The organism is Sorangium sp. So ce295 (genome assembly GCF_051527405.1).
Classification (GTDB): domain Bacteria; phylum Myxococcota_A; class Polyangia; order Polyangiales; family Polyangiaceae; genus Sorangium; species Sorangium cellulosum_B.
Genome location: NZ_CP150324.1, coordinates 5,329,631 through 5,444,973, shown reverse-complemented (window position 1 = coordinate 5,444,973; position 115,343 = coordinate 5,329,631). Strand labels below are relative to the sequence as shown.

80 protein-coding genes and 3 tRNA genes (2 of these 83 running past the window's edge) are annotated in these 115,343 nt (G+C 73.2%); 43 read left to right on the top strand and 40 right to left on the bottom strand.

All coding sequences use genetic code 11. The features are described from left to right. Positions 1 to 1,693: the 3' portion of a response regulator gene (locus tag WMF11_RS20480; protein WP_437978643.1), read on the top strand. The gene continues 1,355 nt to the left of window position 1, outside the view; 1,693 of the gene's 3,048 nt are visible here — the last part of the coding sequence; the start codon falls outside the window, past its left edge; the stop codon is at positions 1,691 to 1,693. A gap of 15 nt (positions 1,694 to 1,708) precedes the next feature. Here the strand turns inward: WMF11_RS20480 and WMF11_RS20475 are convergent, their stop codons facing one another. From WMF11_RS20475 to WMF11_RS20465, 3 genes are read right to left on the bottom strand one after another with little or no spacing between them, the layout of a single operon-like run. Continuing rightward, complete coding sequence (locus WMF11_RS20475) at positions 1,709 to 2,821, bottom strand: ABC transporter permease (RefSeq protein ID WP_437910108.1); 1,113 nt, start codon at positions 2,819 to 2,821, stop codon at positions 1,709 to 1,711. Beyond that, positions 2,818 to 5,508 carry an ABC transporter substrate-binding protein gene (locus tag WMF11_RS20470; protein ID WP_437978642.1) on the bottom strand — a complete coding sequence of 897 codons (2,691 nt, stop codon included), beginning with the start codon at positions 5,506 to 5,508 and terminating at the stop codon, positions 2,818 to 2,820. The genes WMF11_RS20475 and WMF11_RS20470 overlap by 4 nt, the downstream gene beginning before the upstream one ends. Then, entirely contained in the window at positions 5,505 to 6,296 is a 792-nt protein-coding gene (locus tag WMF11_RS20465; protein WP_437553997.1) for an alpha/beta fold hydrolase, read from the bottom strand. The genes WMF11_RS20470 and WMF11_RS20465 overlap by 4 nt, the downstream gene beginning before the upstream one ends. Before the next feature lie 455 nt (positions 6,297 to 6,751). Between WMF11_RS20465 and WMF11_RS20460 the strand changes: the two genes are divergently transcribed. Beyond that, the gene (locus tag WMF11_RS20460) at positions 6,752 to 7,270 is read left to right on the top strand and encodes a MerR family transcriptional regulator (RefSeq protein WP_437300694.1); all 519 of its coding nucleotides are present in this window, start codon (positions 6,752 to 6,754) and stop codon (positions 7,268 to 7,270) included. Between the two features lie 241 nt (positions 7,271 to 7,511). Further along, entirely contained in the window at positions 7,512 to 8,288 is a 777-nt protein-coding gene (locus WMF11_RS20455) for a sigma factor-like helix-turn-helix DNA-binding protein (protein ID WP_437978641.1), read from the top strand. Here WMF11_RS20455 and WMF11_RS20450 read toward each other — a convergent pair whose 3' ends face one another. The 3 genes from WMF11_RS20450 to WMF11_RS20440 are packed head-to-tail and all read right to left on the bottom strand — an operon-like array spanning position 8,289 to position 12,355. Further along, positions 8,289 to 10,793 carry a hypothetical protein gene (locus WMF11_RS20450; RefSeq protein WP_437978640.1) on the bottom strand — a complete coding sequence of 835 codons (2,505 nt, stop codon included), beginning with the start codon at positions 10,791 to 10,793 and terminating at the stop codon, positions 8,289 to 8,291. Then, positions 10,781 to 11,653, bottom strand: coding sequence for a hypothetical protein (locus WMF11_RS20445; RefSeq protein ID WP_437978639.1), 873 nt, complete (start codon positions 11,651 to 11,653; stop codon positions 10,781 to 10,783). Before WMF11_RS20445 ends, WMF11_RS20450 begins: the two co-directional genes overlap by 13 nt. 60 nt (positions 11,654 to 11,713) lie before the next feature. Continuing rightward, positions 11,714 to 12,355 (bottom strand): RNA polymerase sigma factor, encoded by a 642-nt coding sequence (locus tag WMF11_RS20440; protein ID WP_437910099.1) that lies wholly within the window; start codon positions 12,353 to 12,355, stop codon positions 11,714 to 11,716. 315 nt (positions 12,356 to 12,670) lie between these two features. Here WMF11_RS20440 and WMF11_RS20435 point away from each other — a divergent pair, with 315 nt between their 5' ends. Then, positions 12,671 to 13,222, top strand: coding sequence for a hypothetical protein (locus WMF11_RS20435; protein WP_437553987.1), 552 nt, complete (start codon positions 12,671 to 12,673; stop codon positions 13,220 to 13,222). Then, on the top strand, positions 13,222 to 13,782 hold the full coding sequence (locus tag WMF11_RS20430) for a septal ring lytic transglycosylase RlpA family protein (RefSeq protein WP_437910097.1): 561 nt from the start codon (positions 13,222 to 13,224) through the stop codon (positions 13,780 to 13,782). Before WMF11_RS20435 ends, WMF11_RS20430 begins: the two co-directional genes overlap by 1 nt. Positions 13,783 to 13,803: 21 nt before the next feature. On the opposite strand, the gene WMF11_RS20425 is transcribed toward WMF11_RS20430, so the two are convergent. Then, positions 13,804 to 16,230 (bottom strand): PQQ-binding-like beta-propeller repeat protein, encoded by a 2,427-nt coding sequence (locus WMF11_RS20425; RefSeq protein WP_437910095.1) that lies wholly within the window; start codon positions 16,228 to 16,230, stop codon positions 13,804 to 13,806. Positions 16,231 to 16,453: 223 nt separating this feature from the next. On the opposite strand from WMF11_RS20425, the gene WMF11_RS20420 reads away from it, so the two are divergent. The 3 genes from WMF11_RS20420 (at position 16,454) to WMF11_RS20410 (ending at position 18,976) form a co-directional block, all read left to right on the top strand. Beyond that, a complete protein-coding gene (locus WMF11_RS20420) occupies positions 16,454 to 17,080 on the top strand; it encodes a CDP-alcohol phosphatidyltransferase family protein (RefSeq protein ID WP_044965217.1) in 627 nt (208 codons plus the stop codon). A gap of 123 nt (positions 17,081 to 17,203) precedes the next feature. After that, positions 17,204 to 17,794, top strand: coding sequence for a Uma2 family endonuclease (locus WMF11_RS20415; protein WP_437978638.1), 591 nt, complete (start codon positions 17,204 to 17,206; stop codon positions 17,792 to 17,794). Between the two features lie 225 nt (positions 17,795 to 18,019). Then, on the top strand, positions 18,020 to 18,976 hold the full coding sequence (locus WMF11_RS20410) for an outer membrane protein assembly factor BamB family protein (protein ID WP_437978637.1): 957 nt from the start codon (positions 18,020 to 18,022) through the stop codon (positions 18,974 to 18,976). A gap of 31 nt (positions 18,977 to 19,007) precedes the next feature. Here WMF11_RS20410 and WMF11_RS20405 read toward each other — a convergent pair whose 3' ends face one another. Next, positions 19,008 to 19,742 (bottom strand): hypothetical protein, encoded by a 735-nt coding sequence (locus tag WMF11_RS20405; RefSeq protein ID WP_437978636.1) that lies wholly within the window; start codon positions 19,740 to 19,742, stop codon positions 19,008 to 19,010. A gap of 377 nt (positions 19,743 to 20,119) precedes the next feature. On the opposite strand from WMF11_RS20405, the gene WMF11_RS20400 reads away from it, so the two are divergent. The 4 genes from WMF11_RS20400 (at position 20,120) to WMF11_RS20385 (ending at position 28,687) form a co-directional block, all read left to right on the top strand. Beyond that, positions 20,120 to 21,592, top strand: coding sequence for a hypothetical protein (locus WMF11_RS20400; protein ID WP_437978635.1), 1,473 nt, complete (start codon positions 20,120 to 20,122; stop codon positions 21,590 to 21,592). A gap of 224 nt (positions 21,593 to 21,816) precedes the next feature. Then, entirely contained in the window at positions 21,817 to 25,722 is a 3,906-nt protein-coding gene (locus tag WMF11_RS20395; protein ID WP_437978634.1) for a serine/threonine-protein kinase, read from the top strand. 206 nt (positions 25,723 to 25,928) lie between these two features. Beyond that, the gene (locus tag WMF11_RS20390; protein WP_437910088.1) at positions 25,929 to 27,683 is read left to right on the top strand and encodes a hypothetical protein; all 1,755 of its coding nucleotides are present in this window, start codon (positions 25,929 to 25,931) and stop codon (positions 27,681 to 27,683) included. Between the two features lie 344 nt (positions 27,684 to 28,027). Further along, a complete protein-coding gene (locus WMF11_RS20385) occupies positions 28,028 to 28,687 on the top strand; it encodes an alpha/beta fold hydrolase (RefSeq protein ID WP_437978633.1) in 660 nt (219 codons plus the stop codon). 106 nt (positions 28,688 to 28,793) lie between these two features. Here the strand turns inward: WMF11_RS20385 and WMF11_RS20380 are convergent, their stop codons facing one another. Beyond that, a complete protein-coding gene (locus WMF11_RS20380) occupies positions 28,794 to 28,985 on the bottom strand; it encodes a hypothetical protein (RefSeq protein WP_437978632.1) in 192 nt (63 codons plus the stop codon). Between the two features lie 811 nt (positions 28,986 to 29,796). On the opposite strand from WMF11_RS20380, the gene ltrA reads away from it, so the two are divergent. Continuing rightward, the gene (gene ltrA / locus WMF11_RS20375; protein WP_437978631.1) at positions 29,797 to 31,116 is read left to right on the top strand and encodes a group II intron reverse transcriptase/maturase; all 1,320 of its coding nucleotides are present in this window, start codon (positions 29,797 to 29,799) and stop codon (positions 31,114 to 31,116) included. 365 nt (positions 31,117 to 31,481) lie between these two features. Here the strand turns inward: ltrA and WMF11_RS20370 are convergent, their stop codons facing one another. From WMF11_RS20370 to WMF11_RS20355, 4 genes are all read right to left on the bottom strand, one after another. Beyond that, positions 31,482 to 35,249, bottom strand: coding sequence for a beta-propeller domain-containing protein (locus WMF11_RS20370; protein WP_437978630.1), 3,768 nt, complete (start codon positions 35,247 to 35,249; stop codon positions 31,482 to 31,484). Between the two features lie 97 nt (positions 35,250 to 35,346). Beyond that, positions 35,347 to 36,978, bottom strand: coding sequence for a hypothetical protein (locus WMF11_RS20365; RefSeq protein ID WP_437978629.1), 1,632 nt, complete (start codon positions 36,976 to 36,978; stop codon positions 35,347 to 35,349). Then, entirely contained in the window at positions 36,947 to 38,254 is a 1,308-nt protein-coding gene (locus WMF11_RS20360; protein WP_437979327.1) for a TIR domain-containing protein, read from the bottom strand. Before WMF11_RS20360 ends, WMF11_RS20365 begins: the two co-directional genes overlap by 32 nt. Before the next feature lie 121 nt (positions 38,255 to 38,375). Next, on the bottom strand, positions 38,376 to 39,761 hold the full coding sequence (locus tag WMF11_RS20355; protein WP_437978628.1) for an ATP-binding protein: 1,386 nt from the start codon (positions 39,759 to 39,761) through the stop codon (positions 38,376 to 38,378). A 216-nt stretch (positions 39,762 to 39,977) separates the two neighbouring features. Between WMF11_RS20355 and WMF11_RS20350 the strand changes: the two genes are divergently transcribed. Together WMF11_RS20350 and vapC are read left to right on the top strand one after the other, a co-directional pair. Beyond that, complete coding sequence (locus WMF11_RS20350) at positions 39,978 to 40,226, top strand: hypothetical protein (protein WP_437978627.1); 249 nt, start codon at positions 39,978 to 39,980, stop codon at positions 40,224 to 40,226. Beyond that, positions 40,223 to 40,627, top strand: a complete 405-nt coding sequence (gene vapC, locus WMF11_RS20345; protein WP_437873032.1) for a type II toxin-antitoxin system tRNA(fMet)-specific endonuclease VapC — start codon at positions 40,223 to 40,225, stop codon at positions 40,625 to 40,627. Before WMF11_RS20350 ends, vapC begins: the two co-directional genes overlap by 4 nt. Before the next feature lies 1 nt (position 40,628). On the opposite strand, the gene WMF11_RS20340 is transcribed toward vapC, so the two are convergent. The 3 genes from WMF11_RS20340 to WMF11_RS20330 all read right to left on the bottom strand — a co-directional run bounded on the left by WMF11_RS20340 (position 40,629) and on the right by WMF11_RS20330 (position 42,280). Beyond that, positions 40,629 to 41,171, bottom strand: a complete 543-nt coding sequence (locus WMF11_RS20340; RefSeq protein WP_437978626.1) for a DoxX family protein — start codon at positions 41,169 to 41,171, stop codon at positions 40,629 to 40,631. A gap of 24 nt (positions 41,172 to 41,195) precedes the next feature. Next, positions 41,196 to 41,990 (bottom strand): helix-turn-helix domain-containing protein, encoded by a 795-nt coding sequence (locus WMF11_RS20335; protein WP_437978625.1) that lies wholly within the window; start codon positions 41,988 to 41,990, stop codon positions 41,196 to 41,198. Between the two features lie 110 nt (positions 41,991 to 42,100). Beyond that, positions 42,101 to 42,280, bottom strand: coding sequence for a hypothetical protein (locus WMF11_RS20330; protein ID WP_437978624.1), 180 nt, complete (start codon positions 42,278 to 42,280; stop codon positions 42,101 to 42,103). Here WMF11_RS20330 and WMF11_RS20325 point away from each other — a divergent pair. Continuing rightward, complete coding sequence (locus WMF11_RS20325; protein WP_437910070.1) at positions 42,279 to 42,905, top strand: recombinase family protein; 627 nt, start codon at positions 42,279 to 42,281, stop codon at positions 42,903 to 42,905. The genes WMF11_RS20330 and WMF11_RS20325 overlap by 2 nt on opposite strands. A gap of 31 nt (positions 42,906 to 42,936) precedes the next feature. Here WMF11_RS20325 and WMF11_RS20320 read toward each other — a convergent pair whose 3' ends face one another. Continuing rightward, positions 42,937 to 48,102: a pentapeptide repeat-containing protein gene (locus WMF11_RS20320; protein ID WP_437978623.1), complete on the bottom strand. Its 5,166-nt coding sequence runs from the start codon at positions 48,100 to 48,102 to the stop codon at positions 42,937 to 42,939. A 250-nt stretch (positions 48,103 to 48,352) separates the two neighbouring features. On the opposite strand from WMF11_RS20320, the gene WMF11_RS20315 reads away from it, so the two are divergent. After that, complete coding sequence (locus WMF11_RS20315) at positions 48,353 to 51,058, top strand: dynamin family protein (RefSeq protein ID WP_437978622.1); 2,706 nt, start codon at positions 48,353 to 48,355, stop codon at positions 51,056 to 51,058. 11 nt (positions 51,059 to 51,069) lie between these two features. On the opposite strand, the gene WMF11_RS20310 is transcribed toward WMF11_RS20315, so the two are convergent. From WMF11_RS20310 to WMF11_RS20300, 3 genes are all read right to left on the bottom strand, one after another. After that, positions 51,070 to 52,614 (bottom strand): protein kinase domain-containing protein, encoded by a 1,545-nt coding sequence (locus tag WMF11_RS20310; protein ID WP_437978621.1) that lies wholly within the window; start codon positions 52,612 to 52,614, stop codon positions 51,070 to 51,072. A gap of 53 nt (positions 52,615 to 52,667) precedes the next feature. Next, positions 52,668 to 54,257 carry a 3,4-dehydroadipyl-CoA semialdehyde dehydrogenase gene (locus WMF11_RS20305; protein WP_437978620.1) on the bottom strand — a complete coding sequence of 530 codons (1,590 nt, stop codon included), beginning with the start codon at positions 54,255 to 54,257 and terminating at the stop codon, positions 52,668 to 52,670. An 89-nt stretch (positions 54,258 to 54,346) separates the two neighbouring features. Next, entirely contained in the window at positions 54,347 to 55,846 is a 1,500-nt protein-coding gene (locus tag WMF11_RS20300; RefSeq protein ID WP_437910060.1) for a TolC family protein, read from the bottom strand. 161 nt (positions 55,847 to 56,007) lie between these two features. On the opposite strand from WMF11_RS20300, the gene WMF11_RS20295 reads away from it, so the two are divergent. Then, positions 56,008 to 57,054: a hypothetical protein gene (locus WMF11_RS20295; RefSeq protein ID WP_437978619.1), complete on the top strand. Its 1,047-nt coding sequence runs from the start codon at positions 56,008 to 56,010 to the stop codon at positions 57,052 to 57,054. A 61-nt stretch (positions 57,055 to 57,115) separates the two neighbouring features. Here the strand turns inward: WMF11_RS20295 and WMF11_RS20290 are convergent, their stop codons facing one another. After that, positions 57,116 to 58,603, bottom strand: coding sequence for a hypothetical protein (locus WMF11_RS20290; protein WP_437978618.1), 1,488 nt, complete (start codon positions 58,601 to 58,603; stop codon positions 57,116 to 57,118). Positions 58,604 to 58,743: 140 nt separating this feature from the next. On the opposite strand from WMF11_RS20290, the gene WMF11_RS20285 reads away from it, so the two are divergent. The 8 genes from WMF11_RS20285 (at position 58,744) to WMF11_RS20250 (ending at position 66,857) form a co-directional block, all read left to right on the top strand. Further along, entirely contained in the window at positions 58,744 to 59,283 is a 540-nt protein-coding gene (locus tag WMF11_RS20285; RefSeq protein WP_437553943.1) for a hypothetical protein, read from the top strand. 39 nt (positions 59,284 to 59,322) lie between these two features. Next, positions 59,323 to 61,758, top strand: a complete 2,436-nt coding sequence (locus WMF11_RS20280) for a DEAD/DEAH box helicase (protein WP_437910054.1) — start codon at positions 59,323 to 59,325, stop codon at positions 61,756 to 61,758. 224 nt (positions 61,759 to 61,982) lie between these two features. Next, complete coding sequence (locus WMF11_RS20275; RefSeq protein ID WP_012236244.1) at positions 61,983 to 62,672, top strand: tetratricopeptide repeat protein; 690 nt, start codon at positions 61,983 to 61,985, stop codon at positions 62,670 to 62,672. A gap of 593 nt (positions 62,673 to 63,265) precedes the next feature. Beyond that, positions 63,266 to 64,615 (top strand): STAS domain-containing protein, encoded by a 1,350-nt coding sequence (locus WMF11_RS20270; RefSeq protein ID WP_437553939.1) that lies wholly within the window; start codon positions 63,266 to 63,268, stop codon positions 64,613 to 64,615. A 23-nt stretch (positions 64,616 to 64,638) separates the two neighbouring features. Continuing rightward, positions 64,639 to 65,034 carry an STAS domain-containing protein gene (locus WMF11_RS20265; protein ID WP_157906757.1) on the top strand — a complete coding sequence of 132 codons (396 nt, stop codon included), beginning with the start codon at positions 64,639 to 64,641 and terminating at the stop codon, positions 65,032 to 65,034. Next, positions 65,015 to 65,800, top strand: a complete 786-nt coding sequence (locus WMF11_RS20260; RefSeq protein WP_437300664.1) for an anti-sigma regulatory factor — start codon at positions 65,015 to 65,017, stop codon at positions 65,798 to 65,800. The genes WMF11_RS20265 and WMF11_RS20260 overlap by 20 nt, the downstream gene beginning before the upstream one ends. Beyond that, positions 65,797 to 66,381 carry a SpoIIE family protein phosphatase gene (locus WMF11_RS20255; RefSeq protein WP_437910052.1) on the top strand — a complete coding sequence of 195 codons (585 nt, stop codon included), beginning with the start codon at positions 65,797 to 65,799 and terminating at the stop codon, positions 66,379 to 66,381. The genes WMF11_RS20260 and WMF11_RS20255 overlap by 4 nt, the downstream gene beginning before the upstream one ends. Next, positions 66,378 to 66,857 carry an ATP-binding protein gene (locus tag WMF11_RS20250; protein ID WP_437300662.1) on the top strand — a complete coding sequence of 160 codons (480 nt, stop codon included), beginning with the start codon at positions 66,378 to 66,380 and terminating at the stop codon, positions 66,855 to 66,857. Before WMF11_RS20255 ends, WMF11_RS20250 begins: the two co-directional genes overlap by 4 nt. Before the next feature lie 57 nt (positions 66,858 to 66,914). Here the strand turns inward: WMF11_RS20250 and WMF11_RS20245 are convergent, their stop codons facing one another. Further along, positions 66,915 to 67,940 carry a tetratricopeptide repeat protein gene (locus WMF11_RS20245; RefSeq protein ID WP_437910050.1) on the bottom strand — a complete coding sequence of 342 codons (1,026 nt, stop codon included), beginning with the start codon at positions 67,938 to 67,940 and terminating at the stop codon, positions 66,915 to 66,917. Between the two features lie 188 nt (positions 67,941 to 68,128). Next, the gene (locus WMF11_RS20240) at positions 68,129 to 70,042 is read right to left on the bottom strand and encodes a L,D-transpeptidase (RefSeq protein WP_437978617.1); all 1,914 of its coding nucleotides are present in this window, start codon (positions 70,040 to 70,042) and stop codon (positions 68,129 to 68,131) included. Positions 70,043 to 70,326: 284 nt separating this feature from the next. Between WMF11_RS20240 and WMF11_RS20235 the strand changes: the two genes are divergently transcribed. The 3 genes from WMF11_RS20235 to WMF11_RS20225 all read left to right on the top strand — a co-directional run bounded on the left by WMF11_RS20235 (position 70,327) and on the right by WMF11_RS20225 (position 73,413). Further along, a complete protein-coding gene (locus WMF11_RS20235) occupies positions 70,327 to 71,697 on the top strand; it encodes a hypothetical protein (RefSeq protein ID WP_437978616.1) in 1,371 nt (456 codons plus the stop codon). Between the two features lie 142 nt (positions 71,698 to 71,839). After that, entirely contained in the window at positions 71,840 to 73,111 is a 1,272-nt protein-coding gene (locus WMF11_RS20230) for a hypothetical protein (RefSeq protein ID WP_437978615.1), read from the top strand. A gap of 53 nt (positions 73,112 to 73,164) precedes the next feature. Next, positions 73,165 to 73,413: a hypothetical protein gene (locus WMF11_RS20225; protein WP_437910042.1), complete on the top strand. Its 249-nt coding sequence runs from the start codon at positions 73,165 to 73,167 to the stop codon at positions 73,411 to 73,413. 17 nt (positions 73,414 to 73,430) lie between these two features. Here the strand turns inward: WMF11_RS20225 and WMF11_RS20220 are convergent, their stop codons facing one another. From WMF11_RS20220 to WMF11_RS20200, 5 genes are all read right to left on the bottom strand, one after another. After that, the gene (locus WMF11_RS20220) at positions 73,431 to 75,113 is read right to left on the bottom strand and encodes a hypothetical protein (RefSeq protein ID WP_437910040.1); all 1,683 of its coding nucleotides are present in this window, start codon (positions 75,111 to 75,113) and stop codon (positions 73,431 to 73,433) included. Positions 75,114 to 75,353: 240 nt separating this feature from the next. Then, entirely contained in the window at positions 75,354 to 79,478 is a 4,125-nt protein-coding gene (locus tag WMF11_RS20215; protein ID WP_437978614.1) for a hypothetical protein, read from the bottom strand. A gap of 105 nt (positions 79,479 to 79,583) precedes the next feature. Next, complete coding sequence (locus tag WMF11_RS20210) at positions 79,584 to 80,579, bottom strand: hypothetical protein (protein WP_437978613.1); 996 nt, start codon at positions 80,577 to 80,579, stop codon at positions 79,584 to 79,586. Between the two features lie 192 nt (positions 80,580 to 80,771). Continuing rightward, positions 80,772 to 82,349: a methyltransferase domain-containing protein gene (locus WMF11_RS20205; RefSeq protein WP_437978612.1), complete on the bottom strand. Its 1,578-nt coding sequence runs from the start codon at positions 82,347 to 82,349 to the stop codon at positions 80,772 to 80,774. Positions 82,350 to 82,355: 6 nt separating this feature from the next. After that, complete coding sequence (locus WMF11_RS20200) at positions 82,356 to 83,006, bottom strand: transaldolase family protein (RefSeq protein ID WP_437978611.1); 651 nt, start codon at positions 83,004 to 83,006, stop codon at positions 82,356 to 82,358. Positions 83,007 to 83,291: 285 nt separating this feature from the next. Here WMF11_RS20200 and WMF11_RS20195 point away from each other — a divergent pair, with 285 nt between their 5' ends. Further along, positions 83,292 to 84,827, top strand: a complete 1,536-nt coding sequence (locus tag WMF11_RS20195) for an ATP-binding protein (protein ID WP_437978610.1) — start codon at positions 83,292 to 83,294, stop codon at positions 84,825 to 84,827. A 20-nt stretch (positions 84,828 to 84,847) separates the two neighbouring features. Here the strand turns inward: WMF11_RS20195 and WMF11_RS20190 are convergent, their stop codons facing one another. Then, positions 84,848 to 86,359 (bottom strand): sigma-54-dependent transcriptional regulator, encoded by a 1,512-nt coding sequence (locus WMF11_RS20190; protein ID WP_437553914.1) that lies wholly within the window; start codon positions 86,357 to 86,359, stop codon positions 84,848 to 84,850. Positions 86,360 to 86,478: 119 nt separating this feature from the next. On the opposite strand from WMF11_RS20190, the gene WMF11_RS20185 reads away from it, so the two are divergent. The 6 genes from WMF11_RS20185 to WMF11_RS20160 all read left to right on the top strand — a co-directional run bounded on the left by WMF11_RS20185 (position 86,479) and on the right by WMF11_RS20160 (position 94,328). Next, a complete protein-coding gene (locus tag WMF11_RS20185; protein ID WP_437910028.1) occupies positions 86,479 to 87,336 on the top strand; it encodes an outer membrane protein assembly factor BamD in 858 nt (285 codons plus the stop codon). Beyond that, positions 87,333 to 87,647, top strand: coding sequence for a hypothetical protein (locus WMF11_RS20180; protein ID WP_044965207.1), 315 nt, complete (start codon positions 87,333 to 87,335; stop codon positions 87,645 to 87,647). The genes WMF11_RS20185 and WMF11_RS20180 overlap by 4 nt, the downstream gene beginning before the upstream one ends. Positions 87,648 to 87,757: 110 nt before the next feature. Then, positions 87,758 to 88,234 carry a transcription elongation factor GreA gene (gene greA, locus WMF11_RS20175; RefSeq protein WP_437718555.1) on the top strand — a complete coding sequence of 159 codons (477 nt, stop codon included), beginning with the start codon at positions 87,758 to 87,760 and terminating at the stop codon, positions 88,232 to 88,234. Next, positions 88,231 to 91,743: a sulfatase-like hydrolase/transferase gene (locus tag WMF11_RS20170; RefSeq protein ID WP_437978609.1), complete on the top strand. Its 3,513-nt coding sequence runs from the start codon at positions 88,231 to 88,233 to the stop codon at positions 91,741 to 91,743. Before greA ends, WMF11_RS20170 begins: the two co-directional genes overlap by 4 nt. 31 nt (positions 91,744 to 91,774) lie before the next feature. After that, positions 91,775 to 93,070 carry a hypothetical protein gene (locus WMF11_RS20165; RefSeq protein ID WP_437910024.1) on the top strand — a complete coding sequence of 432 codons (1,296 nt, stop codon included), beginning with the start codon at positions 91,775 to 91,777 and terminating at the stop codon, positions 93,068 to 93,070. Then, the gene (locus tag WMF11_RS20160; RefSeq protein ID WP_437553906.1) at positions 93,057 to 94,328 is read left to right on the top strand and encodes an outer membrane protein assembly factor BamB family protein; all 1,272 of its coding nucleotides are present in this window, start codon (positions 93,057 to 93,059) and stop codon (positions 94,326 to 94,328) included. Before WMF11_RS20165 ends, WMF11_RS20160 begins: the two co-directional genes overlap by 14 nt. A gap of 611 nt (positions 94,329 to 94,939) precedes the next feature. Here WMF11_RS20160 and WMF11_RS20155 read toward each other — a convergent pair. Both WMF11_RS20155 and WMF11_RS20150 read right to left on the bottom strand, forming a co-directional pair. Continuing rightward, complete coding sequence (locus WMF11_RS20155; protein WP_437553904.1) at positions 94,940 to 95,536, bottom strand: GNAT family N-acetyltransferase; 597 nt, start codon at positions 95,534 to 95,536, stop codon at positions 94,940 to 94,942. Positions 95,537 to 95,608: 72 nt separating this feature from the next. Then, the gene (locus tag WMF11_RS20150; RefSeq protein WP_437978608.1) at positions 95,609 to 97,303 is read right to left on the bottom strand and encodes a hypothetical protein; all 1,695 of its coding nucleotides are present in this window, start codon (positions 97,301 to 97,303) and stop codon (positions 95,609 to 95,611) included. A gap of 477 nt (positions 97,304 to 97,780) precedes the next feature. Between WMF11_RS20150 and WMF11_RS20145 the strand changes: the two genes are divergently transcribed. After that, entirely contained in the window at positions 97,781 to 99,208 is a 1,428-nt protein-coding gene (locus WMF11_RS20145; RefSeq protein WP_437553900.1) for a serine/threonine protein kinase, read from the top strand. 23 nt (positions 99,209 to 99,231) lie between these two features. Here WMF11_RS20145 and WMF11_RS20140 read toward each other — a convergent pair whose 3' ends face one another. The 3 genes from WMF11_RS20140 to WMF11_RS20130 form a co-directional block, all read right to left on the bottom strand. Continuing rightward, positions 99,232 to 100,080, bottom strand: coding sequence for a hypothetical protein (locus WMF11_RS20140; RefSeq protein ID WP_437910017.1), 849 nt, complete (start codon positions 100,078 to 100,080; stop codon positions 99,232 to 99,234). A gap of 166 nt (positions 100,081 to 100,246) precedes the next feature. Beyond that, the gene (locus WMF11_RS20135; RefSeq protein ID WP_437553898.1) at positions 100,247 to 101,374 is read right to left on the bottom strand and encodes a carboxylate-amine ligase; all 1,128 of its coding nucleotides are present in this window, start codon (positions 101,372 to 101,374) and stop codon (positions 100,247 to 100,249) included. Further along, positions 101,371 to 102,354: an ATP-grasp domain-containing protein gene (locus WMF11_RS20130; protein ID WP_437910015.1), complete on the bottom strand. Its 984-nt coding sequence runs from the start codon at positions 102,352 to 102,354 to the stop codon at positions 101,371 to 101,373. Before WMF11_RS20130 ends, WMF11_RS20135 begins: the two co-directional genes overlap by 4 nt. A 384-nt stretch (positions 102,355 to 102,738) precedes the next feature. Between WMF11_RS20130 and WMF11_RS20125 the strand changes: the two genes are divergently transcribed. The 3 genes from WMF11_RS20125 (at position 102,739) to WMF11_RS20115 (ending at position 103,174) form a co-directional block, all read left to right on the top strand. Beyond that, a tRNA-Val gene (locus WMF11_RS20125) sits at positions 102,739 to 102,810 on the top strand. A 45-nt stretch (positions 102,811 to 102,855) separates the two neighbouring features. Continuing rightward, positions 102,856 to 102,932, top strand: a tRNA-Asp gene (locus WMF11_RS20120). Positions 102,933 to 103,097: 165 nt separating this feature from the next. Beyond that, positions 103,098 to 103,174 (top strand) — tRNA-Asp (locus tag WMF11_RS20115). 93 nt (positions 103,175 to 103,267) lie between these two features. Here the strand turns inward: WMF11_RS20115 and WMF11_RS20110 are convergent. The 3 genes from WMF11_RS20110 to WMF11_RS20100 all read right to left on the bottom strand — a co-directional run bounded on the left by WMF11_RS20110 (position 103,268) and on the right by WMF11_RS20100 (position 108,188). Continuing rightward, the gene (locus WMF11_RS20110; protein ID WP_437553894.1) at positions 103,268 to 104,806 is read right to left on the bottom strand and encodes a hypothetical protein; all 1,539 of its coding nucleotides are present in this window, start codon (positions 104,804 to 104,806) and stop codon (positions 103,268 to 103,270) included. Positions 104,807 to 104,923: 117 nt separating this feature from the next. Then, complete coding sequence (locus tag WMF11_RS20105) at positions 104,924 to 106,285, bottom strand: sugar transferase (protein ID WP_437553892.1); 1,362 nt, start codon at positions 106,283 to 106,285, stop codon at positions 104,924 to 104,926. A gap of 451 nt (positions 106,286 to 106,736) precedes the next feature. After that, complete coding sequence (locus WMF11_RS20100; RefSeq protein WP_437978607.1) at positions 106,737 to 108,188, bottom strand: hypothetical protein; 1,452 nt, start codon at positions 108,186 to 108,188, stop codon at positions 106,737 to 106,739. Between the two features lie 341 nt (positions 108,189 to 108,529). Here WMF11_RS20100 and WMF11_RS20095 point away from each other — a divergent pair, with 341 nt between their 5' ends. Then, positions 108,530 to 109,828: a glycosyltransferase family 4 protein gene (locus WMF11_RS20095; RefSeq protein ID WP_437978606.1), complete on the top strand. Its 1,299-nt coding sequence runs from the start codon at positions 108,530 to 108,532 to the stop codon at positions 109,826 to 109,828. Positions 109,829 to 109,835: 7 nt separating this feature from the next. Here the strand turns inward: WMF11_RS20095 and WMF11_RS20090 are convergent, their stop codons facing one another. Beyond that, positions 109,836 to 110,444 carry a hypothetical protein gene (locus WMF11_RS20090; RefSeq protein ID WP_437553886.1) on the bottom strand — a complete coding sequence of 203 codons (609 nt, stop codon included), beginning with the start codon at positions 110,442 to 110,444 and terminating at the stop codon, positions 109,836 to 109,838. Between the two features lie 553 nt (positions 110,445 to 110,997). Here WMF11_RS20090 and WMF11_RS20085 point away from each other — a divergent pair. Then, a complete protein-coding gene (locus WMF11_RS20085; protein WP_437978605.1) occupies positions 110,998 to 113,526 on the top strand; it encodes a hypothetical protein in 2,529 nt (842 codons plus the stop codon). A gap of 59 nt (positions 113,527 to 113,585) precedes the next feature. On the opposite strand, the gene WMF11_RS20080 is transcribed toward WMF11_RS20085, so the two are convergent. After that, on the bottom strand, positions 113,586 to 113,894 hold the full coding sequence (locus tag WMF11_RS20080; protein WP_437910007.1) for a YciI family protein: 309 nt from the start codon (positions 113,892 to 113,894) through the stop codon (positions 113,586 to 113,588). A 170-nt stretch (positions 113,895 to 114,064) separates the two neighbouring features. Here WMF11_RS20080 and WMF11_RS20075 point away from each other — a divergent pair, with 170 nt between their 5' ends. Continuing rightward, positions 114,065 to 114,982 carry a hypothetical protein gene (locus WMF11_RS20075; RefSeq protein WP_437553881.1) on the top strand — a complete coding sequence of 306 codons (918 nt, stop codon included), beginning with the start codon at positions 114,065 to 114,067 and terminating at the stop codon, positions 114,980 to 114,982. A gap of 166 nt (positions 114,983 to 115,148) precedes the next feature. Here WMF11_RS20075 and gloA read toward each other — a convergent pair whose 3' ends face one another. Continuing rightward, on the bottom strand, positions 115,149 to 115,343 hold the 3' portion of the coding sequence (gene gloA, locus WMF11_RS20070; protein ID WP_437910006.1) for a lactoylglutathione lyase. 201 nt of this gene lie beyond the right edge of the window; only the last 195 of its 396 coding nucleotides appear in the window; the start codon falls outside the window, past its right edge — the gene reads right to left on this strand; its stop codon occupies positions 115,149 to 115,151.

Here is a 115,343-nt window from a genome sequence, read left to right as displayed (position 1 = left end):
GGCCGCGACGGCGCGCTCCGGCGCGGCGGGTGGCCGCGCGCCGTCGGAGCCGCCGCGGAGCACCGTGTCGGCCGCGGCGGCGCGCGCCGGGGCGACAGCGGGCCGCGCGCCGTCGGAGCCGCCGAGGAACGCCGTGGCGCGTCCTGTCGCGGCGGGTGGCCGCGCGCCGTCGGAGCCGCCGAGGAACGCCGTGACGCGCCCTGTCGCGGCGGGTGGCCGCGCGCCGTCGGAGCCGCCGAGGAACGCCGCATCGCCTGCCGAGGCCGCCCGGGTCACGCGGCCGCGCGCCGAGGTCGATCTCGACAAGGACACCACGCTCGCGAGCAGCGATGAGGCCCCGCTCACGCGACCGCTCGTGACGCCGCGCAGCTTCGCGCAGAAGCAGCGCTCCACGAAGAGCGACAGGCCCGTGGCCGCGGCCGGTCCCGCCGAGCAGCGCGTTCGCTCCACGCCCCCCGAGGCGCCCGCAGCGGCGCCGCCCGAGCCCGCGGCGCCACCCGCGCCTGCGGCAGCGCCGCCTGCGCTTGCGGCGGCAGCGGGCGTCGCGCTGCCCGCCGGAGAGGAGCGCACCCCGGCGGCGTCGACGAGCCCCACGCTGCGCCCCCGCCCGCCGAGCGACGCGCCGCCGCCTGTCGCCGTCCCGCGCGCGGCGGAGCGTGCGCAGGCGCCGCAGCCCGTCGAAGCGAAGGCCGGGGAGGCGCGCCCGATCGTGGCCCCCCCGCCGCTGCCGGACGCCGCGCCGGCCGGCGCGGCCCCGGCGGCGAGCCTCGCGGCGGCGCCGGACGACGCGCCTCCTGGCGACCGCGGGCCGATCAGCGAGAGCGAGCGCTTCTTCCTCGGCGGCGGGGTGGACGTGCCGGAGGGGATCGCGGCGCAGGAGCATCCCTCGGCCGAGGACGCCGACACGACCGCCGGCGCGGTCGAGGCCACGCTCTTCGGGCCCCGCCACGAGGAGCGCCGGGCCCGCACCGCGCGGATCGTCGCCGGCCTGGTCACGGCGCTCGCGCTCGGGGCCGCCGGCGTGTGGCTGGTCGGCCAGACGGGGCGCCCCGTGCCAGCGGCCCCGGTCCATGCGCCCTTGCCGGAGGAGGGACCGGCGGGGCAGCACTCCGCGGCAGTGCCCGCAGCGGCCATGGCCGCGTCGGAGCCGGAAGGAGAGCCTGCGGCCGCCGCCGCGGCGGGGCTCTCCGCAGCGACCCCCGCCGACGCCCCGGCTGGCCAGCCGGCCGCGCCGGCCTCCGCGAGCGCGCGGGCGAAACCTGCCGCGGCGAGCCCCGCGCCGGCCGGAGCGCCCTCCGAGCGCGCTTCGCACGCGCCGACCACCGACGCGGCGCCGCCGAGCGCGGCGGCGACCGCGGGCCAGCCGGCCGCACCGGCGCGGGAGCCGGAGCCCTCGGCTGCCCCGCCCGCGTCCGCGCCTGCCGCGCCCGCGCCTGCCGCGCCGGACGAGGGCGGGCCCCTCTCGACGCGCGTGATGCGCGCCCTGGAGTCGGGGCAGACCGGCAAGGCGGTGCAGCTCGCGCAGCAGCTCACGGCCGCCTCCCCGGGGAGCGCCGCGGCGTGGCACCTGCGCGGCGCCGCAGAGCAGGCGGCCGGGCGCGGCGGGCGGGCCTCGTTCCGCAAGTGCGCCGAGCTCTCCTCGCCCGAGTCCTCGCTCGGCGCCGAGTGCCGCGCGCTCGCCGGCATGCCGTGAGCGTGAGGTCCGCGCTCAGCGCGACCGCGACCTGAGCCGGGGATCGAGGGCCAGGGCCGCGAGATCGAGCGCCACGGTGGCGAGCACGATGGCCGCCGCGGAGAAGAGCACCGTCCCGACGATGAGCGGGCCATCCCGGTTCTGGAGCGCCTCGACCGCCATGCTCCCGACGCCGGGCCAGCGGAAGAGCTTCTCCGTGACGATCGCGCCGCCCGCCAGCGCCCCGAGGTCGAGCGCGGCGAGCGTCGCGAGCGGCAAGAGCGCGTTGCGCAGCGCATGGACGACGAGCGCGCGCAGGCGAGAGGCGCCCTTGGCCCGCGCGGTGCGGATGAAGTCCTGGCGGAGCAGCGTCCGGAGCTCCTCGCGGACGATGCGCGCGTAGAGGGCGCTGCCGAACACGCCGAGCGTCAGCGCCGGCAGGACGAGGGAGCGCAGGTGATCGGCCGCCGTGACGCCGTACCCGTCGTAGGGCAAGAGCTGGAGCTTGTAGGCGAGCACGTACTGGAGCGCGGGGCCGATCACGAAGGTCGGCGCGCTCGCGCCGAGCAGGGTGGCGCCGAGCGCCGCGTCCTCCCAGGCCGTCCCGCGGCGGATCGCCGCGACGATCCCGAGCGAGAGGCCGAGCAGGAGCTGCACCAGCAGGGCGGCCAGCGCCAGCTCGACGGATCGCGGCACCTTCGCCTCGAGCAGGTCCACGACCGGCTTGCGGTAATGGAAGCTGTAGCCGAGGTCGACGTGCAGGCCGAGCGGCCCCGCCGCGCAGCTGCGGTGCTCCGGATCGGCCCGCGCGCCCGCGCGGGCGCCAGGGGCTCCGCCGTCGCCGACCCCCGCGGGGCCGACGTGGACGAGCCGCCGGACGAACCGCGCGAACTGCACGGGGACCGGGCGATCGAGCCCGTGGATGGCCCGCGCGCGCTCGAGGTCCGCCGCCGAGGCCTGCGGCCCGACGAGCATCCGCGCGGCGTCTCCCGGGAGCAGGTACGCTATCCCGAACGAGACGGCGGTGACCCCCGCGATGACGATCGCGGCCCAGCCGAGGCGCCGGAGCAGGCGCGCGAGCGCGGAGCCCACCGCGGAGGCGCGGCCCGGGCGGGGCGTGGAGGCACGGCGCGCGCGCGTGGTGCTCATCGGGGGAGGGCCGCGCGCGCGAGCAGCGCGCGGAGCGGCGTCGCGGTTCGTGGCGCGGCGGCGCGCGGCCCTCCGCCGGCCGCGGGCCGCGCGGACGGGTCGAGCCAGACCTCGTGGAGGCGGGACATGAGCGCGGCGGCGCCCTCGTGGCCGCGCACGTAGGGGTGCCAGAGCTCGAGCTGCCGCGCCGTGTACGTGGGCACCCACGGCGCGCGATCGCGGACGATGCGCTCGGCGCGGTCGTAGAGCGCGAGGCGCCGCGCGCGATCCTGCTCGGCGTGGGCGGCGTCGAGCGTGCGATCGAGCTCCTCGTCGCTGAAGAAGGCGTAGTTCTGCGAGCCCTCGTCGCGGATGGCGCGCGTGGAGAGCGTCGGCTCGAAGACGCTCGCCGGGTCGGGGAAATCGGCCTGCCAACCGACCCAGCCCATGGGGACGGCGCGGCGCCGCGAGGCCTCGGCGAGGTAGGTCGCCCAGCTGACGAGCCGCAGGCGGACGCGGAGGCCGATCCTGGCGAGCTGCTGCTGGACGATCTCGCCGATCGCCTGCTCCAGCGTGTCCGGGACCGCGATGTAGTCGATGACGCCCGGGTAGCCGCCCCTCCCGGTCGCCGGGTCGTACGGGTAGCCGGCCTCGGCCATCTGCGCGAGCGCGCGCGGGAGGTCGTGCTGCCGCATCGGCGCGTCGCGCGGGGGGCCCGGGATCGACGGCGGCAGCACCCGGTCGAGCGCGAGCAGATCGGGGCGCACCTTCTCCAGCACGGTGGGGTCGAGGGCGAACGCGACGGCGCGCCGGACGGCGAGCTGGTCGAACGGCGCGAGCTCGGTGTTGAGGAAGACGGCGTTCGTCCTGTCCCGCGTCACCCAGCGCCTGCGCCCCTCCCACCCGGGCGCGGCGCGGTAGGCCGCCGCGTCGATCGCGGTCAGATCGCGCAGGACGTCGAGCTCGCCCTCCTCGAACTTGTAGCGCTGGGTCGTCGCGCGCACGCCGGTCTGCCACGCGATGGCGTCGAGGTACGGCAGGCCCGGGCGGAAGTACCCCTCGTGGCGGGCGAGCCCGATGCCGCCGTCCGGGTCCCACCGCGCGACGCGGAACGGGCCGGCGCCGCACGGCGGCGGCGGGCTCGCCGCGTCGACCGTGGCCCCGGACGAGGGGCACACCGGCGCCATGAACGCGAGCGTCATGAGGGGCAGGAACGTCGCGTCCGGCGCGCGCAGATCGATCGCGACGGCGTGATCGCCGAGCACCCGCACGCCGGCGAGGTGCGGCGCCGCGCCCGCGTGGTACTCGGCGAAGCCCTCGATCATGTCGTACTGGCTCGCGCCCGGGCTCGGCGTCCTCGGGTGGAGCGTCCGCTCGATCGAGCGCTTCACGTCGGCGGCGCGGAGCTCCGCGCCGTCGTGGAACCGCACGCCCTCGCGCAGCGTGAAGACGTACGTCCGCCCGCCGCGCTCCACCTCGATCGCGCGCGCGAGATCGGGCGTGATGCGGCCGCCCTCGTCCCACGTGACGAGGCGGGCGAAGACGAGCTCCGCGACGGTGCTCGAGAGCTCGTCGTAGGCGATCGCCGGATCGAGCGCGCGCGCGTTGACCGTGGTCGCGAGGCGCAGCGTCCCGCCGCGCACGGGCGCGCCGGGCGCCGGCTCGCCGCCGAGGGGCGCGCGGACGCCGCCCGTCGAGCCGCCCGAGAGCAGGAGCAGCGCCGCGCCCGCGACGAGCAGATCGACCGGCAGGCGGCGGCCGCGCGGGAGCGCCGCGCCGGCCGGATCGAGCGCGTCGCGGAGCCCCTCGCTCGCGCGGTGGAAGCCGAGCACGGCGAGCACGATGGCGAAGCCCGGCGCGGCCACGAGCAGCGGCCTTACCCCGAGGTACGGCTCGGCCTCGTGCAGCATGCGGCCCCAGGTCGCGGTCGGCGGCTGCGCGCCGACGCCCAGGTAGCCGAGGGCGGCCTCCGCGAGGATCATCTGCCCGGCGCTGATGGTCGCGAGCGCGAGCAGCGTCCCGCCCACGTTCGGCAGGACGTGCCGCCGGACGATGTGCAGCGGCCCCGCGCCGAGCGCGCGCGCCGAGGCCACGAAATCGCGCTGCGCGAGCTCTGCGGTCTTGGCCCGGACGACCCGCGCCGCCCCGGTCCACCCCGTGAGGCCGAGCACGAGCAGGATCGTCCCCACGTCCGCGCGCCCCACGGCGACGCCGATCGCGGTCACGAACAGGAGGTACGGCAGGGCGAGGATCACGTCGACGAGCCGCATGAGCGCGCCGTCGAGCGCGTCCGCCCGCGTGCCGGCGGCCATGCCGGCCGTGACGCCGACGAGCGCGCCGAGCCCCGTGGCGAGGGCCGTGGACGAGAGCGCGACGGCGAGGGAGAGCCGCGCCCCGTGCGCGAGGCGCGCGAGCAGGTCGCGGAAGAGCGGGTCCGTCCCGAGCCAGTGGGCGGCCGACGGCCCGGGCGGCGCGCCGGAGGCGTCGCGGGCGAGGGTGAAGTCGCTCGCGTTCGGGTCGTGGGGGATGACGGCCGGCCCCACGGCGGCGAACAGCGAGAGCAGCGCGACGATCCCGAGCCCGAGCAGCGCCGAGCGGTCCCCGAGGAACCGCCGCGCCGCGTCCTCGCCGAGGACGGCGCGCCCCGCGCGCCCGGCCGCTCGCGCCGCGCCGCGCGAGAGCCGAGCCCAGCGCGCCGCCGCCGTCACCGCTTCCCTTCGAGGAATTGCGTTACGAGCGCGACGAACTCCCCCGGCCGCTCCTCGTGGGGCGAGTGCCCGGCGTCCATGATCTCGAGCATCGCGCCGGAGATCTCGCGGGCGAGCCGCTGCGCGCTCGCCGCCGGGAAGATGCGATCGTCGCGCCCCCACACGACGAGGGTCGGCGCCGTGATCCGGGTAAGGCGCGCCACGACGGGGCGCGCGTCGAGCACCGCGCGCATCACCGCGTGGGCGCTCTCGCGCGCCGAGGGGGCGTTGAAGAGATCGTAGTGCCGGTCGACGCGCGACAGCGGCACGGCCGCGTCCGCCCGGAACACGTCGTCGCGGAAGTACGACCGGAACGTGCCGCGGCCGTGGAGCTGCTTGAAGACGATGCCGCCCACGACCGGCAGGAGCGGGAGCTTCATCTTGAAGCTCATCGGGAACGGGTAACAGAGCGCGTCCTCCAGGACGAGCCGCTGCACGAGCTCCGGGTGGTTGGCGGCCAGCGTGATCGCGACGGCGGCGCCCATCGCGTGGCCGACGAGGTGCGCGCGGCCGACGCCGAAGGCGGCGATGAGGTCGGCCACGGCCTCGGAGAACGTCTCGATGCCGTAAGCGTACCGCGCCGGGCTCGGCTTCTCGCTCTCGCCGAAGCCCGGGAGGTCCGGGGCGATGACGTGGAACCGCTGGGCCAGCGTGTCGATCACGTCATCGAACTCCAGGTGGCTGACGAGGAAGCTGTGGATCAGCAGCAGCGCCGGGCCGTTGCCCGCGCCGGCGACCAGGACCCGCATCCTGACACCCCGGGCGGTGACATCCCTGATGACGCGTTCGACGGGTCGGGGGGCGGCGGGAGAGGCCGAGCCCCGACCCTCGCTGGCGAGGGCTTTGGCCATGGTGGCGGCGAGACTATCAGCCCTTTTGTCTGAAAGGACCGATGTGTGTCAGGGTACGGGGCATGCCGCTGCACGAGCCCCGCTGGGTGTCGGGCGCCCCCCTGCTCGCACCCATTGCACCGCGCGTCGTTTTTTTCCCACCCCGGCCCCCGACCCGCGCCGTGCCGGGCGGGCCGACGCGTCGCTCCTACGGACGAAAAATGTCCGAGGTATGTCAAGAACCCCGGCAAAGCACCGCGTCTCGCGACAGCCACACAATAATCGTAGTCGCGTCAATTGACTGTATTCCATTCAGTGGAATAGAGTCGCCCGCGTCGGTTGGGTAGGGCCTCCGGCGATCGATGGGAGGACCGGTGCAGAGGATCCCTGAGGAGGTGCTTGATCGCATCGAGCGGGAGCACGCCCAGGGGATCACTTCGAGCGATATCCTCGAGCTGTTCGCGGCTCATGGCATCAAGTTCAGCGAGGCGACGCTCCGGAAGTACGTGCAGCTCGGCTTGCTCCCGCGAAGTGTGCGGGTGGGGCGCAAGGGCAAGCACCAGGGCTCGCAGGGGATGTATCCGGCCACGGTAGTCCGCCAGGTTCAGCGCATCAAAGAGATGATGGCCCAGGACTACACCATCGAAGAGATCCAGCGTGAATTCCTGTTCGTGAGAGGTGATATCGAGGAGCTCGAGCGCACGATGACCAAGGTCTTCAATGCGCTCAGGGATGCCGCCAAGGAGAGGCGGAGCGAGACGAGCGGCAGGGCGATAGCCCAGGACCTCGCGAGCGCAGAGTCGCTCGCGCGGGAGCTCGTCTCCAAGCTGGCGTTGATAGAAGAGCGCTTGATGGCGCAAGCGCGGCTCACGAAACAGGCGGCTTCCTCTTGAGGGGCCGAGTCGCGGGGCTTTCGTCGTCGTGAAGTACATGGGGCCGCGGGCGCGGCCCCACCTGGGTTTGATGCGATCGACGGGACGGGCATCGGCTCGTTTCGTCGCAATTTTTTAGGGACGGCATCCGGCTTTACGTCGGGCTAAAGAGCGGATCCCTCTGCGTTCGAGCTGGGACTCGGACGTACGGGGAGAGACGCGCGCGCTTGAGAGCGGAGACGCTACCAAACGGAGGCAGCGCATGGCGACGGTGTCTGACAGCGAGCTCGAGATCTTCGGCCTGGACGGTGCGGATGCGGCGGAGGGCGATCGCGACCCAGCGGGCTCAACGGAGCCCGTCGTGGAGGGCGCGCTCGCGCTCCAGGTCGACCCCGCGGAGTCGGGGAACGCCATCACGCGCGAGCAGCGCAGGTCGCGGCGCAAGCGCGAGATCCGGGCGCGGACGATCAGCGTCAAGCGCATGACCAAGCGCGAGCTCGAGATCGGCCGGATGCTCTACCCCGAGACCGACTACTACAAGCCGCGGGCCCGCGCCGAGTGCGTCGACGGTCCGAGGCCGTGCCCGTACGTCTCGTGCCAGCACCACCTCTATCTCGACGTCTCCGCCAGGACGGGCGCCATCAAGCTGAACTTCCCCGATCTCGAGGTCTGGGACATGAACGAGACGTGCGCGCTCGACGTCGCGGATCGCGGCGGCACGACGCTCGAGGACGTCGGGGCGATCATGAACCTGACCCGCGAGCGGATCCGCCAGGTCGAGGTCAAGGCGCTCGCGAAGCTAGAGGCGCTGAAGGACATGTCGGCGCTGCGCGATTACGTCGACGAGGGTCCGGTCGGCAAGCGCCGGCTCCCCGTGCTGACCCAGCCGGACGACGACGAGGACGAGGAAGAGGTCGACGAGGACGAGGACGAGGCCACGTGCGCGGACGGCGACGCTGATGACGAGGGCCTCGACGCGACCAGCGCCGGGCGGCCGGCAGAGCTCGAGGACGCGGGCGACTTCGACGGCGGGGAGTGATCAGTCGGGCCGGGCCTCGACAGTCACGATAGCGTCCGCGCCGAGCGCGCCCGCCAGGAAGGCGCGCCATGCGGCCAGCGTGATTTTCGGGGCGGCCGCGCGGGAGGGGCGGCCGTTGAACAGGTGGATGAGCCGGCGCCTGGGCTCCGCGAGCGCGTCGCGCTCCCGCCGGGTGAGGTGGGCCTCGGCGCGGCCGAGATCGGCGTCGGTCACCCGCTGCGCCAGGCCGGCGAGGAGCTCCTTCACGCGGGCCGAGGCCTCGCTCAGCTCGCCGGCCTCCGCCCTGAGCTCGACGGCGAGCGCCGCGGCGCGTGTCCCGCCGAGGACGCGCGCGCTCGCGCGGGCCGCGAGCGGCCGCTTCGCCGGCGCCGCGCTGGCTGGAGCCGGGGACGCCGTGCTCGCCGCGGGAGAGAGCGCGGCCGCGAGCAGTCCGCCTTCGCCGTTGAGGGCGAAGGCCGTGAGCTCGGCGAGCTCGCGCGCCGTGGGAGAGGCCTCGCGCGCCGCAGGGAGCCGCGCGCCGACGACGGCCTGCGACAGGGCCGCCCCGGCCGGCAGGCGGGCGTCGTGGTGACCGGGCCGGGGCACCACCGCGCCGTCCGGTGAGCCGCACCCGCGCGGGGTGAGCCGCGGCGCGAGCCAGCGCTCGGCGGCCTCCGCCGCGGCGGCCGCCTGGGAGGCGTCGGCGTTCGCGAGGACGGCGAGCCGGAGCGGGCCGGTCGCGAGGGCCTGCCAGCGGAGCTGCACGGTCTCGAGCGCGCCGCTCGCCACCCGGTCCCAGACGCCGAACGGCTCGATCCAGGACGGGTGGTCGGGCGCGATCGCGGAGGCGAAGGCCTCGAGCGCCGCGGCCCGCCCTCCGGAGAGGTGCTCCAGGTGCTGGAGCGCCGCGGCGCGCGCCAGCGTCAGCGCCTCGGGGCCCAGCGTCGTCGCCGCGACCGTGCGCGCGGCGGCGTTCGCCACCCGGCGCCCGAGCTCGGCCGGGGTCTCGCGCTCGTCGCGGAACGGCGCGTGCGCGATCACGCCGACGGCATCCGCCGTGACCCACGGCTCGATCGTGACGTCGAGCTCGCGCCGCCGGGTCTGCACGGCGGCGAGCGCGGCGAGCGCCGTCGCGCCGGCGTCGTACAGCCCTTCCTCGGCGACGCCGCACGGGCTCCCGAGCAGGACCCAGACCTCGCCTTGCCCGCGCTCGACCAGCGCCCGCCGCTCCAGGGAGGGCTGGGCTCCCGGCGCGAGCGCGCGCGAGAGCTCGGCCTCGAAGCGCCGAGCGCCGGCCTCGCCCGGCGCCGCGGGCTTCGGCGGGTCGGCGCTCGGAGGGAGGCCGAGCGCCGTCGCCCACCGCTCCGGCGGCGCGCCCGGGGCGCTCCCCGAGAGCGCCCACCACGCGGCGCGCGCGCCGGCGTCGCGAGGGTCCTGCGCGGTGAGGACCTGACGCGTGGCGACGTCGGGGTGCGCCGGCGCCGAGAGGCCGCGGCGGATCTCCTGCCGCGCCACCGCGGCCGCGAGCGCCGCCGAGGCCTCGAGGGGCGGGGCCGTGGGCAGATCGGCGGCCTCGATGGTCACGCTCACGCAGCCGCCGCGCGGGCGGGCGACCCCGAGCACCTCGACGGCGCGAAACGGGGAGGGGAGCGCCGAGAGGCGCGCGCGGAGCGGGGACCCCGGCGCGCCGAGCCGCTCCGCCGCGGCGACGGCCGCCTGGGGGCTCGCGACGCGCGCGGCGACGGTCACGCGGGCGGCGCGCCCTCCGAGCTGGTTCGTCGTGTACACGCCGACCGTGTCCGCTGCGGGCCAGGGGTCCGTGGGCGGGCCGCCCGCCGGCCAGGCGTCGATGCCCTCCGCCGCGCGCGCCGCCTCCTCGCAGAACGCGGCGGGGCCGACGGCGGCGATCGAGGTGCGCCCGGCGTGCAGCGCCGCGGCGCGCCACCCCTCGAGCTCCCGCGCGCCCGCGGGCGTCGCCAGATCGACCACGGGCTCGGCGCCCGCGAGGCCCAGCTGGCCGGTGCAGGCCGCGATCGGCGAGAGCTCCGGCGCGTCGAGCGGGCTCGATCGGAGCGCCTGCGCCCGCTCCGCGGCCCGGGCGACCTCCGGGCTGCCCGACGCGATGGGCTGCGCGAACGCCGCCGACAGCGCGCGCAGGAACGGCGCGACGCGCGCCGCGTCCCTGACGAGAAAGCGCACGCGGAAGGCGCCGCGGTCGATGCGCGCGTCCACGTCGAAGCCGGCGGCGAGCAGGCGCGCCTCGACCACGCTGGCGAGCGCCGTCGTCGCGACCGAGCCGAGATCGGTCGCGACCGAGGCGACGAGCGCGGGCGCGGGATCGCCGTCGCGCGAGACGAGCGCGAGCCGCGGACGGGCGTCGAGGTGGCGCACCTCGATGCGCCCGACGCTGCCCTCGGGCGTCGAGGCGAGGGCGTGCCCCGGCGCCGACGGGCCGCCGGGCGCCGCGCCTTGGCAGGCCGCGAGCAGGACGAGCGGCGAGAGGAGCGCGGGCCTCAGGGAGCGCATGCGTCGTCGGAGGGCAGCGGCGCGCCTTCCCGCTGGAAATCGGCCGGGCAACGCGGGGCGATCTTGAAGCCGTAGAAGTAGGTGAGCACGCCGGTGACGGACCGGAAGGAGGCGCCGTCCGCGAGCGGCGGCCCCTCGCGCTCGAGATCGTAGAGCTCGTTCGAGAGGCGCGGGACGTCGGCGGGGCGCACGCCGGTCCCGACGTCGATCGACGCCGCGTAGCGGCCGTCGCGGCTCGAGGGGTCGCCGGCGATGCTGACGCCCTCGACCCGCACGAGCATGCCGATGTACGGGCGCGCCGACGCGTAGCCCCTCAGGTCGTCGAGCGGCACGTGGATCGGGACGGCGGGGCGGTCCTCGAAGCGGAAGCTCATGGTCCCGCCGAGCTCGGGCAAGGTGCGGCAGCCGCCGAAGCGGCCGGCGGAGGGGCCGAGGAACTCGGTGAGCTCGCCGAGCACGTCGACGACGTCGCCGGGGATGAGCCGCAGATCCGGGGGGTCGAACGCGGGCTGGAAGACCGTCATCCCCGAGTAGGGGACGGGCTTGTCGGCGCTGTCTTGCACGTAGTGGTTGCCGCGCGCGCCCTCGCCGGTCTCGTCGAAGCGGTCGATGGCGACGAGGGTGGCGCCGGTGACGTGGGCGCGGCGAGCGGGCGGCGCGGCGCAGCGCCGGCTCTCCTCGTCCTCCGGGTCGAGCCAGCCGGCGTCGCCGACGATCTCGGCGACGCGCGCGCCGCCGCCGCGCTCGTCGGCGAGGGGGATCGCGGGGGCATCTCCGTCGCCGCCGCCGCACGCGCCGAGCAGCGGGGCGGCGGCCGCGATGAGCGGGAGCGCGGAGGAGGTGCAGGGCGGGCGAGCCATCCTCCCCGGCTCATACCACAGGGCCGACGGCCGCCGAGCCCCCTTCGGGGGAGGGACACGTCACGCCGCGAGGCTGACGCTGGACAGCATCGCCTCCAGGCGGCTCTGGATCTTGTGGCGCTTCGAGTACACCGTCTTCACGCTGATCCCCATCCGCGCCGCGATCTGCTCCGGGGGCAGGCCCTCGGCGAAGTAGAGCGCGACGAACTCGCGGTCCTTGTTGGAGAACGCGTGGAGCACCCGCCCCACGAGCGCGGCGCGCTCGCGGCGCTCGGCGTGCTCCTGCGGCGACGGGCGCTCGCAGGGGAGCTCGACCGCCGCGTCGTCGAGCGGGGCGCAGCGCGGCGCGCGCCTCCTCGATCGCAGATGGTCGTACGCGCAGTGGACGGCGAGCGTGCCGATCCAGGAGCTCAGCCGCGCGCCGCGGCCTGCGTCGAAGGTCCTCAGCTTGCGCATGTCGTTCGAGAGCAGCTGCACGAGCAGCGTTGCGTGGATGTCGCGGATGTCGTCCTGCGCGACCACAGCGGAGAAGCGGGCGATCACGCCGCTAATGCAGCGGTGGACGAGCCGATCGTAGCCGGCGTGGAAGGCGCGCCAGGCGCGCTCGTCCCCCGCGATCATCGCCTCCACCAGCGCACCTTCGGCGAGGTCGCCGAGGTCTTCGGAGCGTCCGTTGTCGCAGAGAAGCAAGTCGTTGGGCATGCCTCGCTCCTGTGCACCCGACGTGCCAGCGAGGACCGATGCGCGACGGCGCGGCGTCGCTGCGCGGCGTCCTCGCCCGGCGGCGGCCGTCGTCGCGCGATCCGCCGCGGAGCGCCGGCGCGGCGCGCGATCTCCGGAGCCGCGGAGCTCGGGCGACGAGCGCGCGTCGCAGGGGTCATCGCAGCGGCGGCGGGTCGCCGCGGACCTGCGCGTGCCCGAGGCGCTGTTAACGCGGGTTCACGCGCCCGGCGCCGATCTGGAGACCCCGCGCGCATCGGCTCGGCGCGGGGGCCTGTTTCGGGTTATGGACGGATCGTGCTCTCCGGTCGTGCCCTGGCCCTCGCGGTCCTCGCGTGGTCGTTCCTCAAGGTCGCGGTGCGCCGTCTCTTCGACGACGGTCCGAGCGGGCTCGCGCTCTTCCGCGAGAACTACGACGCCGATGGCCTGCCGCCGCTCTCGCCCGCCGAGCGCGCGGCCCTGCCCCGCTTCTCCCGCTGCATCGCGTGCGGGCGCTGCGACCTCGGGGAGGCCGAGCGCATCGCGGCCTCCAGGGGGGCCTACCGCGGCCTCATGACCGTGGTGCTCGCGTCGTCGCGGAGCATGCCGGACTTCGACGCCGCGGCGCTCGCGCTCGCGCACGTGCCGGAGGAGGTGCTCGCCGAGAAGGAGAGGATCTGCCCGACCGGCGTGCCGTTCCGCGAGCTGGCCGGGTTCGTGCGGGCCAAGGCCAGGCCCCAGGCGGCGCCGTCCGCGGACGGGGCGGGGAGCGGCGAGCCCTCGGCCCTGGCCCTGGTCGCCGCGGTGACCTCGCCCGCGGCCGACCTCGACCCCTCGTCGGCCGATCGCGCCGCGCCGGAGGCGACGTGATGACGCCCGGTGGACGCCGCGGCGTGGCGAGGACGCTCGCCTTCCTCCTCCTCTTTTGCACCCCCGCCTGCTCCGCTCACCAGCCTGCAGCGCCCCGCACGGGAGCCGACGCGCCGATCGCGCTCGGCGTCGCGCCGAGCACCCCGCCGGCGCCCCCGCGGCACCAGGCCGAGGACGACGATCCGGACGACATCGACGGCGTCTCCACGCCGATCGCGCCCGCGAGCGCGCGGAGCGCGGCGAAGGGGACGCCGATCCAGGGCGGGCGCGCCACCTACTACGCCGACAAGTTCACCGGCCGCCGCACCGCGAGCGGCGAGCGCTACAACCCGCGCGCGCTCACGGCCGCGCACCGGACGCTGCCCTTCGGCGCCGTGGTCGACGTGGTCCGCCGGGACGGCCGCCGCGTGCGCGTGCGGATCAACGACCGCGGCCCGTTCAAGCGCGGCAGGATCATCGATCTGTCGCGCAGGGCCGCCGAGCGGATCGGGCTCATCGAGGACGGCGTCACCCAGGTGACGCTCGAGCTCATCTGGAAGCCGGCGCGGCGGCCGCGCTGACGCGCGCCGCCGCGGCGACCGCTACTGGACGAGGCTGAGCCGCGGGGCCGCGGAGAAGGCCGCGAGGTGGCCGCTCTCCTCGGCCACGTAGACGTCGCACCGCTCGTCGACCCGCAGGAGATCCGGGATGAGGTCCGTCGGCACCTTGCCGAGCAGCGCGCCGTCGCGCGGCCGGACGACGTGCACCTCGCTCTGCGGCACGAACAGCGCGCCCGAGCGGAGCACCGGCTCGAGGCGCCGCGGCCTGTCGCCCTCGACGCCGCCCGCGATGACGTGCCGGTACCGGACCGCGCCGTCGTGCGCGCCGACCCCGACGATCTCGCCTGCCTCGCTGTTCACGACGACCACATCGTCCACCATGAGGCACGAGGCCGTCGACGCGCACGCGGTCAGGTCGAAGCGCGTCGCCCCGGTGCGGCGATCGATCCCGACGAGCCCCGTGCCGCGCCGCCCGTGGGTCACCACGCACACCGTCTCGGGCCCGAGCAGCGGCGCGCCGACCGGCGCCACGTGCTTCGGCAGATCGACCGTCCACCGCGCCTCGCCGGACCACGGGTCGAGGTGGTGCAGCCGCGCCCCGCCGCGGCCGACGAAGGCGCCGTCGCCCGCCAGCGCGAAGAGCGCGTCGTGATCGACCGCCACCGGCGACGCGAACGGGAGCCGGTCGCAGAAGCGCCACACGACCTCGCCGCTCAGCACGTCGAGCGCCGCGAGGGCCGGCTCGCCGCTGCCCACGAGGACGAGCTTGCCCGCGCGGCGGAGCCGGAAGTTCTCGCCGCGCCGCGCGGCGTAGCGCCAGCGCACCTCGCCGGAGTAGAGGTCCACGGCCGCGAGGTGGCGCGTCCCCTCGCTCACGATGAGCATCCGCGGCAGCCCGGGGCCGCTCACCACCGCGCCCGAGGCGTTCGCGCCCACGCGCGGCGAGAGCCGCGTCGACCAGGCGACCTCGCCGCTCGACAGATCGTGCAGCTGCAGCGTGCCGTCGGGCAGGAGCCGCCCGAGGCCGACCGGCGTCATCACCGAGACCGCGCGCGGCGCAGGCTTGCGCCACAGGCACTCGCCGGTGCGCCGATCGATGCACGTCAGCTCGCGCGTCGAGCCCACCACGAGCACGTCGCCGCAGAGGAAGGTGGCGCGGAGATCGAGCGACGGGATCGCCGCGATCCACCGGGCCGTGAAGCGCAGGCGCGTCCGCCCGAACGTGTCCTCGGCCGCGGCCTGCGGGCGCGCCGCGGCCGCGAAGGCGCGGTACGTCTCCGGGGCCACGTTGATCTTCGCGTCGTTGCGCGTGAGCTCGCGGAGCCGCTCGGAGAGCGCGCGGACGCGCGCCCGGAACTCGAACAGGCGCAGGTTCGACGTCTGCCCGCGATCGCGGCGCACCAGGCTGCGCGCGAGCGCCCGCCCGAACGCGACCACGCCCTGGGCGAGCGCCGCCACGTCGACGGCCGGGAAGGTCCAGGTCTGCGCCCGCTCCTCGGCGGCCGCGAACGAGGGGACGCGGCCAGCGCCGGGCGCGCGGGGATCCGCGGAGGGGACGCGGCCCACGCGGGGCACGCCGAGCGTGAGCGACAGCGCCCCCTCGCTGTGCAGCCGGACGCCGAGGATCGCGCCGCCGACGGTCAGCCGGCGGTGGTAGGGCTGGCGTCGCGCCCACGCGTCGAGCGACTCGAGCGACAGCGACGCGAGCTGCTCGGCGAACGGGAAGACGAAGACGTCGGGCAGCTCCCGCGCCTCCTCGCCCACGAGCACGCGGATCTTGCCCCGGAAGAGGAGCGAGAAGAGGTCGGCCCGGAGCACGGCCGGCTGCGTGAGCGCCGCGCCCTGCGACGTGCGCAGGAGCGCCTCGGCCGCGATGGCGATCGGGATCTCGCCGGTCGGCTCGACGCCCACGATCGCGGGCTCTCCTCCCGCCTCGTCGGGCGAGAACGGCAGGGAGGCCGCGAGGCACCGCCGCGCGGCCGGGAGCCGCTGCTCGCCGATCCCGCCGAGATCCGCGTCGTTCTCGGCGAAGGCGGCGTCGCGGCGCGCGCCCGGGCCCCTGCGCGAGGCGAACCGGTCGATGGCCGCGAGGAGGCGCGCGCAGAGCGCTTCGCCGTCGAAGCGCCGCTCGTGCAGGGCGACCTCGGGCACGTCCCCGCCCTGGAAGACGGTGACGAGGAGGTCGCGGCCCACGCGCTCCAGCCCGAGCTCCCAGGGGTCGGGCTCGAGGCACAGGCGCACGACCGCGCGCGCGCGGCGTCCGGAGGCGAGCTCCGCCGCGGCCTCGGCGAGCTCGCAGAGCAGCGGCAGCGCCTCGGTCTCGGCGCGTAGCGGCAGCGCCGCTCCATCGAGCGGAGGAGGCGCGTTGCGCGCCCCCTCCAGGACGAAGTCGAGCACATCGTGCAGCGACGTGCGCTCGGGCTCCGATGAGCAACGGGTGTTGTCGGCGACAAGTGACAGTCCGGGCATCCGCCGACGGATGCTAGGCAGCGCGCGGCCCGGTCCTAAGTTTTGTGCGCGGATCGCCGCGGAGTGGACAAGCACGTGCCACCTGGCTAGACGGCGCCGGCGCCGGGCGCGCCGCGGCCCCGAGGCGCCCCGCGACGCGAGGATGCGCTGCGAACGGCGACGCGCGCCGCGCAGAATGGTTGGCAATCGAACCGGACGTGCGACACTGCGCTCCCCGAGCGCCATGCCTGCCGAGAGACCGCCCCATTTCTCGATGCTCCGGTCGTTCGCGCTCGCCGACTTCGTCACGCTGGCGAACGCGGCGAGCGGCACGCTGAGCATCCTGCTTTGCCTGAACTACGTGGCCGAGCGCGAGCGCATCTATATCTGGGTGGCCTTCGGGCTCCTGCCGTTCGCGCTGGCGTGCGACGTCCTCGACGGCACGATCGCGCGCTGGCGTCGCAAGCACTCGCCGCTCGGGGCCGATCTCGACTCCCTCGCCGACGTGGTCTCGTTCGGCGTCGCGCCCGCGGTGCTCGGCTACGCGCTCGGCCTGCGCGGGCCGTGGGACGCCGCCGCCCTCGTCTACTTCGTCGCCTGCGGGATCAGCCGCCTCGCGCGGTACAACGTGACGGCGGCCGAGCTGTCGGACGAGCGCGGAAAGGTGCGTTACTACGAGGGGACGCCGATCCCCACGAGCCTGCTCATCGTGCTGCTCTTCGGGGTGCTCTTCGCCAAGGAGCGCGTGCACGAGCAGCTCTGGCTCGGGTCCATCGCGCTCGGCCCCTGGGCGTTCCACCCGCTCAGCCTGGTCTATGTCGTGAGCGGCAGCGCGATGGTCAGCGGCACGTTGAGGATCCCGAAGCCGTAACGGGGAGGGGCAGGCGCGCGCCACGCGCGCCGGGGAGGGGCAGGCGCGCGGCGCCGCGCGAGCGTCCAGGTTCGGCGCGCCACGCGCCTTGCCTCTCCCTGGGCGCCCAGGCAGGCTCCGGACATGGGCCAGCCCGCCGAGAAGCAGCCGCGCGCCACGTACGCCGACCTCGAAGCCGTCCCGTCGAACAAGGTGGCGGAGCTCGTCCGCGGCACCCTGCACGTGTTCCCCAGGCCGGCGCCGCGGCATGCGCGAGCCGCGTCCAGGCTTGGGGGGAAGCTGTCCGGCCCCTTCGACCTGGGCGAAGGCGGGCCCGGCGGCTGGACCCTCCTGGTCGAGCCTGAGCTGCACTTCCCCGACCCGCACACGGCTGGTGAGTTCGACGCGCTCGTGCCCGACCTCGCCGGCTGGCGGATCGAGCGCATGCCCGAGCTGCCCGAGACGGCCTTCTTCCCGCTCGCTCCCGACTGGATCTGCGAGGTCCTGAGCCCGTCGACCGAAGACGTCGATCGCAGGGAGAAGATGCCCCTCTATGCGCGCGAAGGCGTGCTCCACGCGTGGCTCGTCGATCCGATCCGGCGCACCCTCGAGGTCTTCTCGCTCGTCGCGGGCAGGGGTTGGGAGCCCGGCCCCGTCCACCGAGACGCGGCGCGGGTCCGGGTCGTGCCCTTCGAGGCCATCGAGCTCGATCTCTCGGTGCTCTGGGCGAAGTAGCGGAGGCGAGTCCCCGGTCCGGCGGGCCGCGCACGGTGGCTCTCGATCACGGGTACCCGGCGGCGATAGACTGTCCGGATGCGGCCCTGCAGGAGCTGTGGTGCCTCGCTGGAGGCAAGTCGTGATGGGATCGCATGCCCGCGCTGCGGCGCTGACGCCCCCGGCGTCGCAGGCGCGGCCGCACCGCGGGCTGCGCCCGCGCCTGGGCCATCCCGGGCGACGAAGGTGCTCCTCGCCGCGGCGATGGCCGTGGTCGGGATCGGCTTCGCGGTGATGTTCTTCGCGCGCGTCGACCCGCCGCAGGAGCCCGCGCCGCGCGCGCGCCCGCTCTCCACCCAGCTCGACGCCCTCTGCTTCGTGGACGCGAACGGCGACGACGCGCCCGACCCGGTGCTGTGGCAGGACGGCAAGACCCGCGGGCGCGTGGTGGCCGTCGACGGGCGCAGCGGGCAGGGGATCTGGGCGTCGCTGGAGATCGAGGAGCCGGACGCGCTCGCCTGCGCGGACGCGAACACGGTGCTCGCGGGCGGGGGCGACGCCGCGCTGCGCGCGCTCGACGCCCGCACCGGCAAGGAGCGCTGGGTGGCGAACCTCCCCGGGGTCCCCGACGAGATCGCGGGGGGCGAAGGCTGCGCGACCGTGGTGATGAAGGACGGCACGGCGACCGGGATCAAGCTCGAAGGGGGCGCGGCGGACGACTGCCCGACGGCGCCGCAGCCGTCGGCGATCACGGGGCACTTCTGGGAGCGCAAGAAGAACCCCCAGGTGGTCCAGGCCGGCGGCGTGGAGGTCGTGCTCACAGCGCCGGCCGGGGGCCCGCCGCGGCTCACCGCCGAGGGGCGGCGCGGCAGCGAGTCGCTCTGGAAGAAGGAGCTCGCCGCGCGCGCGCCGCTCTCCGGCGGGCGGCCCGACCTGTTCCTCGTCGCGAGCGGCGGCGCCGCCGTCGTCGTCGGCGTCGACGTGGTGAACGGCACCGAGCCGCGGATCATCGCCCTCGATCCGGTGTCCGGGGCCGCGCGGTACGAGCGCGCCGCGGCCTACCTCGGCGACCGGCTCACGGCGGCGAAGGCGTCCGGCCCCTACGTCTACGTCATCAGCGGCGCCGCGGTGAGCGGCGCTGCGCTGCGCGCGATCGACCCGGCGACCGGAGAGACCGCGTGGCGCGCGACCACGCCGCCGTGAGCCTGTCGCCGGCGTGGCCCGCGGCGCGCCCTCAGCAGAGGCAGCCCACGAACGTACCCGAGAACAGCGGTCGCTCCATCACCGCGGCGCCGCACGTCGGGCACGTATCGCCGAGCTTGAGCTCGCGGGGCTGCGGCGCCGGCTTCGCCGGCTGCGCGGAGGGGGACGTCCCCGCGACGGCGAGCGGCTGGAACTCCACGATCGACACGCGCGAGAACCCCTGCCTCGGCGTGGCGCTGCGCTGCGGCGACGTCAGGAGATCCTGCTTGCTGCGGACCGGCAGGATGGGTCGCGACATGTTGATGTAGGCGAGCTCGAGCGTGTAGAGCGCCGGATCGAGCATGCGCGGGTCCTCCGGCTGGACGATCCCGTGCTGGAAGGCCTCGATCAGCATGTCGACGTCCGTCCTCGCGTTGCGGTTGCGCGCGGCGTCGACCAGGAAGAGGCCATTGCCGTAGTAGGCGGCGTTGAGCCAGAAGCCGGTGCCCGCGGTGTGGTAGCCGCCGGTCGCCCACTTGTACCCGCGCAGCGAGCGCACGTGGGTCGTCAGCGCGTTCGCGAGCGCGTACGACGTCATGCCGAGGGGCAAGAGGCTCACGAGCGCCGCCGGGTGGAAGTTCAGGCAATCGCTGCAACAGACAGGCACCGTCGGCACGAGCGCCTGCGCGGGATCGATGCAGACCTGGACTTCCGATTCGCTGCGATAGCAGCCGGTAAAACACGAATGCCGCTCGACGGCGGCCAGGAGCGCGGCAGGAAGTGCCATGCGGGGAACTATACCGTCCACGAGGGCGCATGGCTGCCACGAGGCGCAGCGCCGCCGCCGTTGTCCGAGGCGTGCGCGCCGCGGCGAGCCCAGGTGTTCGCGACGTTCGCGCGCACGTGTCCGCGTGGTCGCGTCTCGCATCTCGCCTGCTCGCACGATTGCGAGCAGACGAGCGCAATTGCGTCCTTCGTGCGCCTGTCACAGGATCGCTGCGTGCTGATCGCCGTACACCCTGAGCGCTTGCTCCGCTGCCCGTGCGTCCTCGATGGAGATCGCGCGGAGCGGCGCGGGCTCCGGTCCAGCGCGGGCGTCAGCGCCTCGTGTCCATCGGCGTGCCGCGCGGACGCACGGGCGGCGTGACGGGGCGGGAGCGTTCGGTGCTCGTTGCGCTCGCCGGCGCGCTCTCGGCGCTGCTCCCGGCGCTCGCGCTCTCGGGGTTCACGGTCGACGACGCCCTGATCACGGCGCGTTATGCGCACCACCTCGCCCGGGGGCTGGGCTACCGCTTCAACGCGGCCGGGCCGGTGACCGACGGCGTGACGCCGCTCGGGTGGGCGTTCGTGCTGGCGCCGTTCGCGGCCGGCGGGCCGCTCGCCGCGCTCGCGGCCGCGAAGGCGCTCGGCGCCCTCGCGTGGACGCTCGCCGCCGGCGTCCTGGCGCTCGCGATCGATCGGGCGTCCGATCGTCCCATCCGGTTCGCGGCGCTCGCGCTCGTGCCGGCGTCGGCGCCGCTCGCCGCCTGGAGCGTGGCGGGCATGGAGACGGGCGTCGTCGCGGCGCTCGGGGCGCTCGCCGTCGCGTTACCGACGCTCGGCCGCACGCTCGCCGGCGCGGCCTGCGCCGGGGCCGCGGCGGCGCTCCGGCCGGAGCTCCTGCCGTTCGCGCTCGTCGTCGCGCTCTCGGCCCAGGCGGCTCCGCGCCGCGACGCCGCGGGGGGCGCGCCGCCGCGGCCCGCGTGGGCGCGAGCGCTCGCCGCGCTCGCGCTCGCGGGCCTCCCCTTCGTCGCCGTGGCCCTGGCGCGCCTCTCGATCTTCGGGCGGGCCGCGCCGCTCGCCGCGCTGGCGAAGGCGCCGGACGCGGCGCTCGGCGCCCGGTACGCGCTCGCGTGTTTCCTCCTGACCGGGCCTGCGGCGCTGCTCGCGCCGGCCGCGTGGCGCGCGCTCCCCGCGTGGCCGCGCGGGCTGCTCGCGGCGGTCGCTGTGCACTTCCTCGCGGTCGCGGCGGCGGGCGGCGACTGGATGCCGCTCTCGCGGCTCGTCGTCCCGGCGCTGCCCGCCGTGGTGCTCGCGGCGGCCCACGTCGCCTCGGTGGCGGATGCGCGCGCCACGGCGCTCCGGCTCGCGCTCGCGCTCGCGGGGGAGCTCTTCGTGATGGTCCGGGTCGGGCCGATCGCCGCGCGGGTGGGCAGCGACCGGCTGCGCATCGTCGAGGAGCTCCGCGGCGCGCTCGCCGGGGCGGAGGTCGTCGCGGCGCTCGACATCGGCTGGCTCGGGGCGGCGACGGGCGCGACCCTCGTCGATCTCGCGGGCGTCACGGATCCGGCGATCGCGGCGCTGCCCGGCGGGCACACAACGAAGCGGATCCCCGGGGCGCTGCTGGACGCGCGCCGGGTGGACGCGCTGGTGCTGCTGCTCGCCGAGGGCGAGGCGCCCGCGTCGCCGTGGCCGGCGTCGCGGTTCGCGCGCGGGGTGGAGCAGCGCGTCGCGCTCCTGCCCGGCGCTGGCGAGGCGTTCGCTCCCGTGGCGGTGAGCGGCCTCCCGCACCTCCGCTACGTCGTGCTGCGGCGGCGCGCAGGCGACGCAGAGGCAGGCCAAGCGCCCCCTGACGCGGGCGCGCAGCGCGACAGGTAGGTGAGCCGGCGAGGCGCGCCGGTGCGCCAGCGTGTGCGACGCGCCGACGCGAGCGCCTGCGCCGCGACATGGGTCCCTGCGGGGTGGCTCGGCCAGGGGATCGGCCGCGGTGAGCCGGCGCGCACGCCGCGCGGCGTCGAGCGAAGTGACAGTGGACGGACGGCGCGCGCCGCTGGCACGCTGTGCAATAGCGGCAGAGCGCCCGCCAGGAGCGCGTCAGCTCGATGCAGGCAGGAGAGGTCGTCGACGACCGGTTCGAGATCGAGGAGCACGCCGCCTCGGGCGCGACGGCGCGCGTGTACCGCGCGCGCGACCTCCGGTCCGGCGAGCTCGTCGCGCTCAAGCTCCTCCAGACCGCCGCGACCGCGTCGCTGAGCGCCCTCGCGCGCGAGCACCTCGCCCTCGCGACGCTCGCGATCCCCGGCGTCGCCCGTTACGTTGCGCACGGAGCGACGGGCGGCGGCCGGCTCTACCTCGCGATGGAGTGGCTCGATGGCGAGACCCTCTCGGAGCGGCTCGATCGCGGCCCGCTCACGCTCGCCGAGGGCCTCACGCTCGCCGCGCGCATCGCCGAGACGCTCGCCGCCGTCCACCAGCTGGGGTTCGTGCACTGCGACGTGAAGCCGGGCAACCTCATCCTCGAGGGCGGCGACCTCCAGCGCGTCCGGCTCATCGACTTCGGCGTCGCGCGCTTCTCCGGGGATGACGAGGAGGAGTTCCCGACGCTCGGCGACATCCGCGGCACGCCCCAGTACATGGCCCCGGAGCAGGCCCGCGGCGAGCCGCAGATCGACGCGCGCGCCGACGTGTTCGCGCTCGGCAGCGTGCTCTTCGAGTGCCTCACCGGGCGCGCCGCGTTCGGCGGCAGCGACCCGCTCTCGGTCCTCATGAAGGTCCTCCTCGAGGAGCCGCCGCGGCTCAGGGAGCTCCGCGACGACGTCCCTGCCTGGCTCGATCGGCTCGTCGCGCGGATGCTGTCGAAGGCGCGGGAGTCCCGGCCGCGCGACGCGGGCGTCGTCGCGGCGGCGCTCGCCTCGGAGGCGCTGGATTCACGCCTCGACGCGGGCCCGCCGTCGCTGCAGCCCCCGTCGTCCCACCCGCCGGGGCAGCGCGGCCGCGAGATCACGACCAGCGAGCGGAAGGTCATGTGCCTCCTGCTCGCCCGGGAGGGCCAGGCCGACGCGGAGGCGACGCTCTCCGACGTCGAGGACGAGGCGAGGGCGCGGGCGATCCGCGAGATCGTCGAGCGCCACCGCGGCCGGATCGAGCTCCTGGAGGCGCGGTGGCTGCTCGTGACGCTCTCGGGATCGGCCGCGCCCACCGACCTCGCGGCGCAGGCGGCCCGCTGCGCCCTCTCGCTCAGGGAGCTGCTCGGCGGCGCCCGCCTCTCGCTCGTCATCGGTCGGGCCGAGGTCGCCGCGCGGCTGCCGGTCGGCGCGGTGATCGATCGCCTCGTGCAGCTCGTCCAGGGCAGTCGAGAGCCCCTTCATCCGGCGGCGATCCGCATCGACGACACGACCGCGGGCTTGCTCGGCGCGCGGTTCGACGCCACCCGGGACGCGTCGGGGTGCTGGCTCCACGGCGCGCGCGAGGAGCCCGAGACGCAGCCCTCGCTCCTCGGCCGGCCGGCGCCCTACGTCGGGCGCGAGCGCGAGCTCGGGCTGATCGAGGCCGAGATCGACGCCTGCGTCCGCGGGGCGGCCCCGGGCGCGGTGCTCGTGACGGGCGCGGTGGGGTCGGGCAAATCGCGCCTCTGCCACGAGCTCGTCCGCGCGCTCCGGTCGCGCAGCGAGCCCCTCGCGGTGTGGCTCGGCCAGGCGGACCCGATGAGCGCCGGCTCCGCCTTCGGCCTGCTCCAGCGCGCGCTCCGCCGCGGGCTCGGCCTGCGCGACGGCGAGCCGATCGACTCGAAGCGGCGCAAGATCCGCGCGCGCGTCGAGCGCCGCTGCGGCGCCGCGGCGGCCGCGCGCGTCGCGCCGTTCCTCGGCGAGCTCGCGGGCGCGCCGTTCCCGGACGACGACGACGTGCAGCTCAGGGTGGCGCGGCGGCACCCGCTCCTGATGAGCGACCAGCTGCGCCTCGCGTGGGAGGATTTCCTCGACGCCGAGTGCGCCGCGCAGCCGGTGCTCCTCGTGCTCGACGACCTGCACTGGGGCGATCTGCCGACCGTGACGCTCGTCGAGGCCGCGCTGCGCAACCTGAAGGGCAGGCGGTTCGCGGTGCTCGCGCTGGCGCGGCCCGGCGTGCACGAGCTCTTCCCGGGGCTCTGGGGGCCTCACCTCGTCCGGGAGGTCCGCCTCTCTCCGCTCGCGCCGTCGGGCGGAGAGCGGCTCGTGCGGGAGGCGCTCGGCGCCCGGGCGAGCGCGGAGCTCGTGAGGACGCTCGTCGAGCGCGCCGACGGCAACGTGTTTTATCTGGAGGAGCAGATCCGCGCCGCCGCCCGCGGCCGGACCGCGGCGCCGCCGGAGACGGTGCTCGCGATGGTGCAGGCCGGGCTCGACGCGCTCGACCCGGAGGCGCGCCGCGTGCTGCGCGCCGCGAGCGTCTTCGGCGAGGCGTTCACCGAGGCGGCGGTCGCCGCGCTCGTGGGCCGGTCGGAGGTCGCGCGCGAGGTCGACGAGCTCGTGCGGCACGAGGCGATCGTGCGGATCGGTCCGCGGAGCCCGGCCGGCGACGCCGCGCTCCGGTTCCGCCACGCGCTCATCCGCGAGGCCGCCTACGGCATGCTGACCGAGGGCGATCGGCGGCTCGGCCACGCGCTCGCGGGCGGCTTCCTCGCGCAGCGCGGCGAGGCCGATCCCATGGCGCTCGCCGAGCACTTCGAGCGCGGCGGCGAGCCCGCGCGCGCGGCCACGGCGTACCTCGCGGCGGCGCGGCAGGCGCTGCGGGGCAACGACCTCGGCGCGGTGCTGGCGCGCGCGGCGCGCGGCGTCGCGTGTGATCCGGCGCCCGCCACCGTGGGCGAGCTCCGCCTGCTCGAGAGCCAGGCGCACTTCTGGCGCGGCGATCTCGCGCTCGCCGAGGAGCGCGCCGCGGCCTCCGCGGAGCACCTCGCGGAGGGATCCGCCGCCTGGTTCGCCGCGCTGACCCGGATCATCATCGCCGCGGGCGCCACGGGCGGCCTCGAGCGCGTCGAGCGCTGGGCCGCCGTCGCGCGCGACACGCCTGCGCCCCTCGAGGACGGGAGCTCCGCCAAGAGCGCCTGCCTGAGCTCCGCCGCGCTCATGCTGATCTTCGGCGGCCGCTATGCGCTGGCCGACGCGCTGCTCGAGGGCGCGGAGCGCGCGATCGAGGGCGCCCCGGCGCCGGATCTCGAGGCCGTGGCGAACCTCCACGAGGCGCGCGCGATCCGCGCGCACGCGGGCGGGGACCCCGGCGCGAGCCTCGCCGGCATCGCGGCGGCGCTCGCGGCGTTCGAGCAGGCCGGCGACGTGCGGCGGGCGTGCATGGCGCGCATGAACCTCGGCTACTCGTACGGCCAGGTGGGCCAGCTCGAGGCGGCCGAGGCGGCGCTGCGGCAGGCGCTCGCCGAGTCGGAGCGCATGGAGCTGCGCGGCACCACGGCGTACGTCCTCCAGAACCTCGGCCTGGTGCTCTCCTACCGAGGCCGGCTCGACGAGGCGAGATCGGTCGAGGAGACCGCGTGCGCGATGCTGGAGCGCCACGGCGACGTGCGGATGGAGGGCTGCGCGCGCGTCTACCTCGCGAGCATCCTGCTCCTCGCGGGCGATCCCGAGGCGGCGGCGCGCGAGGCGCGGGCCGCGGACGCGATCCTCGAGCGGGCCCCGCCGATGCGCGCCTACGCCGTCGCGGTGCTCGGGCGCGCGCTGCTCCACCTCGGCAGCCCTGGCGACGCGCTCGCCGCCGCCGAGCGTGCGCGCGCGCTGCTCGACGAGGTGGGCGTGGAGGAGGGCGAGTCGGTGGTGCGCCTGGTCTACGCCGAGGCGCTGTCGGTCTGCGGGCGCGGCGCCGAGGCCGCGCGGGCGATCGCCGAGGCGCGCGATCGCCTGCTCGCGCGCGCCGAGAAGATCAGCGACGGCGCGTTCCGGGCGCACTTCCTGGAGCGGGCCGTGGACAACGCGCGCACGCTCGAGCTCGCGCGGGCGTGGCTGGGCGAGGCGGCGGAGTAGCCGAGCGCGCTCGCCGCTCCAGGCGAGGAGCGCTGCGCGGTCCGCGCGCCCGCGCCGCTGCGCCGCCGGGGTGGCCTGCGCCGTTGTTCTCCGGTCGATCCTACCGCGAGCGAGCGGGCGGCGTGACCTCCTGACCGCGAGCGAGCGGGCGGTGCTACGCCCCGTCGGAGGGCGGTCGGCCAGGTCGTTTACACTGCGAGGCGGCGATGAGGAGCCGCCCTTTCATCACGCTGCGCCTCCCCAGGGTCGTTCATCCGGGCGAGGCGTTCGACGTCGGGCTCTCGCTCGAAAGCGCCGCGAAGACGCCCATCAACTTCGTGCGCGTGGCCCTGCGGCACACGCACGAGCAGCTGGTTCCGGGCGAGGGGACCTTCGAGGTTCGCGACCTGCTCCTCCTCAGCGAGGAGGTGGCCGGGGAGGGGCGGCTCGGCGAGGGGATTCACCGCTACCGGGTCTCGTTCGCGCTGCCTGGTGATCTCCCGCCGACGTTCGCCGGCGCCTTCCAGGCGTGCCGGTGCGAGGTCCGAGCGCACGTCTCCATTCCGTGGTGGCTCGACGCCCGGGAGAGCCAGGAGGTGGTCGTCCGGCCCAGGTCCGCTCAGCGGCCGGAAGACGGGCCGTTCATCGACGCGAGCCGCCGGGGGCGCGGCGCCTTCGTCGAGGTGTCGCTCCCGGGCCGGACCCTCACCCCGGGCGCGATCGTGACGGGGGCCGTCGCCTTCGGGGGTCTCCCGGGGCGCTACCCCTTCGGGCTCCGCGTCGCGCTGGTCGGCAACGGGGTGGAGCAGGTGAACGCGCGCAGCGGTTCGTACGAGAGCTGCCCGAACGTGTTCTTCCAGGACGTCACAGGGATCGCCGAGGGAACGGAGGTGCCTTTCCGCATCTCTCTGCCGGGCGATCTCGCGCCATCCTTCCGCCTCCGCGAGGTTGCCCTGGAGTACGCGCTGGAGGTGACGATCGAGCACCTGGCGGGCGGGGAGCTGGTGCGACACCGCGTGCCGGTGATCGTCGGCCTGTTCGAGCCGCGGACCGGGCGCGATGGAAAGCGGCCCCGGATCGGCGCGGATCGCTGGCGCGCGGTCTGGGCGCGCGCGGGGCGGCGGGTGGGGCTCTCGCTGGAACGGGGGCTCCGGCTCCGCGGCGTGCGCGCGGGGTGCACCGTCGAGGTGGCCTCTGCCGTGAAGGGGCTGAGGGCAGGCCTGGGCGCGACGGTGCGGTTCGCGGAGCCCTGGGGGTTGCGCCTCGACGTGCAGTGGCGGCGCGTGCTGGAGCTCGATGGGCTGGAGACGGGGGACGAGGGCTTCGATCGGCGCTTCCGGGCGGCGGGACGGGAGGAGGCGCAGGTGCGGGCCGTGCTCGGGCCTGCGCTCCGGCGTGCGCTGCGTGCTTTCCATCGGGCCGACGTGGACGACAGGGAGGCGTGGGTGTGGAGCGCCGCGGAGGCGTCGGACGAGCAGGCGCTCGGCGCGTTCCTGGCGCAGGTCAACGCGCTCGCGCAGGCGCTCGCGGAGGCTGGCGCGGCGCTGCCGCCGCCGGCGGCGATGGCGGCGTGGCTGCCCGCGTGGCGCCGCTTCGCGGAGGAGAGCGACGGGGCGCTCAGGGCCGGTTCGATGCGGCTCTCGGGGACGCTCGAAGGGGCGCGGTTCGAGCTGGAGACGCTGTTCAAGGGGGCCGTTCCTGCGAGGACACGGGTCTCGTTGCGGCTGGATCCGCCGATCGAGGGCGCGGCCAGGCCGAGGAACGCGGCGGAGCAGGGGATCGCAGCGGCGATCCTGGAGCAGGCGGCGCGCCTCGGGGCGGGTGCGGATGCGGAGGAGGGGGTCGCGGTGGCGCCGGGCGCGATCGCGGTGGTGATCGGGGCGCCGCTCGCGGATCCTGCGGCGGCGCGGGAGGTGCTGCGTCCCATGCTGGCGCTCGCGCGGCAGATGCGGGGGGAGGGGCGGGGTGGGCCGTACCGGTGAGGGGGATCGAGGGCGGGGGCGAGACATGGCCGGGGGCTGGTCGGCGGGACAGGCGGGGAGGTGGTGAGATGGCTGGCGGCTCGTCGGCGGGGCGAGCGGGTAGGTCGCGATCTGGGCGGCGGCTCGTCGGCGGGTAATGGTCAAGGTGCCAGTCGGTTGATCAACGTGAGCAGTTTGCGATAGCGGCTGTCCGATGAGGAGCTCGATGACGCCGAGGCTTCGGTCAGCGGAGAACACGAGGCCCAGGCCGCGAGGGGACAAAGCCCCGCCGGAGTCGTCGCTCTCCGCCACCTCTCCGCGGCCTTCGACCGTGACAGGTACGAGCTGTTCAAGGGAATGGAGGAATGCTAGAGCAGCGCGTGCCCAACTTCCTCCGCGAAGACTCAGAAGCATTGCTCTTCCTGCCCGGCGCAGGCGGTGACACGACGATGTGGAAGCCGGTCAGTGACGGCCTCTCGCACCGAGGTCGGCGGAGATTTTTCAGCTGGCCGGGGCTTGGTGGGGCAGCTGCAGATCCGGCGGTGCGTGGGATGTCCGACCTCGTCGAGCGCGTCGTGAACGAGATCACCGGCCCGGTGGTGCTTTTTGCGCAGTCGATGGGCGGGCTGATCGCATTGCGTGCGGCAATGGCGCGGCCGGAGCGTGTTCGAGCGATGGTTCTTTCCGTGACGTCCGGGGGCATTGATGTCCGTGCGTTGGGCGCGGTCGATTGGCGTCCACAGTTCGAGCAGCGGAACCCCGGTGCGCCACGCTGGTTCTTGGACGCGCGGGACGATCTCTCCCCGCGGCTGCATGAAATCTCCACGTCGGTGTTGCTGCTTTGGGGGGATGCTGATCCGATCAGCCCGGTGGCTGTGGGGCGTCGGCTCGCGGAGTTGCTGCCACGAGCCGAGTTGATCGTCGTCCCGGGCGGCACGCATGATCTGGTTTCCGAGCGCGCGGGCGAAGTCTCTCCGCATATCGAGCGGCACCTCGCACGAGCGCTGAAGTCGCCGGCGGGGTGACGCGCCGTTCGGCAAAATGATAATTGCGCGGTTCGCGCAGGAGTCAGACCCTGCCGGCCTGGAAATGTCCCGCATGCGGCCGCACGTTTGCTCGCAAGGGCCAGCGTCACGCCGGCGGTACCGGGGGATCGTAGCCGCCCTCTCCGCATGATCCGGCGTGGGCCCGCGCACGCCACCGCGCCCTGGCCAGCTTCAGCGCGTTGTTCTTGAGGGGGACCTGCGCGAGCAGAACCGGGCCGCAGCAGAGCTCCCAGACGTCATCGGCGCTCGGAATCGGCTCCGCGGGCTCGCCGGCCATGCCGTGTGGAGACGTTGGACTGCGAGCCTCCGAACAGCATCCGTCCTTGCGCGTCAAGGCGTCGATCCCAGGGCAGTCTCTCGCTGTGAGGCGAGGTGGGGGCGCTACCTGCTCGAAAGAAAATGACCCCTAGAACAACGATCACGTTGAAACCCGGAGAATTTTCACAGGGAGGCGGGGAGGGTGCGACCAGGCAAGGCTGGTCCCGAAGGAAAGGAGTGAGCGGTAGCTTCTGAAATCGGGTTTGCTGTCCAGCGGGTGCGAATCCCGCCCGGCCAAGGTCACGCCCGACCAGCCGGAAGCCAGCCTTGCGACGGGTCCCGTGAGGGGCTCGGCGATGCGTAGGCAGGCGAGCGAGCGAGCCGCAGCGTGTCAGCCACGAAATCCTCCAACGTCCGGGTGCCCAGGGTGTTCTTCCGCCTGAAGGCAACAGCGTCCTACCTCGCAAGGGCGGGAGGGGGACGCACCCGGCGGGGTATCTGGCTGCGGCGCGCAGCAAGAGGACGGCCCAGGCACCTGGGAGGCCCTCGTCTCTCCACGAGAAACGCCGGTACGACGGGGAGCCGGTGATCCGTCCCCGGGGCGAGACACGCCGCGGATGCCCGTGTCTCGCAGCCGAGCCCCAGCGGGCTCCGCAAGGAAAACGCGCATCCGCCTCGCGGTAGGCCCACAGCAAGGGGAACCGGAGCCGAAGCCGAAGGAGACGAGGGAGTCGGAGGGTCCCATACGAGCGAGGACGCGGGCGAACGGAGGGCACCGGAGCCCGTCAAGCAAAGGGGACCCGTGTCGAGAGGAACTTCAGGAGGGAACCATGAGCGCTGCCACGACGGCGAACACCATGTCACCGGGACTGTTGAAGGTAAGGGAGAGAGCGGAGCGAGACCCGGAAGGGGTCCTCCTCGCGCTGGCGCACCTCATCGACGAAGAAGCGCTGCAGCGTGCGTACCGCAGCCTTCGTAAGGACGCTGCGGTGGGCGTGGATGGCATCACGAAGGAGCAGTACGGGCAGGACCTGGAGCGCAACGTCGGCGATCTGCACGCGCGGATGAAGTCGATGCGCTACCGGCACCAGCCCATCCGGCGGGTGCACATCCCGAAGGAACGGGGCAAGACACGACCGATCGGCATCTCGTGCACCGAGGACAAGATCGTCCAGGCCGCGGTGCGGGAGGTGCTGGAGGTCGTCTACGAGCCGGTCTTTCGAGACGTCTCGTACGGGTTTCGGCCCGGTCGCAGCGCGCACGACGCGCTGCGAGCTCTGAACCGGATGCTGCTCGGCGGGGTGGAATGGATCCTGGAGGCCGACATCGAGTCCTTCTTTGACAGCATCGACCGCACGAAGCTGATGGAGATGCTCCAGGCCCGGGTAGCCGACAAGTCGCTGCTGCGGCTGATCGGCAAGTGTCTGCATGTGGGGGTCCTCGACGGCGCGGAGTTTTCGGCGCCGGAGGACGGGACGGTGCAGGGCTCGGTCCTGTCGCCGATGCTGGGCAACGTCTACCTTCACCACGTGCTCGACCTGTGGATCGAGCGCGAGGTCCAACCGCGGCTCGCGGGCAAGGCCACCCTGATCCGTTACGCCGACGATGTCGTCATCGGCTTCGACAGGGAGGACGACGCCAAGCGGGTGATGGAGGTGCTGCCGCGGCGTTTCGAGCGGTACGGACTGAAGCTGCATCCGGACAAGACCCGCCTGTTGCCCTTCGGCCGCCCGGACAACGGGGGACCTGGGAGCGAGGGGCCGGCGACCTTCGATTTCCTCGGCTTCACGCACTACTGGCGGCGAAGCCGATCGGGTCGATGGATGCCGAGCATGAAGACACGCAAGGCGCGCCTCCGACGGGCCATCACGGCCGTCGTCGACTTTTGCCGACGCCATCGGCACTTGCCGGTCAAGGAGCAACACGCCGCGCTCACACGACGCATCGTCGGGCACTGCAACTACTTCGGCGTAAACGGAAACATCCGGAGCCTCGCGCTCTTGATCCGTGAGGCCGAACGGGCATGGCACAAGTGGCTATGCCGGCGGAGCCAGCGTGCGTACCTGAACTGGGAGCGATTCAAGGCCCTGCTGCGGGATTTCCCGCTGCCCAGGCCGAGGATCCGCGTCCAGCTCTGGGCGTCCCCCTGAGCCCTCTCGGCGGAAGAGCCGGATGGTGGAAATCTCCTTGTCCGGATCTGGCGAGGGCCCCCCGGACCCGTCGGTCCGGGGGGCTACTCTACAAGAAGAAAATGAATTTCTCCCTCTTGCCGTCTCTCACTCCCCGCCTCCCCGCCTCCCCGTGAAATTCCTGCTTTTTCTCGTGGCTTCAACCCGTTTGTCGCTCTAGAAGCCGTCCGCTCGCCTCGCAACCCCGCCCAACAACCCGGATCTAGGGCAAAGCCTGTCGGATATGGTGCGGCGCCTGCTCGGCACGGCAGGCAGGCATATCGCGAGTTGGCCGGGAGGCTGGTCGGCAGGGCGGGCGGGTATGTCGGGAGTCGGCCCGGAGGAGTTTATCCGAAGCGGGCTCGGAGCTCCGAGACCGCGCGCCGGATGCCCTTCACCACGTCGGTCCAGGCTTCGTCGCGATTCTCCCAGAGGGTGACCGGCTTGCCGTTGTTCGGCAGCGCCTGGAGCCTGGCGAAGGGCGCGCTGTGCCAGTCGGTCGGCCGGAGAAGGACCGGGATGACCCGGGCCTGGCCGGCGTCGTGGCGTTCGAGGGCGCGCCTCATCTCGTGGTCGATGCAGGAGTCCGAGGCCAAGAAGCTGGCGCTGACGAGGAGGAGGACCACATCGGCCTCTTCGAGGTTCCTGTCGATCCGGTCGGCCCAGGCGTCGCCCGCGGCGACGCGGCGGTCGTGCCAGCTATCGAGGAGGCCCTCGCGTTCGAGGAGGGCGAGGTGGGTCTCGAGCTCGTCCCGGAGCGCCTCGTCCTTGTGGGAGTAGCTGAAGAAGAGGCGGGTGGGCCTGGGCGTAGCGGAGGCGTCCCGGGACGGGGTGGATGCGGAGCGCTCGATCAGCCAGAGGTTGCCGCTCGCGTCACCGGCGCAGACGAGCTCGCGCGACGCGGCCACGCACGCAAATGGGCCCATTCCATGCGCTGTGTCCGCGCGTGCTCCTGTCGCGGCGTCCCAGAACCTGAGCTTTCCGTCGTTGCCAGCAGCGATGATGTGCTGACCGTCGGAGCTCACTGCGCATGCGTTGACGCCATCGGCGTGGCCTTCGAGGGTGAAGTGGAGCTGCCCGGTCGCGAGCTCCCAGACCTTGAGCGTACCGTCCAGGGACGCGGAGACCACGCGCTGCCCATCGGGGCTGATCGCGCAGGCGTTGACCCACTTGGCGTGGCCTTCGAGGGTGGAGAGGAGCCGTCCGGTCGCGAGCTCCCAGACCTTCAGCGTCCTGTCGCCGGACGCGGAGACGATGCGCTGCCCATCGGGGCTGATCGCGCAGGCGTTGACCCAATCGGCGTGGTCTTCGAGGGTGGAGAGGAGCTGCCCGGTCGCGAGCTCCCAGATCTTCAGCGTCGTGTCCCCGGACGCGGAGACGATGCGCTGGCCGTCGGGGCTGATCGCGCAGGCGTTGACCCCATGGGCGTGGCCTTCGAGGGTGGAGAGGAGCTGCCCGGTCGCGGGCTCCCAGATCTTGAGCGTGCTGTCGTCGGACGTGGAGACGATGCGCTGCCCATCGGGGCTGATCGCGCAGCCCCTGACCCACCTGGAGTGGCCTGCGAGGGTAGCGAGGAGCCGTCCGCTGGACACATCCCAGACCTTGAGCGTCTCGTCGTCAGACGCGGACACGACACGCTGGCCGTCGGGGCTGATGGCACATGCGTAGATCCAGCCCGAGTGGCCGTGGAGTGAGGGGAGGAGCTGCCCGGCCGCGAGGTCCCAGACCTTGAGCGTCCTGTCGCCAGCGGCAGAGATGGCGCGCCGGCCGTCGGGGCTGACGGCACAGGCAGTGATCCAGTCGGAGTGACCTTCGAGGGTGGAGAGGAGTCGTCCGGTCGCGAGCTCCCAGATCTTGAGCGTCCTGTCGGCGGCGCCGGAGACGATGCGCTGGCCGTCGGGGCTGATCGCGCAGGACCTGACCCCCCTGGCGTGGCCGTGGAGCGTGGCGACGGGCTGCCCCGTTGCGAGGTCCCAGACCTTGAGCGTCCTGTCGGAGGAGGCGGAGACGATGTGCCGACCGTCGGGACTGACGGCACAGGCGTTGACCCAGTCGGAGTGACCTTCGAGGGTGGAGAGGAGTCGTCCGGTCGCGAGCTCCCAGACCTTGAGCGTCCTGTCGGCGGAGGAGGAGACGATGCGCTGGCCGTCGGGGCTGATCGCGCAGGACCTGACCCCCATGGCGTGGCCCTGGAGCGTGGCCAGGGGCTGACCCGTTGCGAGGTCCCAGACCTTGAGCGTCCAATCGGCGGCGGCGGAGACGACGCGCTGACCGTCGGGGCTGATCGCGCAGTCAGAGACCCCGTGGACGTGGCCCTGGAGCGTGGAGAGGAGCCGCCCGGTCGAGAGCTCCCAGACCTTGAGCGTCCCATCTCCTGAGGCGGAGACGACTCGCTGGCCATCGGGGCTGAGCGCGCAGGACTTGACCCCTTTGTTGACCCCTTTGGCGTGACCCTGGAGCGTGGAGAGGAGCCGCCCGGTCGAGAGCTCCCAGACCTTGAGCGTACCGTCGTCGGAGGCGGAGACGATGCGCTGGGCATCTGGGCTGATCGCGCATGCATTGACCCAATCGGCGTGACCGGAGAGCGTGCGCTCCTCGCCGGTCCACATCCGCACCGGATGGCGCAGCCGGAGCTTCGGCAGGCCGCGCGGGAACCGTACCGCCATCGCGATTCGGTGGGCTTCCCAGCCGGCCGAGCGCAGCCGGTTGTAGACCAGCTCTGGCAGCGCCTCCGGTGACTCACGGAGCCAGTGCGACTCGGCCCGCACCGCCCGGTAGAGCAGATCGAGCTCGCCGTCGTTGAGAACTCTCGCCGCCAGGCGCAGCGCATCCTCGATCGCTGCAGGTCCGTCTTCGCGACAGAGCGCCTCCAGCAGCCCGAGATCCCTGCAGAACCATCGCGCCTTCTCTTGCTCGCCCGCCGTGAGCGCGTGCGGGATCGCATGACGCACGGCGTATCGCCTCTGAAAATCGCTCGCATCTCCTGCGAGCGGCCACCGCGCCGTCGTCTCCAGGAGCCGCCGGTGCAGCTCGGCCATGCGCTTCGGCCCGAGCTTGTCCGCGACGAACGCGCGGAACGCCTCGTGGTACGGCCGGTACGCCCGCGCGCCGCGCCACGACGCTGGCTCCTCCAGGAGCAGCGCCCGCGCGGCGTGGAGGAAGTCCTCGCCGGCCTCCATACCCTGCCATCCCCACGCCGCCTCGATCTCCTCGAGCGGCAGCGCCTCGCGCGCCGCGCAGACCAGGCCCAGCCCGTTCGTGACCAGCCCGAACTGCTCGCGCGGCAGGCCCCGGAGCTGGCGCCAGATCTGCTCCAAGAACCCGCTCAGCCCGCGGGGCAGGCGCTCCACGCGGCGCTGCGCGATCGGCTGCTCCTCGAGCCATTCCCTGAGCTTCACCGCATAGAGCAGGTTCCCCTCCGCCCGCGCGACCGCCTCCTCGACGAGCCTCGGGTCGAGTCGCGGCGTGAACCGCGGCGCCTGATCGCCCCAGAACGCGCGGCAGGCCTGCTCGTTCGAGCTCGCCCACGCGGGCGCGTCGAGGTCGACGCGCCGCACGTTGCCGCGGCTCTCCAGCCAGTCGAGGTGCGGGTACTGCGGGCGCGAGGCGCAGAGCGCGTGCACGCGCGGCGGCAGCGCGTACGGCAGGAAGCCCGGCAGCGGGTTCTGTCCGGCGCCGTCGCTCCGCGCCTCGTCGAGGCCGTCGATGACGAGCACCAGGCGCTCTCCGCGGGGGGCGAGCTCGTGCTTGGAGACCTTCGCCAGGAGCTCGATCAGCCGGCTCTCGGGCCGCGCGTCGGGGTCCTTCTGCGCCGGGAAGAGCGCCTCGATCTGCGCCGAGAGGGAGCGCACGACCGCCTCGGGGCGATCCCAGTCCATGACGTCGCGCCGGAGGAAGTGGTGCGGCGCCCCGCGACCGCGCTGCTCTTCGGCGTCGAGCCATCGGGAGAGGATCGCGCTCTTGCCCATGCCGGGCCCGCCCGTGACGAGCACCCAGCGGCCCGACGCGCCGGCGCCGTCGAGGTGGCGATCGATGGCGGCGAGCACGTCCTCTCGACCGAAGAAGTGCTCGTGGCGGCTGCGCTCGATGCCGAAGTCGATGAGCTCTCTCGCCACCGCGGCAGTCTACCAGCGCGCATGCGCCGCCCGGCGAGCGCCGTGCGGCGCGGACCAGGGATTCGAGCGGCGTGTCCGCGCTCCCGGCCCCCGCTCCTCAGTCCCAGCGGTCGAGCTTGTAGGTAATCTGCCCGTTCTTCGTGGTGACGCGGAAGAGGTAATCCCACGTGCCGGCGCTCTTCTGGAGCTTGATGCCGCAGGCTGACGCCTCCTTGGCTCCCGCGATGGTCGCGTTCTTCGCGTACGCCTCCATGGTGGCGCGGATGCCGTGGTACTCGCTTCGCAGGTCTTCCGGAAAGAAGCCACCGCTGCGCTCGTGGTTCACGTCTCGCGCGCCGTCGAGGAGGAAGAAGACCGACTGGCCCTGGTGCGGGTACTTGTCCGGGCCGTCCCACATCGTCGGCTGCAGCGCGATCGCCGTGACGTCCTGGAACTGCCCCGCCTTCAGGTTCCACGCGCTCGCCGGCGAGCCCTTGACGTAGAGGTACCAGCTCACCTGGTTCCGCTTTTCTTCGCGATCCCACTGGAGGATGGGCGGCGAATCAGGGTTCGCGGCCGTCACCAGCGCCGCGTACGACGCGTTCTGCTCCGGCACGAAGAACTCGATGCGCTCCGCGTCTGCGAGCACGGTCCGCTGGAACTTCTCCCAGGTCATGACGACCGGCGGCTGCTCCACGGACGCTGCGGCCGTGGCGATCTTGGCCTTCAGGTGGCCGAAGACGCCGCCGCCCTGCTGGGGCGCACCCGCCTTCGGCTTCCACAGCGCCTGGATGTCTTCCAGCCTGGCGAACCGGCGTTCCAGCGCGCCGGCCGAGCCGAGCTTCTGCACGATGGCCTCGGCCTGCGCGATGTTGCCCGCGCTCGGCGCCGCCTGGGGGCGCTGGTAGAGGAGCGGGTGCATCTTGGCGTCGAACTTCGCCTTGATGTCGGCGAAGCCGAGCCCGGCCTGGATATCCTCCAGGAGGGTGCCGATCATGCCGCTGCGCACGTGGCAGAACCCGGCCGGCGCGGTCGCCGCGGCGAGCCATGTGAGGTTGTCGCGGGCGACGGGGTTCTTCGTCGCCGCGCGCGCCTCATGCAGATCGACAAGCCACGTCGCGACGCCGATGCACTTCTCCGATCGGTAGAGGTTCCCGGTGGTCAGGAGGGTGTGCGCCTGCCTCACGACCTCGAGCGGGAACTCGGCGAGCCCTCGGCAGAGCGTGCCGTAGTCCTGGAGCTTCTCGGCCACGACCTGCGAGGTGGTCTGCACGGCGGACGGCTTGAAGACGAGCTCCCGCCCGGGCGCGACGGCCATGTGCTTCCAGGAGAAGGGCGGCTTCTGGCTCTTGTTGCTCGGCATCCCCCACGTGCGCTCGTCGGAGAGGAAGACGCCGGTCACCTTCGCGCGCGCGACGAGGAGCGCCATGGCCTCGACGGAGGCCCGGAAGAACGGCGGCGCTGCATCGGGGGCCCACGCGATTGACGTCGCGGTCCCATCGGGCGCGACCTTCACCAGCCCGCCGAAGCGCTCGACGAAGCGGCGGCACGCGCTGCATGTGTAGTGCTGGCGCCGATCCGCGCGGAGCCCGTCGAGGAACGCGTCGAAGAGGCCGGCGGCATCCGTGGTGAAGAGGCGCGCGCCGCCGGCGGTGACCTCGCCGAAGCGGGCGCGGATGGCTTCGAGGAAGGCGGGGTACTGCTCGTCGTCGATCGGCTCAGCCTGAGACGTCGTGATCGCGTCGGACATCGCGTGCTCCTTGAAGGGCGTCGATGCGCCCATCGTATCCGGTGTGCCCTCGGAGCGCCTCGACCGCGCGCCGGATGCCCTTCACCACGTCGGCCCAGGCTTCGTCGCGGTCTCGCCAGAGGGTGACCGGTCTAGCATCCTTGGGCAGCGCCTGGAGCCTGGCAAAGGGTGCACTGTGCCAGTCAGCCTCTCGGAGGATGACCGGGATGACGCAGGCCTGGCCGGTGTCGTGGCGGTCAAGGGCGCGCAACATCTGGTCGTTGTAGCAGTCATTGGAGGCGAGGAAGTCAGCGCTCACGAGGAGCAGGATCAACTCGGCTTTGTTGAGGTGCTTGTCGATCTGGCGAGCCCGCTCATCGCCAACAGCGACGCGGCGATCATGCCAGCTATCGAGGAGACCCTCGCGCTTGAGGAGAGCGAGATGGGTCTCCAGATTTTTGCGGAGAGCGTCGTCCTCGTGGGAGTAGCTGATGAAGAGGCGAATGGGTCTGTTTGCCGAATAACCGTCCTCAAGAGGCACCGAGGTCGTGAAATAGAGATGCCAGAGGTTGCCGCTTGCGCCGCCCGCACAGAGGTTCTGATGTGATACGGCCACGCTGACGAATGGGCTGGTTCCATGCACCATATCCAGGCATTCTCCTGTCGATGTTTTCCATATCTTGAGCGTCATGTCCCGAGAGGCCGAGACGATGCGCTGGCCATCAGGGCTGATCGCGCAGGCAATTACAGGAGCGGCGTGGCCTTCGAGGGTGGAGAGGAGCTGCCCGGTCGCCACGTCCCATACCTTGAGTGTCCTGTCCCGAGAGGCCGAGACGATGAACTGGTCATCAGGGCCGATCACGCAGGCACTGACCCAGTCGGAGTGGCCTTCGAGCGTGGAACGTTGCTGCCAGGCCGCAACGTTCCATATCTTGAGCGTCCTGTCATCAGATGCCGAGACGATGCGCTGGCCATCAGGACCGACTGCACAGGCATTGACCCGATCGGAATGGCCTTTGAGGGTGGAGAGGAGCTGCCCGGTCGCGACGTCCCATACCTTGATCGTCCTGTCCTCGGACGCCGAGACGATGCGCTGGCCATCAGGGCTGATCGCGCAGGCCACTGCCGAACCGGAGTGGCCTTCGAGGGTGGAGAGGAGCTGCCCGGTCGCGACATCCCATACCCTGAGTGTCCTGTCCTGAGACGCCGAGACGATGCGCAGGCCATCGGGGCTGATCGCGCAGCCATTGACCGAATAGGAGTAGCCGTGCAGCGTGCGCTCCTCTCCAGTCCACATCCGTACCGGATGTTGCAGCCGGATCTCCGGCAACCCACGCGGAAACAGCAGTGTTCTGGCGATTCGCTCCTCTTCCCATCCGGCCGAGCGCAGCCGGTTGTAGACCAGCTCCGGCAGCGCCTCAGGTGTCTCGCGCAGCCAGTGCGACTCGGCCCGCACTGCCCGGTGCAGCAGGTCGATGTCGCCGTCCCCGAGCTCCTTCGCGCCGAGGCTCAGCGCATCCTCGAGCGCAGCCGGCCCATCCCCGCTGCAGAGCGCCTCGAGCAGCCTGAGGTCCCGGCAGAGTCCCCGCACCTTCTCCCGCTCGCCCGCCGCGAGCGCATGCGCGATCGCGTGCCGCGCTTGCATACCGCCCATGGAACTCGCTCTCCCCCTCTGCCACCGGCCACTGCGCCGTCGTTTCCAGCAGCCGCCCGTGCAGCTTGGCCATGCGCTTCGGCCCGAGCTTCTCCGCGACGAACGCGCGAAACGCCTCGTGGTACGGCCGGTACGCCTGCTCGCCGCGCCACGACGCCGGCTCCTCGAGGAGCAGCGCCCGCGCTGCGCGGAGGAAGTCGTCGCGGGCCTTCACGTTGCGCCACCCCCCCGCGGCCTTGATCTCCTCGAGCGGCAGCGCCTCGCGCGCCGCGCAGACCAGCCCGAGCCCGCTCGCAACCAGTTTGAACTGCTTACCTGGCAAGCTCCAGAGCTGGTGCCAGATCTGCTCCAGGAACCCGCTCAGCCCGCGCGGCAGGCGCTCGACGCGCCGCTGTTCGACGGGCTGCTCCTCGAGCCATTCTTTGAGCTTCACCGCATAGAGCAGGTTTCCCTCCGCCCGCGCGACCGCCTCCTCGACGAGCCCCGGGTCGAGCCGCGGCGTGAACTGCGGCGCCTGATCGGCCCAGAACGCGCGGCAAGCCCGCTCGTTCGAGCCTGCCCACTCGGGCGCGTCGAGGTCGATGCGGCGCACGTTGCTGCGGCTCTCCAGCCACGCGAGGTGCGGGTACTGCGGGCGCGAAGCGCAGAGCGCGTGCACCCGCGGCGGCAGCGCGTAGGGCAGGAAGCCCGGCAGCGGGTTCTGCCCGGCGCCGTCGCTCCGCGCCTCGTCGAGGCCGTCCACGACGAGCACCAGGCGCTCTCCGCGGGGGACGAGCTCGTGCTTGGAGACCTTCGCCAGGAGCTCGATCAGCCGGCTCTCCGGCCGCGCCTCGGGGTCCTTCTGCACCGGGTAGAGCGCCTCGATCTGCGCCGCGAGGGAGCGCGTGACCGCCTCGGGGCGATCCCAGTCCATGACGTCGCGCCGGAGGAAGTGGTGCGGCGCCCTGTGGCCGCGCTGCTCCTCGACGTCGAGCCACCGGGAGAGGATCGCGCTCTTGCCCATGCCGGGCCCGCCCGTGACGAGCACCCAGCGGCCCGACGCTCCCGCGCCGTCGAGGTGGCGATCGATGGCGGCGAGCACGTCCTCTCGACCGAAGAAGTGCTCGTGGCGGCTGCGCTCGATGCCGAAGTCGATGAGGTCTCTCGCCACGGCGGAAGTCTAACAGACGACCTCCTCGTTGACGCGAGCGGCAGAGCGTCTGCGCGTCCCCCTTCGATCCGCGGCGGCGCAGGTCCCAGCGATCCGAACGTCAAACCCGGCGCGAGGAGAAGCGACGGTAGCCGCCGCGTTGAGCCTGCTGCCTCATCGCCGGCTCCACGTGCTAGAAAGATCACCCTATCCGCTCGTTCCGGAGGAGCACCCTGGATGAACACGGTTCGCAAGCTGTACGAGAGCGACGATCAAGGCACAGTGCGCGTCGACCTGGAGGTTGGCGCCCCTCACCGTCGAGTCGAGGTCGTGCTCGTCTGGCAGGAGATCGATGCCCCCCAAATCCCGCCGGAGGTGCTGGAGAAGAAGCGGGCCGAGCTCGAGGCGCTGGCCGGCGCCTTGTCCGATGATCCCATCGCGCGTCCCGTACAGCCGCTCCTCGAGACCCGGCTTCCGATCGAATGAAGTACCTCCTCGACAGCAACACCTGTATCCGATTCCTCAACCAACGGTCGCAGGCGCTCATCGATCGCCTGACCGACACACCCGATGAAGACATCTGCGTGTGCAGCGTCGTCAAGGCGGAGATGTTCTACGGGTCGGAGCGAAGCGCGCGGCGCGAACGGAACCTCGCCGTTCAGCGAACCTTCTTCGCTCGCTACAGATCGCTCTCGTTCGACGACGTAGCCGCAGAGAGGTACGCCGTGATTCGAGCTGATCTCGAGGGACGCGGACAGGCCATCGGAGCCAACGATCTGCTCATCGCCGCGATCGCGCTCGCACACGATCTCACGTTGGTGACGCACAACATCTCCGAGTTCTCCCGCGTTACGAAGCTCCGGCTGGAGGACTGGGAGACGACCTGAGCTAACCCGTGGCCCCGCCGGCGCGGTCGCCTCGATCGGCAGCGCCTGGCGCGCCGCGCAGCCCAATCCGAGCGCGTTCACGCTTCGTCCGCTCGCCGCCACGAGCGCCGATCACCACGGCGACCGTCGCGCCGACGAACGCGATCTGCATCAGCGTTCGCGGCAGGAGCGGCGTCACCGGATTGCCGCCCAGGCTGAGCCCCGCGCGCGCCGCATACACGTTCGCAGGGAACATCGCCACGAGCAGCACCGTCAGCCCCGCAGCCGCCCACGGCGCGAGCCGCGGGACCAGGAGCGCCGCCGCGCCTGCGATCTCCAGGACCCCCGTCGCGGCCACGAGGATCTCGGGGTAGGGCAGCGCCGGCGGCACCATCGCCACGAGCTCGGCGCGCCGGCTCCCGAAGTGGGCCGATCCGGTCAGCAGGAACATCGCCGCGAGGGCGTACCGCAAGCACGTCACCCAGCTCCCGAGGTGCCTGACGCCGAGGCGCCCGAGGACTACGAACAGCGCGAACGAGATCGAGAGGACGAGCAGAGGTGCCATGCCCTCAAGGTGGCGACCCGCTCCTCACCCGTCTTGAACGAGCTGGCTACGGCGCCTCAGATCGGAGGGGCTCACCCCGAACATCCGGCGGAAGGTCCGGGTCATGTGCGCCGCGTCTGCGAAGCCGGCCGCGCTGGCGGCCTTCGAGAGCGCCGCGCCGCCGGCGATCGCCGCCCCGGCGCGCTCCAGCTTGAGCCACAGGAGGTACGGCCGCAGCGGCACACCGACGCTCTCCGTGAAGGCGTGCATGAACCGCCCCGGCGAGAGCCGCGCGATGCGGGCCAGGGCCTCGAGCGACGTGTCCGCGTCTCCGGCGCCTTCCCGCAGATGGCGCAGCACCCGCCGGACCCCCGGGTGCCTCGGCCTCGGCGAGGAGGGCGGGACCGCGATCCCCAGCGCCTCGAACACGCCGGGCAGCGCCGCCGAGAGCCCGGCCTCTCCACGCTCGGCGACGCACGACCGCAGCCGATCCGCGGTCTCGCTGCCCATGACCTCGATGGGCGACGCCCCGAGCGCCTGGGCGAGCCCATCTCCGACGTTGCTCTCCGGCTCGATGAACACGATGAGCACACGGAGGCCCGACGCGTCGATCGCGTGCGCGGTGTCCGGGGCCGTGAGGACGGCGCCTCCCGGCTGGAGCGCGCCCCCGTCGGCCGTCTGGATCTGGAGCTCCCCGTCGAGCGCCAGCACGAGGTGCCAGCAATGGTGGGCGTGCAGCGTGCTCCGCTCTCCAGCGCCCCACGTCGCCAGCACGGAGGGCCACGGGCGCAGGACGCCCGCGGGCGCGGCGAGGCCTGTCGTTCTCGGCGGGAGGAGCATCGGTCCGGAGTCTACCCGGACGCAGCGGATGCCTTGGCTGGGCTCATCACGCAAGCGCCGCGCCCTTCGGGCGCGCTGATCTGCTGGGCGTGGTCCGCAGAGCTGCCGCGCTACCGTCCGATGCGCGCGCGGTCGGCGGCGCACGTCTCCGCCGAGAGCGTGCCGAGGTACGCATCGGACAGGGGCGCGGCGAACCTCCGGCGCGCGCCGCTCGGAGACGAGCCACCCGCGCCCGCGCGACCACGCCCCGCTGGACAACCATCGCCGTCCAGGATTCTCTCGTCGCGCATGACAGCTCGCCGGTTCAAGCGCGGCAGCCCGGAGCGCGCCGTCGCCTACGTCCGCGTCTCCACGGACGCCGCGTGCGCCTCGGCTCCAGAGCAGCGCCAAGCGATCGAGGCCTGGGCCAGCCGGGAAGGCGTCGAGATCGCATCCTGGCACGAGGATCGCGGGGAGGACATCGGCGACCGGCCCGGCTTCGCGGCGGCGCTCGAGGCGCTCACCCTCGCCGGCGCCGGCCTGCTCGCGGCCGCGAGCGAGGACCGCGCCAGCATCGCGGGGCTCAGCGGCCCGTACAGGTCCGCCGCAGGCGAGCGCGGCGCGCGCCTCGTGACCGCCGACGGGAGCGGGATGCCGGACGGGACGCACCGATGCCCGATCTGCGGTGATCCCTTGGAGCTGTGGCCACGCCACCCGCGCGCGGTGTGCGGGCTTTGCAAGCATGAGGCCACGGACGAGGCCGGGCGGCCTCTCGAGTTCTTCAACACGTCGTTCGAGGGCGGCTTCGGGGCGCGCTACGCGGATACCGGCGAGCCTCGGGACAGCCACGCATGCGTCATCCGGGGCGTGAGGTGCCGCGCCGACGAGGGCCGATTCGGCGGGATCGTGATCGAGGCGATCGACGAGGCGCCGTAATGGATCGGGCTGGCAGCTCGGCAATCCGCGCTCAGCCCCGGCCGAGCGCAGGCCGCAAGGGGAGCACCGGCTCGTCGTCCGGGATGCGCAGGCCAGGGACCAGCGCGTCGAGCTCGCCCGGCTCGAAGCGGCAGAGGTTCGCGGCGTGCCAGAAGCCTCCCGCGACGTTGCCACCAGCCTTGTAGCGGCCGTCGGGGCGGAAGGCGACCCAGCCCTCGGGGAGCTTGAGGAGCACGGCGAGGCAAGCGCCGGTCAGCACGTCCCAGAAGCGGACGGTGCCGTCGGTGGAGCTGGAGAGCAGCGTCTCGCCATCCGGCATGAAGGCCACGCTCACGACCTCGCCGGTGTGCCCCTGGAGGACGCGCGCCATCTCGTCGGCGGACACGCGCCAGAGGAGAACGCTGCCGTCGTCGGATCCCGATGCGAGCCAGGTACCGTCGGGGCTGAAGGCCAGGCCCATCACCGGGCCGGCGTGGCCGCGCAGCGCGCGTGGCTCGCGGCCCTCGGCGAGGGGCCAGAGCCGCACGGTCGTGTCGTCCGATGCCGAGGCCAGCGTCGATCCATCAGGGCTGAACGCCACACTCCTCACGGCGTGGCCATGACCTTCCAGCACACGCACCGCTCCTTCGCCGTCCGCCTGCCAGAGCCGGATGGTTCGATCGACCGATCCTGAGGCCAGCGTCGATCCATCAGGGCTGAACACCACGCTGCTGATTCCATCGTCGTGACCTTCCAGCACGCGAAGCGGCTCCGCTGTCTCGGTGCGCCAGAGTCGCACTGTCCTGTCGAGCGAGCCTGACGCGATCACGCCCCCGTCATGGCGGAAGGCGATATCCGTGATGCCATGATAATGCCCGCTCAAAACGAGCTCCGTGCGGTCTGCGCCGAGTCTCCGGAGCCGGATCGTGTGGTCGTAGTGCGCGAACGCCATCGTCGTGCCGTCAGGGCTGAAGGCTAGCGTCACGGTGGGGAGGCGGCGATGCATGGGCGGCGGCAGCGCATTCCATGTCGACATCCGCCAGAGATGAGCGCCAAAGTCCTCGGAGGCGAGCGCGAGCGTCGCACCATCGCTGCTCAAGGCCATGGCGATCGCCACGCTCGGCTGTCCTTTCAGCACGCGCAAGGCGCCGCCGGTCGACACTTGCCACAGCCGCACCGTGTTGTCCTTCGATCCCGAGGCGAGCGTGGCGCCGTCAGGGCTGAACGCGACGCTCGTCACGCCGGCAGCGTGGCCCTCGAGCGCGTGTAACGCGACGCCTGATCGATTCCACAGCTGCACGGCCCCATCTCCCGAGCCAGAGGCGAGCGTGGCGCCGTCAGGGCTGAACGCGACGCTCCTCACATGTCGCGCGTGGCCCTTCAGCATGTGCAGCATCTCGGCCGTCGATACGCGCCAGAGGCCAATGTCGTAGTCAAGGGAGCCGGAGGCCAGCGTCTCGCCGTCGGGGCTGAACGCAACGCTGAGGACGCCACCCCGGTGGCCGCTCAAGACGCGGAGCGTCTCGCCGGTCGCGACCTTCCAGAGCCGGATGACGGTGTCGTGGGCTCCGGAAGCCAGTGTCTCGCCGTCGGGGCTGAACTTGACGGCCATCACTCCATCCAGATGGCCGCGGAGCACGGCGATCTGCTGGAAGGTGGCCACCTGCCAGAGCCGGACGGTGCGATCAGAAGACCCGGAAGCCAGCGTCTCGCCGTCAGGGCTGAACGTCACGCTGTTCACGTTATGAGCGTGCCCCTTGAGCACGCAGAGCACGTTGCCAGTCGAGACGTCCCACAGCCGGACGGTGCAATCGTCCGAGCCGGACGCGAGCGTCTCCCCGTCAGGGCTGAAGGTGACGCTCGTAACCCAGGCGACGTGGCCGTTCAGCCTGCGCAGCGCGCTCCCTGTCGCCATGTCCCACAGCACGATCCCGTGGGCGTGACCCGATGCGAGCAAGGTCCCATCGGGGCTGATCGCCACGGCGTTGCACCGGCTGCCGTGCATCCAGGCCGGCTCGAACCTCGCCGCCTCCGGCATCGCCGCGCCGAACGTGTCGCACCCATCGAACCGCGCCCCCCGCGCCCCGACGAGCTTCGCTCCGCGCAGCCTCGTTGAAGCGAGCGTCGCCCCCGTCAGATCCGCGCCCACGAGGCGCCCCCGCACCGCCGTCACCCCCGTCAGATCCGCCCCGCGGAGCGCCGCGCCGGAGAGGTCCGCCCCGTCGAGCAGCGCCCCTGCCATCAGCGCGCCGCTCAGGTTGGCCCCCACGAGCTTCGCCTCCCTCATGTCAGCCCCGCGCAGGTCGCACCCGCTGAGGTCCTTCCCCGAGAGGTCCTGCCCCCGCAGGTCCGCCCCCGCGAGGTTCATCCGCTCGCCCACCCCGAGCCGCATCCGCCCGTCGATCCGCAGCGCGTTCGCCGCCGCCACCGTCCCCCACGCCCCGCCGAGCGCCGCGCGTACCCACGTCGCCGCCGCCTCCCTTCCCGCGAGCGCGCCGAAGAAATCGGCCATCAGGTCGCTCACCTCTCGCTGCGCGAGCGCCGCCGCCTCGCCGGCGCGCTGCACCTCCTCGGCGGCCTCCCGCGCCACGAGCCACTCGAGCACGGACTGGTGGATGAACCGGAAGTTCTCCTGGTCGTCCCACACGAGCAGCGTCCCCGATCCGATCTGGTGCGCCGTCACCCCGACATCGAGCTCGTGCCTGCCGAGCGCCTGCAGCGCCGCGATCAGCTCCGCCGGCAGCTCGCGCACGTTCACGCTCTGCTCCGTCCGCTGCCACAGCCGCGTCGCGAGCTCCGTCACCGCCCGCCACCGCTGCGCCACCGACAGCCCCGGCTGCGCGCCCTTCGGGTGCGCGCGCTCGTACTCCCAGACGAGCCACCGATCCAGGAGCAGCCTGTACAGCCCCGCCGAGGTGATCTCGCCGTCGCCCGACTTCGCCTGCCGCAGCTGCGCCTCCTCGATCTCGGCGATGAACCCCAGCATCCGCGGGTTCGCCGACAGGCCGAGCAGGTCCTTCACGTCCGCGAGCAGCCGCATGCGCGCGTCCGCCGCCTCCTCGCTGCCGAGCCGATTCACCAGGAACCGGTGGATCTGCCCCTCGGTGAACGGTCGCAGCCGCGCGAGCCGGTAGCCGGGCAAGAGCGCGGCCTTCTCCGCGAGCGCGGACCGCACCTGTTGCTCCGAGATGAAGTGCTGGCTGCGGCTCGTGACCACCACCTTCGCCGCCTTGCCCTGCGCCGCCTGGATCAGCGTGTCGAAGTGCTCGACCGCGCGGTCGTACGTCACGCGGAAGGCGAGCTCGTCGAAGCCGTCGAACAGGAGGGCGATCCGCCCCTCGCCAAGCATGTGCCGGAACGCGGGCAGATCGATCTTGCCGAGCCCCGCGAGCGCCAGGTGCTGCGCGATGAGCGCGTTCAGGTCGCGCGCCTTCTCCAGCGCGCGCATCTCGATGAGCACCGGCGTCAGCGGGCCGCCCGCCCTGCCCAGTCGCCGCGCGAGCTCGTGCAGGAGGAACGTCTTGCCCGTGCCGAAGTCGCCGAGCACCAGCACGAACCGGCTGTGCTCCGAGTCGAGCAGCTCTGCGACGGCGTCGAGCGCGCGCTCGTGCAGCACCTCCTCCTGGCCCATCGTGAGCGCGATGCGCTGGTCGACGTAGAGCGCAGGCGGATACGTGAGATCCCGCTCGAGGCCCGCGTTCTGCCACGCCAGGTAGCCGCGGAAGTCGATGAGGCCCTGGTACTCGAGGAACCGCACGAGGCGCACGCGCCGCGCGCTCGCGTAACGCACGAGCTCCTCCGGCGCGGGCTCGCCGCCGTAGACCAGCGTGGACACGAGGCCGGGATCCTCGCGCCGGTACGACGCGTCGATGCTCTCGATGAACGCGGAGACCGCCTCGGTCGAGATGCCGCTCTCGAGCGCCGCGAGCGGCGCGATCCGGACGATGCCGCCCTCGTTGACCGAGACGCGGAGGTAGACGCCGAAGGGGAGGGGCGCGTCGAACCACTCGATCTTCACGCCCTCGGGCTCGCGCAGCCTGCACACGCGCTCGACCCGCGAGAGGAAATCGTCGCTGCGCCCTTCCCCCGGCAGGAGGATGTCGTCGCCGTGCGGATCCGCGTGGCCGCCCCGCACCCGCGCCGGGAAGCGGCGCAGCCTCGGGCCTCGCCCGGCGTGATCGGCGCGCGCAGGCGCAAGAAAGCGCCTCAGAAAGGCGACGAGGAACTCCGCCGAAGCGCGGCACGCGAACGCACGGAAGCTGTCGTCCTTGTCGTGGTCGGCGTGATCCGAGACCGCCTTCGCGATGATCGACCGCCGCCCGAGGCGCTCCGCGACGTAGCCGATCGCCGCGGCCTCCATCTCGACGCCGAGCACCTTGCGCCCGATCGGCTTCAGCCGCTCGAACAGCCCCGCGTCCTCCTGCACCGCCTTGCCTGTGGCGATCGGGCCGATGTGCACGCGGAACGGCCGGGCCGACGGCGGGCCGTCCGGGTGGAGCAGGCGATCCCGGCGGACCTGCGCCACGCCCGCCTCCGTGAGCTCGAGGCCGCCGTCGCCGATGCGGAGCGCGCCCGCCGCCTCCAGCTCGCCGATGCGCTCGGTCCAGCCCGGGCACCGCGCTGCGCGCTCCGGCCGCGAGACGGGCGGCGGTCCCCCCTCCACCTGGCTCGCGTAGAGCGCGTGCCGGAGCCACCACGCCTGCGAGGGCTTCGACGGCGGGCGCTCGGCCGCGAACGCGGTCTGCCGCTCGAACTCGCGCGCGAAGAGCGCGGCATCCATGTTCCACGTGCGCTCGAGGTTGTACGTCTCGATGTCGTGGAAGAACGCGCCCTCGCCGCCGTGGGCGACGCGCTTGCCCTCGTCGTAGCTGTAGACCCGGTCGGCGACGATGACGTCGCCGAGCGACACCTCGCCGCGCTTGCCGGCGCAGATGCCGCACATCGCGAGGCACCCTGGATCGAGCTCCTCGATGAGCCCCTGCGCCCTCGCCGCCGCCGCGCTCTCGCCCATCCGCCCCGACCACGCCGCGGCGATGCGGAGCGGCTCGCCGCGGTCGTTCGGGAGGTCGCGGACGAAGTACGGGAACCCGCCTGGATCCCGCGCCTCCCGCCAGCCGTCTCGACCGCCCTCGCCGAGCGCGAGGACCGCCTCGAGCTCGTCCTGCAGCGCGGTGACGATCAGCGCGTCGACGCGCCCTTTAACGATGTCTGCCGGCACAGGTCCACTCTAACAACAGGCGCTCACGTTCCGGGCTCGGTCCGATCGAGACCTGGCCGAGCGCTTGTGGTCAGATCCTGAAGGGGCCCAGACCTGACGGTCCCCCTCGTTTTCGAGGCACCCCCCAGGTCGAGACCTCCAGCGAGGCTCCCCGGGGGAGCCGCCGGCCAGATCGGAGCCCGGCCGCCCGCCGCTCCAGCGTTCGCTTCTTCCTGGACGACCGCCCTCCCGGGAGGCTTTGATCCCGCCCATGGCCAGGCTCGTCGAGGCGCTGAACCGGTTCTTCGGGCGGGTCGAGATCCTCGCCCTCGGCCTCGAGAACGAGCGCAGCGCCGCCGAGGCCGCGCTCGCGAAGGGCATGCCCCTCGAGGCCCGCGAGCACGCCCGCACCATCCTCTCCGTGCTGCCCGACTCGGCCGTCGGGCTGGCGCTCTGGGCCGACGCGGCGGAGGACGCGTGGCTCGACCAGGAGGTCGTCGCCTCGCTCACGGATCTCGCGAAGCGCGTCCCGTGGCGCGCCGACGTGTGGCTCCGCCTCGGCCGCGCGGGGCAGCGCATCGGCTGGGACGGCGCGCGCGACGCGCTCGAGCGGGCGACGTCGGCGCCGGAGGAGCGCGACGCGGCGCGCCTCGCGCTGCTCGATCTCTCGGACCTCGACCTCGCCGCGGGCGACCCGGCCCGCGCGCAGCGCTGGCTCGACCGCATCCCGGCGCCGCTCACGACCGTGCCCGACCGCGACGTGGCCCTCCGCCGCGCCGAGTGCGCGCTCGCGTACGGCGATCTCGACGGCGCGCGCGCCGCCGCGGAGATCCTCGGCGAGCCCACCGCGATCGAGGGGCGCGCCGCCCTCGTGCTCGCCCGGCTCGCGCTGGCCGAGGCGAGCGCCGCGGCGGGGTTCCCCGCGGCGGGCTCCTCCGCGGCGGCCCTGCCGCCCGCCGTGGTGGGGCGGGCGCTCGACCTCGGGCTGCGGGCGCTCGTGCTCGACGTCCCCGGCGCGGCCGAGCTCTGCGCCGCCCTGGTCGCCGCCTCCCGCGACGTGCTCGTCGTCGACCGCGTGCGCCGCGTCGTCCGCGCCGCGGGCGCGCTCGACGAGCCGACCTGGGCCGCCGCGTTCGCCTTCGCCGAGGGGCGGCGCGACGACGCGCGGCAGGCGCTCGCGCGCGGGCTCTCCGCGGGCGACCGCGCCGCCGCGGCGGCGCTGCTCCGCATGGCCGTCGAGACCCGTGACCTCGGCGCGCTCGACGCGCTCGTCGCGCGTGGCAACGCCAAGGACGACGACAAGGCGCCGCGCGGCGCGGCCGCGCCCCCGCTCCCGCCCGACCTCGTCCGGCTGCGCGACGCCGTGGCGATGGCGTCCGCGGGGCAGGGGAGCGGCGCGCTCGACGCGCTCGACGCGGTGACCGGCGAGGGCGCGGCGTGGGCCGACGACATGCGCCGCGCGATCGCGCAGGCGTGGGTCCCCCCCGCGGGCGGCCCCGCCGGGGCCCGCGCGGCCGCCGCGTGGGGCGACGTGCTGCGCGAGCTCGCGCGCACGGCCAAGCTCCTCGACCGGCTCGACCTGCTCGCGGCGATCGAGGCCCTCGCGGTGGAGCGGGAGCGGCCGCTCCGCGCGGCCGTGGTGGGCGAGTTCAACGCGGGCAAGAGCACGTTCCTGAACGCGCTGCTCGGCGAGGACGTGGCGCCGACCGGCGTCCTGCCGACGACCGCGACGCTCCACTGGGTCGCCTGGGCGCCCGATCCGTTCGCGCGCGTCGTCGTGCGCGGCGGCCAGGACCGCGTCGTGCCGCACGCGGCGCTGAAGGACACGCTGCGCGCGCTCGCGGCGGCCGGGGACAAGGTGGCGCGGGTGTTCATCTACGCGCCGATCGAGCGGCTCAAGCGCGTCGAGATCCTCGACACGCCCGGCTTCAACGCGCCCGACCCCGATCACATCGCCGAGGCGCGGCGGGCGTTCGACGAGGCCCACGTCGCCATCTGGCTGCTCGACGCGCCCCAGGCGATGAAGGAGTCGGAGCGGCGGGTGCTCTCCGAGATCAGCGCGCTCGGCGTGCCCGTGCAGATCCTCGCGAACAAGGCCGACCGGCTCAAGCCCGACGCCCTGGAGACGGTGCTCGCGCACGTGCGCGACAGCCTCGCGGCGAGCTCCATCGCCTCGCTCACGCCGCCGATCGGTTTCTCGGCGAGGCTCTCGCTGAAGGGACGCCTCGGCGACGAGGCGGCGCTCGCGGCGTCGGGGTGGGCCGAGGTCGAGGCGCTCTTCGCCGAGCAGATCGTCGACGCGAGCGACGCGCTCCGCGAGCGCGCGCTCCGCCGCAAGGCGGGCCGCATCGCGGCCGAGCTCGCCCAGGCGGCGTCGGCGCGCGCGGCCGAGGACCGCGAGGCCGGGCGGAGGGCGCGCGCCGAGGCCGACCGGCTCCGCGCGAGCGCGGCGTACCTGCGCCGCGAGCGGCGCGCGCTCGCCGCGGCGATCGACAAGGCGCTCGAGCCGGCGCGCCGGGAGCTCGCGTCCGACCTGCGCCCGATCGCGGCGCTGCCCGAGGAGCGCAAGCGCACCGACGCGAGCGTCCGCGCCTACGTGCAGGAGCGGCTCGTGGCGCGGCTGAGCTGGCCGCTCTCCGCCGAGATCGCGAGGGCGGCGCGGGCCGGCGCCGAGCCGGCGGCGCGCGGCGCGCGCGGCGCGAGCGGCGCCGACGAAGCGGGCGCCGCGCCGTCGCCGCGGGCGGCGGCCCACGTGCGCGCCGTCCTGATGGGCATGGTGGCGGTCCACGACGCCCCCGACGAGCTCGCGGCGCGCCCGATCGAGGGCGTCGTCGAGGCCGCGATCGACGCGTTCGCGATGGCGCTGTCGGCCGAGGCGGAGGCGCCGGTCCCGCCGCCCGCGTCGGCGGCGGTCGAGCTGCGCGCGCAGGCGCTCCGGGCCGCCTTCGAGGCGCCCGTCACGCCGGCCAGCGCCTGAGGCGCGAGGCGTCAGCGGCTCAGGAAGAAGGCGAGCACCCCGAGCGCCAGCCCGATCACCAGCGCCAGCGGCACCACGAGCTTGACCATCCACAGGTCCGTCGGGCGCGCGGGCGGGCGGCGATCGCGCCGGACCGGCGCCGGCGTGATCTCGATGACGTTCTCGGCCGAGGACCGCGACGGCGGCCGCGCCGGCGCGGCGGCGCCGCGCGGCGCCTCCGGCCTCGGGGACGGCGCGCGGGCGCCCGCGGCAGGGAGGAGCGGCCCGAAGTCCTTGCGATCGTGGATCACGACGTCGCTTGCCGGCGGATCGCTCGTCGGCGCGACGAGCCGCCGCACCGCCGGGAGCGTGCGCGAGAAGTCGTCCGACGTCGGTCCGGCCGGCGCCTCGCGCGGGAGGGCGATGCCGGGGAGCGTCGCGGCGAGCGACAGGATCGCGCTCGACGGCGGCCCGTCCGTCAGCGACGCCTCGCGGAACACGGACTTCGCCAGCACCTCGCCCCGCTGCGCCGGCGGCGGCATGTCGCCCTCACGCAGCGGCGGCGCGGCCGTCATGGAGCTCCGGAGCGACGGCGGCATCGCCACTTCGAGGGTCGGCGCGTCCTCGGGCGCGCTCGTCCGGGCGGCAGGGAGCAGCGCTTCCGACAGGTGGGGGAGGAGCCGCTCGAGCTCGTCGCGCAGCTCGGCCGCGCTCTGCTGGCGCTGGTTCGGCCATTTCGCGAGCGCGGTGAGGATGATCGCCTCGAGGGCAGGGTGGATCTGCGGCAGGAACTGGCTCGGCGCGGGCGGCGGCTTCCGGAGGTGATCCATCGCCACCTCCCACGCGACGGGCGTGGGCGGGAAGGGGAGCCGGCCCGTGACGAGCAGGAACAGGAGCACCCCGCACGCGTACACGTCGCTGCGCCCGTCGATGACGTCGCCGCGGCACTGCTCCGGGGACATGTACGCGGGCGTGCCGACGACCACGCCGACCGTGGTGACCGAGCCCCAGACGCTGATGGGCGCGCTGTTCGGCCCGTCGTCGCCGCCGCCGCGGGTGTTCCTCTCGACCATCTTCGCGATCCCGAAGTCGAGCACCTTCACGCGCTCGACCGACGGATCCGCCGGATCCCGCATGACCATCACGTTCTCGGGCTTGAGATCGCGGTGCACGATGCCCCGCGCGTGGGCGGCGGCGAGGGCGTCGGTGATGCCGATCAGGAACCGCGCGGCGCGGGCCTCGGAGAAGCGGCGCTCGGCGAGCAGGACCTCGAACAGGTCCTGCCCGGCGACGAGCTCCATCACGATGTACGGCAGGTGCCCTTCCACGCCGGAGTCGAGGATCTGCACCGTGTTCGGGTGGTGGAGGCGCGACGCCGCCTTCGCCTCCCGGTAGAAGCGGGTGACGAACGTCTCGTCGCCGAGCAGCTGCGGGTGCATGATCTTGATGGCGACGTCGCGCGGCTCCGCGTCCTGCTCGCCGCGGTAGACAGCCGCCATCGCGCCTTCGCCGATGAACCCGGTGACGCGGAAGCGCCCTGCGATCGTCTTGCCGATGAGTTGCGGGCCCGCGCTCATGAGCGAGACTTCACCATAAAGTCCACGGAAAGAGCTACCCCGGCCTTCGCGATCTACGGCTTCGCCGGCGCGGGGCGGGGCTCGCCCTTCGCCCCGAGGATCGCCTCCAGGATCGGCCGCGACCCCTGCACGGCGGTGCGCTGCGAGTAGAAATGGAGCCCGCGCAGGCCGCCGAGCTCCTCGCCGCCGCCGGCGCGGCCCGGGCCGCCGTGGATCGTCTGCGGGAGGACGGTGCCCGGGCCGGGCGCCTGATCGGCGATCTTCTCGCTGCCGAGCAGGACGCGGCCGTGGTACGGCGCGACGCCGAGCAGCACCTCCGCCGCGAAGGCGCGGTCGTCGCTGTAGACCGAGCAAACGAGGCTCCCGCGGCCCCGGCGCAGGAGCGCCACCGCGTGCGCCGCGCCGCCGTCGTACGGGAAGAGCGTGGCGACGGGGCCGAAGACCTCGTGCTCGTGCGCGGCGGGCGCGCCGTCGGGGCCGCTCGCGACGAGCAGCGTCGGCGGCACGAAGTACCCCTTGCCCGGGGGCACTCCGATCGCCTCGAAGGGCTCAGCGCCGCCGAGCGCCACCGCAGCGCCCGCCGCGAGGCGCTCGATGCCCGCGCGCACGCCGCGGAGCTGATCGGACGTGGTCAGCGGACCCACCGTGACGCCCTCCTGCCCGGGATCGCCGACGCGCGCGTCGCGGAGGCGGTCGACGAGGTCGTCGCGCACGGCGTCGACGACGGCCGCGGGCGCGAAGATGCGGCGGATCGCTGTGCACTTCTGGCCGGCCTTCTGGGTGATGTCGCGCACGACGTCGCGCAGGAACATCGCGTACGTCTCGGAGCCGGGGACGGCGTCGGGGCCGAGGACGGCGCCGTTCAGGCTGTCGGCCTCGACGTTCACGCGGACGCCTTCCCGCACGAGGCCGGGCGAGAGCCGGAGCGCGGCGCCGGTGGCGCTCGATCCGGTGAAGGCGAGGACGTCCTCGCCGCCGAGGTGCGCGAGGAGATCGCCTGGCGGGCCGGCGACGAAGGAGAGCGCGCCGCGCGGCAGCGGGGCGCGCTCGGTGAAGATCTTCATCAGCCGGAGCGCGACGAGCGCGGTGCTGGTCGCGGGCTTCGTGATGACGGGCATGCCCGCGAGGAGCGCGCAGGCGGCCTTCTCCGCGAGCCCCCACGCGGGGAAGTTGAAGGCGTTGATGTGCACCGCGACGCCGGGGCGCGGGACGAGGATGTGCTGGCCGAAGAAGCGCGGCGAGCGCCCGAGCTGCACGCCGTCGCCGTCCGTGAGCAGCCGCGCGTCGCCGAGCTGGGCGCCCAGGTCGGCGTAGTAGGCGAGCGTGCCGATCGCGCCGTCGATGTCGAACTTGGCGTCGCCGCGGGTGTTGCCGCCGTTCCGGATGGCGACGTCGATGAGCGCGTCGCGCTCGGAGTGCGCGGCGCGCGACATGGCGCGGAGCACCTCGCCGCGCTGCGCGAACGTGAGCGCGCGCAGCGCGGGCCCGCCCTCGGCGCGCGCGAACGCCACCGCGGCCGCGAGGTCGAGGCCGTCCGTGCTCGTCTCGGCGAGCGGCTCCTCGGTCGCGGGGTTGACGAGCACGTGCGGCGCGCCCTGGCCGGCGCGCCACTGCCCTTCGACGTAGCTCTCGAGCCGCTCCATCGGGCGCGTAGCCTACTCGCGCGGTCGCTCGGCACAACCCCCGCGCGAGGTCGCGGCCGCGCTCGGCGGGCGCACGTCCTGCGCGCACCTCATTTGCACGAGGCGGACGCGAGCAGCGCGGTGATCTTCGCCTTCACCACCTGGAACTCCCGCACCGCGAGATCGAGCTCGGCCTCGCGCTGCCTGCGGCCGGACTCGACGAGATCGAAGCTCGTCGCGGTGCCGGCCTCGAACGCGACCTGCGTGAGGCGCGCGGTCTCGCGCGCGAGGTCGCGCGACTGCTCGGCGACAGCGCGCGACTGCTCGGCGACGGCGACGCCCCGGACCGCCTGCGTCGTCTCGAGCCCCGCGGTGCGCTCCACCGCCCCGAGGCGCACCCGCTGCTGCTCGACCGCGGCCCGGCTGATCTGGAGATCGCCGTAGCGCGCCCCGCCGTCCCAGATGGGGACGGTGAGCACGGCGCTGATGGACCACCCCCAGGACCGCGCCCTTCGGGTGGACTCGTCCCCGATCGAGGTGCGGGCGCTCAGCGTGCTCGACAGATCGACGTACGGGGCGAACGCGAGCTTCGCATCGGTGAGGTTGCGCTCCGCGATCTCGAGCTCGGCCTGGGCGGCGCGGACGTCCGCGCGCTGATCCGAGCGCGCCTCGGCGCACTCCGACTGCACCTCCGCCGCGATCGCGTTCAGCGAGAAGCCCTGCGGGACGCCGACCTCGCCGCGCTCGCCCAGCACCGCCCCGAGCGTCTCCCGCGCCTTGCGCAGCGCCTCGTCGCCGGACACGAGCGTCGCGCGGGCGAGGGCGACGTCCTGCTCCGCGCGGACGACATCGAGCTTCGTGCCGGTGCCGAGGCGCTCGCGCCGCCGGGTCAGCTCGAGCCGCTCGAGCGCGCTGCGCAGCCCGACCCGGTTGATCTCGCTGACCCGCTCGGCCGTGACGATCGAGACGACGGCGTCCGCCACCGCGCCGACGGTGACGCGGCGGCGATCCTCCAGGCTCAGCTTGGCGACGTCCACCGAGCGCCTGGCGGTGCCGATGCCGTACCAGGCGCGCGGGGCGAGGATGGGCTGGCGGAGCGTGAGCGACGCCGACGCGGTCGTCGGCGCGTCCTCGATCGCCCCCGCGCCCGGCTCCCCAGGGGCGGGAGCGATGCCCGGCGGGAACCTCACGGCGCCGCCGCCCGCCAGCTCGTGCGTCACGTCGCCGCGCGCGTCGAGGCTCGGCAGCGCCGCGGCGAGCGCCCGCCGCGCGACCCCCTCGGCGCGGGCGACCTCCTGCACGGCGATGGCGAAGTCGACCGACCGCTGCTCGATCATCCCGCGCGCGTCGTTCCAGCTCGCCAGCGTGCGCGCGGGCGGGGGGACCGGCGCGAGCGCCGGGTCGTTCACCTCGATGCGCTGCGGCATCGCCGGCGGCGCTGCGGCCGCCGTCGTCGGGGCCGCCGCGGGCGCCTGCTGGCCCGGCCGCGGCTGAGCCTGCTGGCCCGGTCGACCCTGGGGAGGCGCCGGCTGCGCGAGGGCGACGCCTTGGCACAGGGCGAGGACGGCGAGGTGGCTGACAGCGACCATGCGGAGCCGGCGATGGGGCATGCGCGACTCGATGCGCCGGACAGGGCGCGACGACAAGCCCGAAGCGGGCAGAGGCGCGCTCACGCCCTGTGCGTGTGTGCGAAACCGTGCGCGCGGCGAGCGCGCGCCGTGGGTCAGGTCGTGGCGACGAACCGAGGATGCGCCACTATTCTGGACCACCGATGCCAAGCCGGTTGCCCCCGATCGACATCTGCCTCGGCTGCGGGACGCGGCGGCGATGCGGCGCCGCGGACCCCTGCGCTCGCTGCGGCGAGCCGCCTCACCGCGCCGTGTGGCGGCGGCCCGAGCCGCGCGGCGCGTCGCCGAAGATCGAGCTGTTCCTGAGCGCGATCACGAGCGGGCTGCTGCTCGCGTACACGGCGCTCTACGGGCTGCTCCTCTCGGGCCTGGCCGCAGCCGCGGACGACTCCCTCGCGGCCGCCGCGCTGTTCGCGGCGAGCGTCCTGCTCGGCGCGAGGCTCGCGCGGTGGATCACGCGGTCGCTGTTCGATCTCTGGGGCACCACGTGGGCGTACTGCTCGGCCGACGGCGCCCGCCGGGGGACCGTGCGCACGCTCCTCGGGTGGTACGGCGCCGGCGAGGGCGTGAGCCTGACGGGGTTCCACCCGACGAGCCCGGGCTCGACGCTCTTCTGTTCCTCGGACGCGATCGAGGCGGGGCTCCCCGTCGTCGCCGCGAACCTCTCGCGCATCGCGGGGGCGAAGGGCGGCGACGCGTTCTCGCCGTTCGAGGTGCTGATGCTCAGCGCCTTCACGGGCCTCGTCGCGCGCGGCGAGGCGACCATCAGCAGGGCCACGGCGGTGCGCTGGCGGAAGGGCTGGCTCGGCGCAGCGCGGCGCGGCGCGGCGACGCCGATCTTCACGATCGAGCGCTCCGGCGATCGCGAGGAGGGCAGCGCGATCGAGCGCGAGATCCTCTCGGCGCTACAGGCGAAGGCGGACGGCCTCGCGCTCCTCGCGGAGCCCTCGCCGCCGGGGGGCTACCGCGACGCCGCGTGGCGGCCGCCGCCCGCGCGGCTCTGCATCGAGGAGGTGCTGTGCCCCCGCGCGCTCGCGCTGGCGGCGAGGGCGCTCCGGAAGGAGCCCCGCGGCGGCGCGCCGGTCGCGGTCGCCGCGGCGCTCGACGAGTTCGGCAAGCGCGACCCCGCCCGGATGAGCCACCTCCGCGTGCTGCTCGCGGAGCAACACCGCCGCGCGCTGTCGGCGTGAGCGGCCGCGCATCGTCGGCGTGAGCGGCCGCGCGTCGTCGGCGTGAGCGGCGCTGGGGCGCTCAGTGCCAGACGCCGATGCCGGCGCTCACGCTGTCATAGCGAGGCGCGAAGTCCATCGACGCCTGCAGCGTCAAGGCGGTGTCTGGGATCAGGCCCCAGAAGGTCGTCGAGAGCACGCGGACGTCCGCGCCGAACGTGAAGTGCTGCCGGCCGACACGCCCGCTCCCCAGGCGGCCGAAGCGGTTCGGCTCGTAGTAGCTGCCGAACCGCGTGTGCACGCGGCCCGGGATCGGCTCGGTCTCGATCCCGAACCGCGGCGAGAAGCTCACGTGCGCGCCCGAGGTGCCCACCGCCGACGGGCCGTGCTCGCTCCCGGGCTGCTTCTGCGCCAGGAAGCGCTCCAGGCTCACCCCGTTCGACACCGGGCCCGTGACGAGGAGCTCCGCCGTGATGAGCAGGTGCTCGCGCGGCCAGTTCCAGTAGCGCGCGCGCCGCTCCGCCTCGAGCACGGCCGGCCCCGCGGCGAGCTCGCGCTCGTCGTCGGCGCGCTCCCGCGCCCTCTCCGCCGCGAAGACGCGCTCGCGCCGCGCGCGCTCGTCCGGGTCGTCGATGGCGCCGAGCTCGCGCTCCCTCCGCTCTTCCCGCGCGGCCCGCCTGCGCGCGACCGCCTCGCGCAGCTCCCGCTCCTGGACGTGCGGGTCGATCCACGCCGGGTTGAGCGGGCGCGGTCCGACCTGCACGGCGAGGCCGACCTCGAGCTCCCAGGGGAGGACGACCTCGTCTGGCAGGATCAGCCCGCCGGCGCGGCGGACCTGCCCGTCCATCACCACGCCCTCGCCGAGCAAGCGGCCGCCGTTCACCGGGAAGCGGAACGTGGCGCCGAGCCGGTAGGACGCCCAGTCGGGGCGCACGAGCACCCCGAGCTCCGGGGAGATGCCCGCCATGGTCAGGTCGGTCTGCTCGGCCTGGAGGTTGAGCGTCACCGCGCGCGCGCCGGCGCCCAGCACGAGCGCGTCGCCGAGCAGGCGGACCCCGCCGAGGAAATGGTACTTGCCGATCACGACCGTGGTCTCGGCGCCGGCCTCGTCCGTCAGGGAGTACCGTTGCAGCTCGGCGTTGACCCCGGCGCCGAAGTCGCCCGCCTGGAGCTGGCCGCCGAGGGTCAGGTACACGAAATTCGAGTAATCGAGATCGATGTCGCCGCTGTTGTCGAAATCGTTGTTCTCGAAGAGCTCGATGGGCAGCGAGATCGAGGCGGCCACGTCCCACTCGAACCAGCGCATGCTGAACGGCTCGCGGAGCGCGGGCGCCGCGGCGTTGGCGACCATGCCGGCGATCCCCTCGGCGTAGCCGGCGTAGGCGCCGGCGATCCCGGTCACGCGCAGCGGCGCCAGGATGGGCCCCTGGAAGAGGTCGATGGTGTAGGCGTTGTCCTGGAGCGGCTGAGCCAGCGCGGCCCCGGGCGGGCCCAGGACGAGGGCCACCGCGGAGAGCGCCGCAGCGGATCGGCGGGCGATGATGCGGAGCGCCGCGGTCCTGTCGGTCACCTCGCGCTGCTCCCGTCCAACAGCATCTCGTCGCGCCCGCCGCGAGGTGATAGCACTGGCCCGCACGGAAGGGACCGTGGAAGCGGAGCCCGACCGTCGGCGGCCGCGCACCCCTGCCCGCCCTAGGAATCGCAGCGCCCATGCCCGCTCAAGCTCCCGCGCCCATCGCTCACCCCCCGGCCGTGCCGGGGACCGGGGCGGGAGCGCGCCCCCTTGGAGCGCCGCGCCGCCCGGGCGGGCCTCGCGCCCGTGGCCGGCGCATCGCCCTGGTCGCGTACTACAGCTTCGCCGCGCTCATCATCACCTCGTGCACCCTCCAGCTGATCCGGCAGGTCTTCTTTCTGCCGGCCGCCCCGTCGCCTTACGCGAGCTGCGAGGAGGGCCTCCTGGCGCTCGTCCGGGCCGTCGAGCGCGCCAGGGAGGCCGCCCCCGGGACCGACGGGGAGGACGCCGCCCTGGCCCGCTTCAGGAGCACGCTCGCTCCGGCGTGGACCTACCGGGACGGAGTGGCCGCCTCGTGCCGGGGCTCGGAGGACAACGAGCGCGCTCTCGACGCCATCGAGCGGCTCCGCTATGCGGAGGAGCACGCAGCGCGGCGCGAGGCAGGCGATCTGGCTCCGCTGCGGCGGCGGGTCCGGGCGATCGTCGATGGCCAGCTTGGGCCCGCGTCCCCGAGATAATACCCCGACGCGGCGATCACGCAGGACGATATGACCGACATGACCGTTCCTTCTCCCCCTGCCGCAGTGGCGGGTGAAGCGCAGACCGGCGACAAGCCCCAGCCGCCGCCTACCTTCGATGTGCTCCCTCTGTCGTCCGAGCTGCGCGAGACCCTCGCGGAGATTGGCTACGTCCACCCGACGCCGGTGCAGCTCGCCGTGTGGGAGCCGGTGACGCGCGGGCGCGACGCGGTCGTGCAGGCGCGCACCGGCACCGGCAAGACGGCGGCCTTCGGGCTCCCGATCGTCGATCATGCCGTGAAGCGCTCGCTCGCGCAGGCCCAGGTGCTCGCGCTGTGCCCGACGCGGGAGCTCGCGCTCCAGGTCTCGGCGGAGGTCGAGCGCCTCGGTAAGCGCAAGGGCATCAAGGTGGTCGCCGTCTACGGCGGCGCGCCGATGCAGCGGCAGATCGACGCGCTCGCCGCGGGCGCGCAGGTCATCGTCGGCACGCCGGGCCGCGTGCTCGACCACCTGCGCCGCGGGACCATCGTCGCCAAGCACATCCGGCTGCTCGTGCTCGACGAGTGCGACGAGATGCTCTCGATGGGCTTCGAGCGCGAGCTCACCGCGATCCTCGCCGAGCTGCCGCCGGAGCGGCAGACGCTGCTGTTCTCGGCGACGCTCCCGCCCGACATCGAGCGCATCGCGCGCAGCAAGCTGCGCTCGCCCGAGTTCATCACCCTCTCGGGCGACGCCGTCGGCGCGCTCCAGATCCAGCACTTCGTCTACCTGATCACGGGCGACAAGCTGACCTCCCTCGTCCGCATCATCGAGGTCGAGAACCCCGAGAACGCGGTCGTCTTCTGCAACACCAAGGACGAGACCGAGGCGGTCGCCGGGGCGCTGAAGCGCCAGGGGTACGACGCCGACTGGCTCAACGGCGATCTGCCGCAGTCCGATCGCGAGAAGGTGATGAGCGCGACGCGCGAGGGGCGCCTGCGCTTCCTCGTCGCCACCGACGTGGCCGCGCGCGGCATCGACATCTCGCACCTCACCCACGTCATCAACTACGATTTCCCGCAGGACGCCGAGGCGTACGTGCACCGCACCGGCCGCACCGGCCGCGCGGGCCGCACCGGCACGGCGATCGCGCTGATCACGCCGCAGGACGTCGGGCCGCTCTACATCCTCCGGCTGACGTACAAGATCCGCCCGCTCGAGAAGCAGCTCCCCACGGAGGGCGAGCTCAAGACGCGCGCCGAGGCCGATCTCGTCGCGATGCTCGCCGAGGCGTTCCTGTCGAAGGGCACGCACCGCGACGATCTCTCGCTCGCGCGCCGGCTGCTCACGCACGACCAGGCCGAGGCGATCGTGGCAGGACTCCTGCGCGATCACCTCGGCGCGCGGCCGACGGCGCAGGAGGAGGCGAGCGCCGCGCGGCGCGCCCAGCAGCCGCAGCGCGCGGCGGCGCGCGAGAGCGAGGGGCGCGGCACGGATCCGTCGACGAAGCCCGAGCCCGCGGCGCGCGGGCGGGCGGCGCGGGAGGCGCGGGAGGCGATCCCCCGCGCGGCCGACTCGGCCGAGCCGCGCTCGCCCGAGACGGAGCGCAGCGAGCGCGAGCGCGAACGCGAGCTTGCGCGCGAGGGCGATCGGGACCGCGGGCGGGAGCGCGATCGGCGATCGCTGCGCCTCCGCCGGGACGAGGGGCGGCGAGGCCCTCGCGGCGCGGACGCGCCCGGGGGGGAGGAGCCGCGCCGGCCCGAGGGGGCGCGGGCGCGCGACGACGGCCCCGTCTCGGTCGAGCCGCTCACGCGGCCGGAGCCGCTGATGCGGATCGAGCCGCCGCGAGGCGAGGGCGGGTCGGGCCGCGGCCCGGCGGAGCGCCTGCGCGATCGGCCCGCCGCGACGCTGCTGTCGGCGCGCCGCGGCGCTGGCGCCGCTGGCGCCGCGCCGGGCAGGCCCCAGGGCGGCGCGTCGGGACAGCCGTTCTCGCGCCACGCCGACTTCACCATGTGGCAGCCGCCCGAGGAGGAGGGCGACGACGAGCCGATCCTCGGCGAGCCTCCGTCTCCGGCGCCCGGCTCGCCGGTGTCGCGCGGCGGCGAGCGCGAGCGCGCGGGCGGCGCCCTGCCGTCGGCCACCGGCGAGGCCGCGGTCGAGATCGAGAGCGGCGAGGCCGGCGAAGCGCCGCGCGCCGAGCCCTCGCGCGACGAGGCGGACGGAGAGTTCGTCGAGGTCTTCATCAACCTCGGCCGCCGCGACGGCGCGCGCGCGGCCGATTTCCAGCGCGCGCTCATCGAGCGGGGCGGGATGGCCAAGGGGGACATCCGGCGCATCCGGGTGCGCGAGCGCAACGCGTTCGTCAGCGTCCCGAAGGCCGAGCTCGCGCGGGTCGTGGCGACGCTGAACGGCGCGACGATCGCGGGCAAGGAGGCGCGCGCGGAGCAGGCTCGGGAGCGCACGTCAAGCGCCGAAGAGGTGGCGGAGGACGCCTGAGCGCGGGTCGCGCGGACCGGCGCAAGAGCGTCTGTCCGCTGCCACATGGCGGCGGAGCGGGCTCCACGCGGGCGTTTCAAGCGGTTCCGCGCGGCGCAAGACACCGCCTGGCGGCGCAGGTCGATGGTACGTCGGTGGGGGCTTGCGTGCGACGTCGTCCAGGCGTCGCCGCTCGGCGCGCAACGCGCTAGCCAAGCTCGCCCACTGGTCGTATCACGGAAGGGATGGGGCGCAGTGGAGCGGAGGACATCGACCGGCTTCGACGGGACATCGATCGAGCGCTTGCTGACAAGCTCGATGCGGACAGGGTGCTCCCGCTGCTCGCGCGCTTGGCCCGCGCGACGGCGCCCGGGAGCGAGCCGTGGCTCTACGCGCACCGCCACCTCGCGGAGATGGGCGTCGAGCACGATCCGTGGCGCGCCGCGCTCTTCGCGCGCCGCGTGCTGCAGTTCCACGAGGAGGACGACGGCGCCTGGGCGGTGCTGGGCCTGGCGCAGTCGCTGCTCGGCAACTACCGCTACGCCGCGCGCGCCTACGAGCGCGCGCTGGCCATCGCGCCCGAGAACCCCTGGTATGCGCACAACCTGGGCCACCTCTACGACGTCGCGCTGAACCGCCCGCACGACGCCTTGCCGCTCCTGGCGCAGGCCACCGAGGCGCAGACGGGCGAGGCCGACATCGCCGCGAGCTACGCGCACGCGCTCGCCCGATGCGGCAAGCTGGTGCTCGCCAAGAAGATCTTGAAGCGCGCCATCCGTCACGGCGCGACCGCCGACCAGATGGCGCTGTGGCGCTGGCTCGACGCGGGCGCCCCGACCACGGGCGAGAGCGGTCCAGACCCTCAGCGCCCGGCCGACTCGAAGCGCAAGGCCAAGCGACGGCGCGCTCGCGAGCGTCAGAGCCTCGGCGATTGAGGTGGAGCGACCCGCGCGCGGCGGTGATCACGCAATCCGCGCTGGTGACCAGCGCGCGTCGCAAGGGGGGAACCTCACGTGAGCTTGGACCCTCTCCATCCGCACATCCGAGGAGCGGAAGCAGGAGGTGCGCGCCGACCGAGCTCGGCTGCGCTGCGGCGCGGCATAAGCTGCTGCTGGCGTGCTCGATCGTGACGCGGGGCACGGGCGCGGTTGTGCGGGCACGGGCTACCTCGGCTGGGCGACGGTGGATGCCGTCGCCACAAGCGACACGCATGGCTGACGCGAAGCTTGACGGTGGGTTGCCCGGTTGGCGATAAGCTGTGTTTCTCGACTGGTGCTGGACACGGTCCCCGCTTGGGACAGGGCACCCTGCGAGGAGAAGAAATGAGCGTCACGAGCGTGCAAAGGACGGACAGGACGGCGAAGAGCCACGCGCTCTCCGCGGCCGTCTCGTTTCGCCCGCGCGGCTCATCCTCCCGGCGCGCGCATCTGGAGCAATCCTGCGAGGGGATTCGCCGCGCCGCGCACCGGAGGGACGCGCTGCCTGGCGCCACGCACGGCGCGCGCGGGCTTACGACGGGGAGTTCGCGATGAGCGAAGAAGCTCTGCGGCAAGAGATTGCGAGGCTCACGGAGCGCGTCGCGACGCTCGAGCAGCAGATCGAGGGGCACGAGCGCGCGGCGAAGGAGCAGGCCGCGCAGCTCGACCGGGCGACGCGCGAGGCGCGCGAGCGCGGCGAGCAGCTGGCCCGAGCGGACGAGGAGCTGCGGCGACAGGCTGGCATCTTCAAGCTCGTGCTCGACAGCATGGCGGACGGCGTCGCCGTCGTTGACGACAGGGGCGAGCTCCTGATGCGCAACCCGGCCGCGGAGCACATGCTCGGCCGCGCGCCGCTCGACCTCACCTCGGCGGACGACGTGGGGCCCGGCGACGCCACGCTGTTCTTCCCCGATCGCGCGACCCCCTGGCCCATGTCCGAGCACCCGCTGTCGCGCGCGCTGCGCGGCGAGACGGTCGATCAGGTCGAGCTCTTCGCGAGGAAGTCCGCCGACCAGGACGCGCGGGTCGCCCGCCGATCCAACGGCATGGCGGGCGGCGCGATGCCGACGCTCGCGCCCACCGCGGGGCCGCAGGGGGACGACGTCGAGCCGCGGTCGGTCCGCGTGCCGCCGGTGTTCTCCGAGCCGCGCATCGAGACCGGCCCGGTGTCCGGCCTGTTCCTGACGGTGAGCGCCAGCCCGATGCGGGGCAAGGACGGGGCGATCTCCGGCGCCGTCGCCGTGTTCCGCGACGCGACCGAGAAGAAGCGCCTCATCGAGGATCTCGAGGCGAAGAACCGCGACCTCGTGGAGAGCGAGAGCGCCAAGGGCGAGCTCGTCGAGCGGCTCCGATACGCGATCGACGAGATCTCGACGCCCATCCTCGAGCTGTGGGACGACGTCCTCGCGCTGCCGATCATCGGCGTCGTCGACTCGCGCAGGAGCGCCCAGATCATGGAGCGGCTGCTCGACGAGATCGTCCGCCGCCAGTCGCGCTACGTCATCATCGACGTGACGGGCGTCGAGGTGATCGACACGCGGACGGCCGACCATTTCATGAAGCTGATGAAGGCGGTCGAGCTGCTCGGCGCGCGGTGTCGGATCACCGGGGTCAGGCCCGCCGTCGCGCAGACGATGGTGGAGCTCGGCATCAACCTCGGCACCGTGCGCGCCGCGCGCAACCTCAAGCATGCGCTGCGCGAGAGCATGGCGCTCGCCGGCCAGAAGCCGACGCCCGCGTCCCTCATGGGGACCCGCCGCGGCGCGGCCAAAGACAACGAGAAGCAGACAGGACAGCCGTTCACACCTGGCGGCCCTCGGGCCGCCTTCGATCCGTCGGGCAGCGGTGCAATGACCACGACACAGCTGCAGCTCAGCGCGAGGAAGGAGACGTCCACTTGATGCAAGCGGGTAGGGTCCCCATCGTGGGCCTCTTCGGGAACTTAATCGTCTCGGTGCAGGGCGGGCTCACCGACGGCCAGGTGGAGCAGCTGCGCGACGACGTGACCGGGTCGATCGAAGCGCGATCGCCCCGCGGCCTCATCGTCGACCTCTCCGGTGTCGAGATTCTCGATAGCTATCTCACCCGCGCCATCCGTGACATCGCGCTCACGGCCCGGCTGATGGGCGTCCGGACGGCGGTGTGCGGCTTGCGTCCCGCGGTCGCGATCGCGCTCGTGGAGATGGATCTCGAGATCCCTGGCGTGGTGACGGCGCTCAACCTGGAGCGCGCCGTCGAGATGCTCGCGCCGTCCGCGGAGGACGACATGATGCCGCCGGAGCTCACGAACGAGGTGTCGCATGAAGATCCCTCCTCGTGACGGACCGCCCTCCAGCGGCGGCGCCACGGGGCCGCCGTCGAGCCGGTCCAGCGGACCGGTGTCGACGCGCTTGCCGGGTACGCCTCAGTCGGGGCGCGGCCCCGTGCCGTCGTCTCCGCAGATCGTCGGCCGCTCGATCACCGATCAGATCGAGACGGTGCTGGCGCAATTCCTCTCGCCCGCGGTGAGGAAGAGCGTCATCGACTGCGGGATCCGGCAGGCGAAGGTCGATCCGCTGGTCGCGCGCGAGGGTGATCTCCGGCGCCTCCTCGTCGAGGTCAAGCGCGGGGTGAAGCTGTTCGTCCGCGACCAGGCGCAGCTCGATCGGTGCATCTCCGAGCTCGGTGAGCTCGATCACGCTGCCCCTGCGCCGCGCGAGATCACCATCGATGTGCGCAACGAGGAGGACGTGCTGCGCGCGCGGTCAGCCGGCCGCGAGCTCTGCATCGAGCACCTCGTCAGCGACGTCCTGCAGACGAAGATCGTCACGGCGATCTCCGAGCTCGGGCGCAACATCGTCAGGTACGCGGGCAGCGGGCAGGTCGTCGTCCGCTCGCTCACCTCGCCGATGCGCGCGATCGAGATCGTCGCGCAGGACAACGGGCCTGGGATCACGAACCTGCCGGAGATCCTGAGCGGCAAGTACCGCTCGCGTCACGGTATGGGCGCGGGCCTCCGCGGCACGAAGGCGCTCATGGATGCGTTCGACGTCAAGACGGCGCCCGGCGCCGGGACGACCGTGACGGTCAGGAAGTACCTCGGATGACGGTCGCCATCGGGACCGCGTGCTGCGTCGCCGCCGGCGAGGAGATCGCCGGCGACGAGGTGGTGGTGGTCCGACAGTCCCCGTGGGTGCTGATCGGCCTCGCCGACGGGCTCGGTCATGGTCCCCACGCCGCGCAGGCGGCCTCCGCGTTCTGCCGCTACGTGGAGGACCACGCGTCGATGCCGCTCGAGGATCTCTTGACCGGGGCAGGGGAGCAGCTCGCGTCGACGCGCGGGGCCGCGGCTGCGCTCCTGCGCATCGACGAGAGCGTGGGCGAGCTCGAGTTCTCGGGCGTCGGCAACATCGCGATGAAGGCGATCACGCGGACGGCCATGCCGAGCTTCTGCTCGGCGGGGATCCTCGGGCGGCGCGTGCGGCGGCTCCGCAGCTTTCGCTTCCCCATATCGCCTGGCGACGTCGTCCTGCTCCACTCCGACGGGATCTCCAGCGGCTTCGATCTCGGCGCGTTCCGCGACTTCGATCCAGAGGAGATGGCGCGCCGGATCGTCGACGCCCACAAGAAGTCGTTCGACGACGCCACGTGCGTCGTCGCCGTGGTCCGCGACAGGGGCGCGGCGTGACCCAGCGGTCCCCGCCCGCGTTCAGCATCCCCGTCACGCGCGAGGAGGATCGCTTCGCCTGCGCGGCCGAGGGCGCGCACATCGCGCGCTGGGCAGGGCTCTCGGAGCGCGCCCAGCACGAGCTCGCCATCGCGATCGCCGAGCTCGTGTCGAACGCGGTGCGCCACGGCGGCGGCGGGAGCATCAGCATCCGCGCGATCCGCGATGACACGCAGACGGGCGGCGGTCGGTGGGGCGTCGAGGTGATCGTGCGCGACTCCGGCCCAGGCCTGGACCCGAAGCTGGCGCTGCTCGAGGACGTCGGGCCGAAGAGCGATCGCGGCCCGTCCTCGTCGAGCTCTGCGCGGCTGACGCCGAGGATGCCCGGTCAGGGGCTCGGCGTCGGGCTCGGCGCCGTGCATCGGCTGATGAGCTCCGTCATCATCCGTTCGTCGCCCGGCATCAGCACCGAGATCATCGCCGTCAAGTGGAAGTGAGCGGCGCCCCGCGCGCCCACGCGGCGCGGCGGTCGTGGTGAGGAGCGCCTCGCTCGATCAGTTGAGCTCTTTCTCGGTCCGCTCGTTCTGCTCGGCTTCGAGGAACGTCGCGGTGATCTCGCGCTCTAGCGCCAGGTTGATCTCGCGCTCCAGCGCCTCGATGCTGCCCGCGAGGCGGGCGACGTTGAGGGCGTAGACGAAGACCCGCGCGCACGGGTGGATCTCGGCGCTGCCGCGGAGGCCCCGCTCGCGCTCGTCGGCGTTGAGGCCGTCCAGGAGGACCAGCGCGCGGGGATCGACGCCCTCGGCGACGAGCTCCATCCCGGGCACGTCGGAGATGTAGAGCTCCGCGCCCTCGACGTAGCGCCGGAGCACGGGGTTGAGCGCGGCGACCGTCTTCTGGGCCAGCGTCACGAAGCCCTCGCGGCTCGGCGCCCAGGGCGGCATGCCCAGCTCGACGTCGAGCTCGCGGGAGCGAAGGAAGGCCTGCGTCGCGCCGCGGACATCGCCCCGCTCGTCGCGGATGAGGCCGAGGTAGTAGTGGGCCTCGGCGTGCCGCGGGTCCTTGAGCGCCGCCTCCTCGATGAGGGCAGCGGCCTTGTCGGCCTGGCCGATCTCGTAGAACGCGCGGCCCACGAGGAAGGTGTGGTTCGGGTTGTCGTAGGGGCCCTCGGGGATCCTCGCCGCGACCTGGGCCGCCTCGTCGAGATCGCCCTTGCCGAGGAGCGCGTCGAACTTCAGGAGGAGCGCGTCGATGATCTCCTCGTCGACCTCGGCCAGATCCAGCGCCTGGTCGCACATCTCGATCGCCTGGTCGAAATCGCCGAGCGGGTGGATGTACACCTCGGCGGCGTTGAGCATCGCCTCCAGGTAGGTGTCATCGAGGGCGATCGCCTGGCGGTACGCCTCGATGGCCTCCTCGCCCTCGCCCTCGAGGGCCGCGACGAAGCCGAGCAGGTTGTGAGCCTCCGGCGAGTTCGGATCTAGCTCGAGCGCCCGCCGGGCCGACGCCTCTGCTCCGCGCGTGTCCCCGCGCTGGACGAGATCCCACCCGCGGTCGAGGTGCGCCGAGAACTGGTCCATGGCGGCTCCACAAGTGTGCGAAGGGGAGCCCCGAGTCAAGAGGGAGCCCTGTCAAAGCGACCGTTCGAGCTGTTCCGAGCACGGCCCGCCCGGATTTCCAGCAACTGGCGCAGGCACGACGCCAGGCGGCCAGGCCCGCTAGGCAGGTCCAGGCGAGGCGAGGCGCGGCTCCGGCGCGCGCGGCCCGCTCACTCGTGGATGGACACGAGCGTGCCGCGGTTCTCCGGCGTGGCCCAGACCCCGTGCCAGCCGCGCGGGAGCCTGGGCTCGCTCCAGAAGAAGACCTTCTTCGCGTCGAGCGGCGAGAGGTTCACGCAGCCGTGGCTCATCTCCCGGCCGAAGTTTCCGTGCCAGAAGGCGCCGTGGAGGGCGTACGAGCCGTCGTAATACGCGACGAACGGCACGTCCTCGATGCTGTACGGCAGATCGCCCGCGACCGTGCCGTCGCCGTCCATCGTGGTCGCGATGTGCTTCTCGCGGATGCGGAACACCCCCGCGGGCGTGGGGTGGTCCTTCTTCTTGTCCTTCGAGCGCCTCCCCGGCGAGACGAGCGCCGCGAAGACGGGCTTGTCGCCCTCGATCGCGACCAGCGTCTTGCGCGACAGGTTCACGTCGATCCACTTCTCGCCCGGCGCGAGATCCGGCGGCGGGGCGCCGAGATCGGTGTACGTCCCATCGGCGCCCTTCATCCACCAGCCCTCGGTGGTCTTCCGGTACACCGTCGACTTGTGGGTGTGGCTCTCGCCGGTGAGGCCGAACGCCGCGAAGCGCTCGAGCGAGCCGGCCACGGAGACGGACTTCTTCTCGGCGTCGAACTGGTACTTGCTCGCCGACTTCGCGAGGATGAAGCCGACCGACTTCGCGCCCTCGGGGAAGTCGATGCCCTGCGAGGCCGGCGGCTTGATGATGTACATGCGGTCGCTCGGCGCGACGAGGCCCGCGGTCGTCTTGTACCAGCTGCGGCCGTTCCAGCCGAAGGTCTTGTCGACCGCGACGAAGAAGCCCTTGACCATCCGCTTCGCGACCGTCGAGTCGGCGTCCTTGTCGAGATCGGCGAGCGTGACGTTGAGCGGCCTGCCCTTCTCGTCGACGTTCTCCCACCAGGGCTTCTCGGGCTCCTCCTCGACCGGCGCCGGCGCGATGCCGAGCGACGCGGCCGCGGCGACGGCCGCCGCCTTGTCCTCGACTGCAGCCGGATCCGCGGCGACGGCGGCCACCGGCGCGGGGCTCGCGGCGGCCTCGGCGCTCGCCGCGGCGCGAGCGGCGGCCGCCGCGGCGACCTCCTTCTCGGTCTCCTCGTACAGCGCCTCGGCGCGCTGCTTCTCCTCTTCCTTCCGCTTGCGCTTCGCGGAGTCGAGGTACGGCTCGTAGCGCATCATCTCGTCCTTCGAGGGGACGGAGCGGTAGAGCGGCGTGCCGTGGGTCGTGTTGAAGGCGTACTTGTACGGGAGGACCTCGTCGAGGTTCGGCGGCGTGATGCCGAGGCGGACCTGCGGGTTCGACAGATCCGTCGTGGCCGACCTCCCGCAGACGTAGCCGCCGTCGAGGAGGCGGTACCAGCCCTTGGCGCAGCTCCCGCCCTTGATCGGCTTCGGATCGACCGGCACCTTGCCGCCGAGCCGGATGTAGCCGAGCCGCTGCTTGGAGAACTCCATCGTCGGATAGACCGACGCCTGCGGCATGATCGAGCCGAGCAGCGGCCCCGTGTACGGCGTGTCGGGCGCGGGCGGCTCCGGGGCCTCGGAGGGCGCGGCGGCCGGGGCCTCCTTGGGCGCCTCGGCGGGCGCGGCGGCGCGCGCCGAGGACGCGGGCGCGGGGCGGGGGAGGGACGATGTCCGCTCGGGCGGCGAGTCGCCTTCGGTGGAGGGGCCGGGAGGGGCCTCGCCCTGGCAGCCGCTCGCCCACGCCGCGGTGCCGGCGAAGGCCGCCGCGGCGACGAACCCGAGCACGCTGGACACGAGCGAGGTGCGCGCGACGCCGGCGCGTCCGGCGCCCGGCGCCGGTTGCGGGTTCCGCAGGTCGTCGGTGCGGACATTGCCGCTGCCGTGCGATCGTGCGGGGTCCTTCTGCCCGCGGGGGCCGGGCGCCTGAGAGCGGTTCATCGCATCCACAGCGTTGGGCGAGGACCGGCCTTCCCGATCCTCGCGGTCTGATGATCGACCCGTAGGGTCGGGTCGGCTCGGCGGTCTTAGTACCTGGTCACTCACGTGTCGATCCACTTCTCTGCGGAGCGCGCGCCCCTCGAGCTGACGACGGCGGACGCCGGGGCAGGCGGCATCGCATGACGATCGCTTGAGCGAACGACGTGCCACGAAGCCGCGACGCGCGGCGCGGCCGCGCTCCGGGGCATGGATGCCGTTCGGACGGCTGCTGCTAGGGTACCGCCGTGGCGGAACGGACCCCGGGGCGTGGCTTGAACAACACGACGGAGGCCCAGCGCGTGGGCCGTGGCACCGCGGTCGTCCCGCTCGTTCGCGCCGCATCCAGGCGGGCGCTCGTCACCGCGGCCGTCGTCGCGGCGCTCCTGCACCTGCCCCTGCTCCCGACCCCGCTGTTCGCGTGGCTCGACGCGATGTTCGCGCTCCGGGGCGAGCTGGCCGACTACGACGCCGGCGAGACGATCGTGCCGATCGATCTCGATCTCCTCGCGGACGACCCCAGCGCGGTCGCGGCGGCGCCCTCCGCGAGCGGCGGCGAGGGGGCGCCTTCCGCGGCGGGCGCCGCAGCGCCGGCGACGCCGTCGCCCGCGACGCCGCCCGCCGCGTCGGCGAGCGCCTCGCCGGAGGCGCCGGACGCGGGCGCGCGCGGTACACCCGCGCCGCGCCGGAAGCCGCCGGGCGACGCAGGACCGGACGCGTCTGGCGATGGGGGCACGGAGAACGACGGCGACCACCCGAACCTGCGGACCCCGCTGAGCGCCGCGGGCGCGCCGGGCAAGCTCGCGTCGAAGGACCCGAACGTCCAGGTGCTCATCGCCGGCGACCGGCTCCGCAACCACGAGCTCGGCGCGTGGTTCGGCCGGATCCTGACGACCATCCCCCAGTGGCAGTCCTTCTTCAGCGACACCGCCGTCGACCCGATCCGGGACATCGACCACCTCCTCATCGCCGGGCCGCAGCTCCGCGACTCCAGCAAGGTCGTCGCCGTCATGGACTACCGGGCGCCCGAGGAGACCATGCGCGCGGCCGTCGACGTCATCGTGCAGCGGTCGAACGGCGCGTGGATCGAAGACGCCCCCGTCCCCGCCGCCCGGGCCACCGCCGACCGCAGCAAGCGCATCTTCGCGATGGTCCCGGACCGGCGGCTGCTCGTGGTCCTTCCCGCTGCTGAAGAAGATCAGCTGTCCAAGTTGAAGTCCATGAAAGGATTCAACAAATCTTCGGCGGCGGGCATCGTCATCTCGATGCTCACGCCCGCGAACGCGTTCCGCGGGGTCCAGGCGGTCCCGCGCAGCCTCGCCTGGATGCGCCTCACCGTCACGCCGACCAAGGACGGGGGCGCGGACCTCGCGCTCACGGCGGGCGATGAATCCGCTGAAGATGCGCTGGTTCACGCGCAGGAGCTCACGAAGACCTTGAACGCGATCCGGACCATCGACCTGGGGATCACGAGGATCGATGTGGTGGATGAGATCGCCTTCAACACCGACGGGAAGGTCATCTGGTCGAAGCTCCACGTCACGAACCGGCAGCTCAAGCTGATCATGGGCTTCGTGGAGAAGGCGCTCCTGGAGCAGGGCGGCGCGCGGAAGCCGTAGCGCGCGGGGCGAGAGCGGCTGCGCCGGGGCGAAGGCGGCCGGGCCGGCGCCAAGGGGGCCGTGCCGGGGCGGAGCGCGGCCCGGGCCGCGCGGAACACTAGCCAAAGCGGCGGCGTTCAGTTAATCCGACCAGCCCGCGCCGATGACGCCCGAACACTCTCCGTACGCCGTGCTCGATGAGCTTGCCGGACACCCCCGCGGCGACGACCTCGCGCGCGTCGTCCACACCGCGGCCTTCGCCGCCGCGGACGAGCGGCGGACGACCCTGGAGGGCGGCCTCGCGGAGCTCGTCGACCGGGCGGGCCTGTCGATCGCCGACGCGGAGACCCGGTTCGGCAACGTGGTCCGGGCGCTCGAGCGCGGCACGAGCGAGGGCGCGGGGAGCGCGACCCGTGTGCTCCTGGCCACGCTGCTCGCGCGCGGGGTCGCGCTCTCGCCGCCCGACGGGCCGGAGGCGGAGGGCCGCGTCGCCGAGGCGCTCGTCTGGCTGGCGACGTACACCTCCGTCGACGCGCTGACCGCGCTGGACGCCGCGCTGGGCGAGCGGGCCGCGGGCCTCTGGCGGTCGATCGCCGCGCTGGTCCGGCGCGCTGACCAGGGCGCGCTGCCGCAGCTCGGCCGGGCGGGGGCCATCATCGCCGCGGCGGCGCTTCGGGGGAGCGCCTCGCCCGACGCGCGCGCCGAGACCGCGGCGCTGGTGGACGACGTGCGCGATCCGATCGTGCGCTCGCTGCTGCGCGACGCGCTCTCGCCCGGCAGGCGGCCGAGCCGCGCGCCGAGCGCCAGCGGGGCCGCGCAGGAGGGCGCCGGGGCCGCCGGGGACGAGAGATGGGCGCCGGAGCGCGACGGCGGGGCGACGGCGCGGCTCGCGGGCGAGCTGTCACCGCCGCCGCGCGGGCCGGTAACGCTCGTGCTGCTGGCGGCGACGGGGATCCTGCTCGTGATGCACGTCCTCCGGCTCGCCGGGCGGTTCCTTCTGCGGTACCGCCGGCCCGCCGCGCTGGAGGTCGGCCCGAAGGGCGTGACCGTCCGGAGCCGGACCGAGCTGTTCGGCCGGACGCTGAAGGAGCGGGAGACGTACATCCCGGTCGAGGCGCTCCTCCGGGCGACGCGCGAGGTGCGCTACCCGCGGCTCGCCCTCTACGCGGGGCTCGTCGCGCTGGGGCTGGGGACGTACCTGGGCGTGTCGCTGCTCGTCGACGGCGCGCGCGCGGGCTCCCCGGAGCTGCTCGGCATGGGCGCGCTCGTCTTCGCCTTCGGCGCGGCGCTCGACTTCGGGCTGTCGCACCTGGAGACGGCGACGCGCGGCCGCTGCCGCGTGGTGCTCGTCCCACGGAAGGGCCCGGGGGTCGCGCTCGCGGGGATCGAGCGCGACGCTGCGGACCTCGCGCTGGGCAAGCTGCCGCGCGCCTGAAACTTGGCCGGATCGCGCCGCCTCCGCTAGGCCGATCGGGCGAGGTGATGGCGATGCGCTCGAAGACCGAAGCGATGGCGGGGCTCAGGCGGATGCTGCACGACATGCTGACCGCGCGGGAGGGCGGGGAGAGCGCTCCCCGCCTGGCGCGGGTGAAGGGCTGCGTCGACGGCGCGATGCGCGCGCTGCTCGACAGCGGGCAGGTGACCCGGCAAGAGCTCCTCGATCTCGTGGCCGCGGAGCGCGCCCGCGTGAGCGGCCCGGCGACGGCGGAGATCCGCGCGGTGTCGCTGAGCGCCTGACGGCGCGGCGGCGCCGATCACGGCTGCGGGCAGCTCTGGTTCGTGGCGAAATCCCAGCAGGCGCCGCTCACCCCGGCCGCGCCGTCGCTTCCGGGGGAGCCACCGAGGCCGGCGGAACCGCCGTTGCCAGCCGTGCCTCCCGTGAACGGCACCTCGGCGGCCGCGGGGCTCGGCGTGACCTGGTAGGCGATGCCCACCGCGTGGCCGCCTCGGCCGCCGCCGCCAGGGCCGCCATCGCCGCCCGCGCCGCCCTTGCCCCCCATGCAACCCGCGAGCGAGCCGGCGCCGGAGACGCGACTCCCCCCCTTGCCCCCCATGCCGCCCTCGCCGCCGGGGCTTCCACCTCCGCCCTCACCTCCATGGCCCGCCTTGCCGACGGCGATGGTCACATCGGTCAGCGCCAGCTTGGTCCCCAGGCTGAGGATCCCGATGCTCGACCCGCCGGCCTTGCCACCGCCTCCTCCCGTTCCACCGCAGCCGCCGGCCCCGCCGCCGCCGCCGCTGGCGCCCGCGCCGTCGATGTAGCTACCCCCGCTGGACATGCAGAAACGTCCTGCTTTCGCGCCGCCGCCGCCGCCTCCGCCTTGACCGCGCGTCCCGCCGACGCCTGCGCCGCCGTCCCCTCCGGTGATGCTGGCCAGCGTCAGCGTGGTGCCGTTGCCCGCTGTGCCAGCGCCGCCAGAGGCGCCCCTCGCGCCGCTCGCGCCGTCCCTGCACTCCACCGTCTCTCCCGTCTCTCCCATCTGCCCGTGTCCGATGCCGCCGACGCCGGATGCGGGCGGGGAGGCCGCACCCGGCGTCCCGTCGCTGCCGCTCTGCCCGCGCCCTTCATCTACAGCGGGCTGTCCACCCAGGCCGCCGGCGCCGCCGCTCGTCTCGCCATCCGCGCACGTCGTTACGCCGGGCTGGCCGCTGTAGACCGCCACGAGGCACGCGCTCGAGACGTCCTCCAGCGCGTCCGCTCCATCCTGCACGACCGCCGTCGTCTCGCCGCTCGCGCCGTTCACCCCGTTCCCTGCGATCACGTCGACCTGCTCGAGCTGCGCGTCGATGTCCGCGACCGCCACGCCGATCGACGACCCGCCCGGAGCCGTTGCGCTGGCCGCGCTGATCGTGAAGCTCCGCACCCGTGTCCCGCCAGCGTCCTCCGTCAGCGTGAGCGCCACCTTGTTCGCGGGCCCGTCGATGGCGCTCCGCGCAGCCGGGCTCCACGTCCAGCCCGCGCTGCAGTCGAAGCCGCCGATCACCTCGACGGCCTCCCGGACCGTGACGCTCTCCTCGAATACTCCGCTCGAGCACGCCAGCACCCGCTTGCCGTTCGCTTTCGCGAGCGCCTCCGAGAGCGACGCGTACGGGTTGGCCTTCGTCCCATCTCCTCCGGACGCCGCCCCCGCGCTCGCGAACACCGCGCACCGGTCCACCGCCGTGCTCGCATCCTGGGTCGGGTCCGGCTCGCACGTGGGGCCAGGACCCTCGCCGCCGCCCGTCGTTTCGGGGGGGCAGTACCTCGAGTCTTCCTTGCAATCCTCGGCGTAGGACAGCGGCCAGCACCCGGCGAGGTGCAGCGCCACGACAGCCGACGCGGCGGGGAACAGCCACAGCGAGAACGGGACGCCGATCCGCCGCCGCGCGGCGCGCCGCGCGGGCGCGCCGGCCTGATGCTGCGCTCCACCGGACGGCGCAGGGGATGCGTTGCTCACCGCGTTGCTGCTCGTTCGTTCCGTCGCTCTCATCGTCCCAAGCCTTTCCTGTGACGCTTCGCTCTGCCTGCAGATCCTCGCAGAAGACGCACCCGCGTCCTGGCCGCGCCGACCCAGGAGCATACCCAGTCGGCGGATCGCCTGCTCAACGGCGATCCGTCGGCCGAGTGCTCCAGGGGGACGCCGCATGCGGCGATCTCGTCGTCTCGCGGCCCAGGCGCTCGCGCTCCGGCGCGCGCTTCAGGGGGCGACGAGCGCCACGTCTCCTTTCGTGGTCTGTCCGCCGACGCGCCACCAGTTTGCGATGAGCAGCCGCCCGTCCGCCTCCACGATGCGCGAGAAGGCGCCCGCGAACCCCTCCTGCTCGATCTCCTGGATGAGCCAGCTGTGGCCGTCGCCGCTCTTCGTCCCGATCGCGAGCCGCAGGGTACCGCTCGTCGCGTCCTGGTAGCTGATGCGCACCTCCCCGGCTGCCGTCACGAACACGTTCGCGTCGTCGCCGATGAGGTGCTGCCCGTCCTCGAAGGGGACGCCCTCGATCCCGAGCCCGTCGTCCGCCACCTCGGAGGGCTCGACCTCCGTGCCTCCCTTCACCCGCGCGTACCGCAGCCCCTCCGAGCGGCCGTCCGCGTAGGCGAGGTGCCAGTCGCCGGCGCGATCGATGAACAGCGACGTCCCCATGCCCACGTCGCCCGTGTCCGTCCCGTCAGGCGCCGCGCCGTCCACGATGCGGGTCTCCCACGCGCCCATCGACCTCGACGCGATCACCACGTCGCCGTGGATGCGATCGTAGAACGCCAGCCCGAACCCGCCCGCATTGTCGGGCGCCAGCGCGACGTAGTCGCCGATCGCCTCGGGGTACGTCTCGAGCCGGTTGCCGTCGGAGGTCGCGGCGCACGCCGGCGAGCCGCCGTCGTCGATGCACGCCTGTCCGGAGGCGCACCCCGGCTCGCAGTCGCCGGCCGCGAGCGGCGTCGCGCAGCGCCCCGTGCTCCGGAGGCACTTCGCCCCGGCGCCGCAGAGGAACGCGCGGCACGGCGTCGCCTCGTCCTTCGCCACGTCCTCGAACCGCCACGCGCCCTCCCCGGGCGTGGCGCTCTCGCCGGTCGCGATCCGGACGCTCGACGTGACCGCGCCGCCCTCGCCCGGCTCCATCGCGAGGTAGGCGATGACGGGCAACCCCTTCACGAAGAGCAGCTTCGCGTAACGGCCGATGTCGCTGCTCGGCGCTTGCTGCACGAAGCTCACCGCCCACGTGTCGCCCTGCCGCTGCGCGAACTTGAGCGCGCGGTTCGTGCGGTCGTAGTAGGCCACCGCCGGCTGGCCGTCCGGCCCGACCGCGATCGACGTCCAGAGGCCGACGTCGTCGCCGGGGTCGGTCTGGCCCCCGCGGAACCCGCTCACGTCGAACCGGGCCGGGTCGACCGGGGGCTCCGCGGGCACCCCGTCGATCGCCTCCCACGCGACCGCCTCGCCGTCCCACGTGCCGACCACGAGGTCACCCCACGCGAACGCGTTCCGCCAGTCGGCCTCCGCGTAGCCGGCGACCCAGACCGTGCGCTTGTCGGCGGCGACCGCGACCGAGGTGTACGCGCCGATGAGCCCGTGCTCCAGCGTCATGCAGTCGGGCGCGACGCATCCAGGCTCCACCTGCTCCGGCTCCTCGCTGCACGAGCATCCGGCGTGCGAGCCGAGGAGCGCCATGACGGCGATCCCGGCCAGCGCGCCCTTCGCGCCGCGCGCGCCTCGCCGCGCAGGGGGCCGAGGCGACGAGCCCCGGCCGCCGCGCCGCGCGAGCCGCAAGGCCGCCGCCGCGACGGCGAGGCCGAGCCAGCGGACGCCCGACGGCGTCTCGCCGCCGCCGCCAGCCACGACGCAGCTGCAGCCCGCCGACGGGTCGACGGGGACCCGGCCACGGAGGATCGCCTGCCGCGCCGTGCCGAGGTTCCCCTCCTCGTCCACGGCCTCGACCTCGATGTCGACGGCGTCACCGACGTCCACCGATGTCGTCTCCGCCGCCGTCGACCACGGGGACCACGCGCCGTCGTCGAGCCGCACGCGCACCTTCGCGCGCGCGGCGTCCGAGACCCGATCGCGCACCTCGAGCGGCGCCCGGCCGTCCACCGCGGCGCCGACGGAGATGACCGGCGGATCGACGTCGACCACCATCTCGACGGTCGCCGGCGTGGGATCGAGCGACAGGGGAGCGCCCGCGATCCGCGATCGCACCGAGATCACGTGACGCCCCGGGAGCCGCAGCCAGTCGTCGCGCAGCTCGACGATGCGCTCGCGCGTGAACGGGCGCCACACGCCGCTGTCGATGCGGTACGAGTACTCGACGGCCCGCGTGCCGTCGTCGAGCGGCGAGCTCATGACGAGCCGCGCCGTCGGCCCGTTGTCGCGGGTCATCGTGGGCAGGCGGAGCCCCTCGGCGCGCACCTCCTTGCGGCTCAGCTCGGCCTGCGTGTCGCTCCTCGCCGAGCGCTGCTGCGCCGTCGTTCCGAGCGCCGCGAAGATGCCGAGGTAATTGTCCTGCCCCTTCGTGAGCTTCCGCAGGCCGGGGGAGCCCGCGCCCTCGGCCGACTCCGGGATCACCAGCGAGAGCCCGAGCGCCGAGAGCGGCCCGTCGAGATCGATCGCCGGGATGCCGCCGCCGATCAGCTGCCCGAGCTGACCGCCGAGGAGGCCGCCCAGCGCGTCCGCGATGGACTTGGGGTTCTCCCGGAGCAGACCATTGTTCGTCACCTCGCCGTTCTCGACCCTGAGCGCCTCGATCACCGGCGTGAGCCCCTCGGGGGTGACCGAGAGGTTCATGGGCACATCCACGTCGAACGTCGCCGTCATGAACCGGATGAACCTGTCGAGCGACCAGACGTAGAAATCGAAGCTCGCCCGGTCCAGCTGGATGCGGATCAGCGGGTCGTCGCTTCCGTTCGTGCCATTGCCAAACGTGAGCCGAGGGGGCGCCTGCGGACGGATGACGACCGCGACCTGCTGCGACTCGCGCTGGAGCGCGAGATCCTTTGCGGAGGGGGCCAGCAGCCCCAGCGTGCCAGAGTTGAGGAGAGGCACCGTCTCCGTGGAGATACCGAGACAGAGCAGGCCGCTGTTGTAGAGACCGTTCATGGCATAATTCGCGAAGCGCTCGGAGAACGCGAGACCGACGTGGGGGCCGGGAAGGTCCGCTGGCCAGTCGGAGACGGTGTTGGCGACGAGCTCATCGGGAATCGGGATGCCCGCCGGGAGCGCCATGTTCGACAGCGGCACACATTTCGATGTCGGCACCGGCTCGGCGCCGCCGTAGAGGCCCAGGGTGAGCCCGTTGCCGACCGGGTTGAGGTCGCCCCACGCGAGATCGGAGCCGTCGTCCCGCTCGCTCGTGCCGCCGCCGGCGAGCAGGAGGTCGAACCCGCCCTGCGTACCCGGGGAGATGCTCGCGAGCAGCCGGCCGAGATCGATGTGGCCCTCGACGCCGAGCAGGATCGAGGCGCACTCGTCGTTCGCGTGCGTGCCGTAGCGGCAGACGCCGCCGATGTCGTTCGTGCCGTCGGGGCAGGCTGGGTCCTGCGTCGGCTCCGCCTTCAGACAGAGCTGCTGGTCGAGCTGGGCCTTCAGCGTGTCAGCGAGCGAGCCGGTCAGGAGGGGGAGGACGATTGGGCTCAAGAAATCGAGGATGTCGCCGGCGACGGAATCGCCGCAGTCGAGCTGCAGCCTCGACTCGAGCTGATCCTCGTCGATGCCGAGCCGGACGATCTTGACGCGGGAGTAGCCCTGCCGCGAGTGCTGCGGATTCACGTCGATCTCGACCGAGAGCTCGACGTCGAGGTTGATGTTCGTGAAGGTCTGGTCATCGGGCGGGCACGCGTCGTTGCCGTTGAGGGTGGCGATGACCGTGCTGTCCGTGACGAGGAAGTCGATGAGGATCGGGAGGTTCTGCAGGCGCACCGGCAGAGACCCCCGGATTCGCAGGTTGTGCGGGGTCCGCGGTTCGAGATGAAGCGCCGCGCTCCCCACGTCGATCTCCGCTGCGCACCTCGGCGGGCTCGCGTTCGGGTCGGCTCCACCAGGACAGACGGTGTAGTCGACCAGCGCGGACCCGGAGGACCGGGGGATCGGGAAGGTGATGATTCCACCGTCCCCGCCCCCGAGGAGCGCGCGCCCGAGGACACCCAGGTTCTGCTCGAGGAACTCGACGCCCGACTGCGTGAGCCGCGCCGCGCCGGCGTTCTCGATGCGGTCCGCGGGCTTGAAGCCGGCGGGGAGGGGGGTCATTCCACAGCCGGCGCACCCGCCTCCCGAAGCGGCACATCCGGCGATGACGAGGAGAACAAGGATGGCGGAGAAATGCTTGATGACGCGGGGCATAAGGAACCCTCCGGGGGAGCACGACCCGCAGCGCCGCGCCCGCTGGGCGCGGGCTTCAGGACGCCACGACAGATCGTACGCTCCCCGGAGAGCCGCCCGCAAGCGCTACTGGGGACAGAGACCGGCAATCTTGACGGCGGTCGCGGCATACTCGCCGCCGAGCGCATAGGCGTCGGCGCACTCGTCCGTCGCGGCCGAGTTCGTCGCGCTGCACCAGTCGCCCTTCAGCACGATCCCGCCGCTCTCGTCGCGCTTGCACGTATTGGGCGTCTCACCGGTGCCGTACTCTCCAATATCGCCCGAGAGCACGACACAGAGGCTCTGCTCGATCCCGGGGATGATCACCCGGTCGACCTCCTCCAGCGTGATGAACGCGGTGAGCTTGCCGCCGTTGATGAACGCAGGGGGATCGCCGTCCGGGCCTGGGAGGCAGGCCTCCATCGGGCTGAGCGCCTCGTGATTGTACCGTCCGATGCAGTTCTTGTCCGCCGACACCTTCGCGTCGGTGAGCTGCACCTGGTGCATGGGCAGGACGATCGGCTCGGTGGCCGCGTCCCCCGCGCCCGTGTCCAGGAAGATCGGGACGTTCAGGATGTCGGACGCGCCGCTCCACGCGCCGTCGGTCAGGGGGGCGTCGAGCTCCTTCGGCGCGATCTCGAACTCGCCTGCAGACATGTTGGCGAAGCAGTAGCCCGCGAGCGGGTCGCTCGTGGGCATCGCGCCGCCGGTGCGCAGCTTGCCGGTCGCCGTGTCGAACTCGAGCAGCCAGGAAAAGGTCCCGGTGCCATTCAAGTTGCACACGGGCAGGTTCATCGTCAGGCCCTCGGCGACGAGGCGGGCGATATAGCCGACCGCGAGCACGTCGGGCTTCGTGATCGTCAGCTGCGCCATCCGCAGACCAAACTTCGTCGCGCCCTGATTGTCGTGGACGGCAATGCACTCGGAGGCGACAGCCGTGCAGACCGGGTTCGTCGGCGAACAGTCGCCTGGAGCCCCGCCGCCGGTCCCTCCCGCTGAGCTCGAGCTCGAGTTCGAGCTCGTCTCGCCGGCGTCGTCGCCCCCGCACCCCGCTCCCGCCGCCGCGCCCATCAGCGCGGACACACCTAATACGCAAAAACCCTTCAAAAACCGCATCTCTTGCCTCCTCCGGTGTTGCAAGGTGCGGAGTATAGGCGGCAGAAATGCGATGACCACGCGGTCGAGGTGACGCCGCGCCGCGTCGCTATAGCCACATTCACGTCACACGCCGATGAGCCCGGCGCGCTTCGTCCGCGTCGCCGTGCGGCGTGACGCCTAGCGGCGCTCGTAGCGGTCGCCGAGCCGGGCGCCGACGGGGAGCGCGCGCAGCAGGCGAATCATGGTCCACACCGTGCCAGCCAGCTTGCGCAGCTTCGAGGTGCCGACGCGCTCGTTGTACTCGATGGGCATCTCCACCACGCGATAGCCGCACTTCGCGGGGAAGAGCAGCGTGTCGATGGGCAACGCGTCACCCTCACCGTCGAAATCGAACGCGCGAATCACCGAGCAGCGGTAGGCGCGCATTCCGCTGTGGACGTCGGTTGTCGGGATACCGTGCATCGCGTGTGTCATGGCGGCAAAGGCGCGGTTGGCGACGTAGTTCGGGACCGGCATGGCCGCCGGCCTCGTGCGTGTGCGCGCGCAGTTCACCACGTCGGCGCCCTCCTCCTCGATGAGGCGCCTGAGCATGGGGATGTTCTCGGCCGGATAGGTGAAGTCGCAATCGAGGTAGATGAGCAGATCGCTCCGGGCGGCGGCGCTGTACATGAGGAGCTCCATGGCCGGCCCGTGGCCTCGGGGCGGCACCTGCCGGAGCACGCGCGCCCCGAGGCCGGCCGCGATCTCGGCGGTCCTGTCCCGCGTGGAGCTGTCGACGCAGAGGATCTCCGCGTCGGGCGCCGCCTTCCTGATCTCGCCGATCATGGCGCCGACGCTCTCCTCTTCATCCATGGTCAGCATGCCGACGGTGAGCCGCATCCGGCGCGGGCGCGGCGGCTTCCTGGCGACGATCACGTGCTGGAACGCGAGGAGGCCGGGCGCGCGGTCGGCGACCACGTCCTCCAGCGGGCGGACGAGCGCGTGATACGCCTTGTAGGGGAGCGAGCCGGCGAGATCGCCGGGGTCGTCTCCTGCGCCGAGGCCGCGGAGGATGAGCCCCTTGGCGGCCCGGACGAGCATCGGGTTCTGCTCGACGCGGAGCACCTCGAGCCCGGCGCGCTCGATGAGCCGGACCGCCGACGCGCGGGTGAAGAAGCGGAGGTGCGTGTCGTCCAGGATGCCGCTCGGCTCGTAGTCGAACCGGCCGGCGAGCAGGCCGAGGCGCACCGGCCAGGCCGCGACGTTGGGGAGCGAGACGATGACGTGGCCTTCCTCCTCGAGGTGGGGCAGGAAGCGGCAGAGCACGGCGAGCGGGTCGGCGGTGTGCTCGAGGACGTCGGCGAACAGGAGCAGGTCGAAGCGCCGGTCGCCGAGCGCCTCGCGCACGGCGGCGTCGCTCGTGATGTCGGCGGCGAGGACCTCGTCGAGCGCCGCGCCGGCGCGCGCGAGCGAGCCGGGCGCGATCTCGATCCCGGTCACGCGCGCGCCCGTGCGCTTGACGGCGGCGCCGTTGAGCCCGATCCCGCAGCCGACGTCGAGCACCGTCCGCGGCCGGCCGGCGGCGGAGACGAGGGCCCGGTTCACCTCTTCGACCGCGTATTTGCGCCCGGCGAAGGCCTCCGGCGCGGCGCGGGGCGGCGAGCGCCGACCCGGGGTGTCCCCGTTACCGAGAGGGCGCGGCCCGCAATCTTCGCGGCCTTCGCGGCCTTCCCTGTCTTCCCCGTCTCCTCGCGCGTGGCCGGGCTCGGCGTTCACGCGCGGCTACTTAGCACGCTTCTCCCAGGCGGCGTTGAATTCGCGGATCGTCTCCTCGGTCTTCGGGTTGTGGAGCATCTTCCGCAAGATGGCGGGAGGCACGGTCACGATGTGCGCGCCGGCGTCGAGCGCCTCGTTCACGTCCATGAGGTGGCGGATCGAGCCGACGATGATCTCGGCGCCCAGCCGCTCGCGATCGAGCCTCGCGCGCGTGCGCTCGATGACCGGGGTCGCGGCGTAGCCCATGTCGCGGATGCGCCCGCTGAAGATCGAGACGTACGCGCCGCCTGCGAGGGCCGCGAGGTAGGCCTGGTTGAAGCTCATCACGCACGTGACGTTGGTGCGCACGCCGCGCTTCGCGAGGGCGTGCGTCACCTTGAGGCCGACGTCGCTGAACGGCACCTTGACGCAGATCCGCTCGGGCGCCCACGCGTGACAGCCGCGGGCCTCGTCGAGCATCGCCGCCTCGTCCTCGCTCGTCAGCTCGACCGACACGGGCCCCGCCGACGCCGCGAGCACCTCGCGGATGCGCCGCTCGAGATCGACGCAACCCGCGTCGCGCGCGAGGATGAGCGGGTTCGTGGTCACGCCGGAGAGGACGCCCCAGGAGAAGAGCTCCTTGATCTCGGCCGGGTTCGAGCTGTCGAGGAAGAACATGGAGCGCTCCAGCGGGCTCGCTCGAGCCCCGGCGCGGTCTAGGCCAGTTCGATGCAATAGAGAAGGGGGATAGCGAAGGGGGATAGCGAAGGGGAATAGCGAAGGGGAGAAGAGAGAAGGGGAGAACGAGACACCGTCCACGCTGCGCGGCTCGCCGCGCCGCCCTGCAGTGACGTTCGCGGTGCGGCCGGTGTGAACGACGTTGCAAAGACGGAGAGTCCGCGCTTCAGTTCTGGTTGTCGGAGATGTCGCTCCGGCGGAACGTTTCTCCACGGCCATGCGTCGATGAGCAGCGGACGATCGTCGAGGGATCCGGTGGCGCACAGCCCGCTGCTCGCGGCTTGCTCGCCGGCGGGGCTCTACGTCGCCGCGCCCGACGGCCACCTCGTCGACTGCAACGAGGGGCTCGCCCGGCTGATGGGCTATGGCTCGCGGGAGGAGGCGCTCGCGGCGAGCGAGCTCCACCTCGGCGGGGGCGCGGCGCCGCAGCCGGCCGGCGCGGTCGAGGGCTTCCTCACCCGCCGCGATGGATCGGCGGTCCGGGTGATGAGGACCGAGACCATCGCGGAAGCGCGCGGCGAGCGGCTCGTGGTCGGGGCCATCGTCGATCTCTCCTCCACGCGCTGCACCGACGATCGCCGGCGCGAGCTCTCGGAAGGGCTCGGCCAGGCGCAGAAGATGGAAGCAGTGGGGCGGCTCGCGGGCGGGATCGCCCACGACTACAACAACCTGCTCGCGATCATCCTGAACTACACGAGCCTGGTGATAGAGGAGCTCGACGAGCAGAGCCCGGTGCAGAAGGATCTCGCCGAGATCAAGCGCGCCGCGCAGCGGGCCGCGTCGCTGACGCGGCAGCTGCTCACGGTGAGCCGGCGGGGGCTCGCGCAGCCGGTCGTGCTGGATCTGCGGGACGTCGTGCGCGGCATGGACGGCGCGCTCCGCGCCGCCGTCGGCGGCAGCATCGATCTCGCGATCGCGCTCGGTCCGTCGGCCTGCCGGGTGCTGGCGGACGCGGGGCAGCTCGAGCAGGTGGTGATGAACCTAGCGCTGAACGCGCGCGACGCGATGCAAGGCGGCGGCCGGCTGTCGATCGAGACGCGCGCGGTCCGCGTCGGCGCTGCGGGGAGCCTGCACGACGCGCACCCGGCGGTCCCGCCCGGCCGGTACGCGCGCCTCGTCGTGAGCGACACCGGCAGCGGGATGTGCGACGACGTGCGGACCCGCGCCTTCGAGCCGTTCTTCACGACGAAGCCGAGGGGGAAGGGGACCGGCCTCGGGCTCGCCACCGTGTACGGGATCGTCAAGCAGTGGCACGGCCACATCGAGCTCGCCTCCCAGCCCGGGCAGGGCACGCGCGTCGAGATCTACCTGCCGCTCTCCGCGCGCGCAGCGTCCTCGCGGCGAGCGCGCGCGGGGCATCCGCGCCGCGCAGCGCCGCGCCCGGGCGAGGGCGGGACGGTGCTCGTCACCGACGACGAGGACGCGGTGGTCACGCTCGCGAGCCGGATCCTGGGGCAGAACGGCTACACGACGCTGACGGCGCGCGGGCCGCGCGAGGCGCTGCGCGTCTGCGAGGCGCAGCGCGGGCGCGTCGACCTGCTGCTCACCGACGTGCTGATGCCCGAGATGTCCGGCGGCGAGCTCGCCGCTCGCCTCGTGAAGCTCAGGCCGGACATGAAGGTGCTCTTCATGTCCGGCTACACGGGCGACGCGCTCGACGGCCCGTACGCCGTCCGCCCGGGCGCCGCGGTGCTGGGGAAGCCCTTCACGGCCGAGTCGCTCCTCCGCGCCGTCCGCAGGGCGCTCGAGGGGGCCACGTAGGCGGGACGCGCCGGCCTTGCTTACGGCGCCTCACCTCGCTTGATGCCGTACGCGCGGATCTTCTTGTGGAGGTTCGTGCGCTCGACGCCGAGCAGGACGGCCGCGCGCGAGATGTTCCAGTCGAGGCTGGCCAGCACCTCGACGATGTAGCGGCGCTCGGACCGGTCGCGGAACTCGCGGAGCGTGAGGCGAGGGCGCTCCGGCTCGTGGCGGGCCGCGCCCGCGGGCGGCTCGGCCGCGCCGGGGGCGGGGGGCGCCGCCGCGCCGTCACCGGCGGCCCCCTGCGCGTCGTCCTCGAACGGGTTCTCGTGCGGATCCTCCGGGAGATCGGCGATCGTGACGACATCGCTCGAGAGGATCGCGGCGCGCTCGATCACGTTCTTGAGCTCGCGGACGTTGCCCGGCCAGCTCCGGCGCTCGAGCGCGGCGTAGACCACCGGATCGATGGCCTTCTGCTTGAGGCCGTTCTCGTTGCAGAACGCCGCCATGAACGCGTCGGCGAGCGCGCGCAGGTCCTCCATGCGGTCGCGCAGCGCCGGGCTCTTGATGGGGAACACGGCGAGGCGGAAGAAGAGGTCCTCGCGGAACCGCAGCGCGGCGACCTCGCGCGAGAGGTCCTTGTTCGTCGCGGCGAGCACGCGGACGTCGACGTACCGGCTGTGCTCGCTGCCGACGCGGCAGATCTCGCCCGACTGCAGCGCGCGCAGCACCTTGGCCTGGGCGGCGAGGTCCATGTCGCCGATCTCGTCGAGGAACAGCGTGCCGCCGTGGGCCTGCTCGAAGAAGCCCCGCTTCGGTCCGCTCGCCCCGGTGAACGCGCCGCGCTCGTGGCCGAACAGCTCGCTCTCGATGAGCTCGCGCGGGATCGCGGCGCAGTTGACCCGGACGAAGGGGCCCCGCGCCCGCGGCGACAGCCGGTGGATGGCGCGGCTGACGAGCTCCTTGCCCGTGCCGCTCTCGCCCGTGATGAGCACGCTCGCCTTCGTGGGCGCGACGCGGTCGATCTCCTTGAACAGCCGCTGCATCGCCGCGCTCTGGCCGATCATCTCGTAGCGCGCCTGCACCTGCGCCTTGAGGTCCTCGACCTCTCGAGCGAGCCGCGAGTTCTGCAGCGCGTTCTTCACGCCCACGAGGACGCGCTCGCGGTTCAGCGGCTTCTCGAAGAAGTCGCTGGCGCCGAGCTTGATCGCCTTCACCGCGTCGTTGACGGTCGCGTGGCCGCTGATCACGATCACCGGGAGCTCGCGGGTGGCGTCGTCCTGGCGCACGCGCTGGAGGAGGTCGAGGCCGTTCATGCCGGGCAGGAGCAGGTCGACGAGGGCGAGGTCGACGGGGCTGTCGCCGTGCGCGAGCAGCTCCAGCGCCGCCTCGGCGCTCGGCGCCTCCGCGACCTGGTAGCCCTCGCCCTGCAGCACCAGCGCGAGGGTGCGGCGGATGTTGCGCTCGTCGTCCACCACGAGCACGGTGGGCGCGGCGGCGCCTCCTGGCGGGGCGGTGGCCGCTGGGGCGAGCGGCGGAGAGGAAGCGGGCATGGGTCGACCATACCCCAGCTCAGCCGTGCGCTACGATGCGGGGAGCGAAGGAGCACAGGCCCGCCCCCGCGGCGGAAGCCCTGGCGCGCCGGCGCCGGATTGGGTACGAGGCCTGCTCGATGAGACCCTCCGCCGCTGTCCTCGCCCTCGCCGGGTGCCTCGCTGCCCTCGGCGGGCTCGCGGGCTGCGATTTCGAGCTCAACGACGGCCGCACCGCGACCCTCACGTACACCGAGGACGCGCGCGCCGCGTACAACGAGGCGATGGCCGCCTTCCAGGCCAAGGACTGGGAGGACGCGCGCGCCCTCTTCGGCGAGGTGAAGCGGCTCTTCCCTTACAGCCGCTACGCCCGGCTCGCCGATCTCAGGATCGCGGACCTCGATTTCGAGCAAGGAAAGTACCCGGAGGCGATCTCGGAGTACCGCGCGTTCATCCAGGAGCACCGGACGGACCGGAACGTCGAGTACGCGAAGTACCGGATGGCGAAGGCGCTCTACCTGGACATCGACGACACGGTGTTCCTGCCGCCGGCCGAGGAGCGCGATCAGGCGACCACGCTCGAGGCCTACAAGGAGATCCGGACGTTCCTCCGGCAGTACCCGCGCAGCCGGTACCGCGAGGACGCGGCCTACATGCTCGAGGTCGTGACGGGGCGGCTCGTGCGCCACGAGCTCTACGTCGCGCGCTACTACCTCAAGGAAGACGCGTTCGACGCGGCCCTCGCGCGGATCGACTACGCGCTGCGGACCTTCCCTGGCTCCGGGCTCGATCCGGAGGCGCTCGTCCTCAAGGGCGAGACGCTCCTCAAGATGAAGAAGCCCGACGAGGCGCGCGCCGTGTTCGAGTCGGTCATCCGGGACTGGGGCGGCCCGTTCGCCGTGACCGCGCGCCGGTTCCTCGACGAGATGGGCGGGCCGCGCGGCATGCCTGCCAAGAAGGCGGCGTCGGGCCGCGCCCCCGCGGGGCCGCGGCTGTGACGCAGGCCGTCGGGCGGCCGTCCTCCGGCGCTCGCTACGTGCTGGAGCAGGCCGACGCCGGAGATGCGCCAGGGGAGTTCGTGTACCGGGGCCTCGTGCGGCTCCCGGACGCGGACGTCCCGGTCGAGGTGCGGGTCGCCGAGGCGACCGGCGCGGCCACGGCGACGGTGGACGCCGCGGCCGTCCCGCACGGCGGACCGCACCCCGAGGAGCTCTCCAGGACGGCGGCGGCCCTCGTCCGGAGCGCGACCAAGTCAGCGGACGCCCATGCGCGGCGGCCGCCGCGGAAGATCGTTCGCTGGCGCGGCTAGGCGAAGGCGGCGGGGGCACGCGCTGCGGTCCGGGCGCCCGGCGCCTCGGGCGATCGGCGCGCCCAGGGCCGTCGTCTCCCGGCCGGGAGCCATGCTAAAAGCGTCCCACCATGTCCGAGAAAGTACCGATGACGCCCGAGGGGCAAGTGCGGCTCCGCGAAGAGATGCGACGGCTGAAAGAGATCGACCTGCCGCAGGTCGTCAAGGACATCGGGACGGCCCGGGAGCACGGCGATCTCTCCGAGAACGCCGAGTACCACGCCGCCAAGGAGCGGCAGGGCATGATCGTCGCCCGCATCAGCTACCTCGAGCAGACGCTCTCGCGCGCCGAGGTGATCGATCCGTCGAAGCTGAGCGGCAGCAAGGTCCAGTTCGGCGCCAAGGTCAAGCTCGCGAACGTGGACACGGACGAGGAGCAGAGCTTCCAGATCGTCGGCCCCGAGGAGGCCGATCTCAAGGTCGGGCGCATCTCCATCGCCTCGCCGCTCGCGCGCGCGCTGCTCGGCCATGAGGTCGGCGAGGAGGTCCGCGTGAACATGCCCGCCGGGCCGCGCACGTACGAGATCCTCGAAGTCTCCTACGCATGACCGAGCGCAACGGGGCCGCTCCGATGCGCCCGCGGGGCCATGGGGGCGCCAGCCGGCCTCCTGGGGGGCCCGCGCCCTCCGGGCGGCCCCTCCTGGGGAGCCGGCCTGACACGACGGCCGCCGGGGAGGGGATCGCCGGCGTCGTGCCGGGGCCGGCCGGCCACCGGGCCCCGGCGGCGCCGCGCCCGCACGCCGGGCCGGCGCGCCCGTCCACCCCGGCGCCCGCGCCGAGCCGCGCCACCTTCCCGAGCGGGAGCTCCGACGCGCCTCCGAGGAAGCTGGAGACGGAGATCGGGTGGCGCATGGCGGACGCCTACCTCGCGATCGCGGCGCTCGCGCTCGCCGAGCTCCTGGTCGTCGGCGTGTGGCGGTGGCGAGAGCTCCTCGGGCCCTACGAGCTCGGCCGCGCCCTGCGCGACCTCTTGCCGCTCGCGCTCTCGGCCGCGGCGCCGTGCGCCGCCGTCCTCGGCGCGGTGCTCGAGATCGTCATGCGCGCCGAGCGCAAGGCGTTCCGCGCCGCGGCCGCGCTGATCGCGGGCGCGTTCGGCGGCGCGGTGGCCTTCGGGGTCTCGACGGGGCGCATGCTCGAGGGCGGCCGGCGCGCGCCCTTCATCGCGGCGCTCGCGCTCGTCGCCGCCGCGGCGACGTTCGCTGCGGCGCCGCGCGCCGCGCGCGCCCTGAAGCGAGCGCGCGCCGCGGCCTCCGGCAGGTGGCTCCTCCTCGCGGCGATCTGCGCGATCGTCCTGCTCGAGGTCGCGAACGTGCGCGTCTTGCCGCGCCTCTACGCCGCCTTCCACCTGGGGCTCGCGGCGCTCACCCTCGCGGCGGCGACCTTCGCGACGCCGGCGCTGCCTGCCGGCGCGGCGCGCCTGGAGGACCTGCACGGGCGGCGCTCGCCCAGGCTGGTGCGCGCGGCGCTCGCGCTCGTCCTCTTCGCGTTCGGCGCGGCGCTCGCGCCCGGCGCCGCGGACAGGCTCGCGTCGGCGGACAACATCCGGCTGATCTACGCGACGAACGGCCCGCTGCTCGGCCACGTGGTCGAGCTCGCCGCCGTGCTGTCGCCGCCCGAGCCGCTCGACGCCGCGCCGCTCGACGAGCGCGCGAGCGGGCACGCCATCGATCTGCGGGGGCGCGACGTCGTGCTGATCAGCGTCGACGCCCTGCGCGCCGACCACGTGGGGGCGTACGGCTACGACAGGAAGATCACCCCGAACCTCGATCGCCTCGCGGCCGAGGGCGTGCGCTTCGACGCGGCGTACACGCCGACGCCGCACACGTCGTACGCGGTGTCGTCGCTCATGACGGGCAAGTACATCCGCCCGCTCGTGCTGCAAGGGCTCGGGGACGACTCCGAGACCTTCGCGCAGCACCTCCGCCGCTACGGCTACAAGACGGCGGGCTTCTATCCGCCGGCGGTGTTCTTCATCGACGGCGAGCGCTTCGGCGCGCTGCGCGACCGGGCGCTCGACTTCGAGTACCGGAAGATCGAGTTCGCGAGCGCCCAGCTCCGGCTGGAGCAGGTGCGGAGCTACCTCGCCGGGCTCGGGCCGGAGCAGCGCGCGTTCATGTGGGTGCACCTCTTCGAGCCGCACGAGCCGTACGAGGCGCACCCGGAGCACCCGCTCGGCGACCGCGACATCGACCGCTACGACGCGGAGATCGCCGTGGCGGACGCGGGGGTGGGCGCGATCGTGGACGAGGTCCGCAAGGGGCGCCCGGACGCCGTCGTGATCGTCACCGCCGATCACGGCGAGGAGTTCGGCGAGCACGGCGGTCGCTATCACGGCACGACCGTGTACGAGGAGCAGGCGCGCGTGCCGCTCGTCGTGAGCGCGCCCGGCCTGCTCTCGCCGCGCGTGGTCCGGGCGCCCGTGCAGCTCGTCGATCTCCTGCCGACGGTGCTCGCGGGGCTCGGCATCCCGAGGCCGGCGCGCGTGCGCGGCGCCGACCTCGGGCCGCTGCTCGCCTCCGGCGACGAGGCGGCGGAGCAGGGCAAGGCGGCCCCGCCGGGCGGGCCGCCCTCGCTCCCGGGCTTCGCGTTCGCCGAGACGGACACGCAGACGCTGCTCGCGAAGGGCACGCTGCGGCTCGTCTGCGCGCGCAAGATCGGCGCGTGCGCGCTCTACGACGTGGCGACCGATCCGCGCCAGCAGGAAGACATCTCCGCGCTGCGCCCGGCGGAGCTCGGCGCGATGCGGTCGGAGCTGCGCGCGATCGAGGCGTCGCACGGGCGCTACGAGGTCCGCGGCCTCCGGCAGGAGGGCAAGGGCTGGCCCGACGCGCTCCGCCGCGGCATCGCGGGCGACGCCGACGCGGTCGTCGAGGTCGCGGCGCTGCTCGACGACGCGGACGTGGCCATCCGGCGCAAGGCGGGCGAGGTGCTGTTCGATCTGCGCCGCTCCGAGGCGGCGCCCTCGCTGCGCCTCGCGCTCGTGCGCGACGAGGACGACGAGGTGCGGCGCTGGGCGGCGCTCTCGCTCACGCGGCTCGGCGAGGGCGCGCCGCTCACCCGTGATCTCGTCGTCGATCGCGATCGCAAGTGGCGGCGCCTCGCGGCGCTCGCGCTGGCGGAGTCGGGCGATCGCCGCGGCGACGACGTGCTCGTGGCGTGGCTGCGGCACGTGGTCCGCGGCCCCGAGCAGGACGGCGGCGCCGACGCGGGCGAGGTGACCTCGTTCGAGCGGGCGCGCGAGATCGTGGACGCGCTCGCCAAGATCCGGGTGAAGGCGGCGCTGCCGCCGCTCATCGCGGCGCTCGGCGACGTGCGGCTCCGCCCGTACGCCGCGGCCGCGCTCGCGGCGATCGGCGAGGACGCCGCGCGGCCGGCGCTCGCGGAGCGGCTGAGCCAGGAGCCGTACCAGACCGCGCGGGTCGCGATCGCGGAGGCCCTCGTGAAGCTCGGCGCCGGACCCGAGCTCCGGGCGCCGCTCTTGCGCATGCTCGGCACGCCCGATCCGCTGCCGGGGGGGCTCGGGTTCGCGCTCCGGGCCGACATCCTCGACCTGCTCGGCGGGCCGCGCGAGCGCGATCTCGGCCGCCTGCGCCGCTTCGCGAAGAGCGGGGTGGGCCTCGGCGTCGTGATCCCGAAGGCCGGCAACGGCAAGGGCGTGCGCGTCCTCTGCCGCGCGCGGACCGACGACGGCCGCGCCGGCGAGGTGCGGTTCGGCAGGCCCACGCGTGGCTGGCGCCCGCCGAAGCGGGACGGCGCGTCGCTCGTCCCGGCCAGCGCGCCGGAGCTCGATCCGGAGCGCGCGGTCACGCTCGCGATCCCGCCGGGGAGCGAGCCGACCGAGGCGTTCGCGACGCTGCCGCCCGCGGCGGGCGCTCAGGCCGGCAATTACGGCGATTTCGTGGTGTACGCGACCCAGAACGTCGAGGTGTCCGCGTGCGCCGTCGTCCCGCTCAGCGACGAGATCCCGCCCCCGCCGCCTGCGCCCTGGTCGCCCGAGGAGGCCGGGGCGCCGCCGCGCTCGGACGACGAAGCGCCCGCCGCTCACCGGCCAGATTGACGCCGCAGGCCGCGAGACTAGAGTCCGCCGCGTGTCGGACAAGGACCGAGAGCAGGCCGAAGAGAAATCCGCGCGGAGCGACGGCGATGTCGCCACGCGGAGCGATGGCGACGAGGACGGGGCCGCGGAGGCGGCCCCGGCGAGGCCGCCGCGCGGCGCTCCGGTGAAGGACGCCGGCGGCGACGACGGCGACGGCGAGGCCGCGCAGCGCGTGGCCGAGGCGCTCGGCGTCGGTGAGGCGGAGGAGGCTCCCGCGCCGGAGGCGGCGGGCGAAGAGGCGGCCGAGGCGGCGCCGAACCGCGCGGCCCGCCGCCGCGACGAGGCCACCACGCGCCGTCGCAAGAAGAAGGCGACCGGCGAGGAGCTGCCCAAGGACAAGAACGCCCGCGCGAAGGAGCTGCTCGCTCGCCGCAGGGAGCAGGCCGAGGGGCGCCGCCCGGTCCAGCTGTTGCCGGGCGAGATGGTCGAGGACGCGCTCAGCCGGATGAGCAGCGGCGCTGGCCGGTGGATCAAGGCGAACTTCCACATCCTCCAGTGGGGCGCGCTGGCGGCGATCGTCGCGACCGGCGGCGTGCTGTTCTACCTGTCGCGGGCCGAGAAGAAGGACGCCGTCTCTTCGTCGGCGCTCGTCTCGGCCGTCGCCGCGGACCGGGGCAGGGTGCTCGCCGAGGACACGCGCACCGAGGAGGAGAAGGAGCTCGACGTCACGAGGACCTTCAAGACCGCGGACGAGCGATCCGCCACCGCGCTCGCCGAGTACAACAAGGTCATCGACGAGCACGCCGGCACCGGGGCGGCGACGCTGGCGAAGCTCGGGCAGGCCGGGGTGCTGCTCGACAAGAAGGACTACGCGCACGCGCTGGACGCGTACAGCGTCGTGGTCTCGTCGCCGCTGGCCGGGGCCGATCCCGACGTGAAGGGGCGCGCCATCGAGGGCATCGCCTTCGCCCGGGAGGGCAAGGGTGATCTCGACGGCGCGCTCGCGTCGTTCAAGGAGCTCGAGGCGATCGACATGAAGGGCTACAAGGAGCTCGCGCTGTACCACCAGGCGCGGCTCCACCTGGCCAAGGGCGACACCGACAAGGCGAAGGAGCTGCTGAAGAGCGCGCACGAGAAGCTCCAGGCGCCGTCGACGGAGGGCCGCCCGTTCCAGTTCCTCGAGGCGGTCGTCGAGGAGATGCTGCGCAAGATCGATCCGGCCGCCGTGCCGCCCCGCGCCGCGTTCGGCGGTCCGAAGGGCCAGTCGATGACGCCGGAGGAGATCGAGCAGCTGCTCCGCCGGGCGCGTGAGAACGCGGAGAAGAAGGCGGGCGATGCGCCGCAATAGCCGCGCAGCGGGCGTCGCGCTCGTCTGGCTGGGGCTCGCGTCGCTGAGCGGCTGCGGCAACCTGGGCGTCGCAGCGGCGCCCGACGCGCCGCTCTGGCTCCACCACCCGGGCGGCGCCCTCGGCATCACCATGCGCCGCGAGCTCACCGCCGAGACGCGCAAGGTCGGCGAGGCCTACGAGCGCGGCCGCCCCGAGATCGACGTGGCGCACCGGCGTGTCTTCGTCGGATCGAGCGATCACGGGCTGTACGCGCTGCGCGCGGACACGAGCGACGTCCTCTGGCGCTTCGAGACGCTCGGCCCGGTGCAGTGCGAGCCGCTCTACGACGCCGCGTCGGACACGGTCTATTTCGGCTCGGACGATGGCGCGCTCTACAAGGTGCGCGCGTCCGATGGCGCGCTGCTCTACCGCTTCATGACCAACGCGAGGGTCGCGCGGCGGCCGGTGTTGCGCGACGGCGTGCTCTACGTGACGAACTCGAACGACACGCTGATCGCGCTCGACGCGGCGACGGGGGCGATGCGCTGGCACCAGCACAGGACGCCGGCGGGCGGGATGGAGATCTCCGGGCACGCGGGGCCGGCGCTCGGCCGGGACAAGGTCTACACCGCGTTCTCGGACGGGGTCGTGATGGCCTACGACCTCAAGGACGGGTCCGAGCAGTGGGCGCTCGTCGACCTGGCTGCCGAGGCCGAGCAGAGCGCGGGCGGCCAGACGCCGAAGTACCTCGACACGGACACCACGCCGGTCCTCGGGAAGATCGCCTCGGGCGATGTGGTCTTCGTGGCGGGTTACGCGGGCGGGGTCTTCGCGCTCGACGCAGAGAACGGGACCCGGGCCTGGATGAACGAGGCGGCGGTCGGCGTGACCGAGCTCCTCCTGTGGGAGCAGCCTGCGCACCAGCCTCGGAGCGGAGGCGGTCCGATCGTGCCCGCGCGGAAGGTGCTGCTTGCGTCCTCCGGCATGACCGGCCTGTGGGCGCTCGATCCGGAGGATGGCCGCACGATCTGGCGCCGGGACCTGCCTGACGGCGGCATCTCGGCCCCCGTGCCGTTCTCGGGGGCGCTGCTGGTGACGACCACGCGCTACGGGATCTTCCTGTTCTCTCCGCTGGACGGGGCCGTGATCGACGGCATCGAGACCGGCGGCGGCATCGCGATGACGCCGGCGGCGTACGGCCGGCGCGCGTTCGTCCTGACGAACGGCGGCTCGCTGCTGAGCCTCGACGTCGAGACGCCCCCGGTTCCGAAGGGCTGAACACACGTACAGATTGAGGCGCGGCGGCTCGATGCTGGCGGGCCGAAGGGCGCGCTCGGCGTTGCGGACGACGCCTTGAGGCGCGTTGCGGGGCTCCGTGGTGCATCCGGCCAGGTCTCGTGGCGGGCAGAGCCAGGGGTGGCGGCCGAGACCGTCCGTGGGCGAGGCCGACCGACCCAGGTCGCCGCGGGCGAGGCCGACCGACCGACCCAGGTTGCGGCGACCGGTATGGCTGACCCAGGTTGCCGCGGGCGAGGCCGACCGACCGACCCAGGTTGCGGTGCGGCCGACCCAGGTTGCCGCGGGCGAGGCCGACCGACCCAGGTTGCGGCGACCGCGACCGCCGCGGGATGCGGCCCGATCGGCCCTCAGGTGCATGGATTTGCTCGTGAAATCGAGCCGAGCTCCCCTGCCGGCCGCACCTGCATTGGATCGCATAAGAAACATTATGTCAACTCGCGCCGCCAGTCGGTTTTCCGGGCTCCACGGCTGGCGCGGGCGCAGCCAGGCGAACCCCGGCCGGGCCGTCGCGCGCTTCTGCAACCGCGCCCCTTCGCCCGGGCGCCCGCCGGCTCACGACGGCCCCGAGCGAACGGTCCGCCCGGCCGGGCTCAGCTCTCGCTGCGCTCGTCGCCCCCGTCGCCCTCGTCCAGCGCTTCAGGGCGTTGCGGCGGGATGGCCGCCCACAGGATGACCTCGCCGGCTCGGGCCGGCGGGCTCCCGGAGGCCTCCTGCTCGCTCCACCACGCGCGGACCTTCGCCGGCGCGCCCTCGCCGAGCGGCTGGAAGCCCTTCTTCTCGTAGAAAGCCTGGGCCCCGCTCGCCTTCGCCCTGGAGCGCACCACGACCTGCTCCATGCCGAGCTCGCGTGCTCGATCCTGGAGGTCCGCGAGCAGCCGCGTCCCGATGCCGCCTCGCTGGTGGTCCGGGTGCACCGAGAGCTCCTCCAGGACTGCGACCCCGGGCGCCTCGTCGCGCCACGCCAGGTAGCCGGCTACCTCGTCGTCCGCCTCCGCCACGCGCACGTCGTGTCGCCGCGTCAGCGCGGCGAGATCGGCGAGCGTCCGCGCCTCGATCTCCGCCGCCCCAGGGCCAGCCTCGCGCTGCGTCGCCGTACAGGCCTGCTCCAGCGCTACGAGCGCCGGCAGCTGGGCCTCCTGCAGTCCTGTCACGCGGATCCGCTTCGGGGCTGTCCGTTCGTCATGCATCCCCCGAGGCTACCGTCGATGCGCGGGATGCCCCACTTCTTGCCGAACGTGTCCCCGCGGCGCCGCGGCAGCTCAGCTGCGCAGCTGGAGCAGCCGCGCGATCGTCTCGCCGTCCCCGGGGCTCAGCGGGACGAGGATCCCGAGCGCCGCGCCCCGGGGCGGAGCGTTCCTTCCGTCCATCGGCACGAGCCGGAGCTCCCCGGCGCTCGAGATGCCGATCACCGCGATCCGCAGCGCCGGCAGCGGCTCGATCTGCGACGCGGGCAGCCGCGGCGGTGGCGCCTGCCATTCCCCTTCGTACGGCGGATCGCTCCACGACGAGTCCTCCGACGAGCCCCCACGATCGTCCGTGGCGTCTCCCTGCGACCAGGACGCCGCATCTTCCGCGCGCTGCCCCTGCACCGCGTCCGAGGGCTCCCCCGCCAAGGTCGGGTCGCCCTGATGATCCGCAGAGGCGATGCCGGCGTCGGCTTCATCTGGCTCGGCCTCGGTCCAGTCGGCGCGGTCGTCGGACGCGTGGTCCGCCTCCGGTGCGGCCGCGGGCGGCTTGCCGTCGCCCGCCAGCTGCTCCAGGGCGAGCATCGGCGTCTCCTCGTCCAGATCCTCGATCCGGAGCTCCATCAGCACCCGCTGCTCCTGCGGGGTCAGGGGGCGGCGCGCGGTGCCCTCATCGTCCGAGCTCGGCCAGAGCCCCGGGCGCCGCTCGGTCGCCTCCTGCGAAGAGCCCGCGCCGAGCGGGACCGCCGGCCGCCGCGCCAACGCCGCGGCCATGGCCGTCGGCGTCGGCACCGTCGCGCGCTGATCGGCCGGAGGATCCGCGTCGGCCGGCAGCTGCTCCCCGCTGGCACTCTCGCGCGCGGCGTCCGACGCGCCTTGCCCCGGCTCCTGGCCAGCGAGCGCCCCCGCGGCCGGGAGCTTGACCGCCGGGACCTCCTCGGTCACCGCGGTGGTCGACGACACCCTCCCGTGGGGCGACGCCGCGAAGCCGGCGATCGCACGCGGGTTCGCCGGGACAGCGCGGCCAGGCGATCCGACCGCACCCGGCGGGGCGCCGGTCTTCGTCGCCGCGGCAGGGCGCGCCGGGAGCCCTGGCGCGTGGCTCGGCGTGCGCGCCGCGGGCGACAGCTGGGTCGGGGTCACCTCGCGCAGGGCCGCTGCGCTCACCGGCGCAGGGGCGCGCCCCGGCACCACCGACGCCGGCCGGCCCGGCCCCGCCGCGGGCCTGGGCACGGCGCCGTCGCGGAACATCGCCGCCGCGGACGGGATCGGCCCTGTCGGCGCATCGCCGGCGGGCGCGCGGACCGAAGGCGCCCGCATCGCGGCGGGCGGCGCGCTCGTGCCCGCGCCGCCGCGCTCGGCTCGTCCTGCGTCCACGCCCGGCGGGTGCGACGGTCGCGCCAATGCCCCCGGCGCGCTCGGCCTGGGCGGCGCCGCGCTCGCCGTCGCGGGAGGCGCGCCGGACGCCTGGGGAGGCGCGCTCGCGGCCGCATTCGGCGGCGCGCTCGCGGTCGTGGGCTGCGAGGCCGTGGCCGTATCCGCATCGAGCGCCGCGATCTTCTGCGCCACCTCCGCGGCGGCCTTGAAGAGCTCGAGGGCGCGCAGGTCGGCGTTGGCATCCGAGGCCTGCTCCGCTGCGCGGCGCAGCCATTTCAGGGCCTCGTCGCGCTCCCCGCGCCCCCACAGCGCGGTCGCGGTCGACAGCGCCCAGTGCACGTCTTCGTTGTCTTCGTCGTGAGGCGGCGGGATCGGGCGCAAATTGGCTTCCATGAGGCCTCGTCGAGCAGGTCGCTCACCGTGTATCACGACTCCAGCGCCCGCGTCTTCAACGCGAGCTGGCGCACTTTTCGCACCTTTGCGCGCACTTTTACACGCGTCTTTACACGCAACGAATCATTCCCTTTCGCCGCGCTCGGTTCCCCTCGGTTCCCATCGGTTCGCATCCGTTCCGATCTCCTCGCGCGCCACGTCGATCGCCCCGGCCGCGCTCGCCGCGTCCTCATCTTCGGGCCGCGCTCGCCTACCCTCCGCTGCGATGCGTCCCTCCGAGGCGCCTTCGCCCCCGAGCTTGAGGTCGGTATACGCTTCGTGGCACCCTGGCTTTGCGGGACCTCCTTCGTGACGTGCAGGCGCGATGGCGCTGCGTCGCTCCGGCAGACGTCGAGGCTACGGGCCTCCACGAACGTAACGGTGGCACTCGAGCCCTACCCCTCCAAACTCCGCCTCCCCATCTAGTAGGACCACCGCGTGCAGATCCTGTCGGACCTCAAGCCTGGAGACACGCTGGGCCGCTACGAGCTCCTCATGCCGGTCGCCCGTGGAGGGATGGCGGCCGTCTGGGCGGCGCGCCTCGTGGGATCCCGCGGCTTCCAGAAGATCGTCGCCATCAAGACGATGCTGCCGGAGTTCGGCGACGACCCGGCCTTCGAGGCCATGTTCCTCGACGAGGCGCGGCTCGCGTCCCGCATCCGGCACCCCCACGCGGTCGAGATCGTCGAGCTCGGCGACGAGAACGGCGTGCTCTACATCGTCATGGAGTGGGTCGACGGCGACACGATCGCCTCGCTGAACAAGCAGGTGAAATCGACCGGCGGCGTCCCCCTGCCGATCCTCCTGCGCATCGCCTCGAGCATCTGCGCCGGCCTGCACGCCGCGCACGAGCTGCGCGACGACGAGGGCAGGCTCGTCGACCTCGTGCACCGCGACATCTCCCCGCAGAACGTGATGGTGTCGTTCGACGGCATCGTGAAGATCGTCGACTTCGGCGTCGCCAAGGCCACGGGCCGCCTGCACGAGACGCACGTCGCCGGCCAGCTCAAGGGCAAGATCCCGTACCTCTCGCCGGAGCAGCTCACGTCGGGCAAGGTCGATCGGCGCGCCGACATCTTCTCGCTCGGGGTCCTCCTCTACACGACCCTCAGCGGCTACCACCCGTTCCGCGGCAAGACCGACGCGAAGACGATGGAGAACATCATTCGCTTCGCCCCCGTCCCCATCCGCGAGCTCGTGCCGGACATCCCCTTCGATCTCGCGCTGGCGATCGAGCGCGCGCTGGCCAAGGATCCGGCGGACCGCTGGAGCGACTGCGCGTCGTTCCAGCGAACGCTCGACCAGATCGCGATCTCTCTCGGCACCCCGGTCACGGAGGGCGACGTCGGCCGCTTCGTCCGCGAGACGCTCGGGGACGCCGTGACCGAGCGCCGGAAGAAGCTCGCGACGGCGATCCAGCTCGCGGACAGCCGCTTGTCGGCGCGGGGGGAGCTCCGCGCCACGTCCGGGCGGCGAGGCGAGCCGCGCAGCAGCAAGCGGCCGCCTGCCGGGAACACGCCGCTGCCGGCCACGTTCGCCGGCATCCTCCCCGTCTCTCTCGACGAGCCGCCGCCCAAGTCCTCCTTCCCGCCGCCCTCCAGCCGCAAGCTGCCGGTCAAGTCCGCGCCTCCGGCCCTGATGACGCCGGCGCCCCGCCGACGGCGGCGGTGGCCCCGCCGCATCTTCCTGGCCCTGGTCGTGGTCCTGCTGCTCGTCTCGGGGGCGGCGCTCGCCGCCCGCGCGGGCCTCCTGCCCGTGCCCGGCGAGGTCCACGACGCCCTTCGCGACGTGCGCGCGCTCCTTCGCGGCGCGCGCGAGCTGCTCCGCGGCGTCCTCGAGCGGCTGAGCGCGCTCCTCGCGGACTAGCGCGGACTAGCTCCCCGCGGCCGTCACTTGATGCCGGCGGACGGCTCCGGCAGGCAGACGCCGAGCGCGCAGAGCAGCAGGTTGACGTCGCCTGCGGCGCAGTACACCTGCCGCGCGCAGTAGTCGTCGTAACCGCAGAGCTGATGGCAGGACGCCTCGTTCCCGAGCGCCCCGGTGAACGTCATGCAGGACCAGCCGCTCGACAGCCAGAGCCCCTCGGGCCGCTTCGTGTCGAAGAGGCACGCGTCGGCGCGCGTCTCCGGGTCGAACACCTCCGCGGTGCAGGCGTCGCCTCCGGACAGCTTGCCCCGCGCGGCGGACATCGTGTTGAGCAGGTAGGTCACGTCGCACGCCTGATCCGAGGCCGAGTCCCGCGCGATCCGGGCGCGCAGCTCGTCCTTCCTCGCCGCGTAGGATCGGACCGCGCGGATCGCGCCCGTGACCTGGTTGTTCCCGCCGTCGGGCTTCGTCCCTTCGGCGAGCGCCGCCAGCACCTTCTCGACCAGCTGCTCCGTCTCCGGATCGGCGCCCGCGGAGCCGTCCTTCGCGTAGCCGAGCCGGATGGTCGAGGGCGGCGTGCGCGACGTGCACGGCTTCGCGTGCGCCCAGAGCTCCTCGCTCACGATGGGCGGCCGCTTGGTGAACGGCTGCTTGCAGACGCCCACCGATCCGGGAGGCAGCGAGCCGGAGGCCCGCGGCGTCGGCTGCCCAGGACCTTCGTTGACGTACTCGGTCGACGCGCAACCCGCGGCGCCCGCGGTGACGGACAGCGCGAGCAGCCAGCCCACCGAGAGAGCTGCGACGCAGCGATGCGGAGCGTTTCCCACGGCCGCACGGTAGCAGAGCCGGAGCGCGAGCAGAAATTCTCGCACGGAGGCGCGCCTCGGCCGGCGGCCGCCTCTCGATGCGCCCTGCCCTCCCCGCCGCCCCTGCCCCGCCGAGCGCCTCCGCGGGAGCCGCCCGCGGCCGGGAGGAGGGCTCCTCCCGGCGCGCGGCCTCCCCACGGCGCCCACGGCGTCCTCCGCCGCCGGGCAGCTCTTAGAGGCCCAGGCTCGACTGCTCGATCAGGTCGTCGACCACGGCGTGGAAGCTCTTCGTCCGGGCGTAGACCGCGAGCTGGCGATCCGCGCTCGTCCCTTCGTGGAGGATCCTCCGGATCCGCTCGAGCTCGCCCTGCGATCCGAAGATCTCCGCCGACTCCTGCACGAACTCGAGGAGCTCGCCCACGAGGTGGCGGACGGGGACCTGCTCCTGCTTCCCGAAGTCGATGAGCTGCCCGTCGAGGCCGTAGCGCACGGCGCGCCACTTGTTCTCCTCGATGAGCTCCTGCCGGTACTCGCGGAACCCGAGGTTGCGCCGGTAGAGGAGGTAGAGCTTGCCCATGACGGCCTGGACGAGCGCGGCCAGCGCCACGGTGTCGTCGAGGCGCGTGGTCATGTCGCAGATCCTCACCTCGACCGTGTCGAAGAACGGGTGCGGGCGGACGTCCCACCAGATCTTCTTCGCGTTGTCGATGCAGCCCGTCTTCACGAGCAGATCGACGAAGCGCTGGAAGTGGCCGTACGACTCGAAGAGCCCCGGGATCCCGGTGCGCGGGAAGCGCTTGAAGATCTCGCTGCGCGTGCTCTTCAGCCCCGAGGGGCGGCCGAGCCAGAACGGCGAGCTCGTGGAGAGCGCGAGGATGTGCGGCAGGAAGTAGCGGACCTGGTTCGCGAGGGCCATCGCCACCTCGCGGTCCTTGACGCCGACGTGGACGTGCAGCCCGAAGATGAGGTTGGCGCGGGCGACGTCCTGCAGGTCCTCCACGATGCACCGGTAGCGCTCGCCGTCGGTGATGTCCTGCTTCTTCCAGTCGCTGAACGGGTGCGTCCCGGCCGCGACGATCCGCATCCCCCCTCGCCGCGCGAGCGCGTTCAGGCTGCCGCGCAGCTCGACGAGCTCTCCCCTCGCCTGCCGGATGTCCCGGCAGACCCCGGTGCCCGTCTCCACGACCGACTGGTGCATCTCCGGGCGGGCCCGGCCGCGCAAGAGCTCGTGGCCCGGCCCCCCCTCGAGCAGCTGGCTCACGTACGACCGCAGCTCGCGCGTCTCCGCGTCGACGATCTGGAACTCCTCCTCGATGCCCAGCGTGAACTGGCCGTCGAGGAGCCCCTCGACGTCGGTCATGACGAGGCCCCGAGCCGGACCTTGCCCACGGAGGGCCGGACGAGCCTCGACCACGCGTAGCCGTCCCTCGTCCGCCGGTCGCCCCTCGAGCACTCCACTGCGAACGCGACCATCCAGTCGACGGCGATGTTGAAGTACCGCTCCCGCAGGTGCTCGATGTGCATGTCCGGCGCCGGGTTCGTGAAATCGATCGCGTACGGGACGCCATCGCGGATCGCGAACTCGATCGAGTTCATGTCGTAGCCGAGCGCCTTGTTGATCTTGATCGCGTCCTCGATGACGCGGTCGTGCAGCGCCTTCGGGAGCCACCGCTCGTTCTCGTGCTGCACGTAGCAGCCGCGGAGCCCCGTGGGGCCGATCGCCCTGGGGTCGTACTGGATCGGGAGGACGCGATCCTTCCCGACGCAGATGCAGCGGACGTAGTCGTCGAAGTCGATGAACTCCTGCAGGGTCATGACGTTCTGCCCCGAGGCGTTGTAGGCGGCGAGCAGCTCCTCCTGGCTGCGCACCACCGACACGTCCTTCCACCCGCCGCCGTCCGCGGGCTTGAGGATGGCCGGGAAGCGCACGTAGTCGATGATCGCCTCCCAGTTGAGCGGATACTCGAGGTTGCGGAGGCTGCGTTCCTTGACGATCGCCGGGATGTAGTCGCGCTGGGGCAGCATGACGGTGCGCGGCGTCGCGATGCCGATCTGCGACGCCAGCGAGTAGCCGAAGAACTTGTCGTCCGCGCTCCACCAGAACGGGTCGTTGATCACGTACGCCCCGCCGAGCGCGGCGGCCTTCAGGTAGAAGCGGTAGTGCTTCACCTCCTGGCTGATCCGGTCGATGAGCACCCGGTACGGGCTCTCGAACCGCTCGGGTGTCCCGCCGAGCTTCGCGATCTCCGCCCGGACGCCCGGAATCTTGTTGCACCTCTCGAGGAAGGCCTGAGGGAACGACTGTTCCCAGCCGACGAGGATGCCGATCTTCTCCGCCATACGTTGCTTGCTCCTCCACTACGCGACCACGCGGCTGGCGCCGCTGACGCACAGCGTAGCGCGGACACATGGGAATTTTACGCTGGAAGTGTGTCGATGAGTCAGGTTGTCACACGGTCCAACAGCTCTGTTCGCACGTCTGCCAGGCGCGTTCGTGACAGCGCTTGCCGTCGCAGCAAACGAGCGACGCGAAGCGCGGGCGCGGCGCGGCACGGATCGCGAGGGCGGAGACCGGGGGCGGGCCCGCGCGACGGCGGGCGGCGCGTGGCGAACGCCACGGAGATCCAGGGGCAGGCGCGGGCTCGATCAGCCAGGGACGGAGGCCGCGAGAAATAAATCTTGACGGACTCCGTTCGGCGAGTACAGTCGCGCACCTCTCCGACGGGGCGGGTAGCTCAGCGGCAGAGCGTCGGCCTTACAAGCCGATGGTCGCAGGTTCGACCCCTGTCCCGCCCACTTCCTGGGTTCAGGGGCCTGGGTGATCTGTAGTGATGTCAGTCTGGGGTGGTAGTTAAGTTGGTTATAACGCCGGCCTGTCACGCCGGAGGCCGCGGGTTCGAGTCCCGTCCACCCCGCCAGCTTTCTTCCCTGTCATCAGAGTCGATGCTCGCCTGAGCCTCCCTCGGTTGGCTTGCATCGCTCGGTGCATGCCAGGCGAGGAGGTTGGCTCATGGCGAGCTTGCTCATGGGAAGCAAAGCCGAGCTGGCTCGGCGCTCGCTGAGCGATCGTATCCCTGACGTCTGGGGTGGTAGTTAAGTTGGTTATAACGCCGGCCTGTCACGCCGGAGGCCGCGGGTTCGAGTCCCGTCCACCCCGCCAACGCTTCTTGAATCGCCGCCGCGCCGCCGTCCGCCGTCGCACTTCTGACAGGCCGGGCGCTTCAGGCGTGGCGCACGTGGCGCGCAGCGCGCCTCAGTCGCCGCGCTGCGAGAGCGTGAGCAGCGCCTTGACCTTCGCGTACGAGATGTAGGGGTTGTCCTCGGCGCCCCCGAGATCATCGGCGTCCTCGCCCGTGCCCTGGGCCCGCACCGGGATCCAGAGATAGTCCGGGTGGAGCTCCTTGCCGTTGACCCCGTTCACGATCGAGGGGTTCTTGATCCACTCGCCGCCCAGGATGGTGAGGTTCTCGTCGAGCTCCAGCACGTAATGCAGCTCCGACACGGAGAGCGGCACGGTGCGCTGCTCGGGCGGCGTGAGCAGCGTCTCGCCGGTGACCGAGTCGGAGATCATCCAGAAGCGCGCGGCGACGCGGACGAAGCGCGTCGCGCCCGGGTTGAACCTGTAATTGTAGCAGTCGGCGCCCGCATACGCGCCGCCGCACAGGAGCCGCGCGGCCTGCCGGACGTCCACCTCCTCGATGACATCGATCGAGAACTGCTTCACGGGGAAGCTCCACACCTCGACGTCCCAGGTGTGGTCGACGATGAACATGAGCTTCTGTCGCTGGGTCGAGTCGCCGTGGAGCGGCTTTGCTCCGACCCCGAGCAGCCCGGTCATGGCCACGTGCATCGTGGCCGGGTTCAGGTCGCGGCAGGCGGGGTCGACGGGCCTGCCGTAGACGTCGCGCATCGTCCGATCCGCCCGCGTCTCGCAGCGGCGCCCCGAGAAGGTCACCGAGTCGCTGAAGTAGAGCTCGCTCATCAGCGCCTCGATGTCCGCCATGCGGAACAGGACGCAGCCGGTCTCCGCCGCGGCGCACTCGGTCACCTTCGCGCCGGAGAGCTTCACCCGGACGTCGCGGCGCGGCCCGGCCCCCTCGGCGGCGACGTAGGCCGACCACCCGTTGCAGTGCCCCCACCAGTACTCCGGGTAGACACCCTGGTAGAGCCCGTGATGCTGTAGCTCCCAGCGCGTGGCCGGGCCGGCCACGACCACCGTCGGCTGGATATACGGAGGATTGCGCAGGTAGGGAGGCCTCCTCAGGTCATCCATGCTCCACGAGGCGATGGCCCCGAGCGTCTCCATCTGCCCCGAGTGGAACAGGACATCGTATTTCTCGACGGGAGAGATGTTGTCCGGGTCGGAGATCCGGTCGGAGTAGTTCTTGTTGGCCGAGTTCCAGCGATCGGCGATGCCGTTCTGCCGCTGCGGCCACCAGTTCGAGGCGAACGCGGTCGACTGCGCCTCGCCTTCCCGGAGCGTCGAGTTGAGCTGGAGCAGGGAGCCCCGGAGCTCGGGGTGCAGGTGCGAAGGCAGGTTGGCGCCGTCGAGCGCCTCGCGGCCGCCGGTTCGAGGGATGAGGAGCTGGTGCGCGCCGCCGAGGATCTGGCCGGTCTCGGGCGAGAAGCCGAGCACATACGGCAGCTCTCCGCCTTCCATGAAGCGGAAGGCCGAGACGTTCAGGCTGCTCGCCGCGACGGCGACGCTCTCTCCCGGCGCCGGGTCGAGCTCCGCGCAGCCCTGGACCAGAAGCACCGAGCTCACGACGCTCGCCCTCATCCACGTCTTCATCGACGAACCCCCCGGAGACCGACGCCCGCCGATCTCTCGCGCGTGCTCTGCAGAGGGCGCGCCACCGAGCCCGGCGGTAAAGAGCGCAGCCATTGCACGGCGCGGCGGCCGGACGATTCACCGTGCGCCGATGCGCCAGAGCACGACCTTCACGGTGTCGATGAGGATGGAGATATCGAACCAGAGCGAGAAGCTCTTCATATAATAGAGATCATACTGGAGCTTCTCCAGCGCGTCCTCGGCGGACGCGCCGTAACGGCAGCGCACCTGTGCGTGCCCCGTCACTCCCGGCTTCACGAAGAGCCGCTGCCGGAAGAAGGGGATTTGCTTCTCCAGAGCGGCGATGAACTCGGGGCGCTCGGGCCGCGGGCCCACCATGCTCATCTCGCCGACGAGCACATTCCAGAGCTGCGGCAGCTCGTCGAGGCGCGTCTTCCGGATGAAGCGCCCGACGCGGGTCACGCGCGGATCGTTCTCCGTCGCCCACGCCGCCCCGTCCTTCTCGGCGTCGGTCCTCATCGAGCGGAACTTGTGGATCCTGAACGGCTTCCCGAGAGCGCCTGTCCGGATCTGCGAATAGAGCGCCGGCCCCCTGGAGTCGAGCTTCACGAGGGCGGCCGTGAGCGCCATCAGCGGAAGCGCGAGGACGAGCCCGGCGGTCGCGCACGCGACGTCGAAGATCCGCTTCGCGATCCGCGTCCGCCGCCGCACGCTGAACCCGTGAGAGAAGATGATCTGGCTCGGCTTCAGCTCGCGCACGCAGATCTTGCCGGTCACGCGCTCGTAGAAATCCATACCCTCCTCGATCTCGACGCCGCGGAGCTTCAGATCGAGCAGCTCTTCCAGCGGGAAGGCGGCGCGGCGATCGGACGTCGCCACGATCACCGCCGCGACGCCGCGCTGCTCGACGAGGCGGCGGAGGTCACGGTACCTCCCCGCGATCTCGGCCTCGTCGATCGGCTCCTCGTCTCGGACGAGCCGGCCGGCGAGGCGCAGCCCGAGGACCTGTCCATCCTTCCGGATGAGGGCCGCGCACGAGCGGGCGAGCTCGCCTGAGCCCAGCACGACCGCGCGCTTGGAGAAGCTCTCGCTCCTCATCACCCGATCACACGCCGCGCGCCACGCGGGGAGCACGAGCGCCGCCGCCCCGAGCGACGTCAGGATCACCCGGTCGCTGATCTCCGCGTCCGGCACGAGCCAGAACGCGAGCCACAGCACGGCCGCCGCCAGGCCGAGCGCCCGGAACGTCGTCAGGACCAGCGCCCGTGCTCTGGGAGGCTCGGGCCCGTAGAGGCCGTGATAGTAGAGCGACACCAGCGCAACCAACGAGATGCTCGCTGTCCGTCCGAAGCGCTCCCCATCGAGCATGTGCTCCCAGCCCACGAGCACGCCCGGCGCGCAGCACACCAGGAGCGAGAGCAGGCTGGCCTCGACAAACCACACCATCGCCCGGCGCGGCGACCGGAACAGCTCCAGCATCGTCCCTCCACTCGTCGGCCCCGGGCGGTCGCACATCACGGCGCGTCGCCTCTGACGGGGCACCTACGGTTGTAGTTGAACCTACACTAGAGCAGACCGGGGCAGATCGCCAGATGCCTCCGACGAATCTCATTTCATGACGGCGGACTGAGCCGCCGCGCGCGAGGCCGGGCCCGGCGAAATTGGGGCTTTTGCGGCCGGGTCGCGGCGATGACGTGCGACCTGTCGTGGGGAGTCGCGGCGCGAGAACGCCATCGACGGATTGCCTACGTCGAGTCCTTAGCGTCACGTGGACCGAGGCTGAGCCGCCACGCGCCACGCGCCACGCGCCACGCCAGCCACGCGCGCGCCGCCCGGTGCACGGTCGTCTCGCCGGCTCTCCGGCGGCTGAGCCGTCGCGCGGGTGGGCGCGCCGCCTCCTGCGGGGGAGCGATTGGCGTGTCGCGGGGGCTTATCGCGCGTCGCGCGTCGCGCGCGGGCCGGCTTGCGCGGCGCGCGCGGGTGGGGCCTCGCCGGAGGTGTCGCCGCCGCCGTCGGGCTCGCGGCCTGGCTCGGGCGCCTGCCAGCGGCCGGAGGGCATCCCCTGGATCATCGCGCCGCGGCGCTCGTCGTCCCATGCGCCGTCGGGATCGCGGCGGAGCGTCCGGTGTCGATCCGTCGATAGCGTCCCCGAGATCCCGGCGCTGACGATGCTCCTCAGCGAGCCGCCGGCCTCACCTGCGCTCGGCGCCGGATCGAGCGCGGCGCGCATGTACTCCAGATCGACGCCGCCGCTCAGCGCGAGCCCGCGCCAGAGGGGATAGGAGATCTCCGCGCCCGCGAGCGCGGTGGTCGTGGACAGCGACCCTTCCCTCGAGGGCGCCGCCGCGCCGGGGGTGAGGTGGAGCGGCGGATTGGCGGCGACGGGGGCGCTGCCGGTCGAGAAGCGGGCGACCCCGGTCACGATGAGGTCCCGGGTCGCGCCGCCCCGGGCGGGCCGAAAGCTCGCTTCGAGGGACGCCTCGTGCTCGTGTCCGAATCCGATCCTCGGCCCGAGCGACGTGTAGGCATAGGCATAACCCGCCGTCAGCCGATAGCGCTCCTCCACGTAGGTGAGCCCGAGCCGCGCCGCCGGCGAGATCACGGCGTCGCGCGACGACAGCACCGGAGGCGGGCTCGCGACGGTCACGCCGCCGGCGACGCGCGTCGAGAGGTTCCGCGTGAGCTCGTGAGACTCGGAGAGGAGCGCGGCGCCGGCGTGGACGCGGGCCGCGCCGCGCGTGAGATCGGTGTCGAGCAGCGCGTGATGGTACCGGGTGACCTCGTACCGGAGCTCGGGTGTGAGCGTGTCCTGCGCGCCGAGGTCGAACGAGGTGCTCACCTCGGCGCGCCCCGTGTGCGCGTCGATCCCGACCGCGGCAGGGTCGTCCGCCGAGAGCGCGCCCGCCTGCTCGTAGCCGACGCCGACGCGCACCGAGGAGCGCCGCGACGCCGTGATGGAGAGGGCCGGCGCGGCGGAGAGCGTGTATTGCAGGCGATCGCCGGACAGGAACGGATCGCGCGCGGCGAGCGCGTCGTCGGCGCGCACGCCGAGGCGCGTCGCGAGGTAGCCGGCCGCGGCCATGGAGAGATCCGCGAGCGGCGAGAGCGCCCAGCCCGCTCCCCCGCCGAGCCGCGCCGAGGCGCTGTCGGAGGGCGTGAGTCGAGCCGGGTCGAGCGAGACCTGAAATACCCGCTCGTAGCTTCCATCGACGCTCACTCCATAACGAGACACCTCGCCCCGGAGAGAGCCCTCGAGCGAGCCAACGACGCCAGCCATCAGCGCTCCCGAGCCCACGTCCCCGACGTTCGACGCCACGCTCTGCTCCAGCGCCGCCCGCGCCGTCACGTCGGAGTCCCACATCGGCAAGACGAACGAGAACACGCGCCCCCTCGCTGTCGAGCGGCAAGCCCCGCGGCACGGAGCGACCCGAATCGGCCGCCCTTCCCTCCCCGGCAGCACGCCCGGCGCCCGGAGCGTCCCACGTTCGATGATGTTTGCAACATTACAAATTTGGCCTCGGCGTGCGCGTGCGCGTGCCATCGCGTGCAGCGCGTGCAGCGCCAGGGGCTGAGCGGCGCCGCCGGGGACGCTCCTGAAAGCGCGCCAGGCCGTGCAACGCGCGCGCTCGCGGTGTGGACGTGCGCCGACAGGGCAGGACGTACCCCGAAGTCCATCGCTGCCCCGCTGAGGGCGGACCCATCGAATGTAACAAATATTACACCATGAAGTCTGGTGTGAACGTGGGCATGAAGGAGGCGGCCTGGCCGAGGCCGCTGCGCGTCCTCTGGGTGACACGCATCTTTCCGAACCGGGTTGAGCCGCTGTCGTGCGCGTTCCAGCGGCAGCAGCTCGCGGCGCTGTCGCGCCGGTGCGCCGTGGAGGTGCTCGCGGCGATCCCGTACCACCCGGGCGTATCGCTCCTGGGCGATCGCACACGCCCGGGCCGGCTGGTGGCGGTGCCCGCGCGCGACGAGATCGACGGCGTCCCGGTGGTCCACGCGCGCGCGCCGTACCTCCCCGGGGCGGGCCGGGTGCTGGCGCCGGTGAACGCGCCGCTCTACCTGGCGGGGCTCCTGCCGTACGTCCCGCGGCTAAGGGGGCGGTTCGACGTCGTGCTGGGGGCGTGGCTCTACCCCGACGCCTGCGCCGCCGCGCTGCTCGCCCGGATGCTCGGTCTCCCTTATGCGGTGAAGGCCCACGGCACGGACGTGAACGTCGTGGCGCGCTGGCGCTCGGTGCGGCCGCTTGTCGGCAGCGCGCTCCGGTCCGCCGCATGCGCCATCGGCGTGAGCCGGCCGATGGTCGAGGCGCTCGTGGCGCTCGGCGCGCCGAAGGAGCGCGCGGTCCTCGTCCGCAACGGGGTCGACCGCGCGCTCTTCCGCCCTGCCGACCGGCGCGCTGCCCGGCGCGAGCTCGGGCTCCCCGCGCGCGGGCGCATCGTCACCTTCGTCGGGCACGTCAGCCGGGAGAAGGGGATCCACGAGCTGCTGCGCGCGTTCGAGGCGCTCGGCAGGGACGGCCGCGACGGAAGCGAGCCTGTCCATCTCGTGATCGTCGGCGACGGTCCGGAGCGGGCTGCGGTCGAGCAGGCCGCCGCGCAGCGCGATCGCGAGCGCGCGCCCGCCGATCTGAGCGAGGGGCGCGGCCGGATCATCGCGGTCGGGGCGAGGCCGCTCGCCGCGGTTGCCCGCCACCTCGCCGCGACGGATCTCCTGGCGCTTCCGAGCTGGGCGGAAGGAACGCCGAACGTGGTGCTCGAGGCGCTCGCGGCTGCGCGTCCTGTGGTGGCCACGCGCGTCGGGGGCATCCCGGATGTGGTGACGCCGGGGCGCACCGGCCTCCTCGTCCCGTCGCGCGACGCCGGGGCGCTCGGCCGGGCGCTCCGCGAGGCGCTCGCGCGAGCGTGGGACGAGGACGCGTTCGCCGAGGCGGCGCCGCCGTCGTGGGACGAGAGCGCCGAGGCGCTGCAGCGGCTGCTCGCGCGGGCGGCGTTCGGGGACGACGGGCGGGCCGCCGCCTGAGGGCGGATCACCACGAGATCGACCAGGTGCACCGCGGCGCCCCGCGGTGCCTGCAGGCCGTGTGCTCGACCGCGCTGCGCCGGCTGCCGAGGAGCGCGAGTCCCGCCTCGACCCAGCCCGAGATGCCATGGCCGCACATGTAGAGCGGCAGGCCGCCGCCCGAGAGCGTGGCCCTCCCCGCGGCGTCGCCGGTGGCCGTCACGCTGAAGTCGCCGTACTTGAAGTAGGTTTTGTACATGAGGCCGAAGCGCTTGAAGAGCACCGACGGCGAGCCCACCACCGCCATCGTCTTGTAGGTCGTCGTCAGGTCCTTCCGGGCGATCTCCGCGCCGAGGAGGCGCATCTTCTCCATCCTGCCGCCGAAGAGCCCGTGCAGGAGCGCGCAGTCGATCTCGAGGAGCGGCGCCATGTCGTGCCAGGCCAGAGGCATCGGCGGATCGTCGAGGTAGCGGGCCGCCTGCGGCGAGAGCCGACGGCTCAGATCCGCCACGGCCCGCTCGCCATAGCTCTGCCGCAGGGCCTCGGCGCGGGAGCCGATCAGGGTGCCCTTCACGAGATTCCCCTCGCGCAGGACCCGAGGATCGCCAAGGAACTGGGAGGAGTCTGGCGTCGGCATGCTGCAGAGCGCTCCTATCTTCGCCCAGTATAGCGACAGATCCGCGCGGAGGTGTGGCGGATTCGCGTCATGTGCCCTCGATCCTCGATGCGCGTGTCGTCCGAGGTTCCGAGGTGTCCGAGTCTTCCGGGGCCGCGGACGGGCGCGGAGGCGAGGGCTCACTCCGCTCGATATTTCGATTGCGCTCGCTATTTCGACGTCGCCACCGTGCTGCCCCACGAAGCGTGAGCGCCACCCCGGCCGCGATGGCGTCGCCTCACCAGGTGAATGGTATGCAGTATTACCACCGACGCGGCTTGCATGGGCGCCGTCCTCCGCCGGTCCAGCACAGGGAGGAAGCGCGCGTCTCGGCCCGAGGGTTGATGAGGTCGCCACGCGCGAGCCGCTCGGCGGCGCCGTCGATGTTGGCCATGTGACGCGGACGCACACCGCTCATTCCCCGTGACGCGCGGCGCGCGGCGCGCACGCAAATACTCGGCACGACGCGTGCTGTTCAGCGTGGGTCAACGCTGGCCGGCGCGGCTGTTCGCGCCCAGCGATACCGAGAACCAGCATGCGACCGATTCACCACATCCTCACCGCCGCGGCGCTCTCTCTGGGCCTTGTCGGGGCGAAGGGGCGCGCCGCCGCGCAGCCTGTCACCGGTCACCCGCGACTCTGGCTCACGAACGAACACCTCCCGAGGCTGCGCGGGTGGGCCGCGGACAGCCGAAACCGCATGTACACGGAAGCCATGTTGCCCGCGCTCCGGGGCGCGATCGCAGCTTACGAAGGCCGGTTCTACCCGAATGGACGGCCGAACCCGACGTGGCCGGACGGCGGCACCAACGCCTACGAGCAGTATCCGACCGAGGCGTATGCCGAGTTTTTCGCGTTCATGTCGCTCATCGACGCCGACGTCACGGCCCGCCCCACCCACGCCGTCAGGGCGCGCAACCTATTGATGGTTGCCATCGAGGAGGCGAGCAAGGGGAGAGCCGACGGCCAGCCCTTCCGCCGCCCGGGGTTCGCGACCGGCGATCGCTCGCGCTGGTGGGGTGAAGGGTTCCCGCTGACGGTCGATTGGATCTATGACGCGACCGACAGCGGCGGCCGTCCGGTGCTCTCCGCCGGCGACAAGGCCAAGATACGGCAGGTCTTCCTCAGGTGGATTGACGACAACCTCCACGCCTCGACGGCGGGCAACGAGCACCCCCACCCCGTCGGCGTCATGAACGATCCGGCGCTGCTCCGCGATCCGCTCCAGCTCAGGTGGGCTGCGAACAACTTCTATCTCGGCCATCTGCGCCAGGTCACGCTGATGTCGCTCTCGATGGACGACGCGGACGACCCGCCGCTCGATCCGAGCGCGCCGGCGGGGGCGCTCGGCAACACGCTGCGCAGCTATCGCGCGAACGCGACGGGCGCGTGGCTCTACCAGGCCTTTGCCGTCTTCGAGGCCTCCGAGACCGCGGCCAAGCAGCTCGGGGTCCCGTCCGACGGGCTCGGCGTGGCCAGCGGCGGCCTGCCCGTGGAGGGCTTTCTCTACGGCGGCGGCGTCGCGACCCTCCACCACGCGCTGCTCGGGCTCTATACGGCCGGCTACGGCACCCAGGCCCAGTCAGGGCCTCAGATCGGGCTTCTGCGCAGCGGAACCTGGGACCGCTTCACGGACGGGTTCCTGCACTCGATCGCGCCGGGCCCGGTCACGTACCCGTCGAGGCGCGACCTCGGGCCGGTCTACGAGATGGCGAACTACGGCGACGCGCTGCAGGTCTGGGTCGAGCCGCGCTTCGCGGAGCTGTTCGGCTCGCTGGGCGTCTACGACCAGCTCACGGGCAACACCGCGCGCTTGCAGAGGTCGCGCTGGATCGTGGCCAACACGATCGCGGGCGGCGCGCCCGAGCTCTACGCGCGCACGTCCAAGATCTGGGGATCGCCCGCCCCGAGCCGGGCGATCCTGAGCTTCATGCTCTTCGACCCGGCCGCGCCGCTCCCGGCGGATCCTCGCCCGGCGATGCCCACCGCCTTCTTCGAGCGGGCGCAGGGACGCGGCTCCCTCCGCGCGCGCTCGGACTGGACGGCGGGCGCGACGTGGTTCACCTGGCGGTGCGGCTGGGTGACCATCAACCACCAGATCGGCGATTGCAATCAGATCGAGCTCTACCGGAAGGGAGAGTGGCTGACGAAGGAGCACACGAGTTACTCGAACAACCTGATCGGGGCCACGACCGACTACCACAACACCCTCTCCCTGCAGAACGACAAGCCGTCGAATATGCGCTGGTTCGAGAAGGAGATCGTCGCGCGAGGGGGCCAGTGGCGCGAGGGGCGCGCCGCCGGCGATCCGATCACGCGCATGACCCGGGGCGCCGGCTACGTGTTCGCCGAGGGGATAGCGACGGATCTGTACAACACCCGCGAGAACGTCTGGACGCCCACGGACGCCGCCCGCGACATCGTCCATGCGAGCCGGTCGGTCGTCTGGCTGCAGCCGGATCACGTGGTCGTCTACGACCGCGCGACGTCGCGCACCGCCGGCCGGTTCAAGCGGTTCAACCTGATGACCACCTCGGCGCCGCGGATCGCCGGCCGGACGGCGAGCGCCGTGACCCCGCGGGGGCAGACGCTGTTCATCCAGAGCCTCTTGCCGCGGAGCGCCCGCATGGCGGCCGTGCCGGTCGAGAACGTCGACAAGCCGGCGGCGATGGAGCCGACGACCCACCGCCTCGTCGTGGAGGACCAGACCGCTCCGACGGACGTCCGCTTCCTGCACGTGCTGCAAGGCGCGGACGCGGGCGCGACGATGGATGCGGCGACGCGGATCGACAGCGCGCAGGGCTCCGGCTTCGACGGCGCGCTCGTGGCTGGCACGGTCGTCCTCTTCCGCTCGGATCTGCGCTCGGAACCGCGAGCGAGCTCGGGGCCGCTGTCCTATCAGGTGCCTCGCGCGACGCGCCGGCACGTGATCACCGGTCTCCTGCCGAAGGCCGGCTACGACGTGGCCGTCGTCTCCCGGGAGCCGGAGCTCGCGATCCGCATCACGCCGGGCGGGCGCTACAGGACGGACGACTCGGGCGTGCTCTCGTTCGACACGCCGTAGCGCGCGGCGCGGTTCTCGGCGCGGACGGCGTCGGCGCGATGAACGGCGGGGCGCTCCCTTCAGGGCTTCGGGGCGAACACCCTGTCGAGCTCCTCCTTTCCGAACACCGGCGCCCAGGGCAGGAGCTCGTACTGCGCCAGCCCCTTCGCCGTGAAGGGATCGCCGTCCCGGATTTGATCCAGCGTCGCCGCGGCCGCCTCGTCGGGCACCCGGAGCAGGAGCGCGCCGCCGAAGCGGGGATCGAGCGGCCCTGACACGAGCAGCAGTCCCTGCTCGATGAGCCCCTTCAGATAGGCGCGGTGGGCGTCGACGGCCGGGAGCACCTCGTCGAGCGGTCGCCTGTAACGAATGATCGCAATCGCGTACATGATGTCGTGAGTCCTCGCGCCGCAATCTACCAGAGCACAGCGCGCCCGGCCGGAGAGTCTGTTCGCGCCAGGGCGCCCTCCGGCCGAGCCTCCGGCGGCAATCGCGCGGTCCCCCTTTCCCTTCGCGCTTCTGTCTGGCAGTGTGCGCGCCCTCCGCTGGAGACACCTGTATGGCGAGACCCCCGAAAGCAGCACCTGCTCCCGTTCTCCCGTCCTCGCCGGCCGCCGCGCTCGCTGCGTACGGCCGCGTTGAGCCGAAGCTCCTCGAGCTCGGCCCCGACGATCTCGTGACCGTCTACGTCGAGGTCCCCAGGGCCGTGAGCTCCGTGCTCTCCGCTCTGCCCCACCTGCGCGAGATCCGCGACGAGATCGTCCGGGATCTCCCGAACCATCCGATCGCGATGCTGGACGAGCTCGAGGATTACGCCCTCGCGGCCTGGTACGCCGATCTTCTCTACAGCACGCCCGCGAGCGAGCTCGACGCGAAGAAGCTCACCGAAGACGCCGGCACGCTGCGCGAGGCGCTCCTCGTCGCCGCCGAGGCGCTCGGTCACAGGAACCTGCTCGACAAGCAGCGCGTCGCCGACATCCGCAAGGGCAAGGGGCACGCAGATCTCGCGAGCGATCTCATCGCCCTGGCCGAGCTCTTCCGCGGCTCCTGGGACAAGGTCCGCGCCAAGACGGCGGTCGAGGACGAGGAGCTCGAGCGCGCCGCGGATCTCGGCGTGCGCCTCCTCGCCGCGCTCGCCGCGAAGCCCGGCAAGGGCTCGTCCGCGGCGCCGAAGATCACCGACGCCGGCGATCGCCGCGCCCGCGCGATCTCGCTGGTCGCGAAGGCGTACGAGGAGTGCCGCCGCGCCGTCGCGTACCTGCGCTGGCACGAGGGCGGCGACGGCGACCTCGCCCCGTCGCTGCTGCAGAAGCCGCGCGGCCGGCGCCCGAACGCCGAGAAGGCCGCCGCGGCCGCGAGCAGCGCCTCGTCCGAGGCGCCGGCCAAGGCGCCCGACGAGGAGGCGTCCGCGGCAGAGGGCGGCGAGCTCTCGTCCCCCGAGCCGGCGAACGACGCCGCGCCGGTCGCGGGCGCCTGATCACCCGCGCCTCGCGGGCTCGAAGCGAGCCTGCAGGCGAGCGCACAGCAGAGGCAAGGCGCGGGCAGCGCGGAGGCTCCTCTGGGCCTCCGGCTGCTCCGCGACCTCCCCTGCCTCGACGCGCCTCGCCGACCTCGATCTGCCGGCCTCGACGTCCCGGTTCCGGCTACCGGCTCCGGCTCGACTCCTCGATGAGCTCGACCTTGTAGCCGTCCGGATCCTCGACGAACGCGATCACGGTCTTGCCGTGCTTCATCGGGCCCGGTTCGCGCGTGATCTTCCCGCCCGCCGCCCGGATGCGGTCGCAGGCCCCGCGGATGTCGTCGACCCCGAGCGCGATGTGCCCGTACGCTGTGCCGAG

What these genes read in the sequence shown, in the direction of transcription:
- WMF11_RS20475 (WP_437910108.1), bottom strand. Translation starts at nt 2,821, where the DNA reads ATGAGCACCACGCGCGCGCGCCGTGCCTCCACGCCCCGCCCGGGCCGC.
- WMF11_RS20465 (WP_437553997.1), bottom strand. Translation starts at nt 6,296, where the DNA reads ATGCGGGTCCTGGTCGCCGGCGCGGGCAACGGCCCGGCGCTGCTGCTG.
- WMF11_RS20455 (WP_437978641.1), top strand. Translation starts at nt 7,512, where the DNA reads ATGGCGACGGTGTCTGACAGCGAGCTCGAGATCTTCGGCCTGGACGGT.
- WMF11_RS20450 (WP_437978640.1), bottom strand. Translation starts at nt 10,793, where the DNA reads ATGCGCTCCCTGAGGCCCGCGCTCCTCTCGCCGCTCGTCCTGCTCGCG.
- WMF11_RS20445 (WP_437978639.1), bottom strand. Translation starts at nt 11,653, where the DNA reads ATGGCTCGCCCGCCCTGCACCTCCTCCGCGCTCCCGCTCATCGCGGCC.
- WMF11_RS20440 (WP_437910099.1), bottom strand. Translation starts at nt 12,355, where the DNA reads ATGCCCAACGACTTGCTTCTCTGCGACAACGGACGCTCCGAAGACCTC.
- WMF11_RS20430 (WP_437910097.1), top strand. Translation starts at nt 13,222, where the DNA reads ATGACGCCCGGTGGACGCCGCGGCGTGGCGAGGACGCTCGCCTTCCTC.
- WMF11_RS20425 (WP_437910095.1), bottom strand. Translation starts at nt 16,230, where the DNA reads ATGCCCGGACTGTCACTTGTCGCCGACAACACCCGTTGCTCATCGGAG.
- WMF11_RS20420 (WP_044965217.1), top strand. Translation starts at nt 16,454, where the DNA reads ATGCCTGCCGAGAGACCGCCCCATTTCTCGATGCTCCGGTCGTTCGCG.
- WMF11_RS20415 (WP_437978638.1), top strand. Translation starts at nt 17,204, where the DNA reads ATGGGCCAGCCCGCCGAGAAGCAGCCGCGCGCCACGTACGCCGACCTC.
- WMF11_RS20405 (WP_437978636.1), bottom strand. Translation starts at nt 19,742, where the DNA reads ATGGCACTTCCTGCCGCGCTCCTGGCCGCCGTCGAGCGGCATTCGTGT.
- WMF11_RS20395 (WP_437978634.1), top strand. Translation starts at nt 21,817, where the DNA reads ATGCAGGCAGGAGAGGTCGTCGACGACCGGTTCGAGATCGAGGAGCAC.
- WMF11_RS20390 (WP_437910088.1), top strand. Translation starts at nt 25,929, where the DNA reads ATGAGGAGCCGCCCTTTCATCACGCTGCGCCTCCCCAGGGTCGTTCAT.
- WMF11_RS20385 (WP_437978633.1), top strand. Translation starts at nt 28,028, where the DNA reads ATGCTAGAGCAGCGCGTGCCCAACTTCCTCCGCGAAGACTCAGAAGCA.
- WMF11_RS20380 (WP_437978632.1), bottom strand. Translation starts at nt 28,985, where the DNA reads ATGGCCGGCGAGCCCGCGGAGCCGATTCCGAGCGCCGATGACGTCTGG.
- ltrA (WP_437978631.1), top strand. Translation starts at nt 29,797, where the DNA reads ATGAGCGCTGCCACGACGGCGAACACCATGTCACCGGGACTGTTGAAG.
- WMF11_RS20365 (WP_437978629.1), bottom strand. Translation starts at nt 36,978, where the DNA reads ATGTCCGACGCGATCACGACGTCTCAGGCTGAGCCGATCGACGACGAG.
- WMF11_RS20360 (WP_437979327.1), bottom strand. Translation starts at nt 38,254, where the DNA reads ATGTGGACTGGAGAGGAGCGCACGCTGCACGGCTACTCCTATTCGGTC.
- WMF11_RS20350 (WP_437978627.1), top strand. Translation starts at nt 39,978, where the DNA reads ATGAACACGGTTCGCAAGCTGTACGAGAGCGACGATCAAGGCACAGTG.
- vapC (WP_437873032.1), top strand. Translation starts at nt 40,223, where the DNA reads ATGAAGTACCTCCTCGACAGCAACACCTGTATCCGATTCCTCAACCAA.
- WMF11_RS20340 (WP_437978626.1), bottom strand. Translation starts at nt 41,171, where the DNA reads ATGGCACCTCTGCTCGTCCTCTCGATCTCGTTCGCGCTGTTCGTAGTC.
- WMF11_RS20335 (WP_437978625.1), bottom strand. Translation starts at nt 41,990, where the DNA reads ATGCTCCTCCCGCCGAGAACGACAGGCCTCGCCGCGCCCGCGGGCGTC.
- WMF11_RS20325 (WP_437910070.1), top strand. Translation starts at nt 42,279, where the DNA reads ATGACAGCTCGCCGGTTCAAGCGCGGCAGCCCGGAGCGCGCCGTCGCC.
- WMF11_RS20330 (WP_437978624.1), bottom strand. Translation starts at nt 42,280, where the DNA reads ATGCGCGACGAGAGAATCCTGGACGGCGATGGTTGTCCAGCGGGGCGT.
- WMF11_RS20315 (WP_437978622.1), top strand. Translation starts at nt 48,353, where the DNA reads ATGGCCAGGCTCGTCGAGGCGCTGAACCGGTTCTTCGGGCGGGTCGAG.
- WMF11_RS20310 (WP_437978621.1), bottom strand. Translation starts at nt 52,614, where the DNA reads ATGAGCGCGGGCCCGCAACTCATCGGCAAGACGATCGCAGGGCGCTTC.
- WMF11_RS20305 (WP_437978620.1), bottom strand. Translation starts at nt 54,257, where the DNA reads ATGGAGCGGCTCGAGAGCTACGTCGAAGGGCAGTGGCGCGCCGGCCAG.
- WMF11_RS20300 (WP_437910060.1), bottom strand. Translation starts at nt 55,846, where the DNA reads ATGCCCCATCGCCGGCTCCGCATGGTCGCTGTCAGCCACCTCGCCGTC.
- WMF11_RS20295 (WP_437978619.1), top strand. Translation starts at nt 56,008, where the DNA reads ATGCCAAGCCGGTTGCCCCCGATCGACATCTGCCTCGGCTGCGGGACG.
- WMF11_RS20285 (WP_437553943.1), top strand. Translation starts at nt 58,744, where the DNA reads ATGCCCGCTCAAGCTCCCGCGCCCATCGCTCACCCCCCGGCCGTGCCG.
- WMF11_RS20280 (WP_437910054.1), top strand. Translation starts at nt 59,323, where the DNA reads ATGACCGTTCCTTCTCCCCCTGCCGCAGTGGCGGGTGAAGCGCAGACC.
- WMF11_RS20275 (WP_012236244.1), top strand. Translation starts at nt 61,983, where the DNA reads ATGGGGCGCAGTGGAGCGGAGGACATCGACCGGCTTCGACGGGACATC.
- WMF11_RS20270 (WP_437553939.1), top strand. Translation starts at nt 63,266, where the DNA reads ATGAGCGAAGAAGCTCTGCGGCAAGAGATTGCGAGGCTCACGGAGCGC.
- WMF11_RS20260 (WP_437300664.1), top strand. Translation starts at nt 65,015, where the DNA reads ATGAAGATCCCTCCTCGTGACGGACCGCCCTCCAGCGGCGGCGCCACG.
- WMF11_RS20255 (WP_437910052.1), top strand. Translation starts at nt 65,797, where the DNA reads ATGACGGTCGCCATCGGGACCGCGTGCTGCGTCGCCGCCGGCGAGGAG.
- WMF11_RS20245 (WP_437910050.1), bottom strand. Translation starts at nt 67,940, where the DNA reads ATGGACCAGTTCTCGGCGCACCTCGACCGCGGGTGGGATCTCGTCCAG.
- WMF11_RS20240 (WP_437978617.1), bottom strand. Translation starts at nt 70,042, where the DNA reads ATGAACCGCTCTCAGGCGCCCGGCCCCCGCGGGCAGAAGGACCCCGCA.
- WMF11_RS20230 (WP_437978615.1), top strand. Translation starts at nt 71,840, where the DNA reads ATGACGCCCGAACACTCTCCGTACGCCGTGCTCGATGAGCTTGCCGGA.
- WMF11_RS20225 (WP_437910042.1), top strand. Translation starts at nt 73,165, where the DNA reads ATGCGCTCGAAGACCGAAGCGATGGCGGGGCTCAGGCGGATGCTGCAC.
- WMF11_RS20215 (WP_437978614.1), bottom strand. Translation starts at nt 79,478, where the DNA reads ATGCCCCGCGTCATCAAGCATTTCTCCGCCATCCTTGTTCTCCTCGTC.
- WMF11_RS20200 (WP_437978611.1), bottom strand. Translation starts at nt 83,006, where the DNA reads ATGTTCTTCCTCGACAGCTCGAACCCGGCCGAGATCAAGGAGCTCTTC.
- WMF11_RS20195 (WP_437978610.1), top strand. Translation starts at nt 83,292, where the DNA reads ATGAGCAGCGGACGATCGTCGAGGGATCCGGTGGCGCACAGCCCGCTG.
- WMF11_RS20190 (WP_437553914.1), bottom strand. Translation starts at nt 86,359, where the DNA reads ATGCCCGCTTCCTCTCCGCCGCTCGCCCCAGCGGCCACCGCCCCGCCA.
- WMF11_RS20185 (WP_437910028.1), top strand. Translation starts at nt 86,479, where the DNA reads ATGAGACCCTCCGCCGCTGTCCTCGCCCTCGCCGGGTGCCTCGCTGCC.
- greA (WP_437718555.1), top strand. Translation starts at nt 87,758, where the DNA reads ATGTCCGAGAAAGTACCGATGACGCCCGAGGGGCAAGTGCGGCTCCGC.
- WMF11_RS20170 (WP_437978609.1), top strand. Translation starts at nt 88,231, where the DNA reads ATGACCGAGCGCAACGGGGCCGCTCCGATGCGCCCGCGGGGCCATGGG.
- WMF11_RS20160 (WP_437553906.1), top strand. Translation starts at nt 93,057, where the DNA reads ATGCGCCGCAATAGCCGCGCAGCGGGCGTCGCGCTCGTCTGGCTGGGG.
- WMF11_RS20155 (WP_437553904.1), bottom strand. Translation starts at nt 95,536, where the DNA reads ATGCATGACGAACGGACAGCCCCGAAGCGGATCCGCGTGACAGGACTG.
- WMF11_RS20150 (WP_437978608.1), bottom strand. Translation starts at nt 97,303, where the DNA reads ATGGAAGCCAATTTGCGCCCGATCCCGCCGCCTCACGACGAAGACAAC.
- WMF11_RS20135 (WP_437553898.1), bottom strand. Translation starts at nt 101,374, where the DNA reads ATGACCGACGTCGAGGGGCTCCTCGACGGCCAGTTCACGCTGGGCATC.
- WMF11_RS20130 (WP_437910015.1), bottom strand. Translation starts at nt 102,354, where the DNA reads ATGGCGGAGAAGATCGGCATCCTCGTCGGCTGGGAACAGTCGTTCCCT.
- WMF11_RS20110 (WP_437553894.1), bottom strand. Translation starts at nt 104,806, where the DNA reads ATGAAGACGTGGATGAGGGCGAGCGTCGTGAGCTCGGTGCTTCTGGTC.
- WMF11_RS20105 (WP_437553892.1), bottom strand. Translation starts at nt 106,285, where the DNA reads ATGCTGGAGCTGTTCCGGTCGCCGCGCCGGGCGATGGTGTGGTTTGTC.
- WMF11_RS20095 (WP_437978606.1), top strand. Translation starts at nt 108,530, where the DNA reads ATGAAGTCTGGTGTGAACGTGGGCATGAAGGAGGCGGCCTGGCCGAGG.
- WMF11_RS20090 (WP_437553886.1), bottom strand. Translation starts at nt 110,444, where the DNA reads ATGCCGACGCCAGACTCCTCCCAGTTCCTTGGCGATCCTCGGGTCCTG.
- WMF11_RS20085 (WP_437978605.1), top strand. Translation starts at nt 110,998, where the DNA reads ATGCGACCGATTCACCACATCCTCACCGCCGCGGCGCTCTCTCTGGGC.
- WMF11_RS20080 (WP_437910007.1), bottom strand. Translation starts at nt 113,894, where the DNA reads ATGTACGCGATTGCGATCATTCGTTACAGGCGACCGCTCGACGAGGTG.
- WMF11_RS20075 (WP_437553881.1), top strand. Translation starts at nt 114,065, where the DNA reads ATGGCGAGACCCCCGAAAGCAGCACCTGCTCCCGTTCTCCCGTCCTCG.